The sequence below is a fragment of the Clostridium sp. 1001275B_160808_H3 genome (genome assembly GCF_015550425.1).
Lineage (GTDB): Bacteria > Bacillota > Clostridia > Clostridiales > Clostridiaceae > Clostridium.
The window spans coordinates 1-115,343 of record NZ_JADNAT010000010.1 but is presented as its reverse complement, the minus strand read 5'-3'; the positions used below and the strand labels follow the sequence as shown (position 1 = coordinate 115,343).

General features: G+C 26.7%; 110 protein-coding genes, 1 tRNA gene and 1 other RNA gene (1 of these 112 running past the window's edge). 84 read left to right on the top strand and 28 right to left on the bottom strand.

Annotation, left to right across the window (positions count from 1 at the left end; all coding sequences use genetic code 11):
• Positions 1 to 240, bottom strand: partial view of a sporulation membrane protein YtaF gene (gene ytaF / locus I2A75_RS09405; protein WP_195264217.1) — the 5' portion only. It extends 384 nt beyond the left edge of the window; only the first 240 of its 624 coding nucleotides appear in the window; the start codon lies at positions 238 to 240; its stop codon lies beyond the left edge, outside the window.
• A 162-nt stretch (positions 241 to 402) separates the two neighbouring features.
• Here ytaF and I2A75_RS09400 point away from each other — a divergent pair, with 162 nt between their 5' ends.
• From I2A75_RS09400 to ssrS, 3 genes are all read left to right on the top strand, one after another.
• Complete coding sequence (locus I2A75_RS09400; RefSeq protein WP_195264216.1) at positions 403 to 672, top strand: DUF1292 domain-containing protein; 270 nt, start codon at positions 403 to 405, stop codon at positions 670 to 672.
• A gap of 12 nt (positions 673 to 684) precedes the next feature.
• Positions 685 to 1,083: a hypothetical protein gene (locus I2A75_RS09395; RefSeq protein ID WP_195264215.1), complete on the top strand. Its 399-nt coding sequence runs from the start codon at positions 685 to 687 to the stop codon at positions 1,081 to 1,083.
• A 68-nt stretch (positions 1,084 to 1,151) separates the two neighbouring features.
• A non-coding RNA gene (gene ssrS / locus I2A75_RS09390) (6S RNA) lies at positions 1,152 to 1,342 on the top strand.
• Between the two features lie 175 nt (positions 1,343 to 1,517).
• Here the strand turns inward: ssrS and I2A75_RS09385 are convergent.
• Positions 1,518 to 1,718: a hypothetical protein gene (locus I2A75_RS09385; RefSeq protein ID WP_195264214.1), complete on the bottom strand. Its 201-nt coding sequence runs from the start codon at positions 1,716 to 1,718 to the stop codon at positions 1,518 to 1,520.
• 307 nt (positions 1,719 to 2,025) lie between these two features.
• Here I2A75_RS09385 and I2A75_RS09380 point away from each other — a divergent pair, with 307 nt between their 5' ends.
• The 6 genes from I2A75_RS09380 (at position 2,026) to I2A75_RS09355 (ending at position 7,656) form a co-directional block, all read left to right on the top strand.
• A complete protein-coding gene (locus I2A75_RS09380) occupies positions 2,026 to 2,217 on the top strand; it encodes a DUF896 domain-containing protein (RefSeq protein WP_195264213.1) in 192 nt (63 codons plus the stop codon).
• Between the two features lie 12 nt (positions 2,218 to 2,229).
• Positions 2,230 to 3,138, top strand: coding sequence for an HPr(Ser) kinase/phosphatase (gene hprK, locus I2A75_RS09375; RefSeq protein WP_195264247.1), 909 nt, complete (start codon positions 2,230 to 2,232; stop codon positions 3,136 to 3,138).
• Positions 3,139 to 3,199: 61 nt separating this feature from the next.
• Positions 3,200 to 4,597, top strand: coding sequence for an aminopeptidase (locus I2A75_RS09370; RefSeq protein WP_195264212.1), 1,398 nt, complete (start codon positions 3,200 to 3,202; stop codon positions 4,595 to 4,597).
• A 132-nt stretch (positions 4,598 to 4,729) separates the two neighbouring features.
• Entirely contained in the window at positions 4,730 to 4,948 is a 219-nt protein-coding gene (locus tag I2A75_RS09365) for a phage holin (protein ID WP_195264211.1), read from the top strand.
• A 129-nt stretch (positions 4,949 to 5,077) separates the two neighbouring features.
• Positions 5,078 to 6,295, top strand: coding sequence for a MerR family transcriptional regulator (locus I2A75_RS09360; protein WP_195264210.1), 1,218 nt, complete (start codon positions 5,078 to 5,080; stop codon positions 6,293 to 6,295).
• 101 nt (positions 6,296 to 6,396) lie between these two features.
• On the top strand, positions 6,397 to 7,656 hold the full coding sequence (locus I2A75_RS09355; protein WP_195264209.1) for an MFS transporter: 1,260 nt from the start codon (positions 6,397 to 6,399) through the stop codon (positions 7,654 to 7,656).
• A gap of 111 nt (positions 7,657 to 7,767) precedes the next feature.
• Here the strand turns inward: I2A75_RS09355 and I2A75_RS09350 are convergent, their stop codons facing one another.
• A complete protein-coding gene (locus I2A75_RS09350) occupies positions 7,768 to 8,604 on the bottom strand; it encodes a PHP domain-containing protein (RefSeq protein ID WP_195264208.1) in 837 nt (278 codons plus the stop codon).
• Positions 8,605 to 8,736: 132 nt separating this feature from the next.
• Here I2A75_RS09350 and I2A75_RS09345 point away from each other — a divergent pair, with 132 nt between their 5' ends.
• The 7 genes from I2A75_RS09345 to folK are packed head-to-tail and all read left to right on the top strand — an operon-like array spanning position 8,737 to position 14,129.
• A complete protein-coding gene (locus I2A75_RS09345) occupies positions 8,737 to 9,330 on the top strand; it encodes an aminodeoxychorismate/anthranilate synthase component II (protein ID WP_195264207.1) in 594 nt (197 codons plus the stop codon).
• Positions 9,323 to 10,672 (top strand): aminodeoxychorismate synthase component I, encoded by a 1,350-nt coding sequence (gene pabB / locus I2A75_RS09340; protein ID WP_195264206.1) that lies wholly within the window; start codon positions 9,323 to 9,325, stop codon positions 10,670 to 10,672. The genes I2A75_RS09345 and pabB overlap by 8 nt, the downstream gene beginning before the upstream one ends.
• A complete protein-coding gene (locus I2A75_RS09335) occupies positions 10,672 to 11,415 on the top strand; it encodes an aminotransferase class IV (protein ID WP_195264205.1) in 744 nt (247 codons plus the stop codon). The genes pabB and I2A75_RS09335 overlap by 1 nt, the downstream gene beginning before the upstream one ends.
• A gap of 12 nt (positions 11,416 to 11,427) precedes the next feature.
• Positions 11,428 to 11,982, top strand: coding sequence for a GTP cyclohydrolase I FolE (folE, locus tag I2A75_RS09330; RefSeq protein WP_195264204.1), 555 nt, complete (start codon positions 11,428 to 11,430; stop codon positions 11,980 to 11,982).
• Positions 11,983 to 11,993: 11 nt separating this feature from the next.
• Positions 11,994 to 12,467 carry an HD domain-containing protein gene (locus I2A75_RS09325; protein ID WP_195264203.1) on the top strand — a complete coding sequence of 158 codons (474 nt, stop codon included), beginning with the start codon at positions 11,994 to 11,996 and terminating at the stop codon, positions 12,465 to 12,467.
• A 26-nt stretch (positions 12,468 to 12,493) separates the two neighbouring features.
• Complete coding sequence (gene folP / locus I2A75_RS09320) at positions 12,494 to 13,303, top strand: dihydropteroate synthase (RefSeq protein ID WP_195264202.1); 810 nt, start codon at positions 12,494 to 12,496, stop codon at positions 13,301 to 13,303.
• A 10-nt stretch (positions 13,304 to 13,313) separates the two neighbouring features.
• On the top strand, positions 13,314 to 14,129 hold the full coding sequence (gene folK, locus I2A75_RS09315) for a 2-amino-4-hydroxy-6-hydroxymethyldihydropteridine diphosphokinase (protein WP_195264201.1): 816 nt from the start codon (positions 13,314 to 13,316) through the stop codon (positions 14,127 to 14,129).
• A gap of 111 nt (positions 14,130 to 14,240) precedes the next feature.
• On the opposite strand, the gene I2A75_RS09310 is transcribed toward folK, so the two are convergent.
• A complete protein-coding gene (locus I2A75_RS09310; protein WP_195264200.1) occupies positions 14,241 to 14,729 on the bottom strand; it encodes a DUF4883 family protein in 489 nt (162 codons plus the stop codon).
• 117 nt (positions 14,730 to 14,846) lie between these two features.
• Here I2A75_RS09310 and I2A75_RS09305 point away from each other — a divergent pair, with 117 nt between their 5' ends.
• The 3 genes from I2A75_RS09305 (at position 14,847) to I2A75_RS09295 (ending at position 17,654) form a co-directional block, all read left to right on the top strand.
• Positions 14,847 to 15,278: a hypothetical protein gene (locus I2A75_RS09305; protein ID WP_195264199.1), complete on the top strand. Its 432-nt coding sequence runs from the start codon at positions 14,847 to 14,849 to the stop codon at positions 15,276 to 15,278.
• A 157-nt stretch (positions 15,279 to 15,435) separates the two neighbouring features.
• Complete coding sequence (locus I2A75_RS09300; RefSeq protein WP_195264198.1) at positions 15,436 to 16,464, top strand: pyruvate kinase; 1,029 nt, start codon at positions 15,436 to 15,438, stop codon at positions 16,462 to 16,464.
• A 416-nt stretch (positions 16,465 to 16,880) separates the two neighbouring features.
• Positions 16,881 to 17,654, top strand: a complete 774-nt coding sequence (locus I2A75_RS09295; RefSeq protein WP_195264197.1) for a response regulator — start codon at positions 16,881 to 16,883, stop codon at positions 17,652 to 17,654.
• 165 nt (positions 17,655 to 17,819) lie between these two features.
• On the opposite strand, the gene I2A75_RS09290 is transcribed toward I2A75_RS09295, so the two are convergent.
• From I2A75_RS09290 to I2A75_RS09280, 3 genes are all read right to left on the bottom strand, one after another.
• Entirely contained in the window at positions 17,820 to 18,140 is a 321-nt protein-coding gene (locus I2A75_RS09290) for a DUF1540 domain-containing protein (RefSeq protein WP_195264196.1), read from the bottom strand.
• Between the two features lie 25 nt (positions 18,141 to 18,165).
• Complete coding sequence (locus tag I2A75_RS09285) at positions 18,166 to 18,708, bottom strand: NADH peroxidase (protein WP_195264195.1); 543 nt, start codon at positions 18,706 to 18,708, stop codon at positions 18,166 to 18,168.
• 310 nt (positions 18,709 to 19,018) lie between these two features.
• The gene (locus I2A75_RS09280) at positions 19,019 to 21,151 is read right to left on the bottom strand and encodes a tetratricopeptide repeat-containing sensor histidine kinase (RefSeq protein ID WP_195264194.1); all 2,133 of its coding nucleotides are present in this window, start codon (positions 21,149 to 21,151) and stop codon (positions 19,019 to 19,021) included.
• A gap of 312 nt (positions 21,152 to 21,463) precedes the next feature.
• On the opposite strand from I2A75_RS09280, the gene I2A75_RS09275 reads away from it, so the two are divergent.
• The 3 genes from I2A75_RS09275 to I2A75_RS09265 all read left to right on the top strand — a co-directional run bounded on the left by I2A75_RS09275 (position 21,464) and on the right by I2A75_RS09265 (position 24,817).
• Positions 21,464 to 22,564, top strand: coding sequence for a PQQ-dependent sugar dehydrogenase (locus I2A75_RS09275; RefSeq protein WP_195264193.1), 1,101 nt, complete (start codon positions 21,464 to 21,466; stop codon positions 22,562 to 22,564).
• A 227-nt stretch (positions 22,565 to 22,791) separates the two neighbouring features.
• Complete coding sequence (locus tag I2A75_RS09270; RefSeq protein WP_195264192.1) at positions 22,792 to 23,703, top strand: patatin-like phospholipase family protein; 912 nt, start codon at positions 22,792 to 22,794, stop codon at positions 23,701 to 23,703.
• Positions 23,704 to 24,010: 307 nt separating this feature from the next.
• Positions 24,011 to 24,817, top strand: a complete 807-nt coding sequence (locus I2A75_RS09265; protein WP_195264191.1) for a hypothetical protein — start codon at positions 24,011 to 24,013, stop codon at positions 24,815 to 24,817.
• A 298-nt stretch (positions 24,818 to 25,115) separates the two neighbouring features.
• Here the strand turns inward: I2A75_RS09265 and I2A75_RS09260 are convergent.
• Positions 25,116 to 25,198, bottom strand: a tRNA-Leu gene (locus I2A75_RS09260).
• A gap of 245 nt (positions 25,199 to 25,443) precedes the next feature.
• Between I2A75_RS09260 and I2A75_RS09255 the strand changes: the two genes are divergently transcribed.
• The 12 genes from I2A75_RS09255 to I2A75_RS09200 all read left to right on the top strand — a co-directional run bounded on the left by I2A75_RS09255 (position 25,444) and on the right by I2A75_RS09200 (position 37,572).
• Entirely contained in the window at positions 25,444 to 26,136 is a 693-nt protein-coding gene (locus I2A75_RS09255; protein WP_195264190.1) for an iron-sulfur cluster assembly scaffold protein, read from the top strand.
• Between the two features lie 20 nt (positions 26,137 to 26,156).
• The gene (locus tag I2A75_RS09250) at positions 26,157 to 27,155 is read left to right on the top strand and encodes a GGGtGRT protein (protein ID WP_008679645.1); all 999 of its coding nucleotides are present in this window, start codon (positions 26,157 to 26,159) and stop codon (positions 27,153 to 27,155) included.
• 384 nt (positions 27,156 to 27,539) lie between these two features.
• Positions 27,540 to 28,856, top strand: coding sequence for an NCS2 family permease (locus I2A75_RS09245; RefSeq protein WP_195264189.1), 1,317 nt, complete (start codon positions 27,540 to 27,542; stop codon positions 28,854 to 28,856).
• Positions 28,857 to 29,019: 163 nt separating this feature from the next.
• Positions 29,020 to 30,183, top strand: coding sequence for a hydrolase (locus I2A75_RS09240; protein WP_243242123.1), 1,164 nt, complete (start codon positions 29,020 to 29,022; stop codon positions 30,181 to 30,183).
• 246 nt (positions 30,184 to 30,429) lie between these two features.
• Positions 30,430 to 31,863: an amino acid permease gene (locus I2A75_RS09235; RefSeq protein WP_195264188.1), complete on the top strand. Its 1,434-nt coding sequence runs from the start codon at positions 30,430 to 30,432 to the stop codon at positions 31,861 to 31,863.
• A 128-nt stretch (positions 31,864 to 31,991) separates the two neighbouring features.
• Positions 31,992 to 32,279, top strand: coding sequence for a hypothetical protein (locus tag I2A75_RS09230; RefSeq protein ID WP_195264187.1), 288 nt, complete (start codon positions 31,992 to 31,994; stop codon positions 32,277 to 32,279).
• A 59-nt stretch (positions 32,280 to 32,338) separates the two neighbouring features.
• Positions 32,339 to 33,220, top strand: coding sequence for a LysR family transcriptional regulator (locus I2A75_RS09225; protein WP_195264186.1), 882 nt, complete (start codon positions 32,339 to 32,341; stop codon positions 33,218 to 33,220).
• 122 nt (positions 33,221 to 33,342) lie between these two features.
• Positions 33,343 to 34,386: a putative sulfate exporter family transporter gene (locus tag I2A75_RS09220; protein ID WP_195264245.1), complete on the top strand. Its 1,044-nt coding sequence runs from the start codon at positions 33,343 to 33,345 to the stop codon at positions 34,384 to 34,386.
• A gap of 222 nt (positions 34,387 to 34,608) precedes the next feature.
• Positions 34,609 to 35,826 (top strand): NADP-dependent isocitrate dehydrogenase, encoded by a 1,218-nt coding sequence (locus tag I2A75_RS09215; protein ID WP_195264185.1) that lies wholly within the window; start codon positions 34,609 to 34,611, stop codon positions 35,824 to 35,826.
• A 117-nt stretch (positions 35,827 to 35,943) separates the two neighbouring features.
• Positions 35,944 to 36,759 carry a glycerophosphodiester phosphodiesterase gene (locus I2A75_RS09210; protein ID WP_195264184.1) on the top strand — a complete coding sequence of 272 codons (816 nt, stop codon included), beginning with the start codon at positions 35,944 to 35,946 and terminating at the stop codon, positions 36,757 to 36,759.
• A 77-nt stretch (positions 36,760 to 36,836) separates the two neighbouring features.
• Entirely contained in the window at positions 36,837 to 37,001 is a 165-nt protein-coding gene (locus I2A75_RS09205; protein ID WP_195264183.1) for a small, acid-soluble spore protein, alpha/beta type, read from the top strand.
• Positions 37,002 to 37,107: 106 nt separating this feature from the next.
• The gene (locus tag I2A75_RS09200) at positions 37,108 to 37,572 is read left to right on the top strand and encodes a DUF3284 domain-containing protein (protein ID WP_195264182.1); all 465 of its coding nucleotides are present in this window, start codon (positions 37,108 to 37,110) and stop codon (positions 37,570 to 37,572) included.
• Between the two features lie 172 nt (positions 37,573 to 37,744).
• On the opposite strand, the gene I2A75_RS09195 is transcribed toward I2A75_RS09200, so the two are convergent.
• Both I2A75_RS09195 and I2A75_RS09190 read right to left on the bottom strand, forming a co-directional pair.
• Entirely contained in the window at positions 37,745 to 38,674 is a 930-nt protein-coding gene (locus tag I2A75_RS09195; protein ID WP_195264181.1) for an NAD-dependent epimerase/dehydratase family protein, read from the bottom strand.
• A gap of 157 nt (positions 38,675 to 38,831) precedes the next feature.
• Positions 38,832 to 40,064, bottom strand: coding sequence for an aminopeptidase (locus I2A75_RS09190; protein ID WP_195264180.1), 1,233 nt, complete (start codon positions 40,062 to 40,064; stop codon positions 38,832 to 38,834).
• A 177-nt stretch (positions 40,065 to 40,241) separates the two neighbouring features.
• On the opposite strand from I2A75_RS09190, the gene glsA reads away from it, so the two are divergent.
• The 5 genes from glsA (at position 40,242) to I2A75_RS09165 (ending at position 45,733) form a co-directional block, all read left to right on the top strand.
• Positions 40,242 to 41,159 carry a glutaminase A gene (gene glsA / locus I2A75_RS09185; RefSeq protein ID WP_195264179.1) on the top strand — a complete coding sequence of 306 codons (918 nt, stop codon included), beginning with the start codon at positions 40,242 to 40,244 and terminating at the stop codon, positions 41,157 to 41,159.
• 224 nt (positions 41,160 to 41,383) lie between these two features.
• Positions 41,384 to 43,996, top strand: coding sequence for a DNA polymerase I (gene polA, locus I2A75_RS09180; protein WP_195264178.1), 2,613 nt, complete (start codon positions 41,384 to 41,386; stop codon positions 43,994 to 43,996).
• A 16-nt stretch (positions 43,997 to 44,012) separates the two neighbouring features.
• Entirely contained in the window at positions 44,013 to 44,612 is a 600-nt protein-coding gene (coaE, locus tag I2A75_RS09175) for a dephospho-CoA kinase (RefSeq protein WP_195264177.1), read from the top strand.
• 14 nt (positions 44,613 to 44,626) lie between these two features.
• On the top strand, positions 44,627 to 45,175 hold the full coding sequence (locus tag I2A75_RS09170) for a lytic transglycosylase domain-containing protein (protein WP_195264176.1): 549 nt from the start codon (positions 44,627 to 44,629) through the stop codon (positions 45,173 to 45,175).
• Between the two features lie 231 nt (positions 45,176 to 45,406).
• Positions 45,407 to 45,733 carry a hypothetical protein gene (locus I2A75_RS09165; protein ID WP_195264175.1) on the top strand — a complete coding sequence of 109 codons (327 nt, stop codon included), beginning with the start codon at positions 45,407 to 45,409 and terminating at the stop codon, positions 45,731 to 45,733.
• A 119-nt stretch (positions 45,734 to 45,852) separates the two neighbouring features.
• On the opposite strand, the gene I2A75_RS09160 is transcribed toward I2A75_RS09165, so the two are convergent.
• From I2A75_RS09160 to I2A75_RS09150, 3 genes are all read right to left on the bottom strand, one after another.
• Positions 45,853 to 46,719, bottom strand: coding sequence for a 50S ribosomal protein L11 methyltransferase (locus I2A75_RS09160; RefSeq protein ID WP_195264174.1), 867 nt, complete (start codon positions 46,717 to 46,719; stop codon positions 45,853 to 45,855).
• 154 nt (positions 46,720 to 46,873) lie between these two features.
• Entirely contained in the window at positions 46,874 to 47,629 is a 756-nt protein-coding gene (locus I2A75_RS09155; protein ID WP_195264173.1) for a flavin reductase family protein, read from the bottom strand.
• A gap of 115 nt (positions 47,630 to 47,744) precedes the next feature.
• Entirely contained in the window at positions 47,745 to 49,040 is a 1,296-nt protein-coding gene (locus tag I2A75_RS09150) for a serine hydrolase (protein ID WP_243242122.1), read from the bottom strand.
• 413 nt (positions 49,041 to 49,453) lie between these two features.
• Here I2A75_RS09150 and I2A75_RS09145 point away from each other — a divergent pair, with 413 nt between their 5' ends.
• Positions 49,454 to 50,212 (top strand): polysaccharide deacetylase family protein, encoded by a 759-nt coding sequence (locus I2A75_RS09145; protein WP_195264171.1) that lies wholly within the window; start codon positions 49,454 to 49,456, stop codon positions 50,210 to 50,212.
• Positions 50,213 to 50,254: 42 nt separating this feature from the next.
• Here I2A75_RS09145 and I2A75_RS09140 read toward each other — a convergent pair whose 3' ends face one another.
• On the bottom strand, positions 50,255 to 50,983 hold the full coding sequence (locus tag I2A75_RS09140) for a type 1 glutamine amidotransferase (RefSeq protein WP_195264170.1): 729 nt from the start codon (positions 50,981 to 50,983) through the stop codon (positions 50,255 to 50,257).
• 16 nt (positions 50,984 to 50,999) lie between these two features.
• A complete protein-coding gene (locus I2A75_RS09135; protein WP_195264169.1) occupies positions 51,000 to 52,358 on the bottom strand; it encodes a Mur ligase family protein in 1,359 nt (452 codons plus the stop codon).
• A gap of 203 nt (positions 52,359 to 52,561) precedes the next feature.
• Here I2A75_RS09135 and I2A75_RS09130 point away from each other — a divergent pair, with 203 nt between their 5' ends.
• The 5 genes from I2A75_RS09130 (at position 52,562) to I2A75_RS09110 (ending at position 60,205) form a co-directional block, all read left to right on the top strand.
• Positions 52,562 to 53,479 (top strand): alpha/beta hydrolase, encoded by a 918-nt coding sequence (locus I2A75_RS09130; protein WP_195264168.1) that lies wholly within the window; start codon positions 52,562 to 52,564, stop codon positions 53,477 to 53,479.
• Between the two features lie 103 nt (positions 53,480 to 53,582).
• Positions 53,583 to 55,502: a HAMP domain-containing sensor histidine kinase gene (locus tag I2A75_RS18185; RefSeq protein WP_195264167.1), complete on the top strand. Its 1,920-nt coding sequence runs from the start codon at positions 53,583 to 53,585 to the stop codon at positions 55,500 to 55,502.
• 114 nt (positions 55,503 to 55,616) lie between these two features.
• Complete coding sequence (locus I2A75_RS09120; RefSeq protein WP_243242121.1) at positions 55,617 to 57,521, top strand: HAMP domain-containing sensor histidine kinase; 1,905 nt, start codon at positions 55,617 to 55,619, stop codon at positions 57,519 to 57,521.
• Positions 57,522 to 57,581: 60 nt separating this feature from the next.
• Entirely contained in the window at positions 57,582 to 58,184 is a 603-nt protein-coding gene (locus I2A75_RS09115; protein ID WP_207733793.1) for a TspO/MBR family protein, read from the top strand.
• A gap of 68 nt (positions 58,185 to 58,252) precedes the next feature.
• On the top strand, positions 58,253 to 60,205 hold the full coding sequence (locus tag I2A75_RS09110; protein WP_195264165.1) for a DNA topoisomerase: 1,953 nt from the start codon (positions 58,253 to 58,255) through the stop codon (positions 60,203 to 60,205).
• Positions 60,206 to 60,253: 48 nt separating this feature from the next.
• Here the strand turns inward: I2A75_RS09110 and I2A75_RS09105 are convergent, their stop codons facing one another.
• Together I2A75_RS09105 and I2A75_RS09100 are read right to left on the bottom strand one after the other, a co-directional pair.
• The gene (locus I2A75_RS09105) at positions 60,254 to 60,958 is read right to left on the bottom strand and encodes an LrgB family protein (RefSeq protein ID WP_195264164.1); all 705 of its coding nucleotides are present in this window, start codon (positions 60,956 to 60,958) and stop codon (positions 60,254 to 60,256) included.
• Positions 60,958 to 61,335, bottom strand: coding sequence for a CidA/LrgA family protein (locus I2A75_RS09100; protein WP_195264163.1), 378 nt, complete (start codon positions 61,333 to 61,335; stop codon positions 60,958 to 60,960). The genes I2A75_RS09105 and I2A75_RS09100 overlap by 1 nt, the downstream gene beginning before the upstream one ends.
• 209 nt (positions 61,336 to 61,544) lie before the next feature.
• Between I2A75_RS09100 and I2A75_RS09095 the strand changes: the two genes are divergently transcribed.
• From I2A75_RS09095 to I2A75_RS09060, 8 genes are all read left to right on the top strand, one after another.
• A complete protein-coding gene (locus tag I2A75_RS09095) occupies positions 61,545 to 62,573 on the top strand; it encodes an ABC transporter substrate-binding protein (RefSeq protein WP_195264162.1) in 1,029 nt (342 codons plus the stop codon).
• An 89-nt stretch (positions 62,574 to 62,662) separates the two neighbouring features.
• On the top strand, positions 62,663 to 63,430 hold the full coding sequence (locus tag I2A75_RS09090) for an ABC transporter ATP-binding protein (RefSeq protein WP_195264161.1): 768 nt from the start codon (positions 62,663 to 62,665) through the stop codon (positions 63,428 to 63,430).
• Positions 63,423 to 64,211: an ABC transporter permease gene (locus tag I2A75_RS09085; protein ID WP_195264160.1), complete on the top strand. Its 789-nt coding sequence runs from the start codon at positions 63,423 to 63,425 to the stop codon at positions 64,209 to 64,211. The genes I2A75_RS09090 and I2A75_RS09085 overlap by 8 nt, the downstream gene beginning before the upstream one ends.
• A 215-nt stretch (positions 64,212 to 64,426) precedes the next feature.
• Positions 64,427 to 66,274, top strand: coding sequence for a tetratricopeptide repeat protein (locus I2A75_RS09080; RefSeq protein ID WP_195264159.1), 1,848 nt, complete (start codon positions 64,427 to 64,429; stop codon positions 66,272 to 66,274).
• Positions 66,275 to 66,373: 99 nt separating this feature from the next.
• On the top strand, positions 66,374 to 67,471 hold the full coding sequence (locus I2A75_RS09075; RefSeq protein WP_195264158.1) for a hypothetical protein: 1,098 nt from the start codon (positions 66,374 to 66,376) through the stop codon (positions 67,469 to 67,471).
• A 139-nt stretch (positions 67,472 to 67,610) separates the two neighbouring features.
• Positions 67,611 to 68,501, top strand: coding sequence for an undecaprenyl-diphosphate phosphatase (locus I2A75_RS09070; protein ID WP_195264157.1), 891 nt, complete (start codon positions 67,611 to 67,613; stop codon positions 68,499 to 68,501).
• Between the two features lie 471 nt (positions 68,502 to 68,972).
• Positions 68,973 to 70,073 carry a 6-phosphofructokinase gene (locus I2A75_RS09065; protein ID WP_195264156.1) on the top strand — a complete coding sequence of 367 codons (1,101 nt, stop codon included), beginning with the start codon at positions 68,973 to 68,975 and terminating at the stop codon, positions 70,071 to 70,073.
• 171 nt (positions 70,074 to 70,244) lie between these two features.
• A complete protein-coding gene (locus I2A75_RS09060; protein ID WP_195264155.1) occupies positions 70,245 to 71,024 on the top strand; it encodes a serine hydrolase in 780 nt (259 codons plus the stop codon).
• A gap of 136 nt (positions 71,025 to 71,160) precedes the next feature.
• Here the strand turns inward: I2A75_RS09060 and I2A75_RS09055 are convergent, their stop codons facing one another.
• Both I2A75_RS09055 and I2A75_RS09050 read right to left on the bottom strand, forming a co-directional pair.
• On the bottom strand, positions 71,161 to 71,484 hold the full coding sequence (locus I2A75_RS09055) for a hypothetical protein (RefSeq protein ID WP_195264154.1): 324 nt from the start codon (positions 71,482 to 71,484) through the stop codon (positions 71,161 to 71,163).
• A gap of 99 nt (positions 71,485 to 71,583) precedes the next feature.
• Complete coding sequence (locus I2A75_RS09050; RefSeq protein ID WP_195264153.1) at positions 71,584 to 71,901, bottom strand: hypothetical protein; 318 nt, start codon at positions 71,899 to 71,901, stop codon at positions 71,584 to 71,586.
• Between the two features lie 217 nt (positions 71,902 to 72,118).
• Here I2A75_RS09050 and I2A75_RS09045 point away from each other — a divergent pair, with 217 nt between their 5' ends.
• Positions 72,119 to 72,322 carry a DUF6290 family protein gene (locus I2A75_RS09045; RefSeq protein WP_195264152.1) on the top strand — a complete coding sequence of 68 codons (204 nt, stop codon included), beginning with the start codon at positions 72,119 to 72,121 and terminating at the stop codon, positions 72,320 to 72,322.
• A gap of 331 nt (positions 72,323 to 72,653) precedes the next feature.
• Here I2A75_RS09045 and I2A75_RS09040 read toward each other — a convergent pair whose 3' ends face one another.
• Positions 72,654 to 72,998 carry a YmaF family protein gene (locus tag I2A75_RS09040; RefSeq protein WP_195264151.1) on the bottom strand — a complete coding sequence of 115 codons (345 nt, stop codon included), beginning with the start codon at positions 72,996 to 72,998 and terminating at the stop codon, positions 72,654 to 72,656.
• A 315-nt stretch (positions 72,999 to 73,313) separates the two neighbouring features.
• The gene (locus I2A75_RS09035) at positions 73,314 to 73,754 is read right to left on the bottom strand and encodes a hypothetical protein (protein ID WP_195264150.1); all 441 of its coding nucleotides are present in this window, start codon (positions 73,752 to 73,754) and stop codon (positions 73,314 to 73,316) included.
• A gap of 580 nt (positions 73,755 to 74,334) precedes the next feature.
• Between I2A75_RS09035 and pyrB the strand changes: the two genes are divergently transcribed.
• From pyrB to I2A75_RS09005, 6 genes are read left to right on the top strand one after another with little or no spacing between them, the layout of a single operon-like run.
• Positions 74,335 to 75,261 carry an aspartate carbamoyltransferase gene (gene pyrB, locus I2A75_RS09030; protein WP_195264149.1) on the top strand — a complete coding sequence of 309 codons (927 nt, stop codon included), beginning with the start codon at positions 74,335 to 74,337 and terminating at the stop codon, positions 75,259 to 75,261.
• On the top strand, positions 75,262 to 75,693 hold the full coding sequence (locus I2A75_RS09025; protein WP_195264148.1) for an aspartate carbamoyltransferase regulatory subunit: 432 nt from the start codon (positions 75,262 to 75,264) through the stop codon (positions 75,691 to 75,693).
• Between the two features lie 28 nt (positions 75,694 to 75,721).
• Complete coding sequence (locus I2A75_RS09020) at positions 75,722 to 76,918, top strand: dihydroorotase (protein WP_195264147.1); 1,197 nt, start codon at positions 75,722 to 75,724, stop codon at positions 76,916 to 76,918.
• Between the two features lie 10 nt (positions 76,919 to 76,928).
• On the top strand, positions 76,929 to 77,804 hold the full coding sequence (pyrF, locus tag I2A75_RS09015; RefSeq protein WP_195264146.1) for an orotidine-5'-phosphate decarboxylase: 876 nt from the start codon (positions 76,929 to 76,931) through the stop codon (positions 77,802 to 77,804).
• An 11-nt stretch (positions 77,805 to 77,815) separates the two neighbouring features.
• Positions 77,816 to 78,559 carry a dihydroorotate dehydrogenase electron transfer subunit gene (locus I2A75_RS09010; protein ID WP_195264145.1) on the top strand — a complete coding sequence of 248 codons (744 nt, stop codon included), beginning with the start codon at positions 77,816 to 77,818 and terminating at the stop codon, positions 78,557 to 78,559.
• A 22-nt stretch (positions 78,560 to 78,581) separates the two neighbouring features.
• Complete coding sequence (locus I2A75_RS09005) at positions 78,582 to 79,481, top strand: dihydroorotate dehydrogenase (protein WP_195264144.1); 900 nt, start codon at positions 78,582 to 78,584, stop codon at positions 79,479 to 79,481.
• 75 nt (positions 79,482 to 79,556) lie between these two features.
• Here the strand turns inward: I2A75_RS09005 and I2A75_RS17980 are convergent, their stop codons facing one another.
• Both I2A75_RS17980 and I2A75_RS08995 read right to left on the bottom strand, forming a co-directional pair.
• The gene (locus I2A75_RS17980) at positions 79,557 to 79,730 is read right to left on the bottom strand and encodes a hypothetical protein (RefSeq protein WP_243242120.1); all 174 of its coding nucleotides are present in this window, start codon (positions 79,728 to 79,730) and stop codon (positions 79,557 to 79,559) included.
• A 196-nt stretch (positions 79,731 to 79,926) separates the two neighbouring features.
• Positions 79,927 to 80,304, bottom strand: coding sequence for a YtxH domain-containing protein (locus I2A75_RS08995; protein WP_195264142.1), 378 nt, complete (start codon positions 80,302 to 80,304; stop codon positions 79,927 to 79,929).
• 258 nt (positions 80,305 to 80,562) lie between these two features.
• Between I2A75_RS08995 and I2A75_RS08990 the strand changes: the two genes are divergently transcribed.
• On the top strand, positions 80,563 to 81,399 hold the full coding sequence (locus I2A75_RS08990; RefSeq protein WP_195264141.1) for a hypothetical protein: 837 nt from the start codon (positions 80,563 to 80,565) through the stop codon (positions 81,397 to 81,399).
• A 63-nt stretch (positions 81,400 to 81,462) separates the two neighbouring features.
• Here the strand turns inward: I2A75_RS08990 and I2A75_RS08985 are convergent, their stop codons facing one another.
• Positions 81,463 to 82,890, bottom strand: coding sequence for an alanine/glycine:cation symporter family protein (locus I2A75_RS08985; RefSeq protein ID WP_195264140.1), 1,428 nt, complete (start codon positions 82,888 to 82,890; stop codon positions 81,463 to 81,465).
• Positions 82,891 to 83,183: 293 nt separating this feature from the next.
• Positions 83,184 to 85,856 carry a PBP1A family penicillin-binding protein gene (locus I2A75_RS08980; protein WP_195264139.1) on the bottom strand — a complete coding sequence of 891 codons (2,673 nt, stop codon included), beginning with the start codon at positions 85,854 to 85,856 and terminating at the stop codon, positions 83,184 to 83,186.
• Positions 85,857 to 85,962: 106 nt separating this feature from the next.
• Here I2A75_RS08980 and yunB point away from each other — a divergent pair, with 106 nt between their 5' ends.
• On the top strand, positions 85,963 to 86,619 hold the full coding sequence (gene yunB, locus I2A75_RS08975) for a sporulation protein YunB (RefSeq protein ID WP_195264138.1): 657 nt from the start codon (positions 85,963 to 85,965) through the stop codon (positions 86,617 to 86,619).
• Positions 86,620 to 86,907: 288 nt separating this feature from the next.
• On the opposite strand, the gene hpt is transcribed toward yunB, so the two are convergent.
• Positions 86,908 to 87,435 (bottom strand): hypoxanthine phosphoribosyltransferase, encoded by a 528-nt coding sequence (hpt, locus tag I2A75_RS08970; RefSeq protein WP_195264137.1) that lies wholly within the window; start codon positions 87,433 to 87,435, stop codon positions 86,908 to 86,910.
• A gap of 297 nt (positions 87,436 to 87,732) precedes the next feature.
• Here hpt and hflX point away from each other — a divergent pair, with 297 nt between their 5' ends.
• The 22 genes from hflX (at position 87,733) to I2A75_RS08865 (ending at position 112,596) form a co-directional block, all read left to right on the top strand.
• Positions 87,733 to 89,529 carry a GTPase HflX gene (gene hflX, locus I2A75_RS08965; RefSeq protein ID WP_195264136.1) on the top strand — a complete coding sequence of 599 codons (1,797 nt, stop codon included), beginning with the start codon at positions 87,733 to 87,735 and terminating at the stop codon, positions 89,527 to 89,529.
• Positions 89,530 to 89,566: 37 nt separating this feature from the next.
• The gene (locus I2A75_RS08960; RefSeq protein WP_195264135.1) at positions 89,567 to 90,181 is read left to right on the top strand and encodes a hypothetical protein; all 615 of its coding nucleotides are present in this window, start codon (positions 89,567 to 89,569) and stop codon (positions 90,179 to 90,181) included.
• Between the two features lie 69 nt (positions 90,182 to 90,250).
• A complete protein-coding gene (locus I2A75_RS08955; RefSeq protein ID WP_195264134.1) occupies positions 90,251 to 91,150 on the top strand; it encodes a nucleotidyltransferase domain-containing protein in 900 nt (299 codons plus the stop codon).
• A 17-nt stretch (positions 91,151 to 91,167) separates the two neighbouring features.
• Positions 91,168 to 92,568 carry a PLP-dependent aminotransferase family protein gene (locus I2A75_RS08950; protein WP_195264133.1) on the top strand — a complete coding sequence of 467 codons (1,401 nt, stop codon included), beginning with the start codon at positions 91,168 to 91,170 and terminating at the stop codon, positions 92,566 to 92,568.
• A complete protein-coding gene (locus tag I2A75_RS08945) occupies positions 92,568 to 93,215 on the top strand; it encodes a YigZ family protein (protein WP_195264132.1) in 648 nt (215 codons plus the stop codon). The genes I2A75_RS08950 and I2A75_RS08945 overlap by 1 nt, the downstream gene beginning before the upstream one ends.
• A 225-nt stretch (positions 93,216 to 93,440) precedes the next feature.
• On the top strand, positions 93,441 to 94,178 hold the full coding sequence (locus I2A75_RS08940; protein WP_195264131.1) for a YebC/PmpR family DNA-binding transcriptional regulator: 738 nt from the start codon (positions 93,441 to 93,443) through the stop codon (positions 94,176 to 94,178).
• 207 nt (positions 94,179 to 94,385) lie between these two features.
• Positions 94,386 to 95,300 (top strand): tyrosine-type recombinase/integrase, encoded by a 915-nt coding sequence (locus tag I2A75_RS08935; RefSeq protein ID WP_005213984.1) that lies wholly within the window; start codon positions 94,386 to 94,388, stop codon positions 95,298 to 95,300.
• Positions 95,301 to 95,442: 142 nt separating this feature from the next.
• A complete protein-coding gene (locus tag I2A75_RS18100) occupies positions 95,443 to 95,568 on the top strand; it encodes a hypothetical protein (protein WP_267955918.1) in 126 nt (41 codons plus the stop codon).
• Positions 95,569 to 95,588: 20 nt separating this feature from the next.
• Positions 95,589 to 96,140, top strand: coding sequence for a hypothetical protein (locus I2A75_RS08930; protein WP_195264130.1), 552 nt, complete (start codon positions 95,589 to 95,591; stop codon positions 96,138 to 96,140).
• A gap of 368 nt (positions 96,141 to 96,508) precedes the next feature.
• A complete protein-coding gene (locus tag I2A75_RS08925) occupies positions 96,509 to 97,672 on the top strand; it encodes a DUF262 domain-containing protein (RefSeq protein ID WP_005213990.1) in 1,164 nt (387 codons plus the stop codon).
• Positions 97,673 to 98,211: 539 nt separating this feature from the next.
• A complete protein-coding gene (locus I2A75_RS08920; RefSeq protein WP_195264129.1) occupies positions 98,212 to 99,504 on the top strand; it encodes a potassium transporter TrkG in 1,293 nt (430 codons plus the stop codon).
• A gap of 12 nt (positions 99,505 to 99,516) precedes the next feature.
• Positions 99,517 to 100,191 carry a TrkA family potassium uptake protein gene (locus I2A75_RS08915; protein ID WP_195264128.1) on the top strand — a complete coding sequence of 225 codons (675 nt, stop codon included), beginning with the start codon at positions 99,517 to 99,519 and terminating at the stop codon, positions 100,189 to 100,191.
• A gap of 725 nt (positions 100,192 to 100,916) precedes the next feature.
• On the top strand, positions 100,917 to 101,951 hold the full coding sequence (locus I2A75_RS08910; RefSeq protein ID WP_195264127.1) for a galactose ABC transporter substrate-binding protein: 1,035 nt from the start codon (positions 100,917 to 100,919) through the stop codon (positions 101,949 to 101,951).
• A gap of 386 nt (positions 101,952 to 102,337) precedes the next feature.
• Entirely contained in the window at positions 102,338 to 103,372 is a 1,035-nt protein-coding gene (locus tag I2A75_RS08905; RefSeq protein ID WP_195264126.1) for a galactose ABC transporter substrate-binding protein, read from the top strand.
• A 72-nt stretch (positions 103,373 to 103,444) separates the two neighbouring features.
• Positions 103,445 to 103,582, top strand: a complete 138-nt coding sequence (gene scfA / locus I2A75_RS08900) for a six-cysteine ranthipeptide SCIFF (protein WP_016208429.1) — start codon at positions 103,445 to 103,447, stop codon at positions 103,580 to 103,582.
• Between the two features lie 72 nt (positions 103,583 to 103,654).
• The gene (gene scfB, locus I2A75_RS08895) at positions 103,655 to 105,010 is read left to right on the top strand and encodes a thioether cross-link-forming SCIFF peptide maturase (protein WP_195264125.1); all 1,356 of its coding nucleotides are present in this window, start codon (positions 103,655 to 103,657) and stop codon (positions 105,008 to 105,010) included.
• Between the two features lie 90 nt (positions 105,011 to 105,100).
• Positions 105,101 to 106,318, top strand: coding sequence for a pitrilysin family protein (locus I2A75_RS08890; RefSeq protein ID WP_195264124.1), 1,218 nt, complete (start codon positions 105,101 to 105,103; stop codon positions 106,316 to 106,318).
• A gap of 28 nt (positions 106,319 to 106,346) precedes the next feature.
• Positions 106,347 to 107,762, top strand: a complete 1,416-nt coding sequence (locus I2A75_RS08885) for an aminotransferase class I/II-fold pyridoxal phosphate-dependent enzyme (protein ID WP_195264123.1) — start codon at positions 106,347 to 106,349, stop codon at positions 107,760 to 107,762.
• A 650-nt stretch (positions 107,763 to 108,412) separates the two neighbouring features.
• Positions 108,413 to 110,269, top strand: a complete 1,857-nt coding sequence (gene htpG / locus I2A75_RS08880; RefSeq protein ID WP_195264122.1) for a molecular chaperone HtpG — start codon at positions 108,413 to 108,415, stop codon at positions 110,267 to 110,269.
• 157 nt (positions 110,270 to 110,426) lie between these two features.
• Complete coding sequence (locus tag I2A75_RS08875; RefSeq protein ID WP_195264121.1) at positions 110,427 to 111,269, top strand: pyridoxamine kinase; 843 nt, start codon at positions 110,427 to 110,429, stop codon at positions 111,267 to 111,269.
• On the top strand, positions 111,253 to 111,771 hold the full coding sequence (locus I2A75_RS08870; protein WP_195264120.1) for a TIGR04002 family protein: 519 nt from the start codon (positions 111,253 to 111,255) through the stop codon (positions 111,769 to 111,771). The genes I2A75_RS08875 and I2A75_RS08870 overlap by 17 nt, the downstream gene beginning before the upstream one ends.
• A 27-nt stretch (positions 111,772 to 111,798) precedes the next feature.
• Complete coding sequence (locus I2A75_RS08865; protein WP_195264119.1) at positions 111,799 to 112,596, top strand: endonuclease/exonuclease/phosphatase family protein; 798 nt, start codon at positions 111,799 to 111,801, stop codon at positions 112,594 to 112,596.
• 22 nt (positions 112,597 to 112,618) lie between these two features.
• On the opposite strand, the gene I2A75_RS08860 is transcribed toward I2A75_RS08865, so the two are convergent.
• Both I2A75_RS08860 and I2A75_RS08855 read right to left on the bottom strand, forming a co-directional pair.
• Positions 112,619 to 113,329: an ABC transporter ATP-binding protein gene (locus tag I2A75_RS08860; RefSeq protein ID WP_195264118.1), complete on the bottom strand. Its 711-nt coding sequence runs from the start codon at positions 113,327 to 113,329 to the stop codon at positions 112,619 to 112,621.
• A gap of 12 nt (positions 113,330 to 113,341) precedes the next feature.
• Positions 113,342 to 114,955, bottom strand: coding sequence for a putative ABC exporter domain-containing protein (locus I2A75_RS08855; RefSeq protein WP_195264117.1), 1,614 nt, complete (start codon positions 114,953 to 114,955; stop codon positions 113,342 to 113,344).
• Positions 114,956 to 115,343: the final 388 nt, after the last annotated feature.

Here is a 115,343-nt window from a genome sequence, read left to right as displayed (position 1 = left end):
GAGTCTATATACTCCTAAAAGAAAAAGTATAAGAAAACTCATAATTCTTGCAACATTAGCAGATATATAATTTTGAAGGAATCCACCAACAATAAGAGAAAGTCCAAGCATACTAGCTGATATTATGTCCACTATGAAAGCAGAGGTCAGTGGAATTTTGATTTTACTAGTTCCATATGCAATACTTGCTATGAATGAATCTATTGATACAGATAAAACTAATATTATTGTTTCAATCATAAATTTGTCCTCAGAAATTATTTTTACTTCATAATATGAAAAAAATATTTATATAGTTACAAAAAGTGATTTAATATAAATCTAAATTAATAAAAAAATAGTAGTAAAAAATCTTTTTTAAATATAAAATATTATTTGATAATTAAATTAAAGGAGAACAAAATGGATAATAAAGAATTGAACTTAGAAGATAATGAAAAGAAGATAATGAGTTTCTTAGATGAAGATGGTAATAAAATAGACTTTGAAGCTGTAGCAAGAATTTATTTAGAAGAAAAAGAATATTTGTTATTAGCTCCAATGGATGAAAAGAGCGAAGATGTGTATGTTTTTAGAGTAGATAATGTAGATGGAAAAGAAGAATTAAACTTAGTTGAAGATGATAAGGAATTTTTAGCGGTTAAAAAAGAATATAAAAAATTATTATATTAATTGGAGGAGTTTATGAATTATAGTAAGATTATAGAGATATTAGATGAAAATTATTTAACTGAAATTGAAGAATTAAAAAAAGAAGATGGTTTATTCTTGGTAAAATTCTTTTTAGATTTTGATGAAGATGTTTTAAAAGCAGCAAGAAGTTATTCAAATGAAGAAAGTGATTACGAAGAAGAAAGTAATGAATGGTATAAAGAATACTTTATTCCTTACCTTTATGACTATGGTAATGATGAAGTTGTTGATATAATTGAGGAAATAGTTGAAGAGCTAGAAATTTCAGGCGAAGTTATGGCTTTTCAGATTGATCCAGGAAATTGTGAAAATATTAAATTTATGGCATTGTTTACAGAAGAAGAAAGTGATTTATCTATTGAGGATGTTGCAAAAGAGTTTATTTGCTAATTGATAGATACATATGAAAAAAATTCTATTGCATATGAAGCAATTTATGATATAATAAAATCATAAAATAAATCCTGAGATGTGCGCTAAGCTTATAATATTCAACCTACATTATTGATACGGGATTTGCAATAGCTAAAACAATGTCAGGCTTCAGTAATTCACTTTATGTGGCAGGAGAAGGCAGCGGATTAGTGAGCTTAACCCACCTGCGAGCCGCAGGTATGAATATTTAAGTGAACGGCATGTTGGGAGTATATTTGTTAATAATACCTCATGTAATGAGGTGTTTTTTTTATTCAGAAAATATAGAAACTTTTAAGTTAATAGCTTATAAAGTTTCTATATTTTTTGTTTTATAAGGAATTATATTTAACTAATTTATAAATAAAGTAATCATCAAATTCACACATAATAAATAATTAGTAGACTATTTAAGCAACCTTTTTGAAAGGGTTGCTACCAAAGTGTCTTTTTACATATCTTTTATAGATATTCTTTTGTGATTTACTTATTAGCTTGTCCAAATCTTGTGAAAGATAAATTATTAATCTGTTGCTTGGAGAAAGATACCCTAATAAAAAGTTAAGTATAGCTTTCTTTAGTAGTATTTGTCTTCTACATTTCTTTATCATTTTTAGTAGCACCTCCATCTATTTACAAAATACATCGTGTTATAACAATATTATACCAAAAAGTATAAAGATGTAAAATAAATTCATAAAACAAATAACAACAAATTAGTTTAAAATTTTACTGTATCCTTTATCAAAAATTGTAAAAATATCAAATATAATGGAAGGCATATAAAAATATTACATGGATATAAAAAATAACGAGAAAAGAGTTTGTCGAAATTATATAAGTTGATATTGATTTAAATAGAGGGTAAAATATAAGAAAGAATTAAAATTAAAATTAGAATAAAGAGGAGAACTAAAGATGGATTATCAAAGTATGAAAATGGATGATGTAATAAAAAGAATTAATGAACTTTATAAGAAGAGTAAAGAAGAGGGATTAAACGATTTAGAAAAAGAAGAACAACAAATTTTAAGAAGAAGATATATAGATAGTGTAAAAAATAATTTTAGAGCTCAACTAGAAACAGTGGAACCAAAAAAAAGAAATTAAAGGGTGATAAATTTGTCAGTTACAGTTGAAAAAATAATAAAAGATTTTGACATGGAAGTATTGGTTGAAGGGGAAAAAGATGTAGAAATATTTGTAAATGATATAAATAGACCAGGATTACAATTATCAGGATTTTATAATTACTTTGCTCCTGAAAGAATACAAGTAATAGGAAAAGCAGAATGGAGTTTTTTAGAGGCAATGGGCCTTGAACTTCGTAAGAAAAGAATAGATAAGTATTTCAGTTTTAATTTAAAATGTCTAGTGATTACAAGAGATTTAGAACCTCAAGAGGAGTTATTAAAAGCAGCTAAGAAAAATAAAATTTGGCTTATTAGAACTAAATTAGTAACAACAAAACTTATTAGTAAGCTAACTATTTATCTTACAGGACAATTAGCACCAGAAACTAGACTTCATGGAGTATTGGTGGATGTGTATGGAATAGGAATATTGATAACAGGAGAAAGTGGAATTGGCAAAAGTGAAACTGCTTTAGAACTTATAAAAAGAGGTCATAGATTAGTAACTGATGATGCGGTAGATATAAAAGAAATTGATGGAGAGTTAATTGGTAGGTCACCAAGAATTACTATAGGTATGCTTGAAGTAAGAGGAATTGGTATAATAGATGTCGCATCGTTATATGGGTTAAGTTCTATATTACCTGAAAAGGATATACAATTACTTATGCATTTTGAGCATTGGAAAGATGATGGGGATTACGATAGATTAGGATTAAATGATGATCGTCAAGATATATTGGGAGTTAAAGTTAAAAAACTTAGAGTTCCTGTAAGGCCAGGAAGAAATATCGCTGTTATAATAGAGGCTGCGGCTGTAAATTATAGACATTCACTAATGTCTGAGGTTACTCCGGTAGATATAATTGAAAGTAGAATGGATAAGATAATAGAATAATACTTATATTAATAGTATAGGTTTAAAAATACTTATAATAAATAAAATCAGGAGGGCTAATATGGATAAAAAGGAAGATAAAAAAAATCCTTGGTTAAAATATACGGGAGATAAGAAAGATGAATTATTTGATTTTTGTAAAGGATATATAGATTATATGTCTTTATGCAAAACAGAAAGAGAATGTGTTTTAACAAGTATAGATATGGCTGCTGCTCTAGGATATAGAGATTTAGAAGAAGTTATAGAAAATGGGGAGACTTTAAAAGTTGGTGATAAGATATTTATAAATAATAAAGATAAAGCATTAGCACTATTTCTTATAGGTGAAGAGCCAATTGAAAAAGGTATGAGAATAATAGGATCTCACGTAGATTCTCCAAGATTGGATTTAAAGCAAAATCCCCTATATGAAGATTCTAACCTTGCAATGATGGAAACTCATTATTATGGTGGAGTAAAAAAATATCAATGGGTTACATTGCCTTTAGCATTACACGGAGTTGTTGTTAAGAAAGATGGTACCAAAATTGATGTAGTAATTGGTGAAGATAATAATGATCCTGTTGTAGGAATATCTGATCTCTTAATACATTTATCTGCAGATCAACTTCAAAAGAAAGCTAATGTAGTTATTGAAGGTGAAGATTTAAATTTATTAGTTGGAAATATGCCTTTAGAAGGATGCGAAAAGGATGCTGTTAAAGCAAATATTCTTAATATCCTAAAAGAAAAGTATGATTTTGAAGAAGAAGATTTCTTATCAGCTGAAATAGAAGTAGTTCCAGCAGGAAGAGCTAGAGAATATGGATTAGATAGAAGTATGATAATGGCATATGGTCAAGATGATAGGGTTTGTGCTTATACTTCATTAATGGCTCTTTTAGATTTGGATAAAAGCAAATATACTTCAGTAGTATTATTAGTTGATAAAGAAGAAGTAGGAAGCAATGGAGCAACTGGGATGCATTCAAAATTCTTTGAAAATGTTGTAGCTGAAGTTATGGATAGACTTGGAGAATATTCAAGCTTAAAATTAAAAAGAGCATTAGCAAACTCAAAGATGTTATCAGCAGATGTAACAGCTGCTTATGATCCTAATTATCCTTCTGTAATGGAAAAGAAAAATTCTGCATATTTCGGTAAGGGCCTTGTATTTAGTAAATATACAGGCGCAAGAGGAAAATCAGGATGTAATGATGCAAATCCAGAATTTATGGCATGGCTTAGAAATGTTATGGATAAAAATGATGTTTTATTCCAAACAGCTGAACTTGGTAAAGTAGATCAAGGAGGCGGTGGAACGATCGCATATATTTTAGCAGAATATAATATGGAAGTTATCGATTGTGGTGTAGCGCTTCAAAATATGCATGCTCCTTGGGAAGTAGCAAGTAAGTTAGATATCTATGAAACTATGAGAGGATATAAGGCTTTCTTAGAGGAAGAATTAGAATAAATAGTTTAATCAAGAATAGAGTTAAGACTGTATCAATACTAGTATTTTACATATATTGATACAGTTTTATATTTTATTCACATAATTAGATTTTAGTGAATAAAATATATCATAGGCAAGAGGTGATTTACTATGAATTTTGATTGGTCAAGATTTAAGAACTATGGTTTATGGGTTTCTATTCTTGCATTAATTCCAATGATTTTAAGTGCTTTTGGTGTACACATAGTTCCAGAAGAATATCGAACTATAACTCATGCAATATTATCTATATTAGTTGCATTAGGTATAGTTAGTAATCCTACAACTCAATCCAAATGGTTTAATGACGATAAAAGAATAGATAAATAAATTTAAATATAATTATTTATAGAGATATTATTTTTAATAATATCTCTATTTAATTATTAGAAGTATTTGAAAGCCATAATAAATTAATATAAAATTAAGTTATTATATTATTGAAAAGTGAGAGTATATATGAAAATTGGGGAATTTAGTAAGATAAACAAAATAAGTATAGAAACTGTAAGACACTATATGGATTTGGGCCTAATTATACCATATAAGAATGGGTCTCAATATGAATTTAATCAAAAGTGTCAAAAAGAACTTGAAAATATTTTAAATCTAAAATCTTTAGGATTTACATTAAATGAAATAAAATCTATTTTTGTTTATGAGACCTTAGGAAAGCTTAGTATCACTGAAAAAAATAATATTTTACATGATTTATTTACATTAAAGAAAAAGGAAATAAGTAAAAAAATAAATGAACTAGTAGAGATAGAAACTAAATTGACAAAGAAAATAAAAGATATAAATTCAGTAGAGGTAAAAAGAAATTTTAGTTTAGGAATAGATATTAAAAATTTAAATTTATTATCATGTGTTAGTTGCAGAGAAGATTTATACTTAGAAGAAGGCAATATAAAAAACAACCAAATATTAGATGGAAAGTTAAAGTGCACTTGTGGTATTAGCTATAGTGTAAAATCTGGAATATTAATTGTTGATGAGTATGCTGAAAAAAAGAGTAGTGAAGTAAATAACAACATTATTGAAGAGTATATAAAAGAAACCGATGAAAATTATATTTTGAATGTAAGAAAAGGATTAGATTGGGTTCATAATGAGCTTTGTAAGCTTGATTTTAGTGATAAAGTAATCTTAGAAATAGGAAGTGGATTAGGGTTTCTATTAAGAAATTTATATGATGATTTAGATGAGAGTAGCGTATATATTGCTATAGATAATAATATTGAAAAGCATAATTATTTGAAATCATTAATTGAAAGAAGTAATACTAAAAAAAATATAATGTTTATTTGTACAGATTTTAAGTATGTGCCAATAAAGGAAAAGTCCATTGATTTATTTTTAGATTATGGAGGGAGCAGTAATTACTGGTTTGAAAAAAATGATTTTTCTATTAAAGATATATTAAAGTATTTAAAAGAAGATTCATATGTTGGGTTATCGTACATTTTATTTAAAAAATTTGTGTTAAGTAACTCCATAAAAGAAGAAAATAGAAAAAATTTTAATATTAATTATATTAAAGAAGAGCTAAAAAAACATAACTTTAAAATGATATCAGAACAGAAATCAGATTATTTAAACAAACCTAGTATATATGAAGATTATTTTTCAGAAAGTGAAGAAGTTTATTCATATTTGTATTTTGGAAAACGGTAGGGTTAACCCTATCTTTTCTTTTGAGTTTAATAAAAATAAGAATATTAGATACTTGATATGGTGTAAAGGAGAGAGTATAGAATTTTCTAGAGGTGATAAGAATGAAATTTATAAAAAATAAAGGCGATAGAAATGCTCTCTTATTTTATCTAGGAAGCTTAGTATCAATATTTGGGACAACGATATATACTTTTGCAATAAGTTTATATACGTTAAAGATGACTGGATCAAGTGTTAGTTTTTCTACAACATTGATTTTAAGTATAATACCTATAATTATACTAAATCCAATTGTGGGAGTTATGGCTGACAAATTTAATAAGAAAAAATTAGTAGTTACAGCTAATCTATTAAATGGAATATTTCTAGTTATAATATATTTAATAAGCAATTGGAAGGGGTTAAGCATTGGAATTATTTATTTAAGTACTTTTGTTATTAATAGTATAAATATTATATTTGATGTTAGTATAGATTCTTCAATACCTAATATTGTTTCGAAAGAAAAAATAGTTAATATCAATGCAGGAAATCGAATAATAGATTCAATATCCTCTGTACTTGGTCCAGTATTTGGGGGAATAGCTTTTGCTATATTTGATATAGAGTTTTTTATATTAATAAATTCTATTTCATTTTTACTTTCAGCTATTTTAGATACTTTGATTGATTTTAAATATAATACTAATAGTGAATTAGAAGAGAAGCAGGATAAAAGAATTACCATAGGAAATTTGAATTATTTTAAGGAAATAGCAGAAGGTTTTAAATATTTAATAAGCAAAAGATACATTGTTGAGATTCTAGCCCTATTTATAATAGTTAACTTCTTTATTTCTTTCTCGGTTACTATTCCAATACCAATTATTTTAAATAATATATTAGAAATTCCAGCTAAAAGTTTTGGATTAATTCAGGGAGCAATCCCGATAGGTATGATAATAGGCGCATTTATGGTAAAAAAGATCATAGCAAAATATAAGTTGAATAGTATCTTTTCAGTAACAGGAATAATTATGTCTGTGAATATAATATTACTTTCTATCCCACTTTTTATTAATAACATAAATAATATAAATGTATATGTTATTTACTATTTGCTTATAATGATCTTTATGGGAATATGTGTATCTTTAGTTGATATTCCTTTTTCATATACTATGCAAACTAATATAGAAGAAGAATTTAGAGCGAGGTCTTTAAGTTTAACAATAAGTATAGTAAAAGTAGTTGTTCCTATATCATATTTAATATCAGGAGTTTTACTTCAAAATATAGAAGCTTATATAGTAATTTTATTTGGAGGAATTACAGTATTAATAGTAAGTATAATATTCTATAAATATATATCAAAGAAATAAAGAGATGTATAAGACACCTCTTTATTTAGAATGAAAAGTATAAAATTATGATAGTATTTTACATTAGATTATTTTCATTTATATTATTAAGGAGCTGCTACAGACAGCTCTTTAATTATGAGAGAGAACCCAACTTAACATAGAGATTATAGAATCATCTTGAGGAATATTAACATCACCTACACTTCCATGACCTTCATCATTAGGAATTCCATGACAATCTGATCCGCTTGAAATAAATAAATTTCTGTCTTTAGCTAGCCTTAAAAATTTATTTGTATCTTTTTCGGTATTTTTATAATAAATAGCTTCAAGTCCATCAAATCCCAAATCTAATAAATCTTCAACAGGTGTTTTTTTAACCAATACAGGATGTGCTAAAAAAACTAAGGCACCATACTTTTTTAATAGTTTAATACCATCTTTAGTAGAAAGTTTAGTAGATGGAATATAAGCTGGACAATTATTACCTATAAAGTTATCAAATATATAATCATGGTCATAAGGATAACCAGCATCAATTATAGCTTTTGCTATATGAGGTCTTGCAATAGTATCTTTTCCATTAGATAAAACTTTATTTATATCAATTTCAATATTATGATATTTTTTTAGATTATCAACTATCTTATATGCTCTAGAAATTCTTCTTTCTTTAAATTCATTTAATATATTATTAAGTTCCAGATGATCATAATTATCTTTATTAAAGAAGCCTAAAACATGGATTGATTCACCATTATATTCTGTAGAGAGTTCTATTCCAGGAATAAATTTAACATTGAGAGTTTCAGCCTCATTTAAAGCTTCTTTTATACCAGTTAATGTATCGTGATCTGTTAAAGAAATATAGTCTAAGTTCTTTTCTTTTGCCATTTTTACAATATCGCTAGGAGTGAATCTACCATCAGAACAAATAGAATGAATATGCAAATCGCATTTAAACATATATCTTCTCCTTTCAAATTAATAATATATAACTTAGAATTTTAAAGTTATATACTATTATGATATAATTTATTCATTAAAATAATTTTAACATAATAATATTGCTTTTAACACAAAACATGGAGGAGATTTATGCTTTTAATGATAGATAATTATGATTCGTTTGTGTTTAATTTAGTTAGATATATAGAAGAGTTAGGAGAAGATGTTTTAATATATAGAAATGATAAGATAACAATTGAAGAAATAGAAAAGCTAGATATAGATGGAATAATAATTTCTCCAGGCCCTAAGACACCTACTGAAGCAGGGATATCACTAGATATCTTACATAATTTTAAAGGCATTAAGCCTATACTTGGAATATGTCTTGGGCATCAGTGTATAGGTCATTATTTTTCTAGTAGTGTAATAAAAGGAAAAGAGCCTGTGCACGGTAAAATAAGTTATATTAATCATTCAAATAAAGGTGTATTTAAAGATATAAAAAATCCATTAAGAGTCACAAGATATCATTCTCTTATAATAGATGAGAAAAATCTTAGTAGTGATTTAGAAGTTACTAGTTATACTGAAGATAATGTAGTTATGGGGGTTAGACATAAGGAATATCCTATTTTTGGAGTTCAATTCCATCCTGAAGCTGAAATGACAGAAGATGGACATAAAATAATAAAGAATTTTATAGAGATATCAAAGAACTTTAGGGAGGATATGAATGGTTAAAGTAAGAGAAGTTAAAATTAAATTTAATCCTCTTGAGGTTTATAATATTTTTAAGGATGGAGTAAATACGATATTATTAGATTCATCTAAAGAAGATAAAATTTTATCTAAATTTTCATTTATAGGTATAAATCCTTTTATGATTTTTGAGTCCAAAGGACAAGAATTATTTATTAACAAAGTAAAAGTACAAGGTGAACCATTTTGGGTTCTAGAAAGTCTTATAAATAAATATAAATACGATAATAACGAATATGAAAATATACCTCTTATTTCAGGCGCAATTGGATATATATCATATGATACAGGAAGAATATTGGAGAGGATTCCAGATACAAGTAATGAAGATTTTAATATAAGTGATATGAAGTTTATTTTTTATAAGAATATAATAATTTTTGATTTAGAAAATAATAAGCAATACATAACATCAATAAGTGATACTAATTATAATGAAGAGTTAGATTATTTAGAGAAAAAGATAGGTTTAGCAACTGTAATAAAAGAGAAAAATTTTGAATCTATAAATAATAATTTTAAATCTAACTTTGAAAAAGAAGACTATAAAAAAGCAATTACTAAATTAAAAAACTATATTGTAAATGGTGATGTTTATATTGCTAATATGACTCAAAGGTTTTATACGGAAAATGAGGAAGATCCATTTGAAATATATAAAAAATTAAGAACTATAAATAAGGCTCCTTTCTCTGCATATATGAATTTTGAAGATTTTCAAGTAATAAGTTCATCACCTGAAAGATTTATAGAAATAAATAAAGGCAAAGTAGTTACAAGGCCAATAAAAGGGACAAGACCTAGAGGGAAGAATGAAGAAGAGGATATAAAGAATAGTCTAGAACTTATTAATAGCGAAAAAGATAGAGCAGAGTTATTAATGGTAGTAGATCTTGAAAGAAATGATTTAAGCAAGGTATGTAAACCTCACTCTGTAAAAGTAACTGAACTTTTTAAGCTTGAAAAATATGCGACTGTATTCCATTTAGTTTCAACTGTAGAGGGAAGATTAAAGGATAATGTATCTGCAGTGAAGTGTATTAAAGAATGTTTTCCAGGGGGATCTATAACAGGAACACCCAAAATTAGAGCTATGGAAATAATAGAAGAATTAGAGGGGTTAAAAAGAAATCTTTACACAGGTTCTATAGGTTATTTTGATTTTAGAGGAAATGCAGATTTTAATATTGCTATAAGAACAATTATTAAGAAAGATAATAAGGCGTACTTTGGAGTTGGTGGCGGTATAACTTATGATTCTATAGAAGAAGATGAATATAATGAAACACTAGATAAAGCAAAAGCTTTAATGAGGGTATTATAATGAGAAATGTAATAGTTGGAAAAGATAAGATAACTATAGATAGTGGATATTTTTTTGCAAGAGGTGTATTTGAAACTATACTAGTGAAAGAAAAGCCAATATTTTTAGAGAAACATATAAATAGACTTAATAATGGTATTAATACTCTGCAAATTGGAGAATTAGTAGAAGTAGAAGATATTAATAATTTAATAAAAGATTTTAATATAGAGAATTGTGCTTTAAAAATAGTTGTGACAGAAAAAAATATAGTATTAGAAACAAGAGAACTAGTATATAAAAGTGGAGATTATTTAAGAGGATTTTCATTAAAGATAGCAGGGACAATAAAAAATTCAACTTCTAAATTAACATATATAAAATCTATGAACTATTTAGAAAATATTTTAGAAAGAGAAGAAGCTATAAAAGAAGGATATAATGAAGTTATATTTTTAAATGAAAAAGGATATGTATGTGAGGGCAGCTTATCTAATATATTTATTGTGAAGAATGGTACAATCTTTACTCCAAAAGTTAGTAGTGGATTACTTCCAGGGATAGTTAGAGATTATGTTATTAGAAATCACAATGTAATAGAGAAAGAAATAAATTTAGATGAAATAATGAATGCAGATGAAATATTTATAACAAATAGTTTATTAGGTATAATGGGAGTAAGTAAATTTGAAAATAGAATTTTGACAGAAAATAAAATCACAATTAAGATTAGAGAAAAGTATGAAGCACAAATTGAAAACTAGGAGGGGCGTTTAATGATAGATAGAGAAAAAATATTAGAAGGAGTAAAGCTAATATTAGAAGGTATTGGAGAAGATCCAAATAGAGAAGGGCTTTTAGAAACTCCAGATAGAATGGCTAGAATGTATGAAGAAATATTTTCAGGTATAGGACAAGAAGCAAAAGAGGAACTATCAAAAACATTTACTGTTGAGGGCAATGATTTAGTTCTTGAAAAAGATATTACATTTTATTCAATGTGTGAACATCACCTTGTACCTTTTTATGGTAAGGCTCATATTGCTTATATACCAAATGGAAAGGTTGCAGGACTTTCAAAACTTGCAAGATGCGTAGAAGTTTATGCAAAGAAACCACAGTTGCAAGAAAGATTAACAACAGAAGTTGCTGATGCAATAATGAAATATTTAGATGCAGAAGGCGTTATGGTAGTAATTGAAGGTGAACATATGTGTATGACTATGAGAGGTGTAAAAAAGCCAGGAACAAAAACTATTACAACAACGTACAGAGGATGTTTTAAAGACGATTATGAGCTAAGAAAAGAAGTAATGAGCTTATTAAAATAGGAGGTGGGATTTTGCAAAATGTTAACAAGATTCTAAATAGCCCTAAGTATAAAAGCTTATTAAATGAATTAAATGAATTAGAAATAAATAGAGAATTTTGCAATCATACCATTGAGCATTTCTTAGATGTTGCAAGAATTGCGTATATAACTGTACTAGAAAAGGGTTTGAAATATAATAAAGAAGTAATATATGCTATAGCTTTATTACATGATATAGGAAGAGTTTTGCAATATAATGAAGGAATAGATCATCATAAAGGAAGTGCTATAATAGCATCAGAATTATTAGAAGATACAAATTTTAGTAAGGAAGATAAAAATTTAATTATTAAATGTATAAAAGAGCATAGGCAAGAAAGTGATGATGAGCTTTCAAAAATTATATATAAAAGTGATAAGCTTTCAAGAAATTGTTTTAATTGTAAGGCTTATAATGATTGTTATTGGGATGAAGATAAAAAAAATAAAATTATAAGATTATAAAAATACAAGCTAAAGGGGAGAGAAATATGAAGATAGCAAATAAAGTAATAAATTTAGATGAAAGAACTTATGTAATGGGTATACTAAATGTAACACCAGATTCTTTTTCTGATGGTGGAAAATACAATGAAACTCAGGAAGCTGTAAAAAGAGCAAAGCAAATGGTAGAAGAAGGTGCCGATATAATAGATATAGGTGGAGAATCAACAAGACCAGGAGCAGAGTATGTATCTGAAGAAGAAGAAATAAAGAGAGTAGTGCCAATAATTAAAGCTATAAAAAATGAGTTAGATGTTTTAATATCAATAGATACTTATAAAAGTAAAACTGCAGAAGAAGCTATAAAAGCAGGAGCAGATATAATAAATGACGTATGGGGATTTAAAAAAGATAAAAATATGGCTAAAGTAGTAGCAGAATATAATGTACCATGCATACTAATGCATAACAGAGAAGATAAACCTTATACTAATTTAATGAACAATGTATTAGAAGATTTAATAGAAAGTATAAATATAGCTTTAGATGCTGGTGTAAAAAGAGAAAATATTATATTAGACCCAGGCATAGGGTTTGCTAAAACTTATGAGGAAAATTTGATTGTGATGAATAACTTGGAACGAATTGTAAATATAGGGTTCCCTGTTTTACTTGCAACTTCAAGAAAGTCAATGATTGGATTAGCATTAAATTTACCAGTAGATGAGAGAGTAGAAGGAACTATAGCAACTACTGTAATGGGAATAATGAAAGGATGCAAAATCGTTAGAGTGCATGACGTGCTTGAAAATAAAAGAGCTTGCATAATGACAGATAAAATATTAAAAATGAAATAGAGGGAAAACTATGGATAAGTTATATTTAAAAGATGTTGAGATATTTGCAAACCATGGTGTATTTAATGAGGAAAAATCTCTTGGACAAAAATTTATATTATCTTTAGAATTAGATATAGATTTGAGCTTAGCATCTAAAACAGGAGATTTAACAAAGTCAGTTCATTATGGAGAGCTTTGTCATAATATCGAAAATGAATTTCAAAAAGAGAGCTATGATTTAATAGAAACTGCAGCAGAAAAAATAGCAGAATACGTATTATACAATTATGATTTAGTAAAAAATATAAAAGTATATTTAAAAAAACCATGGGCACCAATAGGAAGACATTTAGATACAGCTGCAATTGAAATAAATAGAGGATGGCATAAAGCATATATTGCATTAGGTAGCAATATTGGAGAAAAAGAAGAAAATATAAATATTGCTATAGAAAAAATAAAAAGTAATAAGGAAATAAAATTAGTAAAAAAATCTACTATAATAGAAACAGAGCCATGGGGATATGAAGAGCAAGATAGTTTTAAAAATGCGGTTATAGAAGTAGATACTATATTGAATCCAAATGAGCTTATGACTTTGCTACTAGATATAGAAAAAGATATGAAGAGAGAAAGAATAATTAGATGGGGTCCAAGAGTAATAGATTTAGATATTATCTTTTATGATGATTTAATAACAAGCAATGATTTCGTAACAATACCTCATCCTAGAATGGAAGAAAGAGAATTTGTATTAGCTCCATTAAATGAAATTGCTCCTAATATGATACATCCATTAAATAAAAAAAGAGTGTTTAGAATGTTAGAAGAAATAAAAAAATAAAATAACAAAAAATAATAATAAAAATAGTTTTATAGAATAACATAAGTTAGATTAAAATAGGACAGTAGATAAGTTAGTGTAAAAATAAGAATTTATCTACTGTCTTTTAAATTATCCTTCAAATCCACTTGAAACTTTCTTTATATATTCACAAAACTTATATAAATTATAATAATCAGAGACACCTTCCATGGAAATATTATCCTTATCATATACCCCATCCCAAGGATGAATTGATATTAATTTGTCAGTATATGCATTTATTATATATTTTGCATCTGAGAACTCTATAATTAACTTATACTCAGGAGTAAGATCTTTTTCTATTTCAGCTCCATAGTTTTCATTACTTAATGACTCGATAAATTCAGGTAAAATGCTATGTTCACCTTCATTAACACTATAATACTTATATACATTTAAATCGAAAATTTTAATTGTATAGGATTCGTTATTATTTAGCTTTTCTTGAATTTGATTTGTATAGTAATTATTACTTGGTTTAGACTTTGGTCTTATGTATTGTGAGCTATTAAAATTACAACCAGTAAATAAAAATATAATTAATACAGAAATAGAAGCAAAAAAATATTTCTTCACGATTTACCTCCTCAAATAATAAGTTATATATAAACTTATTCTTATAAAAAAGACTTTAGAACATTTTTACACAAAAGAGAATATAATGAACTAATAACAATTTTCCTTGGAGGCAGGGTGAAATACGGAATAGATATAAATAATACTAGAATTTTAAACGCCATTTCACAAGGATTAAAGGAAAGAGGTAATTTCATTGTAAATTTATCTCAAATTCAAAATAGAAATATAGGGAAAAACTTATTAGAAAAGGTTCTTATAGCCAATATAACAAATATAGATTTTTATGTTGGAATAGAATTTAAAAAAGATATTTCGATGTGTGAAATATTTTATGATAGAAATTCAAAAATTTGCTGTGAAATGGTAGAAAATCTTTTGAAGAATAACCTTAAAAATACGATTTGTGAAAAAGGTGAACATCTTTACTTGCTTAAAAATACAAATGCACCCGGATTATATATAAAGATACCTCTAGAAAATGAAGAGATAATAGAAAAATTATATATAGAAGGAATAGTTAATATATTAGCTAATATTAATTTGTAATGTGTGATAGTAAAAATAATAGTATAAATATGATATGAAAGTTCTTTAAAAACATAATTTCATATCATATTTTTATGAAATTATACAAAGAGATTTTAGTAATAAAAATATTATTTGGGTAGTAGAAATAAGTATCAGTAATAATGGGGAGAGTATTATGCACATAATAGCAACTATAGGACCAAAATCTACAGATAAATGGATTATTAAAGAACTTATAGAAAATGGAGTAGATATATTAAGGTTAAATTGTTCTCATTTTAATAAAGACGAATTTGAATATGTAATAAAATTTTCTAGGGAGATAAAAAGAGATGTACATATACTAGTTGATTTATGTGGGAAAAAGATAAGAGTATCTAAAGATTTAAAATATATATACAAGATTTATAATGGACAAGAAGTGTATTTTTGTGGAGAAGATTTATATAGGAGTATAGATACTTCAAAACTTAATGAAATGAAGCTTATTCCTTTAACAATAGGAACGGAGGAAATAATAAAAAGTGACATTAAATCTATCTCTATGAAGGATAACACTATGAATTTCGAAATTATAGAAGTAGATAAAGGCGTAATAAAAACTAAAGTTATTAGAGGAGGAATTATAAGGGGAGGGAAGGGATGTAATTTATCTAATGTATATGATGATAAAACTTTTTTAAGTGAAGGAGATAAAGAGAATATATTATGGGCGTTAGATAATGATATAGATATAATTTGCCAATCTTTTGTTGAAAGAAAAGAAGATATTAATATAATAAATAAATTAATAAAAGAAAAATATCCAGATAATAAATGTAGACTATGGGCTAAAGTGGAAACACCTACTGGAATAAGTAATATTAAAGAAATTTTAGATGTAGTGGATTCCATTGTTATAGGAAGAGGAGATTTAGTACCTGAGTCAGGTATATTAAATGCTGTAAATCTTCAAGAGCAAGCTATTAATATTATAAAGGAAAGTAATAAAAAAGTTTTTATAGCAACACACTTATTAAATAGCATGAAGAATGGCAATCCTGCAACTTTGCCAGAAATAGAAAGCATTTATAAATTTATCAAATATGGTATTGATGGGTTTTTATTAGCTGGAGAAACTTCTATAGGGAAAGCTCCGATTCAAACTGTTAAGTTCTTAAAAAATGCAATAGAATATTATAGCATAGGTGATATAAATGAGTAAGAAGATAGAAAAAATTATTTATTCAATATTATGGATGCTTTTAGGAGTTGCAATGATTTTATTATTTTTATATGTATATGAATGTGTTTGGTGAGATATATTCTAAAAGATAATATCAATATTTACTATACTTTTAGTTTTAATTATGTAAATTATTAATTAAAACATAGATTTAAATTAAAAATCTTTGAAGTAATTTTCAAAGATTTTTAATTTTTTTTGCCTTCAGTTTTCAAGTTGATATATAGTTTGCTCTGGCATAGAGTAAAGTTAAGAAATAAGTAAAATTATATATTTGATCTTTTTATTACAAAAGATTCATCTAAAAGATTCATAAGTTTAAAATTCTTACGATAAATATAAAGAAACGTATTTAATATATATTTGATTTAAAATGATATAAAGGTGGGAAGAAAATGTACAATATATTACATGTAGAGCAAAGTAGTTTTTTTTCTAAATTAGTAGAGAAAATTGTTAAAGAAAAAGGACATAAGTATATTAATGTAAATGGTTTTAATGAGGCAAGAGAAGTATTAAATTCGCAAAATGTTAGTCTTATAATATCATCATTATATGCTAATGGTGGAGATATTGAAGAGTTTGTAGGAGTAGTAAATAAAAGGTTTGATATTCCTATTTTTATAGTTACTAGTGAAGATATGGATGATAAAAGAAAAGATTTGGTTAATCTTGGTATAAGTGAATATATACTAAAAAAAGATTTAGAAGAAGAAATTAGAAATTATTTAGATAATATTTTTAGAGCTGACGAGTATATGAGGGATCTTCAAGAAGCTAATATTGCAATAGTTGAGGATAACGAATTTTTTATAGAGTTTGAAAGAGAAATATTAAGGAGTAGAAAAATATATAACGTAGATTATTATAAAGACGGGAAATCATTAATAGATAGTAAGAAGAAGTATGATATTTATTTAATAGATATTATTCTGCAAAATGAATTTGGCAAGGATTTAATTAGAAAAATAAGAAGAAGTAATATAGATGCATCAATTATAGCAGTAACTGCATTAGATAATAATAAAGCATTGTCTAAAATTTTAGATTGTGGTGCTGATGATTTTATAACTAAGCCAATAGATGAAGAATTATTCATAGCCAAGCTAAAATCTAATGTAAGGATATATAGTCTTCAAAAAAAGCTAAATAAATTTATTGAAAATTAATTTTCTTAAGGGAAAAGAAATATTTTCTTATAGTTTTTGTAACAGTACTGACATAAAAACATAGTAATATATGTATATAGTTGTTAGCGCAGCTTAGCAATTAATAATTTATCCCCTTAATAAAAAAAATGATATCCGTGATTGGATATCATTTTTTTTAGTATATTATTCTCTGCAAAAGCTTTCACAATTAGTTTGGCTATATAATTTAGCATCATTTCCTGAAACATTTATAGAGTTTAATGAACACAACTGATTTTCGTTATATTTACAGCTATTAACTTTACATACTAAACAACTACAAGGATCTCCTTCATCATAAACATTATTAGTTAAATTTCCATAAGTATATCTATCTAAGAATGATCCACAACATGTATCAGATTCAACATCTGAATTCTTCCCAACAACGTTTATACGATTAGCAAAACAAATGTTTTCTTTGTTATGAGAACAATTATTTGCACTACAATAAATTTTTTGCATTGAAATCTCTCCTTCTTAATGATTATTAATTAAAATATCTATCTAATAAGCCTTTGAATGCACATCCATGTCTAGCTTCATCTTTACACATTTCATGAACTGTATCATGAATAGCATCAAGGTTTTGTTGCTTAGCTAAATCAGCAAGTTTCTTTTTACCATCACAAGCACCATATTCAGCTTCAACTCTAGCTTGTAAATTTGCTTTTGTATCTGGAACAACAACTTCACCTAAAAGCTCTGCAAATTTAGAAGCATGTTCAGCTTCTTCATAAGCAATTCTTTTATATGCCTCGGCAACTTCTGGATATCCTTCACGATCTGCTTGACGTGACATAGCTAAGTACATTCCAACTTCAGTACATTCACCTGTAAAGTTAGCTCTAAGTGCTTCTAAAATTTCTGGATCAAGGTCACTTCCAGTACCAATCTTATGTTGATCTGCCCATTTCATTTCATCAGTGATTTCTTGAAATTTTTCAGGACCTACTTTACAGACAGGACAAAATTCTGGTGGTGCATCTCCTTCATGGATATAGCCACAAACAGTACAAACAAACTTTTTCATTTAGAATCCTCCTTAAAATAAATTTAGATAATAATCTAAAATATAGTAATAGTATTTACTAAATGCCTTAAAAAATACATAATTAATAAAAAGTAATATTTTAATCATAAAATTCAGGAGATGAGAATATTTACTTAAAGTAAATTAACATAATTTAAAATAAGAGTAGATTAAACTTTGGGGGGAAGGAAGAGTAAGTAAAGCTCATTTTAGCAATAATATAAAATAGTAAGACTATAATATTATAATTAATAAATGAAAAAGTCATACTAAGTATAAAATAATAAACTTAGTATAACTTTTTACTAATTTAAAATAGCTCATAAATATCAGATAATTCTCTTATAATTTTTTCGTCATCTATGAAGTATTTAAAATCACTATTTTTTAATGATTGTTTTTTAGGTTGGGTTGGTAAATTAACTATTAATTCAGTGCCGTTAGTATATTCATCATTAACAATAATAAATCCTCCATGCATTTCAACTAGCCCTTTTGTTATTGATAATCCAATGCCGCTTCCTTCAGTATTTCTGGAGAGGGTATCATCTACTTTAAAAAACTTATCAAAGATAAGATTTTTTAGATTACTTGGTATTCCTATGCCGTCATCTCTTACAATTATTTTAGTAAAATTGTTATTGGAGTTAATTTTCACTAAAATATTGCCATTAGGATTAGTAAATTTTATTGCATTTGATAGAAGATTTAGCAATATTTTTTCTAATGCATAAGTATCTAAATTCATATATAATTTTTCAACATTGGTATCAAAAGTGACATTAAGTTTTTTGTATCTTGTATAGGGTATTATAGATAAGGTTAAATCTTCAATAAAAGATACTATATCTAGAGTTACAAGATTTAATTTAGCTGATCCAGAATCAATTTTAGTTATATCTATTAAATTGTTTATTAATTTCAACATTCTTAAACAATTTTGTCTTACACTTTTTTCATATTTAAAAAAGTATTCCTTTATTGAATCAGGATCTCTATCTTTTAAAGAACTTATAAGCTGCACAGAAGAATAAATTATATTAATAGGAGTTCTAAGTTCGTGACTAAGATTAGAAAAGAAGTCGTTCTTAATTGAGTGATAACATTTTAGATTTTCATAATCATCAAATAATTGAATGTAAATATCAGAATTTTTATCTATATTGTAGCTTTCGAGAGTTTCTGTTGAAGCTTTAAGATAATTAAGGGCTTCTTTATAGTTTTCAAGAGCTTCAAAATCTTTATAAATTAATTTATATGAATTTATTGTATTCATATTTTTATATTTTTCAGAATAAAGCAATGATTTCTTGTGATGGAATAATGCATTATCATAGTCATTTAATCTATAAAATAAATTTCCATATGCTATTTCTAGCCAATAATCAAATTCCATGAACTTAAACTTTGTAATATTACTTTTATATATATAGTATGCATTGTCTAAGTAGTAAAATAAGTCATTTAATGATGGATCAATGATAGAGTCATCAGTTTGAGATATTTTATATTGGACTAGTAATAAATTATATTTTATAAGATAAGAATCAATATGATAAATATCTAACTTATAAATGCTTTTTTCAATAATATTAAATAGTTTATTTATATCATCTAGATTTTCATTGGATTTCATATATATTTGTAATAACTTAATATAGATGTCCATTTTAATATTAACAGGTAATGAAAGATCATAATTGTTTAAAATATTTTTATATAAATTTGTACTATCCTTAAATTTATATAATTGCATATTGACTGAGGCTATATGATAGTTTGCCAAAATTTCTATTTCATTTTGATTATTAATTTTTGAAATATATAAAGCTTTATTTAAAAGTTTAATTGATATATTATTTAAACTTAGATATTTATAATATATAATTCCAAGCATTAAATATGCTTGAGAGGAATATTTGTATTCATGTTCTGATAAAATTTTAAAGGAACTATCGATATTATTATATAAGTAAAGATCAAATTTATATATTTTTAAGTTTATAATAGAAGTATTTATATAAAGAAAAAGTAAAAGTTCAAATTGGTTAGTATCTTCTAAAAATGATTTACTTAAATTAAAATATTTTTTTTGTAATTCCATATTATTTATTTTTAAATTAGTAAGAGATAAAGAAATATACAAGGCTCCCATAATGAATGAATCCTTTATAAATTCTTTACTTTGAATCAATTCATTAAATATGTTTATAGCGCAAAAATATTCTTCTAATTTTTCATTACAAAGTCCAATTATAAGTTTTATCATAGATTGTTCGCTTTTATTAATTTTATTATTAATTAATCTATTTTCCATATCCTCAGATAAATCTTCAAGATAATTTCTTTTTATAAATAGATTTGGAGTAAAAAGTAAATTATTTATTGTATCTATATAAAAATTATTAGAGTTAGTTATTATTCCTTTATTAACAATTTCCATTTATATTACCTCCGCGAAATGACGAATTCATATAATATTTTACCATATATACAATTTTTTGTATAATATTTATGAAAAAAATGATGAAAAAGTTATGATTTTGGAATAAAACGATACTATTTAGTATGTATATATGCTTAACATAAATATAATAGAGATTATGATAAAGAGTATAAGCTTAATTCCTATTCTTTCTATTATTAAGTATAAAAGATATGCATATTTAAAATGCGTAATAAAAATAAATGTTGCAATATAGTTATATATTCATATTATAAAGAAAGTGTTAATTATAATATGGAGGATGCTGCTATGAAAAGAATAATATATAGTGTTTTATCTAATATGTTATCTCGTAGTGAAAATATGAAGAATACAAAAGCTGAATTATCTTCATCAAATAAATTTCCATATAAAATAGAAGTTATAGCAGAAAACTTATTTGTTCCTTGGGCAATAGACATAAGCAATAATGGAAAAATATATTTTACAGAAAGATTAGGTACAGTTAGGATAATTGAAAATGGTAAACTTAAGGAAGAGCCATTAATTAGATTTACTTCACCTTTCATTAGTAAAGGAGAAGATGGATTGATGGGAATTGCATTAGATCCAAATCATTTAGAAAATAATTATATTTATGTAATGCATTCATATTTAGAAGGAAATAAAATATATAATCGTGTTGTTAGATTAATTGAAAGAAATAACAATGCATTTATTGATAAAATTATTCTAGATAAAATTCCAGGTGGAGAATTTCATAATGGAGGACGTATAAAGATAGGGAAGGATAAGAAATTATATATATCAACAGGAGATGCAGAAAATCCTAATTTAGCACAAGATGTTAGAAGCTTAGCAGGAAAGATATTAAGGATAGAGTTAGATGGAAGTATTCCTAGGGATAATCCAATTAAAAACTCACCAATTTATAGTTTAGGACATAGAAATCCACAAGGATTAGCATGGAATTCAAGTAATATGCTATATGAATCAGAGCATGGACAAACAGCACATGATGAGATAAATATTATAAAACCTGGAGCTAACTATGGATGGCCATTAGTACAGGGAGATGAAACTTCTAATGAAATAAAAGTACAGTCACCATTTATTCAAAGTGGAGATATAACTTGGGCGCCATCAGGAATGACTTTTATAAATAAAGGCCCGTGGATAGGTAAATTACTAGTAGCAAATTTACATGGAGAACAGTTACTTGTAATATCATTAGATTCAAAGGGAACATTAGTAACTAACATAGATTCATTATTTAGAAATAAGTATGGACGATTACGAGAAGCTATTCAAAGTGAGGAGGGATCTATTTATATTACAACAAGTAATAGGGATGGAAGAGGAAATATCAATTTTGGAGACGATAAAATTATAAGATTAGTTCCTAGGTAAGTTAAAATAATAAAGAGATTTCGAATAATATATTATATATTTTAAATTAAGGGGCATTTGTATATAGCCCCTTTAGTATTAGAAAATAAATTCATAACAAGCAATAAATAAAAGTATAAATAATAAATATTTACTTAGGCAATATCAGTATTATATAATTCAATTAATTAAGGGAATATATTACATATTTGCAATGTATAGTGAGAATTTTGCTAAGAGAGGTTAATATGAGTAATTTATTAGAAGATTTTAAAATTGGGCTTGTACTTTCTGGAGGAGGGGCTAAGGGATCTTATGAAGCAGGAGTTTTTAAAACATTATGGGAATTAGATTTAATAGATAATGTGAAAGTTATATCTGGAACTTCTGTAGGATCTGTGAATGCGTTGCTATTTGCAATGAATGATAGAAAAATTATAAAAGATAGCTGGAGTAGTATAACTTATTCTAGATTTATAAAGTTACAAGAAAAAACTAGAAATAAAAAAATATCTGAATTTATTAAGAATATAGCTCATGGAAATTATGAGAGCAGTATGATAGAGCAGATAAAAAATAATGATATAGGACTTTTATCACAAATAGGTATAGAAAATTTTATAAGGGAATATGTAAATATAGATACGATAAATGTGCATAATAGAGATATTTATGCATGCGCATATAATATAGATAAAGAAAGAGCGGAGTACTTTAAATTAAATGACTATAGTAATGAAGAAATACTGAATATAGTTTTAGCATCTTGTGCTATACCAATAATTTTTAGCCCTATTAAAATTAAAGATGATAGATATGCAGATGGAGGTATTAAGTCGCCAGAATACTCTAAAAATAATGTTGATAATATTCCAATAACTCCATTAAAAAACTATGATTGTGATTTAATTATTGTTGTAGGTTTATCTAATAAGGATAACGTAAGTAAGGAAGGATTCGACAAAAATAAAATTATAGAAGTATATCCATCTAAAAAAATAGAATTAGTTAATGGCTCAGGAAGCTTGATGATAAATAAAAGCAAGATGCTTGATAATATTGAATTAGGATATAGAGATTCTATGATTAAATTAGCTCCTTTAATTGTTAAGATTATTAAAGAAAAGTATAGTAGAGAAAAAAATAATACAAAGGAATAGCATTTTTTAATACTATCCCTTTAATTGTTATTACATTGATATTGATAATTATAAAAGTGATAGAAGTTAAAATATAAGAAGGTCTTCATAAAAAATTATTTTTGATTATAGCTTAATAGCAAGGGATTCTGATAAGAGTCCCTTTTTTGCATCATAATATAATCATAAAAATAAGTTATATAGTAGTTAAAATTTATTTAGATAAAAATAAGGTAATTAAATTAAATAAGGTGATTTATTGCATATTTATATAGTATGGAGTAGTTACTAAAAAATATATTAAGTAACTACAAGGGAGGGGGATAAGGTGTATTGTGTAATACAAGAAATAGGGCTTAAGAAAGAAAATACTTATGGAGAATACAAAGAACTTGAGGCATATTATACATCATCAGCTACATATGGAGTTGATGTTGGATATTATGAATATAGATATACAGGGGGGAGATTTAAAAGACCTATAAAAAAAGCTTATAAGATAAGTATCCATAAGAGTTATAGAGAAGCTGGTAAGGTTAAAAAGAAGCAATGGAGTATATGTACTATTGAATATTATGATATTGCCACTGATTCTGATATGTGGATAGGTGATTATTGCGATTTAAATAAGAAAATTGAGGCAATAGGGGTAACAGAAGAAGAGCTTTGTAAAATGGTATATAATAAGCTGAATTCATTAGTTGAAAGAATAGAACGGGAATATAAGAAAACGAAAGAATACGAAATTCATAAGAAACATGAAAAAATAATCAATAAATATATAAAAGATAAAACAAATTTTGAAGAAAAATATGGAAGGTATTCTTATGATAAGTGCTATGATGTTTTTGGTGTACTTAGAAATAATGAAATGCTAGATAATATTAAGAAGCAATATGAAGAATCTAAAGAACAGCAGCGTAGTTACTATGAAAATTTTAAAAGTAACTACAATAGTTATAATTCAAGTAGTAGTTATCAGAAAAATAAACATAGTAACTACAGTGAAGAGGATAGAGACAAGTATAAAAAAATATATAAAACTTTAGCAAAAGTATATCATCCAGATATAGCGAAAGATGATGGAGAAATGATGAAAGTAGTTAATAAGCTTAAAGTGGAATGGGGGATATAGTAGTTACTTAATATATTTATGTAGTAACTACACTAGAGTACCTTGATGTGAATAGTTTTAAAAATATTGTATGATGAAATAAATATAAAGGCAAAAATTAAAGATATACGTAACAATAAAATAGTATATAGTAGATTTTATGGATTAGAATGTATATAAGAACCATGACAAGGATATTAGTTTTAATAGTTAAATATTATCGAGTGGTTTTTACTTTAAATTAAAAGTGATAAAAATATAAAAATGGCTTTATCAAAAGGTATTCAAACCTAGTGATAAAGCCATTTCTTACAATTATTGGTGCCGGCAGAGGGAATCGAACCCTCACGGTTTCCCGCATGATTTTGAGTCATGTGCGTCTGCCAGTTCCGCCATGCCGACTGACTACAAAAGCTATTATATCAGAAGTGGATTAAAATAGCAAGTAGTAAAATTTAATGGAATGAAAGGGAAATTTTTTATAATATTATGTTGTTTGAGATTTGGACATCTGTTATTATATAGGTAGGATAAATTTGCCCATGGTGGGATGGGCTTTGTCCCGATTACTTGTAGTCTACATATTTTAAAAGGTGTTCATAAGCCAATAGGACTATAGCAATCTATAATTAGGGAGGAGATATAATATGATGTATTCAAGAGAAGTGGAAGAAATGTGCGTTGTTGCTAAGGGACCAAATCATGGACCTGCACCAATTCCTGTTGAAGGAAGATGGGTACAAGCTAAAGAGGTAAAAGACATTTCAGGATTAACTCACGGAGTGGGCTGGTGTGCACCTCAACAAGGAGCTTGTAAATTAACTTTAAATGTTAAAGATGGAATAATCGAAGAAGCATTAGTTGAAACAATTGGATGTTCAGGTATGACTCATTCAGCTGCTATGGCTTCAGAAATATTACCAGGAAAGACTATATTAGAGGCATTAAATACAGATTTAGTTTGTGATGCAATTAATACAGCAATGAGAGAATTATTCCTTCAAATAGTTTATGGAAGAAGCCAAACTGCTTTTTCAGAAGGTGGACTACCTATAGGAGCTGGACTTGAAGATTTAGGAAAGGGACTTAGATCACAAGTTGGTACTATGTATGGAACAGTTGCAAAGGGAACAAGATACCTAGAAATGGCAGAAGGTTATGTAACTAAGATTGCTTTAGATACAAACAATGAGATTATTGGATACAGATTCGTTCACTTAGGAAAGATGATGGAAATGGTTGCTAAGGGAATGGATGCTAATGAAGCTATGGAAAAAGCTACAGGACAATACGGTAGATTTGACGAAGCAGTTAAAGTTATCGATCCAAGACACGAATAGTTTGAAGGGGGAAAAGTATTATGCCATTATTTGAAAGTTATGAAAGAAGAATTAATCAAATCATTCCTGTATTAGAAAAGTACGGAATGACTAAAATAGAAGATGCAAAAACAGTTTGTGATGAAAAAGGTATAGATGTTTACGATATCGTAAAATCAACTCAACCAATTGCTTTTGAAAATGCTATGTGGGCTTATACTTTAGGTGCTGCTATAGCTATTAAAAAAGGATGTGTAAAAGCTGCAGATGCTGCTGAAGCCATCGGAGAAGGATTACAAGCTTTCTGTATCCCAGGCTCAGTTGCAGATGATAGAAAAGTTGGTTTAGGACATGGTAACTTAGGAGCTATGCTTTTAAGAGAAGAAACTAAATGTTTTGCTTTCTTAGCAGGACACGAAAGTTTTGCAGCAGCAGAAGGTGCTATAAAAATAGCTGAAAAAGCTAATAAAGTAAGAAAAGAACCATTAAGAGTTATATTAAATGGTTTAGGAAAAGATGCTGCATATATTATATCAAGAATAAATGGATTTACTTATGTTGAAACAAACTTTGATTTCTTCACAGGTAAATTAGAAATAGTTAGAGAAGTTCCATATTCAAATGGACCAAGAGCTAAAGTTAAATGTTATGGAGCAAATGATGTTAGAGAAGGTGTTGCTATAATGCATCATGAAGGAGTTGACGTATCAATCACTGGTAACTCAACTAACCCTACAAGATTCCAACATCCAGTTGCTGGAACATACAAAAAGGAATGTGTTGATCAAGGAAAGAAATACTTCTCAGTAGCATCTGGTGGTGGTACAGGAAGAACTCTTCACCCAGATAACATGGCAGCAGGTCCAGCTTCATATGGTATGACAGATACAATGGGAAGAATGCACTCAGATGCACAATTTGCAGGCTCTTCTTCAGTTCCAGCTCACGTTGAAATGATGGGATTAATTGGAATGGGAAATAATCCAATGGTTGGAGCTACTGTTGCAGTTGCTGTTGCTATAGAAGAAGCAATGAAATAATAAAATAATACACTGGAAATAATAAAATTAAGATTGTGGTAATTATGAAGAGAAACCTTTATTATTACCACAATCTTTTTTTTATTTGCATTCGAAGGCCTGTATTATAATTATTATCTATAAGTAAAAGAAAAATTCATTTTTTATAAAATAAAAGGAAATAATATTTATTAACAGAGAGAAGAAGTTATCTTTGATAATAAAATACAATTATAAATTAACGAATTATAATGCTAAAAAAAATGATAAAAATATACATATGTAAATATTATCACAGAAAATAATTATAAATAAATAAAAAATATTCGTTTAATACTTGGATTTTATTTTGAAATGGTGTATTATAGTTCATGGATTTATAAAATAATACGAAAGAGGGATAAAATGAAAAAAGAATCAAAAGCTAATCAAATTATCGATAGATATTTTGGGATAACAGAAAGTGGATCTAATATAAAAAGAGAAATGTTGGCAGGAATAACTACGTTTATGACAATGGCGTATATATTAATTGTTAATCCTTCTATTCTTTCACAAGCTGGAATGGATAGTGGAGCTGTATTCACAGCAACAGCATTAGCAGCTGTTATATCAACTTTAATCATGGGATTATATGCTAAGCTTCCATTTGCTCAGGCACCAGGTATGGGATTAAATGCTTTCTTTGCATTTACAATTGTAATAGGAATGGGATATTCATTCCAATTTGCTTTAACAGCTGCATTCTTAGAAGGTATAATATTCATTTTACTTACTGTGTTTAATGTTCGTGAAGCTATAGTAGACTCTATACCGGCAAATATTAAAAAAGCAATTTCAGTAGGTATAGGCATATTTATTGCGCTTATAGGTTTAGAAGGAGCAGGTGTTATTGTTAAAGGTGAAGGGACATTAGTTTCACTTGGAGATATAACAAAGGGGCCAGCTTTATTAGCAGTTATTGGTATAGTTATAACTGGGATATTAATGGCTAAAAACGTAAAGGGTGCTTTATTTTTAGGTATGATAATAACAGCAATTATAGGAATTCCAATGGGAATTACAAACATACCTGATGCAATTATAAGTGCACCACCTTCAATTAGTTCTGTATTTATGAAATTTGAATGGAATAACATATTTTCTTTAGACATGTTAATAGTTTTATTTACATTATTATTTATGGATATGTTTGATACAATTGGAACATTAGTTGGAGTTGCTACAAAAGCAAAAATGTTAGATAGTAATGGTAAAGTTCCAAATATTAAAAAAGCACTTCTTTCAGATGCAGTTGGAACAACATTAGGAGCTTGTCTAGGAACTAGTACTGTAAGCACATTTGTTGAAAGTGCATCAGGAGTTGCTGAAGGCGGAAGAACTGGATTAACAGCAGTTTCAACGGCAATTATGTTTATATTAGCATTATTCTTTGCACCATTATTTGGAGTAATTACGCCAGCAGTAACATGTTGTGCATTAGTTTTAGTAGGGTTATTTATGCTAGAGCCAATAAAAGAAATAGATTTAGAAGATTGGACAGAAGCTTTACCAGCATTTTTAACTATCATAATGATGCCATTAGCTTATAGTATTTCAGATGGGATGGTATTTGGTGTTTTATCTTACATAATACTTAAAGTATTTACTGGAAAATATAAGGATATTACTATACCAACTATAGTAGTAGGAATAATATTTGTTCTAAAATTTTTAATATAAATTTACATTATAATTATATAGAATTTAAGAAAAAGCTTAGGAATATTTAAATTTATTCCTAAGCTTTTATTAGTTACAATTTAAATAATAAAAATTGTAAAATAAATAAAAAAATGGTATATTAGATAATGCTTAAATTGAATAGATAGTATGGGAGATAATTATGGAGAATAATGATGCTAAAAAAGAAAGAACTGAGGATTTAAAAGTTAGGATAATTGCAGGGGTAATTATTATGCTTATTATATCAGGATATTATTTATATGCAATTAACTATACAACTAGAGGTATGATAAATAATTTTCTAAATAAAAGAGAAGGGAAGATATTAAATAATGAATTTAGTGAAAAAATTAAATCAGCTAACCTTTCAACAGATTATACAGTAGAACAAGCAATGAATGATATTGAAACTCTAGAATTAAACACAATAAATTTACCAATTGTTATAAATATAGATGATATAGATTCAAGTACTATGGATGTAGATGGCAATAGTTTGGAAAGAGCGAAGTTAATTTTAAAAGAGCTTAAAGGAAAAAAGATAAATGTAATATTAGAGCCCTATCCATGGATTGCAAATGGGAGTAAATATGAAACTGATTACAATCCTTCGGATAAAGAAAGCTTCTTTTTAAATTGGAAGCAAAATGTATTAAAGCCTATAATAGATGAAATAGCTATTCCTTATAGAGTTGATGCAATAAATATTGCTACAGGGTTTACAAATCTAGAAGGAATGGAAAATGAATTTTGCGATATGATTGATTTTACAAGAGAGTATTATAAAGGATTAATTACTTATAGGACAAGCTTTTGGACAACAGCTAATTGGGATGATGAAGTTACAAAAAATCAAGTGGATGAGTTAAATAAAAAATATAATGAGAAATTAAATAATAAGATATTTTCAAAGGTGGACTTTATATCTATTGCTTCATATTTTGAGCTAACTGATAACGATATAAACACTGTTGATAATATTGAAAAAGCACTGATTTCATCTCAAAGATACAATAGAAAACAAGAAATTAAGGAACAGGTTGAAAATTTTTATGATAAGTGGAATAAACCAATTTTCTTTGGAGAACTAGGATTTCCTAAAACTACTAAAGCAACAGTTGAGCCATGGAATCCATATCTTTCAAAAGAAATAAATATGCAAGAACAAGCAAATGGTTTTGAAGCATACAGAAGAATTTATGAGGCAGAACCATGGTTTTTAGGTTTTTCACTTTTTGCAGTAGGTAACAAAGAAGGCGATAAGATGTATTATCCAAGTGAAGAGACAGTAAATGTTATAAATAGATGGTTTGAATTGGAATAAAATATAAAATATTTAATAAGACTTTTACATTTTGTAATATGATAAGAATTTTTAGGGAATTGTAATAATATATTATAAATGGATAATAAAATGTTTAATATTATCAATAAAATATTAAAAAAATGCTAATATAATAAAAAAATCTAGATGAATAAAATATTTTTTATTGTAGGAATATATTGCTGTTGGTAAAATGATTATGGATTAATATTTTTATTAATACCCGAAAGTTTAAGGAGGCGCGTTATGGGAGAAGACGCTAAAAAGATTAGGTGGTACAACTTAGCATTAATGGCATTTGTATCAGTTTGGGGATTTGGAAATGTGGTAAATAACTTTGCAAATCAAGGCTTAACTGTAGTTGTATCATGGATATTAATAATTGGTTTATATTTTGTTCCTTATGCTTTAATGGTTGGTGAATTAGGTTCAACTTTTAAAGATGGAAAAGGAGGAGTAAGCACATGGATTAGACAAACTATGGGACCAACTTTAGCATATTTTGCTGGGTGGACTTATTGGGTAGTACATGTACCTTACTTAGCTCAAAAGCCTCAGGCTGTTTTAATAGCACTTGGATGGGCTGTAAAACAAGATGGAACTTTTATAAGCAATATGAATACGCTTGTAGCACAAAGTTTAACACTTGTAGTATTTTTAGCATTTTTATGGGTAGCATCTAGAGGTATTACATCTCTAAAGAAAATTGGTACTATTGCAGGTACTTCAGTTTTTGTAATGTCTATGCTATACATATTATTAATGGTAGCAGCACCTGCTATAAGAGGAGTAGAAATAGCTACAACAAATATAACATGGGAATCAATTATACCTAATTTTGACTTTACATACTTTACAACATTATCAATGCTAGTTTTTGCAGTTGGAGGCGCTGAAAAAATATCTCCATATGTAAATAATATGAGTAAACCTAGTAAGGAATTTCCAAGAGGGATGATAGTACTAGCTGCTATGGTTGCTGTTTCAGCTTTACTTGGATCAATGGCTATGGCAATGATGTTTGATTCCAACAATATCCCAAAGGATTTATTGATGAATGGTCAATACTATGCATTTAAGATGTTAGGTGAATATTATGGATTAGGAAATTTATTTTTAATAGTTTATGCAATAGCAAATATGCTTGCACAAATATCAGCATTAGTATTTTCAATAGATGCACCACTTAAGGTTTTAATTGGAGATGCTGATGAAAACTATATACCAAGAAAATTAACTAAGACTAATAAATACGGTGCTCCTATAAATGGATATGCTATGACTGCTATATTAGTTGGTATATTAATTATGGTTCCAGCATTAGGTATTGGTGATATGAATGCATTATTCGATTGGTTATTAAAACTTAATTCAGTAGTAATGCCATTAAGATATTTATGGGTATTCTTAGCGTTTATAATGCTTAAAAAGCTTTCAGATAAGTTTAATTCAGATTATAAATTTGTAAGAAATAATAAAGTAGCTTTAGGATTTGGAATTTGGTGCTTTATATTTACAGCATTTGCCTGTGTAATGGGTATATTCCCAAAAGGAGTTGAAACATATTCAGGTGAATGGTGGTTCCAAATTTCTCTTACTGTAATAACAATACTTGTATTATTAGGTTTAGGAGCTATTTTACCTAAAATTGCAAAGAAAGATAAAAATACATCAAAATAATAATAAGAGTTATAATAAACCTTTTAAAGAAATAAGAAATATCTCTTATTGAAAAAGTTTTTTTCTTATGGTATAATACCTTTATTGTAGCGAAAACTAACAATATAAAATAAAGAGGTAGGTTTATTATGAGTAGTGGATTAAAAACAGGATTGTACTTAGTAGGCGGAGTTTTAATAATTGGATTGGTTTCAGCTTTAGCTATCCAACTTTTGGTATGGATATTACCTTTTATAATAGTTTTATATATAGTATTTAAGATAAAAGGATACTTTGATAGTAAAAGGAGGAAGAAATCAACCAATAATAGTTATAGCTACGAGACTAAATCAAACTTAAATAATGATTATTCAAATCGTGTTGATGATTCTGTTGGAGAAGTAATTGATGTAGAATATGAAGATTTAAATAAATAATTTATTATGGAACTCAGCAATTGCTGAGTTCTTCTATTTATGAGAAAGGGGTTTAAACCATGAATTTTAGGAAACTTAAGATATTTTATGAAACTGCTAAACACTTAAATATGACAAAAGTAGCAAAGGAAATGTATATAAGTCAACCTTCAATTAGTCAAAGCATAAATGAATTGGAAGCAGAGCTTGGTGTAAAGCTGTTTGATAGAATAGGTAAAAAATTATTTTTAACTCATGAAGGAGAGGTTTTTTTAAATTATACAAGAAGAATTTTAAATTTATATGATGAAGGGTTTAAAAGTTTAAGAGAATTTACAGATAATAAAAAAGGTAAGATTATTATTGGAGCAAGTACAACGATTGGAACATATATACTTCCTTATATAATTAAGGATTTTTCTAGTAAGTTTAGGGATATTGAAATATCTTTAATTATTGAAAATACAAAAAATATTGAAAATTTAATTTTAGAAAATAAAATAGATCTTGCATTTGTTGAAGGTGAAATCCATTCAGAAGAAATAATAAGAGAAGTTGAATGGAAGGATGAATTAGTATTTATTTGTGGAGATGAAAATGAATTAAAAAATTTACAAATAGTATCAGGAAAAATGTTAGAAGATCAAAAATTAATTATGAGAGAAGTAGGAAGTGGAACAAGAGAACACACAGAATTATTTTTTAAAAAGAATAAAATAAAATTTAATACTTTTTTAGAGTTAGGTAATACGGAAGCTATAAAAAGAACTGTTGAGGCAAATCTTGGAGTAGGATGTGTTTCATATAGAGTGATAGAGGAGCAAGTTAATGCAGGAAAATTATTTTATTTTAGACTTGAAGAAGGGAAAATTGAGAGAGATTTATATTTAATAATGCATAAAGATAAATTTATATCTAATAATATTAATATGTTTATAGAATATATAAGAGATAAAAGATAAAGGATATATAAGTAAATAGTTATTATAATAATAAAGTAATAATATTTTACCTTTAAGTAAATAACATCTATAATAAGGTCGTAACAAAGATATATAAAATTTATAGATTTTGAGGTGAGTACATAGTGAAAAAAGTAAAAAGCATATTACCTGGACTTATAATTTGCTTAATTATAGGTGTTATTTCAGAAGTATTAGGGAAAAAATTTTCTACAGTAGGAGCTGCAAGTTTTGCTATATTTATAGGTATAATAGTAGGAAATACAATATTTAAAGGAAATAAATATGATAATGGTACTAAATTTGCAGAAAAAGATCTTTTAAATTATTCTATAGTTCTTATGGGTGCGAATTTAAATCTAGGTGAGATATTAGGTCTTGGCTTTAATGGACTTATTTTTGTTATTTTACAAATGACATTAACAATTATAATAACATATTGGATAGGAAGAAAACTTAAATTTAATAGAAAATATTGTTTGCTTATGTCATCAGGAAATGCAGTTTGTGGTTCATCTGCAATAGGTGCAACAGCACCAGTTATAGATGCTGATGATTCTGATAAAGTAATATCTATAACAATAGTAAATGTTATAGGAACTATTTTAATGATTTTACTACCATTTATAACTGCGGCATTATATAATAATGAAACACTTCAAACATCAGCTATGATGGGGGGAATATTACAATCAGTAGGGCAAGTAATAGGTTCAGCGAAATTTGTTTCAGATGATGTTGTAAAATTAGCAACGGTATTTAAAATTATAAGAATAATATTATTAGTTGCAATTGTATTAGTTTTTGAAAAAATAGATTTATCTAAAGAATCTTCTGGTAATGAAGAATCAGAAATTAAAGTTAGTAAGGAAGAAAAAAAGGATAGTAGTAATGTAGCTAAAAAGAGAAAAATTAATATTCCATGGTTCATAAATGGTTTCTTTATAATTTGTATATTATATACTATAGGTGTTGTACCACAGTTTATATCTTCTATGTTTAAATGGATTAGTAGTAATTTTGAAATTATAGCATTAGCAGGAATAGGAATGAGAGTTAAAATAAATGATTTAATAAAAGAAGGGCCAAAAGCAATGTTATATGGAGGAGCAGTAGGAGTCAGTCAAATAATATTTGCTATAATATTAATAGCCATTTTCTTCTAGAAATAAATATTAAATAAAATAATAATCTGATACTAAAATTATAAATATTTTAGTATCAGATTTTTTATTTATTATAAATAACCTTAAATTATTTAAGTTATCATTTATTATTAAACATAGTAAATATTCTATGTAAATAGACACAATAATAAACTTAATTGTAAAAAATAAACTTATAATGTATAATTAGCTTATTAAAAATTAAATATTGGGGGGCTAAACATGAGTAAAATAAAGATGATAACACCATTAGTTGAAATGGATGGAGATGAAATGACGAGGATTCTATGGGGCATTATAAAAGATGAATTGTTAAATCCATTTATTGATTTAAAAACAGAGTACTATGATTTAGGATTAGAGTATAGAAATAAGACTAATGATAGTATTACTGTAGATGCAGCAGAAGCAATAAAAAAGTATGGTGTAGGAGTAAAATGTGCTACAATTACGCCTAATGCAGCAAGGGTCAAAGAATATAATTTAAAGGAAATGTGGAAAAGCCCTAATGGAACTATAAGAGCTATTTTAGATGGTACAGTTTTTAGAGCACCCATAATAATTGATTCTATAAAACCTTATGTGAGAACATGGAAAGAACCTATTACTATAGCAAGACATGCTTATGGAGACGTATATAGGGATATAGAAATGAAGATTGAAGAGAAGGGAAAAGTAGAATTAGTTTTTACTAATGAATCTGGAGAAGAGGTAAGAGAGCTTATCCATAACTTTGAGGGTGATGGGGTAGTTTTAGGAATGCATAATTTAAATAAATCTATAGAAAGTTTTGCTAGAAGTTGTTTTAACTTTGCAGTTGATACAAAGCAAGATTTATGGTTTGCATCAAAGGATACTATTTCCAAGAAATACGATCATACCTTTAAAGATATATTTCAAGATATATTTGATAAAGAATATAAAGAGAAGTTTAATGAGCTTAATATAGAGTATTTCTATACATTAATTGATGATGCAATAGCAAGAGTTATAAAATCAAAGGGAGGATACATATGGGCATGCAAAAACTATGATGGTGATGTTATGAGTGATATGGTGGCAACTGCTTTTGGGTCTCTTGCAATGATGACTTCAGTACTAGTTTCACCAGAAGGATATTATGAATATGAAGCAGCTCATGGAACTGTGCAAAGACATTATTACAATCATCTAGCAGGAAAAGAAACATCTACTAATTCTATAGCAACAATATTTGCTTGGTCAGGTGCATTAAGAAAAAGAGGAGAACTAGATAATTTAAATGAATTAGTAGAATTTGCAAATAAATTAGAAGAAGTATCTATAAAGACAATTAATGAAGGATATATGACAAAAGATTTGGCTCTTTTATCAGATTTAGAAGATATTACAGTAACTAATTCTTATGATTTTATAAAGCAAATAAGAATTAGATTAGAAGAGTTTTATAAAAATAAATAAAGAATAGTAGTATAAGCTGTCTAAATTTTTAGACAGCTACTGTTTTTTAGAAAATTAAGTGATATAATTTTATTATGGCAATTAATGGTTTTAAAATTGAATATTAGGAGAAGATTTATGAAGAAAAAAATAATTATAATTTCATCTATTGTTTTAGGAATAGTATTAATATGTTTAATAAGTATGTTTTTATTAACTAAAGCAACTCCCATAGAAGATGGAAGTTTAGAATGGATTAAGAATATTAAAATATCTCATAGAGGTCTACATAATAATAATGAAATACCTGAAAATTCTTTAAAAGCATTTAAAAATTCTATTGATGAAAATGTCGCTATAGAATTAGATGTTCAGTTAACTAAAGACAACAAAGTTGTTGTGTTTCATGATTATAATTTAGAGAGAATGACGGGATCAAATAAAAATTTAAATGAATTAGACTATATAGATATTTTAGATTTAAAACTCTTAAATACCAATGAATATATACCTACTTTAAATGAAGTTTTAGAACTTATAGATGGAAAAGTTCCATTACTTATTGAAATAAAAAATGAGGATAAAGTTGGAATCCTTGAAAGTGAAGTTTATAGTATAATAAAGGATTATAATGGAGATGTAGCTGTTCAAGCCTTTAATCCATTTGTTTTATCCTGGTTTAAAAAGAATGCTCCAGAAATACCTAGGGGACAATTAGCAGGATCTTTTGATGATTCTGATTTGCCTGGATACAAAAAGTTTGCATTGAGAAATTTACTTTTAAATTTCGAAAGTAAACCAGCTTTTATAGCATATGAAGTTGATTATTTGCCAAAAGCTGTAGTTAAATTTCAACGTAAAAGAAATGTTCCTATATTAGGATGGACTGTAAAAGCAACAACTGATTTAGAAAAAATAAAAGAAAATTGTGATAATATAATATACGAAGAATAATAAAAAAATAAGTCATTATTTAGAATAAAAATACCTAAATATCTTGAAAATATATATGAGGTAGGAGGTGTTTTTATATGGCACATAAAAACAATAAAAATTCTAAAAAAAATAAAAAAGCAGGGCAAAAAACTAAAACAGAACTAAAAAAAATGAAGATGGAAACTGCTGATGAAGTTGGATATTCTAAGGAATCTAGAAAGCTTGGTAAAAATAAACCAAGATCTGAAGAGAAGAATTAATAACTATAAAAAATAAAAGGATGTAATCCTTTTATTTTTTATAGCAATTTACTCAAAAAGATGTAATAATATTATTATGATTATAAGTTATATAGGGGGATTATAAATGAGTAATTATAATGTAGGTATAAAAATAGATTACCCAATAGAAAGAGTATTTAAAGTTTTTATTGATTTAAATAAAAAAGAAATGCCAAAGTTTAATGATAAAAATCCAACAGAAGTAAGTTATAAAAAGGTAATAAAACAAGTAGGAAAACAAAAAATTGAAATGGAAACTCGTATAACTGGATATGAAAAAAATAAGCTATATGAGGTAACAAATTCAATAAGCAATGATAAATATATTTCAAAATATGAATTTAAAGAAATAGATTCAAATTCTACAGAGATATTATTAAGTGAAACACAAGAAATGATGGGATTTACATCATCATTAACGTTATTATTTCAAAAATTTAATGCAAAGAAAAAATTAAAAGCTAAGATGCAAGGAATAAAGGCAGTATTAGAACAAGAATTAGAAAGAAGAGATGGAGGAAATAATAGTTCTAAAAGCGAAATAGAATAAAAATTAACCATCTAATAAATAATTGGTTATAAAAATAGCGTTCTTTATATAGAAATTGAATATGTTATAATAAGCAAAGAGCACCTGATAAGAATAAATGTATCTTATTAGGTGCTCTTTGTTTAAAAATATTTAAATTAACTAGTAAATTATAGTTTTAAGACGAATTTTTTTATTTATTTAATGCTTTTACTAGCTTATAATCTTTGTAAAAAGGCTTTTTGTCAACATACCATTTATATGACATTTCTAATCCTTCTTTTAAATATATAACTGGTAAATGAAATCCATTTTCCCTAAGGTCCATTATATTTAAATTAAAGTTAGTGCTTCTAAAAGGGAAGTAACTTCTAACTTCTGAATTAGATAAAGGAACTTTTTTGATTTTGGCATCTTTATTTAAAATAGATGCACAAGATTTAATCACTTCATCCCAAGAATATAAATCAGGGCTAGTTAAATTATATGCTCTATTATCGTTATCATTATATATTGCACATTCAAATGCTTTAACTAAATCTTGGATGTGGATAAATTGAACCTTAACATCATCTTCCGGAACTAATATAACCTCATCATTTTTTATTTTATCAAAGAAAAAACATTCTCTATATAAGTTATTTCCTTCACCATAAATATAAGTAGGTCTAAATATTGTTGCATGTAATCCATTATTTTTTATTAATTCATTTATATAATATTCAGCTTGTAATTTATTATATCCATAACTACCCCAAGTAGAATTTTCTCCTTTATTAGCATCTTCTTTAATATTTTCAGCACTTGGGATATATACTGCTGCAGATGAGCAGAAAATATATCTTTTTAAAGAAGAGGGATTAATATATGAAAATAGAATTTCAACATCATCCTTTGAGTAAGCAGATATATCAAATATTACATCATATTTTTTATTATTTAAAGCATTTTTTAAAGCTTCCTTATTTCTTCTATCACAGATAATATGATTTTTGTATCCTGAATAATTTATTTTTCTTAGACCTCTAGTTAAAATATCAATATCGTAGCCACGACTAATTAAATAGGTTGCAAGAGATTCTGAAACAAATTCACTTCCACCTAATAATAAAATTTTAATCATTTTTTCCTCCTTTAATAACATAACAAAACCCCTCTCATTAACATAGTATATACATAATTTTCATAGTATAAACAAATTTAAGTAATTAATATATAAGAAGTAAAATACTTCAATATGTACTAATATATGATTGAAGATTTTGAAATATTAAGAGTGATTAAAATGCCCAGTTTCCTGAAGTAAATATTTTAACTTTAGTGTTATCAGAAGTATATCCTGTTATGTCTAAATCATCTGTTCCAATCATAAAATCAACATGAATTATTGAATCATTTGCACCTTTAGCAGCAAGTTCATCATTGCTTAAATTTTCTCCATTAATTATACAAGTTGGATAAGCTTTACCAAAAGCTAGATGGCAAGCTGCATTTTCATCAAATAATGTGTTATAAAAAATTAGGTTAGAATTTGAAATAGGTGAATCAAAAGGAACTAATGCTACTTCTCCTAAATAACTAGCTCCTTCATCACTAGCTAATAATTCTTTTAATGATTCATACCCTTCTTCAGCGGTAAAATCAATAACTTTTCCATCTTTAAATGTTAGGGAGAAATTATTGATTAGGTTTCCTCCATAGCTTAAAGGTTTTGATGAAGTAACAGTTCCGTTAATTCCATGTTTTTTAGGAAGAGTAAAAACTTCTTCAGTTGGCATATTAGCATTAAATTCTATTCCAGAATTACATTTTTCTGAGCCACCAAGCCAAATATGATCTTCAGGTAGTTCTATAGTTAAATCAGTACCTTTAGAATTTTTATAATGGAGTTTCTGAAGCTTAGTGGAATTTAAAAATTCTAATTTTTTATCTATATTGTTGTTATGTTCTTCCCAAGCTTTAATTGGATCATCGTTATTTAATCTAACTACATCAAATATTACATCCCATAGTTTTGATACAGCTTCTTCAGAAGTAGAGTCCTTAAAGATTTTTAATGCCCATGCTTCAGTTGGAACAGATACAACAGTCCAACGTATCTTGTTTGACATTGAATAATCATAGTATTCTTTTAAAGCCAATTGACGATGCTTTTGGAATGTTGATATTTTTTCCATAGGAATATCTTTATAAGCATCAGGGTCTGAAGCTGAAATTGAAATTACAGCACATCCTTCTCTAGCATATGAGTTATATGATTCAGCTACCCAATTTGGTACTTCTTTTAATGTATTCATTGATGCATATTCAAGTTTAAGTCTTTGTAATTTTTGATCTCCATAATGAACAACAACTTCTTTGGCACCTTCTTTGTAAGCAACTTCTGCAATAGCTCTTGCAAAATCTATGCATTCTACTGGTGAACTAACAAGCAAAACTTGATCTTTTTGCAAATTAACACCTTTTTTCACAGCAAGTGTTGCATACTTTAATAACATATTTTTCATATCCATGAAATCACCTCAAATTATAATTTATATTATTTATTTTTACATAATATTGTAAAATAGTCTAGTTAAAAATATAGAAGTATAAATCCACTTGTGTATAGTAGGAATTATTAATATAATAGAAATGCTTAGTAATTAAGGAATACAACATAAAACTGAAGATATTATGAGGTGATAAAATTGTTTAATTTATTAGATACATTAGTTGATAAAAATAGAAAATATGGTAAGGATGGCAAACTTGCATCATATATTCCAGCGCTGCTAGAAGCAAATCCTGATGATTTAGGAATATGTATAGTTGATTTAAATGGAAAAGAATATTATTCAGGAGAATGTGATAAGAAATTTACTATTCAAAGCATATCAAAAGTTGTTACATTAATTTTAGCTCTTAAAGATAACGGAAGATATAATGTCTTTAAAAAAGTTAATGTAGAGCCAACTGGAATGGGATTTAATTCAATAGTAAACCTTGAGGTTAGAGATACAGGAAGACCTTATAATCCAATGATAAATGCTGGAGCTATAGTTACAACATCATTAATAGATGGAAAAGATGTCGATGAAAAGTTTCAAAAAATTTTAGATTTTATAAGACTTGTTACAAATAATGAAAGTATATCAGTAAATGAAAGAGTATATTTATCAGAAAAGGAGACAGGAAATAGGAATAGAGCTTTGGCATATTTTATGAAGAGTAGTGGTATTTTAGATGGTGACGTAGAAGAAATACTAGATTTGTACTTTAAGCAATGTTCAATAGAAGTATCTGCAAGGGATTTAGCTAGGTTTGGGTCAGTACTTGCTAATGATGGAGTTACTCCTTGGAATAATGAAAGAGTAATGTCAAGAGAGGTATGTAGAATAGTAAAAACTATTATGGTTACTTGTGGAATGTATGATGCATCTGGTGAGTTTGCAGTTCATGTTGGAATCCCAGCAAAATCAGGGGTTGGCGGAGGAATCCTTGCTACCGTTCCAAGAAAATATGGAATAGGTATCTATGGACCATCATTAGATGAAAAAGGAAATAGCATATCAGGATTACATGTGATTAAAGAGTTATCAGAAGAATTGGATTTAAGTATTTTTTAATATTTTAAATGAATTAATAAGTATTGATTTGGGAAATTTTATAATGTAAGGAATTTTAAAATATGATGTAAAAGGAATATACATATTATAAAGTTATTTTAAAAAGTAGATTTCTATTTGAAATAGATATATTAATTAAAATGTAATGATTTGTTATTATAAAAATAGTATAATTTATAATAAACATAAGTTTAAGGAGTAAACGCCTTAATTTGGAGGAAGATATGGAAAGATTATTGATATTAGATTCTAACTCACTTCTTAACAGAGCATTTTATGCTATTCCAGAGTTAACAACTAGTGATGGAATTCATACAAATGCAGTTTATGGGTTTACAAATATGTTATTTAAAATGAAGGAAGAGTTAAAACCAGATTATATAGTTGCAGCTTTTGATAAAAAGGGCCCAACTTTTAGACATAAAGAATATGAAGACTACAAGGCAGGTAGAAAGAAAATGCCACCTGAACTTGCAGAGCAATTTCCTATAGTAAAAGATCTTTTAGGTTTATTAGCCATAAGTAAATATGAAATCGATGGATTTGAAGCTGATGATATAATAGGTTCTTTAGCAAAATATGCAGAAAAAAATAATATTGAAGTCTTTGTAGTTACAGGAGATAGGGATGCACTACAGTTAGCATCAGATAATATAAATGTTGTTATAACAAAAAAAGGTGTCACAGAAACAGCAGTGTACGATCATAAAACATTTGTTGAGGAATTTGGAGTAACACCAACTCAGTTTATAGATGTAAAAGGTCTTATGGGAGATAAGTCAGATAATATACCAGGAGTTCCTGGAGTAGGAGAAAAAACAGCTTATAAATTAATTCAAACTTATGGTTCTGTAGAAGAAGTATTAAATAATATAGATAATATTAGTGGGAAAAAGTTAAAAGAAAATTTAGAAAATTATAGAGAACAAGCTATATTCAGTAAAAAGCTAGCAACAATAATAACTGAAGTACCTATTGAATTTGATTTAGATGAGATAAAAAGTCAAGAATCATATGATAAGGAAGGCTTAAGAAAGTTGTTCTTTAAGCTTCAAATGAAGTCGATGTTTGATAAACTTCCTGAGTCAGATAAAGATTTAGAAGTAACTGAAGAAACTATAAATTTAATTACTATCGATAATCCAGAAGATTTTCTTAGTTTATCAAAATCATTAGATAAGATATGCTATATAACATATGATGTAATAAATAGTACAAAATATTCAGAAATAGAGCTGAATAAAATGTATCTATCTAATGAAGACAAAGTGTACTTAATAAATTTTAAGGATATCTATAATACTAATAAAAATGAAGCTAATTTAGCTTTAAAAACAATCATGGAAAATGAAGAATTAAATAAAATAATTCATGATGGTAAATCGCTAGTTACAGTATTGAATAAGCTAAATATATCCATAAATAGATTTGAATTTGATACTGCTATAGCAGCTTATTTAATAGATTCAGCTAGATCATCATATGATTTATTAACATTAATAAATGAATACCTATGTGAAGATGTTACAGGTGAAGCCGAAATCTTAGAAGGAAAGATAAACTTTAAACTAAGAGATATATATGAATTGTTAAAGGGGAAAATACAGGAAGAGAAGATGGAAGAACTTTATTATGAAGTTGAGCATCCATTAATATTTGTTCTTTCTTCTATGGAATCTTTAGGATTTAATATAAATAAAAATATGCTAGATGATTTGGCAATAAAGTTTAAAGAAGAGATTACTAGAACAGAAAAGGAAATTTTTGACTTAGCAGAAGAGGAATTTAATATAAACTCACCAAAGCAATTAGGAAAAATACTTTTTGAAAAATTAGATTTACCTGTAATTAAGAAAACAAAAACAGGTTATTCAACTAATGCTGAGGTATTAGAAAAGCTTCAAGACAAACATGATATAATACCAAAGATAACTTACTATAGACAAATAACAAAGCTTAATTCTACTTATGTGGAAGGATTAAAAAATGTTATAGATAGTGATGGACATATACATTCAAGTTTTAATCAAACAGTAACTACTACAGGTAGATTATCAAGTACAGAGCCTAACCTTCAAAATATCCCTATAAAATATGAAATGGGGAGAGAAATAAGGAAAGTATTTATACCTGATGAAGAAGGTGATATTCTATTATCTTGTGACTATTCACAAATAGAATTAAGAGTTCTTGCTCATATGTCAAATGATGAAAATATGATAGATGCATTTAAGCATCATAGTGATATACATACAAAAACTGCATCTGAAGTATTTAAAGTGCCAGTAGAAGAAGTTACATCATTAATGAGAAGTAGAGCTAAAGCCGTAAATTTTGGAATAGTTTATGGAATAAGTGATTTTAGTCTTTCACAGGATTTACACATAACTAAAAAAGAAGCTTCTGAATATATGGAGATTTATTTTGATAGATATCCTAATATTAAGGGATATTTAGATAGTGTAATACAAGAAGCAAAAGAAAATGGATATGTTTTAACTATTTTAAATAGAAGAAGGTTTATACCAGAAATTAAATCATCTAATAGAATAGTAAAAGCTTTAGGTGAAAGATTGGCAATGAATGCTCCTATTCAAGGAAGTGCAGCTGATATAATTAAGCTAGCGATGGTTAATGTTTATAATAAATTAAAGGAAAAAGAACTGAAAAGTAAAATGATTTTACAAGTACATGATGAGCTTATATTAAATGTTAAAGAAAATGAACTTGAAGATGTAAAACAAATAGTTAAAGATGAAATGGAAAAAGTTTTAGATATGAAGGTACCTCTTGAGGTAGATATTAATATAGGTAAAACATGGTATGAGGCTAAATAAGGGGGCATAACTGAAAATGATTAAAATAGGGTTAACAGGAGGAATTGGTTCTGGTAAAAGCACTGTATCAAAAATGCTTACTGAAAAAGGATTTAAAATAATAGATGCAGATACAATATCTAGAGATGTCCTTATTAAATACCCTGAAATTCTAGATAAAATAAAAATAGAATTTGGATCAGGTTTTTTCGATTGGAGAGGGGAATTTAGAAGAAGGGAATTTGGAAATCATATATTTAGATTTCCAAAACAGAGAAAAAAATACGAAGAAATAATTATTCCATATATAAAAGATGAAATTTTTTCAGAGATAGATAAATATGAAAAAAGCGGAGAATCAATGGTGATACTAGATGCTCCAACTTTAATAGAAAATAATCTTCATGATTATATGGACTATATTATTGTAGTATGGGTAGATAATAATACTCAGATAATGAGATTAAAAAATAGAGATAGATTATCTAGAGATGAAGCTGTAAATAGGTTAAATGCACAAATATCTCTAGATAAGAAAAAAGATTATGCACACATTATTATTGATAATAATGGTGACTTATTAAAAACTAAAAATCAAGTTGATAAGGTAGTGGATTTTTTAAAGGTAATTAAATAAGTAAGGAGAAGGTAATGAAGTTTAAACGTATATTAACTATTCTAATTACAGTATTTATTGCTTATATTGGAATAACATTAGTGATGAAGAACTATGTGTTTCCTTACAAATATGCTGATTATGTAAATAAGTATAGTGAGGAATATGAAGTAGATCCGTATCTTGTATTAGCAGTTATTAAGACAGAAAGTAATTTTAATAAGGAAGCTGTTTCAAAAAGAGATGCCAAGGGATTAATGCAAATTATGGATGCAACAGGAGAATGGGCGGCTAAAGAAATTGGGATAAATTATTTTATGCCATCTATGCTTTTTGATCCAGAATTAAATATAAAAATGGGTTGTTGGTATTTAAAAAACTTAGAAAATGAATTTGATGAAAATTTGGATTTGATATTAGCAGCTTATAACGGAGGAAGTGGAAACGTAAATAAGTGGCTAAATGATGAAGAATATTCATTAGATGGTGAAAATTTAGATTATATACCATTCCCGGAAACAAAAAAATATGTAGATAAAGTTAAAGCAAATTATAATATATATAAATATCTTCATGAAAAATAAAAATTGAGCCTATTTAATAAAGAGTTTCTTAATTAAATGGGCCCAATTTTTATTTTTTTATTCATATTTTATATAGTAAATATGAAATAAAGTGTGCTTTTTACCGAAATTAAGTATAATTAATATAATAAATAAATTAAATGCTATAAAAAAGAATGATTTGTTTATATATTTGATAAAGATGCAGAGGTTAAGATTGTACTACTTGAGAAAATAGAACAATTAGCGTTTTTGAAAAGATTCAATAATGAAGATTATCGATTTCCTCTATTTAAAAAACCTGTTGGAATTGTAGGTCATGGAGGAGGGACAAAAGAGCTAATGGAATACTATAGAGAGCCTGTATTGGATGTTTTTTGGAATGCTTTATCTTATCCTGTAGAAATGAATGTCATTAGTTTAAATGATAAGGAGAAAAATGGAATAATAATTCCATTTAAGAATGTTAGAAAGGCTGAAGAATCAATTTTTCCAATTCAAGAATACAATTTTCTTGATATAGAGAGACGGTTAAATCCTTTAATAAATAATGTTGTTGAAAAAATTATTAGTGATTAAAAGATATTAAAATAGTGAAAAAGTTTAGAAGGGGTGCTTCTTAAAATTTAATTTGTGCGAAACACCTTTTTATTAAAAATCAATAAGGATTTTTCTGAACTCTTTCACTATTTAATTTTCTAATTAAATATAGCTGTTATCCATTCATTAGTTTGATGTTTTGTTTCAAGTTTAAATCCATGACTTTCTACTATAGCTTTTACTTTATCAAAACTCCATTCCACAAGTCCAGATACAAGAAGCTTACCGTTATTTAATAAATGTTCTTTTATAAAATCCATAAATAACTCAGTTTCTTCTCCACCTATATTTATATAAATCCAATCATACTTATCATGTATATTGACTTCTTCATTTAATGCATTGCCAACTAAAACTTCAATGTTATATAATCCATTTAATGAAGCATTTAATTCAACTTCTTCTCTCACATCTCGTATATCTAAAGCAGTAACTTTTGACGCACCGATGATAGCGGATGCAACTGATAAAATTCCTGATCCTGTACCTATATCTAGAACTGATTTATTATGTAAATCAATTTTAGTTAGAATAATATCTAAAAGATCTCTTGTTGTTTCATGTAAACCTGTACCAAATGCACCTTGGGATATAAAGGATATTTTATGTATGTTTTTATCACTTATAACTTCATCAGGGGAAGCTAAAACCCAATTATCATTTATATGTACCGTAGGAAAGTTATAATTTTCGTAATCATAATTTACTTCTTCAATATTTATGCAATCTGCTTCTAAAATAGAAGAAACAGTATCTTTAAATGAAGATAAGTTATCTTTATCTAGCTCATAAGCAACTTTAAGATCGATAGTAGAAACTGATTTTTCTAGATAACCATATCCATACTCATCAGTTGTAATTTCTAAAGGACTTTCATAAAATACATTGAAGATATCGTTAATTTGTAATTTTTCAATTTTCTCATCTAGCTCTTCATATTTAATAATATATGTTAATATAAACATGGCTTAATCCCCCAAATCTAATTCATTATAACATTATTGAGTATAGATAGATTTTTACTTAAAGTCAAGGAATCTATTGGAATTATAAGCGTTTATTAAAACAAATTTGTATATAAATTAATTCAAAAAATGAATTCGATAATATATTGAGATATTATTTATTTTTCTTTTTGAATTTAATTGAATTACTTGCTTTTTTTGATTTATTTTTATGATTTTTTTTACTATTTGATTTTAAACTGTTTTTAGGAATATTATTTTTACTTGAAAAATTACTTTTAGATTTTTCTTCTATTTTAGTATTATTATTTATTTTAGTATCTTTCTTCTTTTTATTATCATTAATTTTTTTTGAAACAGAGAAGCCAAAAGAACCAATAGAATTTTGAGGAAGTTTAAAGTATTCTCCATGACAATACGAAATTAAATCACCTTTTTCAAAATGAATTTTTCCTTTTTCATCTATCAAAGTACTATTTATATGAGAACCTACTACTTCTGCAATAAACATGTCATGCGTGCCTAATTTTATAATATCTTTTACTTTACATTCTATAGTAACAGGGCATTCGTCTATATAGGCAACATTAACATTTGTTCCTTCTTTCATGGTAAATCCCATATCGTTAATTTTATCGAATTTTCTACCAGGCTTAACTCCACAGTAATCTACTGCTTTAACCATTTCAGAAGAAGGCATATTAACAATGAATTCCATAGTTTCACATATGTATTCATAAGAAAGTCTTTCAGGTCTAATAGAAATAGAAAGCATTGGAGGCTTTGTGCAGATTGTTCCAGTCCAACCAACTGTAAAAACATTATCTTTTCCAGATTTATTCCTAGATGTAATTAAAACTACAGGGACAGGGTTTAAAACCACGCTTCCTTTAAAATCAACTTTATTCAAAATAGAATCTCCCCTTTAAAATATTTTCTTTAGGATTATAGCATATATTTATTCTAATTTATATAAATAAGATTTAAAATTAGAAAAAGGTAGATTTAATTAAATCTACCTTTTTTTAATAATATCTTCTTCTTCTTCTTTTTTTCATATTAATTATTCTTACTATAAATAATACTAAAACTAATATAATAACAATAATCAGTAATGATAATAAATATAGAGGTAAATTAGATTTAATAAGTTCAAAAGATGAAAGTTTAACTGTTCCTAAGACATCTTCAGTATGTCCTGGAGTAGAAAATGTTAGCTTAATTTCTTCATTACCACTTAATTTCCAAGCATCTGTTACATCTCCCTCATAAGAAAGTGTAGCATTTTTATCATTAAAATCATTCTTGTAGTATTCAACATTTTGATTAATAACTATAGGTGCTGTTATTTGCTTTTCAGGGCCAAAGAATCTGAATGCTTTATAAGTTAAATCTACAGTACCAATTTCATCACCAGCATTTTTATATATTTCTTTTTGTGCTGAGTAACTATAGTTAGCTAATTTTTCTGTATCCTCAAATACATTAAGACCTGTTGCACCGTATTCAGATTTTAGAACTACAGTAACTAAATCTCTGCCATCTCTTTCATAAAAACCTACAAAGCAATGTCCAGCTTGTTCTTCAGTTCCAGTTTTACCACCTATATTACCATTTTTGCCAAGTAACTTGTTTCTAGACTCAATTATTACAGGAGTACCTGAAAGACTAACACTAATTTCACCGCTTTTAGGAGCCATAGTTTCTCTAACCCAATCGTTTTTAAAAGCTGCAATTCCTATTTGAGCTAAGTCATATGCTGTAGTTTGATTTATTTCAGTATTGCTAGGATTTAAAGGGTCAATTTCTAAACCTGATGGATTAACGAAATGAGTATTTTTAAGCCCTAATTCTACTGCTTTATCGTTCATCATATTTACAAAGTTATCTACAGTTCCACCAACTGATTCTGCCATTAAGTAAGCAGTATCATTTGCTGAAAATATCATTACAGCTTTCATAGTATCTTCTGCTGAAATTTTATCTCCAGCATTTATTGATTTGTAGTTATTAAGTGATGTTTCAGTTACTTTAACTACAGTATCACTAAAAGTTAATGTTTCAGCCTTTGACTTGTTCTCAGCAAAAAGTAAAGCAGTCATAAGTTTAGTAGTACTTGCAGGTGATAATTTTAAGTCAGCATTTTTTGAGTAAATAACTTCACCTGTGTTAATGTCCATTGTTATAGCAGCTTCTCCAATAATTTCTGGAGTTTGAATATTTGTCTCTTGTGCACTAACTTTATTAGCAAAAGGAGCTAATAACGAAATAGAAAGAGCAACTGCCAGCGACTTTAGTAAATTTTTCTTTTTCAATTTCATCTCCCCATTTCTAAAGATTTTAATATATATATAAGTTGTAATAAATTATATAGTTAACCAATATAAATAACCGAATTATATAAATTACAATAATTTGGAAAAGTATGTATTTTAGTAACTTATATAAAAAATTAAACATATATGACTTTTCATAAAAATATTCACTTAAAACATATGTAATTATTCTTAAATAGGTTTATTGACTATTTAATATTGTACTACAAATAAGTATGTATATTAACAACTAAACATATATTGCTTTAATTTTATATTTTGAAACTATTTGATTTAAACACAAATTAAAGTATAACATCTACTTTCCATAATAACAACATATAGAATAATTGTTAAGTGGTTTAATTTACATGTAATATAAATTTAATAATTGTACAAAATAGAAATATAAGAAAGAGGTGGTTAATATCAAAAAGTTTAGTAAGTTTATTAGTTTTATTGCACTTTTTATATTTCTTAACAATATAAATTATATCCCAGTTTCTGCATTGTATACAGAAAATCACCTGAAAACTGTATATTTAACTTTTGATGATGGACCATCTGTAAATGTAACTAAGGAGTTAATTAATATCTTAAACAATAATGGCATAAAAGCAACTTTTTTTGTTGTCGGAGATTATGCTAATATATATCCTTACATGATAAAATCACTAAATGAAAATGGAATGTGCATAATGCCTCATTGTAATATTCATGACTATGTATCTGTATATAAAAGTGAAGAAAATTATTTTAAAGATTTAGATAAATGTAGGGATACTATTGAAAGTATATTAGGAAAGAGAAACTTAAATTTTATAAGATTACCAGGTGGTTCTAATAATACAGTTTGTGATTCTAATGTATTAAGTAAAATAAAAAATAGAATAGTAAGAAATGGTGATTATTATATAGATTGGACAATTGCTGCAGGAGATAGTGAAGCAAAAGATTTATCATCAGAATTTATTAATTCAAGGATAAAAGATGAAGGTGGATTATATGATGTTGAAGTAGTTCTTATGCATGATTTAGGTGATAAGTATGCAACTGTAGGTTCACTTCAAGAAATAATTAATTTTTATAAAGAAAAAGGTTATAAGTTTAAAACATTAAATGAAATTGAAAACTGGGAAATTCAATATTTAAAAGATATAAATGTATTGAATAAATAATAAAAAACAAGGCAAGCTATTGTGTAGTAGCTTGCCTCAAATTTATTTCTTATTATCTAATTTTTTTATCATAACTTCTTTTGCTTTTAGTTCAAGAGAATCATCTATCTTCTCAAGGGTTATATTGTCATATTTTTTACTTAAAGCTATATTTAAAAATCTATCTGCTAACTCAGGATTTTTAGATAATAATGATCCATGAAAATAGCTACAAAATGTATTTTTATATATACAGCCCTCATTCCCATCTTCACCGTTATTTCCGTAACCATGAACACACTTTCCTAGTGGTTTTAATCCATTAGTATAAGTTCTACCAGAATGATTTTCAAAACCTACATACGTTTCATTAAAATCTTCATTATATATAACTGTGTTGCCTATAAATCTAGTATCTCCACCTTCAGTATATATATCAAGAATTCCTAATCCCTCGATTTTTTCACCATTTGGAGCCATATAATATTTTCCTAGCAATTGATAACCACCACAAATTGCAATAACTACTTTTTCATCTTCAATATATTTTTGTAAGCTAGGTTTTTTTATAGTTTTTAAATCATTAGAAACTATTGATTGCTCAAAATCTTGACCGCCACCAAAAAATAGAATATCTGTATTTTCTGAATCAAATTCATCATTTAATGATGTATTAATTATATTAACCTTTATTCCTCTTTGTTCAGCTCTATGTTTAAGTATTAGAATATTACCAACATCTCCATAAACATTAAGTAAATCAGGATAAAGATGACAAATATTTAATTCCATTTATAGACCTCCTTATTTACCAAAGTTTTTTAATGTAACCTTTTGAATGAAGATATTTTCTAAAGTTAATCATAGCAGTATAAGTAGCAAGAATATAAATTTTATCATTTTTACTATTTTTAATCTTTTCTGTTAACTCTTCGAAGGTTTCTTCAATTATAAAGTTATCTTTATTTAATCCTGCAACATTAAGCCTAACAGCCATATCATAGCATCTAATACCAGAGACAAATATTTCATTAATATTAAGATCATGAAGTTTTTCAAAGTCAACATCCCATATCCAAGAAACATCAGTACCATCAGCATAGTTATCATTTAAAAGAAATGCGGCAGCAAAAGGATCTTTATTTAAACAAAGTGTATCTAAAGCTTGATTATATCCAGCAGGATTTTTAACTAAAATAATTTTTACATCCTTACCTTCAATGTTTAATGCTTCTTGTCTTCCAAAACTAGAATCTTGGTTTTGCAATGATTTTTTTATTGAATTATCATTTATTCCAAGTTCTTTAGTTACAGCATAAGCACAAAGACCATTATAAATGTTATAAGCACCTGACTGGCTTATAGTAACTTCTAAATCATTAAGTTTCACAGTTGAACTATCTGGTGTTAATTCTAAGACTTCATTTACTGCATATTCTAAAGGAGCTCTTTTAAATCCACAGCCTGTACAGTAGAAGTCACCTAAATGATTATATGTAATATGATTATATTCATAAGGAGACTTACAGAATTTGCAGAACTTAGCATCGGCATTTATTTCTATATCTTTATTATCTCCTATGCTTGCGTTAAAACCATAAAATACAGTTTTATTTGGAAGATCTAATTTACCTAGGAGAGATTCATCTCCATTTAAGACTAAAGTAGTATTAGGAGAAAGATGTATTCCTTCTAATATCTTTGATAGAGTAGTGTAAACTTCACCATATCTATCTAGCTGATCTCTAAAAAGGTTTGTTACAGTTATTATTTCTGGATTAATATATTTAGTTATATATTTTAAGTTAGCTTCATCAACTTCTATAACTGCATAAGAATCCTCGATTTTATTAAAGAACTTGTAGTTATCAATGAAGGTTGTAACTATTCCAGGAAAAAGGTTTGCACCAGTATTATTAGTAATAACTTTCTTTCCGCTTTCTTTTATAATGTTATAAATCATGCTAGTTGTAGTAGTTTTACCATTAGTACCTGTGATTAAAACTACTTTGTAGCCTTTTGACACTTTTGAAAGTATATTTCTATCTATTTTTAAGGCCACTTTTCCAGGGAATGTTGTTCCCCCTTTTAGTATTGTTTTTGTTAGAAAAATTGTAATTTTTGAAGCTATAATGCTTATTATTGATTTAATACTAATCTTTTTCACCACCTTATAATACTTATCAAATATTATATACAATAATATTAATAGATAATCAAATAATAATAAATTTTGATTTTGACTATGAATAGTATATCATAACTTTATATACTTACAAATAAAGTTATGATAAGATTTTATTAATTATTGAAGTTTGATAGGTGATAAAAAAGAGAAAATATGATAAATGAAAGAATGGAGGAAGTGTTATGGACAATTTTGTTTTTAAGAATAAAGAAGGAATGGATATTAGTTGCTATAAATGGAGTGATAATTCAAGCAAGCCTAAAGCTGTTATTCAAATAGTTCATGGAATGTCAGAATGGGCTGGGAGATATGACTATTTTGCAAATAGACTTGTTAAAGAGGGATATGTAGTTTATGCTCATGATCATAGTGGGCATGGAAAAAGTGCAAAGAGCTTAAGTGAACTAGGTTTTATAAGTAAAGAAAATAGATTTTACTCAATGATTGATGATATAAAAATATTAAATGATATTATTAAAAATGAAAATAAAGAGATACCATTAATATTATTTGGCCATAGCATGGGATCTTTCTTAAGTCAAAGATATATACAAATGTATGGATATACTATTGATGCTCTTATTTTATCTGGAAGTAATGGGAAACCAAAGATATTTACTAAATTAGGATTAGCTGTTTCTAAAATGGAAATGTTGATTAAAGGAAATGATAAAAGAAGTCGCTTGATGGATAGGCTATCCTTTGGAGGGTTTAATAAAAGTGTAAAAAATCCAAGAACTAATTTTGATTGGCTTTGTTCGGATGAAAATGAAGTAGATAAGTATATAAATGATAAGTATTGTGGATTTATATATCCAACTCCTTTTTACTATGATTTAATAAACGGATTATGGGATATACATAAAAATGAAAATATAGAAAAAGTAAAGGATTTAGACATTCCCATTTATATTTTTGCAGGAGATAGAGATCCTGTTGGTTATTTTGGAAAAGGAATAATTAATCTTTATGAAGTATATAAAAATATAGGAGTAAAAGACATTAGTTATAAGTTATATAAAGATGGAAGGCACGAGATGCTAAATGAAGTAAATAAGGATGAAGTTATTAGTGATATAATAAAATGGATAGAGAAATAGAATATTAAAAATAAAATATCTACAAAAATTTCTAAAATTATTCACATATAAAAGGAAATGATGTAAAATTATGTAGTAATAATTACTAGTGAGGAGAAATAATGTGGATTATAATAATTTTAGAATGAAAATTTATTATATTGATATGAAAAAATTATTATCATATATATTAATAAGCTTAATTTTCTTTAGTATGCACCAGATTGCTTTAATGTATGATTTTATGGCTATAAATGATATTGTACAAATCTTTAAGATAATAATAGTTATGATTTTACTAATGTTTACAATACACTTAAAGAATTTAACTAAAAAAGATATATATGGGATACTGCAAATATTTCTTTTTACAATATGTATAGTTTTCATGGTGTTTTTAACTCCGGAAAATCAATTTCAAGGAATAAAAATATTTCTTACCAAGCTTGGATATAGTAAATGTGATGAATTTCAAATTATTAATACAGTAATGCTATATTATATAATAGCAAAATATAAAAATGTAACTGTAGTTGGTAAAAAAATTTACTTAGAATATATAGCATTATTTGGAATTATTTCATTTTTTAGTTTGACAAACAATGTTATAGATAAAAATTTTATATATTTATTATATATAATTTCAACCATAGTACTTTTAATAGGAACATATAGATATATTAATATAAATAATGAAAGCTTTAATAAAAAGATAGATTTACTAAAGTTAAATATAAATATTATGATGATATACTTTTTTATTAGGATTTTTGTTAAATATACAGACACCTATTTTCTTGTTGATATAGTTATGATGATAAAAATGTTAGTTTATACAGCGACTATCTTGTTTATTATAGTTAATATATCAAAGGAAAATTATAATTTTATGTTTAAAGAAACAGTTAATACAAATAAAAAATTAGAAGAGATAAATAAAGAAATAATACAAAGTAACTATAAACTAGAAGAAGCTTATAGAAAGTTAAAGGAGAGACAATTAGTATATAAGAGCTTTTTAGGTTGTTTACCTGATCCTATAGTAATAGTAAATAATAATCTTAGGATATCTTATTGTAATTCAAATTTTTTAAATCTAATAGAAAAAGAAAATTTAAGAGCAGTTGTAAATAGAAGAATAGATAACTATATAAATTTTGATGTTGATATAAGAAAAAAAGTGGTTGATATAAATAAAGGTTCCTATTCTACGACAATAGATAAAGATGATAAGAAAATAGAAGTTAGATTCTTTTCTTTAAATGGTGAAGAATCAGAATGTATATTATTATTGAAAGATTTAACTGAAGAAATAAAACTTGTATCTATGAAAGAAGAATTAGAGAGCATAAAAATGAAAGAAGAAATAAAAAGAAACTTTTTATCAAGTATTTCTCATGATTTAAAAATACCTATAAGCGTAATATATTCAGCAATACAATTAGAAAAAATATTAATTGAAAATAATGATATAGAAAAAATAAATTTTTATAATGAAGTAAGTAAGCAAAATTGTTTTATGCTTACTAAATTTACTAATAATCTTATAGATACAAGTAAAATAGATTCGGAAAATTTAGATGCTAATTTAGTTTTAGATAACATTGTAGAGTTTGTTGAGGATTATATAAATTCCCTTTTTGCACATATAAAGAGTAATGGAATAAATATTCTTTTTGATACTGATGAAGAAGAGATATATGTTTATTTCGACAAAGAGATGATGGAAAGAGTGATATTAAATTTAATATCAAACTCATTAAAATTTACTGATGAGGATGGAACTATATTTATAAATATAAAGAATTCAAAAGATGCAGTACTTATAGAGGTAGGAGATACTGGGATAGGTATGAGCAAAGAATTTATAAAAAAAGCCTTTAATAAATATGAGGTTGAGGACAGAATAAAAAATAATAACTCAACAGGTTTCGGAGTAGGTCTTTTTGTTGTATATAATTTAATTAAAGCTCAAAATGGAGATATAGAAATAATTAGTGATGTAGGTAAAGGAACTACTTTTATAATTAAGCTATATAAATGAAGGGTGATTGGAAGATAGATGTTAAGTGAAAAAAAATATAGACATAAAGGATTGATGTCTAATATATTTATACCTGTACTTGTAATGCTGATCATTATCAATAGGGTTTTCAAAATGTCAAATGAATATATATTTATAATTAGACTACTTTGTTTTGCTATATCCATACTAATATTTATATTAAGTGCCGTAAAAGTAAATAAGAAGGATTTAGGGCTGTTAAAATACATTGGAGTTGGTTATTTTTATATAGCTATATTAAGGTTTATAGATCTAGAGTATTTATGGCAAAAAGAAAAATTTGGACTTGCTATGTCTTTCATAGGATTTATTACATGTTTGGAGCTAATAAATATAATATCAAGCATAATTTTATATAAGAAAAGATATTCTCCCAAAATACAAAACTTGATTTTTATTATAGTTATACCTATCGTTTATATGATTTCATTAAGAGGATTCAATGGATTAATTTATTTAACTAATATATATAATCACTTTATTATAAATCAAATTATATTACTTATTTTATTTGGTGTTATATTACATCAATATAAGGAACTAGATAATTATAGGGAAAATAAATGGATTATATATACTAGTATCTTATTAATAATAAGTGATAGCTTTATTGTACTTATGCCATTATTAGATGCAAATTTAACTTCTTTTATATGGATTACAAAATTATTAGCGTATTTTTTAGTTTATGAGAAGTTTGAAGAAACTTTGTTATTTAATGCGTATTCAAGTGCTTATGAAAGTTTAAATAGAGTAAGAAAAATTGAGACTAATTTACATAAAAATTTAAAAAGAAGAGAAAAAGAATTAAAAGAATTAAACTTGCTTTTAGAAAAGAGTGAAAAAAGATATTACGATGTTGTCAAAGCTTTTTCAGATGGTTTGTTGCTTTTTGAAAATGATATAATGATTTACTCCAATAATTATAATGATGTGTATTATAATGTACCAATTGAAATAACACGTAATAAAAATAATTTAAAACTAAATTATTTATTAAATGAAATTATAGGTGTAGAATATCCTGATGATTATGAGATAAATGATTTTTCAGCAGAGGTAAGTATACAAGATGAATATGGAGAAATTAAAGATTTAGAAGTTAGCTTGGTTAAAATTTATGATAATAAAAAAATATTATTATTTAATGATGCAACTAAATTAGTAAAGCAAAGAGATGAGATTTTAAAACTTGAGAAGAAAATTAATGATGAAAATATTAAGGATGAATTTTATTCTAATATATCACATGAATTAAGAACTCCTATAAATGTTATTTACTCTGCACTTCAATTGAACGATATGTATTTAAAAAATTGTGAAGTGGAAAAAATCAATAGAAATAATAATATAATAAAACAAAATTGTTTAAGATTAATTAGAACTATTAATAATTTTATAGATAGTAATAAGCTTTCAGAAGGATTTTTAGAAATTGATAAAAGGATCTACAATATCGTAGATATAATAGAAAATGTAGTTTTGTCATGTAATTTTTATATGAATCTTAGAGAAACAAAGTTAACTTTTGATCCTCAATATGAAGAGATATATTTTTATTGTGATAAAAATTATATAGAGAGAATAATGTTGAATATTCTATCCAATTCCTTAAAATATGGTAAATATAAAGGTAATATATATGTCATGGTAAAAATAGAAAATAAAGAGAATATAGTTATAGAAGTTATAAATGATGCGGAAGCTATTCCTGAAGATAAGAGAAAGGTTATATTTGACAAGTTCACAAAAGTAAATACATCATTAAATAGACCTTCAGAAGGAAGTGGCTTAGGATTATTTTTAACTAAGGGACTAGTAGAATTACATAATGGAGAAATAACAATTAATGCAGGTATGAAATATGGTAATATATTTAAAATAACATTACCATATGATAATAATATTAAAGGAGAAATTGTATTACTAAATAATAATGTAGAGATAAATGAATTACAAGAAAAAATAGATATAGAGTTCTCAGATATATATTTTTAATTTCATAAATTAAAATACTAATGCATATATAATAATGAATATTATATAGAGGTGCATTAAATGAAGAATAAGGAAAAGAAACTTAATAAAATAAAACCTAGTAAAAAAGATATTAAAAAGCCTAAGAAAATAAAACATAAAAAAACTCATAAAAAACATAAAAGTTTAAATATATTTAAAGTAAATGGTGAATTTAAATTAATACCTTTAATAATTAATATACTAATACCAGTAGTATCTGGATTTATTGTAGGATATCTTAATAAAAATTCTATGACTACATATGAAACTTTAAAAAAGCCATTTTTTAATCCACCTGCTATTGTGTTTCCAATAGTATGGAGTATATTATATATATTAATGGGTATTGCTGCCTATAGAATATATATGAGAAACAAGCAAGGAATTGATGATAAAGGAGCATATTTTTTCTACCTAGTTCAACTTATATTTAATTTGATGTGGAGTTTTATATTTTTTACATTTAGATTATATGCAATTTCATTTTTCTGGATTATAATATTATTTGTTTTAGTAATAATAACATTTATAAAATTTATTAAAGTAGACAAGATAGCCGCAATTTTATTAACTCCATATATGTTATGGCTTGTATTTGCAGGAGTTTTAAATTATTTTATTTGGCTACTTAATGAAATGTAATTTAATATGTAGTATAATAGAAATAAGCCTTCTTCTGAAGGTTTATTTTATTTAGAAAGGAAGTTTCTATGGGGAAAACTTTATTTATAGCAGAAAAACCATCAGTAGCTATGGATTTTGTAAAGCTACTTAATGTTAAGGGGAAAAGAAGCAATGGATATATAGAGGGAGAAAGAAGTATTTTTACATGGTGTGTAGGACATATGGTTACCATGAGTTATCCAGAAGCTTATGACGAAAAATTAAAATTTTGGAACTTGAGAGATTTACCTTTTTTACCTGCTGAGTATAAATATGAAGTTATTTCTTCAGCTTCAGCTCAGTTTAATATCGTCAGCAGTTTGATGAACAGAGAAGATGTTGATAGCATATATGTATGTACTGACTCTGGAAGAGAGGGAGAATATATATATAGATTAGTAGATGATATGGCTGGAAAACCAAATAAGATAAAAAAAAGAGTTTGGATTGACTCTCAAACGGAAGAAGAAATAAAAAGAGGTATAAAAGAAGCAAAACCACTATCGGAATATGATTCATTAGCACATTCAGCATATTTAAGAGCAAAGGAAGATTATATATTTGGTATAAACTTTTCAAGACTGCTAACTCTTATGTATGGGAAGACACTAGCTAATGTATTAAAAAAAGATAAGAATGTAGTAGTAGCTGTTGGAAGAGTTATGACTTGCGTTCTTGGAATGGTAGTAGAAAGAGAAAGGGAAATAAGAAGTTTTAGAAAGACATCTTTTTATAAAATATCTGGAGACTTTATTAAAGATAACGATGATGCCGTTATAAAAGGTGATTGGAAAGCAATAGAGGGATCTACATATTTTGAATCTCCAAAACTTTATAATGAGGTAGGATTCAAAAAGAAAGAAGATGCTGAAATCTTAATTAAGGATTTAAGAGATATAGGTTTTGGAACAGTTAAGGAAGTCAAAAAAACAAAGGAAAAAAAGAATGCACCGCTTTTATATAACTTAGCAGAGCTACAAAATGAATGTACAAAAAGGTTCAAAATAAGCCCAGATGAAACATTAAAAATAGTTCAAGGGTTGTATGAGAAGAAGATGGTTACATATCCAAGAACAGATGCAAGAGTACTATCTACTGCAGTTGCAAAAGGAATAAAAGGTAACATAATAAAACTTAAAAATATGCCGATCGGAGAGGAATTAACTAATATTACAACTGAAATACTAGAAAAAGATTATCCAAAGTCTATAATGAAAAGTAAATATGTAGACGATAGTAAAATCACAGACCACTATGCTATTATACCAACAGGGGAAGGAAGAGACACTTTAAGTAAACTGCCTAGCTTAGACAAACAAGTTTATTATATTATACTTAGAAGATTTTTATCTATTTTCTATCCTCCAGCTCAATATAGCAAAATGTCTATTACAATTTTAGTTGGTAATGAAAACTTTATTTTAAATAAAAAGATATGTGTTGATAAAGGATATTTAATTGTCCTTGGAAATGAAAAAGATGAAGAACAGGAGACCTTCCCTGAAAATTTAAGAAAGGGAACCAAATTAAATATAAATGAGTTAGAAATAAAGGAAGGAGAAACATCTCCTCCAAAGAGATATACAACAGGTTCTATGATAATTGCTATGGAAAATGCAGGGAAGCTAATAGAAGATGAAGAGTTACGTGAGCATATAAAGGGCGCTGGTATAGGGACTTCAGCAACTAGGGCAGAAATATTAAAGAAATTAATAAATATAGAATACATACAATCAAATAAGAAAACACAAGTTATAACGCCAACAGAACTCGGAGAAATGATTTATGAAGCAATTAGTGTATCTATTCCTTCGCTTTTAAATCCATCTTTGACAGCTTCTTGGGAAAAAGGCTTAAAGATGGTAAATGATAAAGAAATTAAACCAGATGAATTTATGGTTAAATTAGAAGCTTATACTAGGAAAAATACTGCTAGAGTATTAAATAATTCTAATATAGGACTTTTAAATACAAAACTATTAAAAATAAAGAATCAATAAAATAAAACTAGTAAAGTTTAACATATAATTAAACTTTACTAGTTTTATTTATTTTACAAATATTAAAAATAAGCTATATAAAGCTGGAGCTAAGAATACTGTCATTATACCAGCAATTCCAATAGATAGAGAACTCATTGCTCCTTCTGTTTCACCAAGCTCTAATGCTTTGGTTGTTCCAACAGCATGTGCAGAAGTCCCTAATGAAATTCCAACGGCAACTCTTTCTTTAATTTTAAATATTTTGCATAGAGTAGGGCCAATTACAGCGCCGATTATTCCAGATAGGATTATAGATAATACCGTTACAGGAGCTAATCCACCAAGCTGATTTGTAATTTCTATTCCTATAGGGGTAGTAACAGATTTTGCTAGTAATGAAATAGTAAGTATATTTTCAAGTCCGAAAATATTACCAAGAAAGAAAACTGAAGCTATTCCAACGGTACTTCCAAATAATATTCCAGTTAATATTGGCAATAAGTGTTCTTTAAGCAATTGTAATTGCTTATATAATGGTACTGCTAAAACTACTGTAGCAGGCCCAAGAAACATATTTATAAATTGCCCACCCTTATTATAATCATCGAAATCTATATTAAATAATACTAAAAATCCAATTACTAAAGCTATAGATATTAGCAGTGTATTAAATAGTGGAAATTTTGTTTTTTTATAGATAAAAAGTCCAATTTCAAAGGCTATTAGTGAAATTACTAGTCCAAATAAGATGTTGTCAGTTAAAATATTCATTATTTTGATTCATATCCTTTCTTAGTTTTTCTCTTTTGAAGATTCATAACAAATTGAACTATACTTCCAGTGACTACTATAACGATAGATGTAGTAATTATACATAATAATATAATAAGTATTAAACTATCTTTAATAGAATCAAAGGATGTTATAAGTCCTACACCAGCAGGAATGAAGAAAAAGGCAAGGTGATCTAAAAAGAAGTTAGATACAGTTTCTACTTTTTCAATTTTAATTATCTTACTACAAAGTAATAGTAATAAGATTATCATCCCTAATATGTTACCAGGTATAGGTAAAGAAAGACTTTTAGAAATAAGCTCTCCAATTAAGTAAATGCCAAGAATTATTATGGCTTCTCTAAAAATTTTCATATTGTGACCTCCTTAAACTATCCAATTAATAATTTAGCACTATTAAATAGAGATGTAAATGCAATAACGAAAATTGAATATCTCGATTTTAAATATAATCGATTACAGAACTATCCAATATAAATTAAAATATCTTATTTTTTAACAAAATTTGCTCTGAACTCATATTATAAATTATGATAACAATTAAAAAACTTAAGGAGTTTTAAATGAAAAGTAAATTAATTAAAATTGTATCTGTAATAGCTTTAATAGGTATTACAAGCCTTAGTTTTATTTCCTGTTCAAAAGATAATAAAAATTCTAATGGTGAATTAACGAAGGTCAGATTAAATGAAGTTGTTCGTTCCGTATTTTATGCACCAATGTATGTTGCTATAAATGAAGGATTTTTTGAAGAAGAAGGGTTAGAAATAGATTTATCAACAGGGCAGGGTGCAGATAAAACAATGCAACAAGTTTTAAGTAAAAATGCAGATATAGGATTTTGTGGACCAGAACAAACTGTATACATTAATAATCAAGGTAGAGAGGATTATCCAGTACTCTTTGCACAATTAACACAAACAGATGGAGCATTTTTAGTGGGTAGAGAAGCAGATGAAGATTTTAAATGGACTGATTTAAAAGGAGCAGAAGTTATAGGAGGAAGACCAGGTGGTGTTCCAGAAATGGCATTTGAATATGTATTAAAGCAAAATGGTTTAAATCCAAAAACTGATGTGAATATGGTAACTAATATAGATTTCACTGCTACATCAGGAGCTTTTAAAGCTGGTACAGGGGAATATGTAACATTATTTGAGCCAACAGCATCTATGTTAGAAAAAGAAGGCAGCGGTAAGATTATAGCATCAATTGGAGAAGCAGTTGGAGACTTGCCTTATACTTGTTTCTTTACAACTAAATCTTATATGGATAAAAACCCAGAAATACTACAAAAGTTTACAAATGCAATATATAAAGGCCAACAATGGGTTGAAACACATAGTGATGAAGAAATAGCTGATTCAATAATTTCATTTTTCCCAGGGACTGATAAAGACATAATAGTTTCAGTTGTTAAGAATTACAAAGAGATTAATGCTATAGCAACTAAACCATCAATTGAAGAAGAAGATTTAACTAGATTAATGGATGTAATTGAAAGCTATGATAGTAGTCTATTAACAGATAGACCAGAATTTAAAAAGATAGTTAACAATACTTTTGCCGAAGAAGTAATGAATTCTAAGTAAATTTTTAAGAGCTAGCTCTAGGAATATTAGAGCTAGCTAATAAACTTCTACCTATAAATATCTACATATATTAGAAAGGAGGTATAATTTTGAGCTTAATAGATGTGTCAAATATAAGTTTAACGTATCACTCTTTAAAGGGTGAAACAAAGGCTATAGAAAATATAAATTTTTCAATAGAAAAGGGGGAGTTTGTTAGCATAATAGGACCATCAGGATGTGGTAAGTCAACACTCTTAAATATTATTAGTGGGCTTTTAAAGCCTTCTGAAGGAAAAATAATTTATATAGATAAAGATATAAACAATAGACTAGATAAAATGGGATACATGTTTCAGAAGGATTATTTATTTGAATGGCTTTCTGTTAGGAGTAATATATTATTAGGACTAAAGATAAAGGGATTAGATAGTGAAGAAAACATTCGAAGAGCTGATAAACTTTTAGACAATTATCAACTATCAAAGTTTAAAAATCATAAACCAACAGAACTTTCAGGTGGAATGAGACAAAGAGTAGCACTTATTAGAACTCTTGCATTAAATCCAGATGTGCTTCTTTTAGATGAACCTTTTTCAGCTTTAGATTATCAAACAAGGCTTAAAGTGTGTGATGATGTTAAAAGTATAATAAAAAGAGAAGGGAAAACAGCTATAATGGTAACTCATGATTTAGGAGAAGCCATTGCAACTTCGGATAGAATAATAGTTCTTACTAAAAGACCTGCAAATATAAAATTAGATGTAGATATAACTTTTAAAAATGCTGAAGCAACTCCATTTCAAAGAAGGAAGGAACCAGAATTTAATGAATATTTTAATTTATTATGGAAGGAGTTGGACAGTGTAAATGAGTAATGAACATGAGGCTTATATTAAAAAGGTAAAGAAAGATAAAATTAAGGTTGCGGTATTTAGAGTAGCCATATTATTAATATTTATTGTTTTTTGGGAAGTAGCAGCTAGGTTGAAATGGATTGATCCATTTCTAACATCAAGTCCATCTAGAATACTTAATTCATTTCTATCTTTTGTAAAGGAAGGAACATTGCTTAGGCATATATCAGTAACTTGTTATGAAACAATACTAGGTTTTACATTAGGAACAGTGCTTGGAGCAATTATAGCTATTATTTTATGGGCATCACCTTTTACATCAAAAGTGTTAGATCCATACTTAGTAGTGCTAAATGCATTACCAAAAGTTGCACTTGCACCGATAGTAATATTTTGGGTGGGAAATGGTATGACAGCAATAATTGTTATAGCACTTTTAATTTCTATAGTAACAACAATAATAACAGTATTAACTGGTTTTAATGAAGTTGATAAAGGAAAACTAAAGCTGATGCAAACACTACAAGCTACAAAATTTCAAACACTAAAGTATCTTGTATTCCCATCAAATATCCAAGTGTTAATTTCTGCATTAAAAATAAATGTTGGTTTATCTTGGGTAGGGGTTATTATGGGTGAATTCTTAGTTGCAAGAGAAGGATTAGGATTTTTAATAGTATATGGGGGACAAATTTCACAATTAGATATGGTTATGATGAGTATTGTAATTCTTTCAATAATAGCATTTCTTATGTATATGATTGTAGCAAAGATTGAACAAAAATTAAAAAATATAAATTAGTTTTGAAATTAAAAAGCTGATAATACTTTTATTATCAGCTTTTTAAAATTAAGTTAAATATATTTAAAATTTCTTGACTAATTTTAATATGCTTAAAATACTGATTAATTATTAGGCGAAAATTGTAAAGATTTCAATTGTAAAAATTAAAAAAATTTGATAAAATGTATATTATATAATAATTGTGTAGATAAAATGAAAAGGTGGATGAAGTTATGAAAAAAACAGACAATCTTTTTTCTACTATAATAAAGTATTTGAAACCGTTTGTTGAAAAACTAAAAGTGGTAATTAAACCATTTAGAAATGGAATTGATGGGACAAGCAAAAAAATAAGTAATACATACAAAAAAATGAATGAAAAAAACCAATATATAGAACCAGTTATTATGATTTGCATTCCCTGTTTATTTGTACTTATTATGATATTAGGAATTAAGAGCTTTACAACTGTTGAGGAAATTAACATAACTAAAAATAGTGCAGAATATCTATATTACGAAAATAAATATGATGAAGCAATAGAAGAATATAATAAAATGCAAAAAGAAGAAAATTGGCCAATATGGACAGTAAAATCTGCTGATATATATTCATTAAAAGGTGATATAAAAAAATCAAGTTCTCTTTTAAAGGAAGCAATAATAAAAAGAGATAGGATAATAAAAGAGGAAGGGTTTGATAAGTATAAAGATAAGGATATAGAATTAATTAATTCTATGTTGTTTACTTTTATAATGAATAAAGAATATGATGAAGCTATTTCACTTGGAGAACAATATATAAATGATTATGGTAAAAACAAGGAAATCTTAAAAACATTATTTTCAGCTTATATTTCAAATAACCATATATATAAAGCAGAAGTATTAACGGAAGAATATCCGATGGATGAAAACTCACCTTATGATATATGTGTATTAGCTAATATGAATATGCTAATTAATAGGTGGGACAAAGGTCTTGAACTTTTAAAAGATGCATGGTATTTAGATAAAAATGAAATGAAGATATACGATGTTATAGGAGATATGGCTTCATATAATAATGAAGAATTAATAAAATCGATAAAAGATATGATAGATAAAAATGAAGATGAAGATGCATACAAAATGCTTCTAGCAAAAGCTTATTCTGTTTCAGAAGAAACTGCAGGTGATGCAGAAGAATTAATGAAAGATTTAGAAGACAATAGTGCTTATGGAATAGCAAGTGATTTTATAAATCATGATATATGTAAAGTAACAAATAAGAATTCAGAAGCAGAGGAATACTTAGAAGATGCTGAAAGAAAAGCAGAAAAAGAAAAAAAAGATTCATATATTACATATTATATTTCATCATTAAAGGCAATAGATAATGAAAAATATGACGAGGCTTTCAACTTAGCTAAAAAAAGTGTAATAGCTAATGAAGAATATTCTAATAATTATGGAAGCTTGATTCCGAATATTTTATTAGCAAAAGGAAATATTAAGCCGACAGAAGCATATTTTAGAACTGCTATGCAAAAAGAGCCATACAACTATGAAACAATAATTAAAATAGCTAATTATTATTCTAATTACGAATATAATAATGAAAAAGCTAGAAATTACTATGAATTAGCCTTGAATATTAAAAAGGATGATAGTAAACTATATTTTAAACTTGCTAAGCTAGATATAGCTGAAGAAAAGTGGGAAGAAGCTGCTAACAACTTGAATAAAGCTATAAAGATTGATGAGAATAATCCGGAATACTGTAGAACTCTAGGCGCAGTATATTTGAAGAATTCAAAGAATGAAGAAGGAATTGAGTTTACTCGTAAGGCTTATTCTATTAATGAAAAAGATATATTAGCATTAAGTAATGCAGGCTGGTATTACTTGATGGTTGAAAATGATATTGCAAGAGGATATGAAAATATAAAGGCTGCATATGAAGAAATTCCAACTAGTATGGAGGAAAATACTAAAAATGCTATTATAGAAAATTATAATAAATCGAAAGAGGTTTATAATAAATTTTTAGAAGATAGTTCTCAAGAATTTAAAATATCAGGATTGAAACTGTTTTATTAAAAGTGCCAATAGGCACTTTTTTTATGTAGAAAAACAATACAATTTCTGGTATTATTATAATCATATTATATATATAATTATATTTATGGGGGGATCAGATTGAGAAAATTTAAAAAAATAATCATGTCAATAATTTTTATATTAGTAATAATTATAATATTTATTTTTAAGACAAAATATTCAAATGACGTTACTGTGAAAAAATGGGACAACATATATAACGAAAATAATATAACTTTCTTCTATGAAGAAAAGGATGATGAAAAAATAAAGATACTTAAAGATATGTATAATACAGAAGAAAAATTAGATGGTGAAAAAGATAAAATTAAGAAGGCAATAAGAATATCAGAGATTTTAAATGAAATAATTACATTTGATGATGTGCCTAATACTAAAGGAATAAATGGATATGACATATTAAAAGAAAAGAATGGAGCTAAAAAAGCTTCAGCTAGAGATCTTGGGATAATTTATAGGGATTTTCTTGAAAGTGTAGGCTACACCGCAAGACTTGGTGAATTTAGAAGGACTGATGCTAAATTAAGCAAGCAAAATTCATATTATGTAGTTGAGTTTTGGAGCAAAGAAGATAATAAATGGATAATGATTGATTTTATTGATAGAGGATATTTTGATAAAGAAGGATTTTATTGCAGTGCAGTTGAACTTTTAGATGAAGATGTTAGAAATTTAAATTATACAGGAAACAGTGATAGAAGAAATTATATACCAATGCTAAAAAAATCTTTATATACTTACACAATAAGTATTGATAATACTACTGATATGAAAAAAAGTAATAGCTATGTAACTTATGTTAAAAATACAAGTGATATAACCTTTAAATTTAAAGGAAGTTATATTACACCTACAATATTTACTCAAAATAAAGATTTAATGAGTAAAAATCCTATTGATACAACTGTTAAAAGTGATGAAAAAGCATATATAATTTTAATGAAAAAACAAGAGCAAACATCACTTGAAGATAAAAATGAAAACAATAGTTTTGTAATTGGTGCTTTTAAGGATGGAAAAATATTGGATGAATATTATATAAAGGAAAAGGATAGTGGGTTTAGAAAAGTTAAAAAATATTCAGATATATTATTAACAAAGGGAGATAACTTAATAGAACTTTCATTAGATGGTGAAAATGTAGTTAGTAGTATAGAAATAGATTATAAAAAATGAAATATAAGTTTTCTTTATTTTTAAAGTTCTTTAATATAATCTTAAGAATTAATGGATTATAAGCAATAGACAGTAAAGAATTATAAAGGTATAATAAGATTTGTTGTAATTAGAACAGGTCTTAAAAGGAGGAAAAAGAATGGGTTTAGATTTTATCTATATACTTAAGGCTATTGTTATAGCTATAGTAGAAGGTCTTACAGAATTTGTACCAGTTTCATCAACAGGTCATATGATTTTAGTAGGAAGTCTAATAGGCTTTAGATCAGGTAGCATTGGTGCAGAAGAATTTGCAAGCATGTTTGAGGTAGTTATACAACTTGGAGCAATTTTAGCAGTAGTAGTATTATATTGGAATAAACTTTGGGGAGCGGTAGTTGAGTTCTTTACTTATATCTTTACATTAGGTAAAAAAGGACAATCAGGTTTTAAATTTGGTATAAATATAATAATAGCATCAATCCCAGCTTTAATTGTAGGTTTAACATTATATGATAATATAAAGAGTTTATTTAAACCTTCAGCAGTAGTTGTTGGATTTATCGTAGGTGGTATATTATTATTAGTAATAGAAAATAGATTTAGAAATAAAACTTCTAAAAGAGGAAAAATTCCAACAGTTGATGTTTTTGATTTAACTCCAATACAATCTTTAAAGGTTGGATTATTTCAAGTTTTATCAATGTGGCCAGGAATGTCAAGAAGTGCTTCAACAATAATGGGTGGATGGATTGCTGGACTTGCAACTCCAGTAGCAGCAGAGTTCTCATTCTTTTTAGCAGTTCCAGCTATGATAGGTTCATCGGCTATGGATTTATATAATTTTGATTATTCAATAATGAATTCTACATATATAGTTGCATTAATTATTGGATTTATTGTAGCCTTTATTGTATCAATAATAGTTATGGATATGTTTGTAAGTTATTTAAAGAAAAAGCCTATGAGAATATTTGCTATATATAGAGTTATTGCAGGTATAATTTTATTAGGATTATCACTTGCTGGAATTGTTACTTTAACTATGTAAAATAATTAAAAAAATAAGAGTACAAACAAGTACTCTTATTTTTTTATTCAATTTCTAATTTTCTCTTTAAATTTTCAATTTCTTCTTTAAAATCATGAACTTTGTTTGCTAAGTTTGATTTTATAGTATTTATTTTGATATTTAATTTATTTGTTGAATATAGAATAGAATTGATTTTACCTTTTATATAGTATTTAATACTAATTTTAATAGAATTTAGTTAAATTTATATAAATCAAAAGAATAATTATGAGAAAATTACAAAGATATAAAAAATATTGAAAATATAAATAATTTTCCTTTTCAGTATATTATCTTTATGCTATCATTAAATAAGAAAAGTAACAATAATAGTTTGAAAACAATTGCATTAATTAAAGAAAAACTGTTATATTTTTAAAGAGAATTAACAGAAAATTTTAAATGTATAATCAATTTAAAAGTAACTGAATCGGGTAGGGGGAATTTTAAATGTCACAACAAATAAAAAAAATAGCATTACTAACAGGTGGTGGAGATTGTCCGGGATTAAATGCAGTTATAAGAGCCGTAACAAGAACAGCTATAATAAACTATGGAATGGAAGTAATAGGCTATAAGTTTGGATACAGAGGATTATACAACAATGATTTTGTACCTCTAACTTTAGATAGCGTATCAGGTATTCTTCATAGAGGTGGAACTATATTATATAGCTCAAATAAGGACAACTTATTTGATTACTTAGTAGAAGAAAATGGCGTTATGGTTAAAAAAGATGTATCAGATGTAGCAGTGGAAAATTTAAAGAAAGAAGGAGTAGATGTATTAGTTGTAATAGGAGGAGATGGAACTTTAACATCTGCAAGAGATTTTGCGAGAAAAGGAGTTAAAGTAATAGGAGTTCCAAAAACAATTGATAATGATTTAGCATCAACAGATGTAACATTTGGATTTAATACAGCTATAGATGTTGCTACTGAAGCATTAGATAGACTTCATACAACAGCTGAATCACATCATAGAGTAATGATTTGTGAGGTTATGGGGAGAGGAGCAGGTTGGATAGCATTAGAATCTGGTATTGCAGGTTCTGCAGATGTTATACTTTTACCTGAAATGCCTTATGATATAAATAAGATTGCTGAAAAAGTAAAAGAAAGAGAAGCAGCAGGAAGAAGATTTAGTATAGTTGTAGTAGCAGAAGGAGCAAAGCCAAAAGATGGAGAAGTAGTAGTGGCTAAGATAGTTGCTGATAGTCCAGATCCAATAAGACTTGGCGGAATAGGAAATAAATTGGCTGAAGACTTAGAAAAGCTGTTACCAGATAAAGAAATAAGATGTACAGTACTTGGACATATACAAAGAGGTGGAATAACTTCAACATATGATAGAATCTTATCAACAAGATATGGAGTTGGAGCTGTGGAACTTATTAATGAAGGTAAATTTGGAGAAATGGTTTGTCTTAAAGATGGAAAAATGTCTAGTGATAGTCTAGAAAATGTTATAGGACAAAAATCAAAATTAGTGGATCCAAATGGAGAATTAGTTCAAGTTGCAAAACAAATAGGAATTTCATTTGCTGATTAATTACAATAGAGGTGGTAGAGATTTTACTCTACCACTATTTTAGCTGTTTAAATATACATAAAAAAACTAAATAAAACTTATATAAAATTTTATTTGATACTTCAAAATTTTCTGACAATATGATATAATCTTATTAGGCAGAGAATACAGTAAGGAAAGCTGGAGGGTATTATGAAAGAGATAAAGAAATATTTAGAATCAAGAATTGGGACGTATGGATTTTTCTTTGAGGATTTAAAGAGTGGATACATTTATGGTTATAATGAAAACGTTCAAATGGTAGCAGCAGGTTGTATGAAGCTGCCTATAGCTGTATCATTAATTAAAGCTGTAGAAGATAAAAAAATTGATTTTTTAGATAAAATAAAGATAGATGGAAAAGATAAAGTTTATGGTACAGGTATAATTCATGAGTTTAATGAAAGAGAATATACAGTTTTTGAATTATTAGTTGCTATGTTAATACAAAGTGATAATACAGCAGCCAATAAAATAATTGATATTGTTGGAATGGAAGAAATAAATAAAGATATAAAAGAAATGGGTTTAAAAAATACAATACTAAATAGAAAAACAACAGATGAAAGAAAAGTTAAAAATGAAATTGAAAATATAACATGTGCGTTAGATCTTGCTAGAATATGGAGGCATTTATATAATTCAACTTATTTAAACGAAGAAAATAGTCAAATGTTAATTGATATTTTAACAAGACAACAAATTAAAAATAAGCTAGCTTTATATATTCCAGATGATTTAAAATATGAAATTTCAAGTAAGACTGGAGATAAGAACGGAGTAGAAAACGATACTGAATTAATCAGATTATCAAAAGGAAACTTTACATTCACGGTTTTATCTATGGGAATACCTAATAGTGTTTATGGAACAGTTACATTGGCTAAATGCGGAAAAATGATGTGGGATAATGTTATGAATAATTGGCATTAATTAAAGAAATATGATAACTCCTAGGTTTCTAGGAGTTATTTTTATAGAAAAATATAGAGTAGAAACTATTAAACAAATCTACCCTATAAATAAAGAATGCTTTATAAAAAAAAATAGCAATATTTAATTTTCAAAATTATTCTTTAGATAAAAGAATACTGCCTTTTCCAATAATTACTATTTTGTAGCTAGGTTCTAGCTGTAAAATCTTATATTTAGAAGAACTAGAAGGCAATTTTATTGATTGCATTAGGGTATCATTTTCATTAAATACTACAAAATAAACATCATCTGTTTTTGATGTATTTTCAATATAATTTATTTCATTTAATGGGGTAGTAAAAGTATTTACCCTATATACCCCTTCTTTAAGTTGAGATTCGGCAAATTGAATAATCGCGTTAGTAGGTATGCATGATAATGATAAACAAAGTAATAGTATGCTAATAAATTTTTTCATTTTAACATCTACCTTTCTATTAAAATTAATTAAATAAATATATATTATACGAGTGTTATTTAGTGAAATAGTAAATATTTATATAAATGAACTTAAAAGCTAAGATAAAAAAGCTGAGCCATCACCAATTAATATTAGCTTGTAATTTTTTTCAAAATCATTTAAAGTATATTTTTGAGATTCGGGCTTCATTTTTATTGTTTGCAAAACTGTTTCATTTTTATCTAAAAGTATCAGGTATATAGAACCATCTTTTGAGATATTCTGAACATTTTTAACATTTCCTATTGTGTTAGTAATATCATTTACGTTGTAAACACCTTCCTTTAATATATTAGAAGAGATTTGAGGATTTGCTTTTACAATATTAAAGTTTAAAAATAAAGAAATAAAAATAATAGCTATAAATTTTTTCATTTAAATAACCACCTTTCGCAATTATTTTGGCTTTATAAAAATTAAATATACAAAATAAATACAAAATATATAAAGATGATAAAAAATTGTAATAATCTTGTTACCAATATAATAAATATGTAATATAAGATAGTTTATAATAATTACAGAATCAAAAAAATTAAAAATTATCTTTTGCTTTAAGATGCTTTTAAGTAGATATCTATGGAGGATAATAATGGGGAGTATATTAAAATTAGTCAAATTTATTTTTAAGGAGAAAGAGAATTCTATTTTAGATGATAAGGTTGAGCTTAAGATAAACAGTAAAGAAAAACAATTAATAAAAAAATATTGTGATTTAAAAAATATATCAGTAAATGAATTTTTTAGAACTGTGGCTATGAAAGAGATAGATAATTTTATTTATATAAAAAGATAAAATTGAAATATAAGTAAGAAGGAATAACCAATATTATAGTTATTCCTTGGAGAATTTTATAGTCCAGTATATTGTATTTTAAAACAACTTAACTTCATATTTTATAGTATGGTATATGTATAAAAAAAGTTACGTTTATATGTAAAAAAAATAAATATAGTGTATTACTATAAATTTGATAATTAAATCTTCGAAAAGAAGAATAGATTAGTAATAATAAAATTTATATAAAAATCCCCCTATAGAAACAAACATTTAATTTGATTAAAAGATAATTTTCTGTTTGTTTATTACAAGAGGGATTAACTTTAAAAGTGTTCAAGAATATAAATTATAGTGTAGGTGCATCAATTAATGTTGTGAAAATAAATTCATGAACATGACCATCAACAAATGTTGTAGTAGCTCTTGCTAAATGGACATGTTTACCATTACCTACTGGTATTGCTGGACCTGTTACAATGCAGATTTCATGAAAGTGTCCGAAGAAGTCTGTGCTAGTTTTTATTTTATGAACATGAGATCCATTATATGGAATAGTTTCGCTTGAGACTCCTGCAAAACGATGATTATGTCTATCATCACCTTCTTCTGCAAATCTAGTACTTCCTAAGAATTCATGATTGTGAGTTTGTCTGCGACAACGCCTTAAAGCGCTATAATCATTTGTATACATATAAAATTCTCCTATCTCAAAATAATATAATTTATAATATGTAATTCAAAAAGAAATGTGCTTGAAAATGAGTATATAAAATATATTTTTATGTTACTACTATATTGGAAATTAAGAGAATCTGATTATAGGAAGTTAAAGTGAAGAAATATAATATGAATAGTAAAAGGGCTTTTCATATAGAAGCGTTACAGGAATTATTATTCCAGTAACGCCAATGAAAAATTAATTATTTTTTATATAAATTATTAAAATAAGAGACTATGATTAGATAAATTTTTAATCTATAGATATAAGCTTTTATTAGATAAAGGACTATTGAACATTTACGTTAACATTAGCATCAATTTCTCTTTCATCTTCGGTTTCAGTCTCAGTCTCGGTCTCAGTTTCAGTCTCAATATCAGTGCTAGTATTAGTTCCGTTAACAGTAACATTTAAAGTTATTGTATTACCGTTACTTGTAGTATCGGTATTAGAAGTTTCTTGAGCTTGAAGTTGAGCTTGAAGCTGAGCCTGAATTTGAGCTTGAAATTGTCTTTGATCTTGTTCTTGCCTTTGAAGTTGAGCTTGAAGTTGGGCTTGAAACTGTCTCTGATCTTGTTCTTGCCTTTGAAGCTGAGCTTGAAGTTGAGCCTGAATTTGAGCTTGAAGCTGAAGTTGTTTTTGAAGTTGATATAATACTTTAAGATAGTTATTATAAGAACCATCAAGTATTTCATTATAATCGTAATCGCTATAATAATATTTAGACATATAAATTCCCCCCCTCATTATTAGTTTTAAACATAAATAAATTGTGTTTATTACATAGTGTATAATATGTAATAAAGTGCAATAATGTTACGCATTTTAATTTAAGTCGTTAAACTTTTAGAGATAAGAAATTATTAATGAAAGATAATATATTAAATAGTATTTTTGAAGATACTTTATTGACAATGGAATATATAAATGTTATTCTATTGGAAAAGATGACCTTTAAATTAATCCAGAGAGATTAACAAGGAAGAGATTGTAATAGTAAAAGACTTTTATTAAGGGCTTATTATACCTTCCTTGAAATAAGGAAGGTTTTTTTATGTAAATTATAATATATATGTTTTAATTAATAATCTATATAATTACTATCTTATAAAATTAAAATTTAATAAGCTTATTTAAGTAAAAGAGTAAAATTGAAAATATATTGTATATAATTTTTATATAAGTTGCTGAAATTATTATTTTACTTGAATACTATAAGCTTTAAAATAATTTAGTTAAGTATAGAATATTTATTACAACTTATATACCTTTAAATTTAACACAGAGATGTTAACAAGGAGTGATGTAAATGGATATCAAAAATAAGCATTTGATTGATCCAATGGATTTTTCAAGGCAGGAATTACAAGAAATTTTTAAATTAGCACACCAAATAATGGCAAATCCGAGAGAATATTCTCATATCTGTGATGGAAAAATTTTAGCAACTTTATTTTATGAACCAAGTACAAGAACAAGATTTAGCTTTGAAGCTGCAATGATGAGACTTGGTGGTAAAATTCTAGGATTTTCTGAACCGAATTCAAGTTCCACTGTAAAGGGAGAAACTTTAGCAGATACTATAACTATGGTATCTATATATTCTGACATAATTGCCATGAGGCATCCAATGGAGGGGTCTGCAAAACTTGCAAGTATGTACTCAGAAGTTCCTGTAATAAATGCGGGAGATGGGGGACATCAGCATCCAACTCAAACATTAACTGATCTTTTAACTATAGAGTCTTTAAAGGATGGCTTAACAAATCATACGATGGGAATTTGTGGGGACCTAAAAAATGGAAGGACAGTTCACTCACTTATAAAAGCTATGTCACGATATGAAGGAACTAAATTTATCTTAATTTCACCAAAGGAATTATCTATACCAATTTATATAAGAGAAGAAATATTGATAAAAAACAATATAGAATTTAAAGAGGTTGAAAAATTAGAAGATGTAATAGAGGAACTAGATATTTTATATATGACAAGAATCCAAAAAGAAAGATTTTTCAATGAAGAGGAATATATTAGGCTTAAAGATAGCTATATCCTGGATATAGAAAAAATGAAGTTAGCCCAAAAAGATATGATAGTTATGCATCCACTACCAAGAGTAAATGAAATATCTATAGAAGTAGATAAAGATGAGAGAGCTTGTTATTTTAAGCAAGCAGAATATGGAATGTATGTAAGAATGGCATTAATTGCAAAACTCTTGGGGGTGGCTTAGATGTTAGAAATAACAAGTATAAAAAATGGATTAGTAATAGATCATATAAAAGTTGGAATGGGAATAAAAATATTTAATTATTTAAATCTTGATAAAGTGAATAGTCAAGTCGCTTTAATAATGAATGTTGAAAGTGATAAAATTGGTAAAAAAGACATAATTAAAATAGAAAATTCTTCAGAAGTAAACTATACAATTTTAGGATTACTTTCACCAAATCTTACTATAAACGAGGTAAGAGAAGGCGAAATAGCTAGAAAAATAAAACCAGAGTTACCTAAAAAGGTTATAGATGTTCTGATTTGCGGTAATCCAAGATGTATAACAGAAGTAGAGCAATATGTTCCTCATACATTTAATCTAATAGATGAAAATAAAGGAACATACAAGTGCGATTATTGTGATCATATAACAAAGCTATCTGATTTATAGATTTAAATATGAGATATGAGGTGAAATTATGAATTTACTAATAAAAAATGCTAGAATAGTAGATTATTCACAGGATTTTATTGGAGATCTTTATATAGAAAATGGAAAAATAAAAGAAGTAGGATTAGATATTAAAAGAGATGATGTAAATTTTATAGATGCTAAAGGACTTACGTTAATGCCTTCATTTATAGATACCCATGCTCATTTTAGGGAGCCAGGACTTACTTACAAAGAAGATATAGAAACAGGTTCTAAGGCAGCATTAAGGGGAGGATATACTGGAGTATGCTTGATGGCAAATACTAAGCCGATATGTTCTAGTAAAGAAGTTTTAGAAGAAGTTAGAAATAGAGAAAAAGAGCTGGATTTAATAGATTTGCATCAATGTGTATCTGTTACAAAAGGGTTTAATGGAAAAGATATAAGCCATTTAGATGAATTTAAAAGTGATACTAAACTTAAAGCAATATCAGATGATGGTGTTGGAGTTATGGATTCCGAAATAATGTATAAAGCTATGTTAAAGGCAAAAGAACATGACTGGATAGTAATGTCTCATGCAGAAGATAATAGCTTTTCAGATATAGATATGAGAATTGCTGAAAATATAATGACTTTAAGAGATATTTGTTTAGCAAAAGAAACTGGGGCAAGGCTTCATATGTGTCATGTTAGTACAAAAGAAGCTATAGAATATATTAGGGAAGCAAAGAAGCGCTTTAGCAATATAACTTGTGAGGTTACTCCTCATCATATATATTTAACGAAAGATATAAATAATTATAGAGTAAATCCTCCTATAAGAGAAAAAGAAGATGTATTTGAAATTATAAATGCTATAAAAGATGGAATTGTAGATTGTATAGGAACAGATCATGCTCCTCATACAAAAGAAGACAAAGAGAAAGGATCACCTGGAATGGTTGGACTAGAGACAGCATTTTCTATATGTTATACAAGCTTAGTTAAGTCAGGAACTATAACTTTAAATAAGTTAAGTGAAATTATGTCAAAGAACTGTGCTGATATTCTAGGTATGAATAAGGGGAGAATTAGTCCTGGAGTTGATGGAGATGTAGTCTTATTAGATTTAGATAAGAAGATAAAAGTAAACTCAAATGAATTTCATTCAAAGGGCAAAAATACTCCTTTTGAAGGTATGGAGTTTTATGGTGAAGTCCAGATGACAATAAAAGCAGGAAGAGTTCTTTATAAGAAGTAGGAGGATAAAGATGAAAAGCTTAATAATGGATAAATTATTTAATAGAGTAGAGGAAAGAGGCGTAGTTTGCGTTGGATTAGATACTGCGCTTGAATATATCCCGAGCTATCTTTTTGAAGGAAGATCGGAAGTAGAAGCATTAGTTGAGTTTAATAAACAAATAATAGATGCAACTATAGATGTAGCAGCCTGCTTTAAGGTTCAAATTGCTTATTATGAAGCGTTAGGATTAAGAGGAATGATTGCTTATAAAGAAACTTTAGATTATTTAAGAGAAAAAGATGCAATTATAATTGCTGATATAAAAAGAGGAGATATAGCTGCAACAGCTAAGCAATATGCTAAGGCCCATTTTGAAGGCGATTTTGAAGCTGATTTTATAACTCTTAGTCCATATATGGGGATGGATAGTATTGAACCCTATATGCCATATATGGAAAAAGGAAATAAGGGAGTTTTCTCGTTAGTTAGAACTTCTAATCCAGGAGCAGAAGATATAGAAATGTTGAAAACTACAGATTATAGGGATGTTTATAAGGTAGTTGGTGATAAAATTGCTGAGCTTGGTAAAGAAGTAGTAGGAGAGTGTGGCTATTCAAGCATTGGTGGAGTTATAGGATGTACTCATGTTGAAGAGGGGATTGAAATAAGAAAAAGATTTAAGAATATGTTTTTCTTAATACCTGGTTATGGAGCACAAGGCGGAAAAGCAGAAGATGTGGCTTTATATTTAAATAATGGAAATGGAGGAGTTGTAAACTCTTCAAGAGCTATACTTTTAGCATATAAAAAGCAAGAGGGCATGGAAAAAGATTTTGCATTACTTGCAAGAGAAGAAGCTATAAGAATGAGAGATGAAATAAAGGCAGCAGTAGAAAGTATATAGGAGGAAAACTAATGAAGGTAACTTATAGTAAATCAAAAGTTATATCAAATGAAAAAATAGTTGATGGAATATACAAAATGGTTGTAGAAGATAATAATGAAGTGAAGCCAGGACAATTCTATATGTTAAAATTAAATGGACAAACTTTACTTCCTAGACCTATAAGTGTATGCGAAAAAAACGAAGGAACTATAACTTTCTTATATGCGGTTGTTGGAAATGGTACAAGAGAATATACTAATTTAGAAAAAGGCGAGTATATAAACCTTACTGGACCCTTAGGAAATGGATTTAATGTATATGAAAAACTTGGTAAAGTTGCTTTAGTTTCTGGGGGAATAGGTACTGCACCAATGTTAGAAGTAGCAAAAAAAATTAAAGAAAATAAGAATTCATCTAAGCTAGATTTATATGCAGGCTTTAGAGAGGATATTTATTTAATAGATGAAATAAAAAGTTATGTAGATAAAGCATACGTAAGTACAAATTCTGGTAAACATGGACATAAGGGATTTGTAACAGATATTCTTAATGTAGAAGATTATGATACTGTATTTTGCTGTGGACCAGAAATAATGATGAAAAAAGTTATAGATATGTGTAAAGAAAAAAATGTAAAAGCATATGTATCTATGGAAAAACATATGGCTTGTGGAGTTGGAGCTTGTCTTGTCTGTACATGTAAAACTAAAGATGGCAATAAAAGAACATGTAAGGATGGTCCAGTATTTGATGGATATTATGTTGAACTTTAAAATCAAAGGAGGAATTTTATAAATGTTGAAGGTTAATATAAATGGAGTAGAATTTAAGAATCCAGTAATAGCAGCATCAGGAACCTTTGGTTTTGGAGCAGAATATAATAATTTCTATGATGTTGGAATCTTAGGGGGAATATCATCAAAGGGATTAACTTTAAGTCCTAAAGACGGTAACGAAGGAATAAGAGTATATGAAACTCCATCAGGAATGATGAATTCAGTTGGACTTCAAAATCCGGGAATAGATAGGTTTATAAAAGAAGAACTTCCAAAGATGAAAGAGCTTGGCACTAATATTATTGCAAATGTCGGTGGAGGTTGCATGGAAGATTATGAGGAGGCTATTGAGAAATTAAGAAATACTGATATAGATATGATAGAACTTAATATATCATGTCCTAATGTAAAATCAGGAGGAATGGCATTTGGAATAAAGTCAAATGTAGCCTATGAAGTTGTTTCTAAAATAAAGAATATTTCAGATAAACCTCTTATGGTTAAGCTTTCTCCTAATGCAGAAGATATAGTTAAAATGGCAGTAAGCTGTGAAGAGGCTGGGGCAGATTCAATATCATTAATAAACACATTGAAAGGATTTGCAATAGATCCATTTAAAAGAAAGCCAATATTTAACAACATATATGCAGGGCTTTCAGGACCAGCTGTAAAACCAATAGCATTAAGAATGGTACATGAGGTATCTAAGGTTGTTGACATCCCTGTTATAGGATTAGGTGGTATTTCTAATGGAATAGATGCAATTGAATTTATGATGGCAGGAGCATCTGCAATTCAAATAGGAACTATAAACTTTATAAACCCTATGGCTGGAAAAGAAATAATAAGTGAAATGGAAAAGTTCTGCATAGATCAAGGGATAAAAGATATAAATGATATAATAGGTTGTATAAAATAAAGAATAGAATATAAAAGATAGGACAGTTCAAAAATTGATTAAAATCAAATATTGACTGTCCTTTACATATGTAAATTATTTTTTTGAAAATACTCCAACTATTATATTTATAATGTCTTTTATGGTATCTAATTGATTAACAATTCCATCCTTCATAATAATAGCTTCGGCTGTAGTTTCAACAGCAACATCGCTTATATCTTTAACATTTTCAGAAATTCCGTTTAAATTCTTTATAGTATTATCCAAATTGGCTTTATTATCCTTAAGTGTATTGTTTATAGTATCAATAAGTATAATGAGCTTTCTCAAGGCTAAAATTAAATAAATTAAAGCTATGACAGAAACGATAACTATAATAGTTAATAAAAGAGTATTAAAATTAATAGTAATAGTCATATTATATTTCCTCACTTAATATTAATAAAATAAGTATGCTGTTTACCTAAATATTTAAATCTTCGTTAAATTCATTATTATTTTCAGTTGTTACTTCTTCAGTGGACTTTTTTTCAAAATCGCTAGTTATAGTTTTTTTAGATTCAAGATATTTTGAAATTTTACTTTTAGCGTCATCAAAGTTGCTTTTAGTATCTTCGGTTATATCTATAGTTTTATTCTTAATTGTATTACTTAAATCCTTAGCAGTTTTCTTTAATGACTTTCTAGTATCTTTACCTGATTTAGGTGCAAATAATAATCCACTAGCTAGTCCAGCAGCAATACCAATAGTAGCACCTAAAGCAACATTTTTAGTAACTTTAGCTTTTTCTTTTTTAGCTTTTTCTTTTTTCTTTTGCTCTATTAACTTTGTCAAATTCATATTAAAATCCCCCATTTATAGTAAATTAGTTTTATATATGGATTATAGAATAATTGGTATATAAATACAAGTAATCTTCAAAATAAGTTGATAATATGAAAAGTTATGAAATTTTACTAAATAAAAAAATACTTTATATTATAACTTATATAATGTAAAATATAAATAAACATAGCAGTTAGGATTTTATTAAAATTATTGTATTAAGAAAACATAGATATAGAATTAAAATTAATACAAGAAGTTAAGGAGGATACAATGAGGCTAAAAAAAGGAACTATAACTTTCAGTATGGTTATTGTAGTATTATTAGTTCTTATAGTATTTATAGTAAACAATATACTAAATAAAGGAACAAAAGAAGTTAGTGTAGCAAAAAAATTTATAGAGAATTTGTCTGATAATAATATAATAGAAAAATATAAAGATGATAGTAAAATAGTTGAAGAAGCAACATTAAATAAGTTAGCTAATAAGAGTTCTCAAATACAATATTCTGTTATAGTAGGGAATTATGGAGTAGATATAGATAAAAATTATAATGTGTTGGGATTTTCTAATAAAAATTTGGGAAGTATGCCTATAAATGAAGTTATAGATGAAAAAAAGGCTATTAATTTAGCAACAAAGTATGTTAATGAAATTACTGATGATGAGTTTAAATTTAAAGAAGTTAGGACAAGACAAGAGGAAAATAGTCCATGCTATAATATAATTTTTTATAAGTGTAAAGATGGATATCCTTACTATAAACAGGAAATAAGTGCAATAATTGATAAAAGTGAAGGAAAGTTAGAAGGGTATTCAAACTATCCATTAGATCATATAAATCATATTAAAGAAATAAATATTGATGAAGTTAAGGCTGGAGAAATAGCAAAAGGACATTTTACAAATCTTAATTTTAAAGTCAGTGCTTTGGATAATCCTATGATTGCTTTTGTATCCGTAAAAGATGATGAAATGGTATTATCATATATTTATAATGTAAAAGTAATTAATAATGATAAAAAAGAAGAAATATATAATATATGTATAAGAGCTGACTCAGGAGAAGTAATAAATTTCAATTTAGAAGCTGTGGCAATGAATTAAGAAAAATAAATAAATGTAATAAAAAGAGATTTGAATATTAAATTTATTCAAATCTCTTTTTAATTAAACTGCCATATCATTTTCATCATATGATTGCCATTCTATTGCTTCGTCAGAAAGTTCAGGAATTGATGAAGCGTCAAATATAGGATCTTTTATTCCAGCTCTTTTTTGTTTTTTATAATCATCTAATGCTTTAAAGGCAATTTTGCTTAGTAATACAATTGCTACTAAATTTATTATAGCCATAAGACCCATAAAAACATCAGCTAAATTCCAAACTATATCCATGCTAACAAGAGATCCAAAGAATACCATTGCGCCTACTGCAATTCTATAAATTTGTAAATAAATCTTTTTATTAGTTATAAATTGAATATTGGCTTCGCCGTAATAATAATTTCCAACAATAGAGCTAAATGCAAATAATAAAATGCAAATTGAAATAAATATTCCACCCCAAGAACCAACTTGAGAGTTAAGTGCTGCTTGGGTAAGTTCTATTCCTTTTACAGTACCATCAAGTGGAGTATCTGATAATAAAATTATAAATGCAGTACAACTGCATATTATTATTGTATCAGTAAAGACTCCAAGAGTTTGTATAAAGCCTTGTTTAACTGGATGTGATACGGTTGCTGTAGCAGCTGCATTTGGAGCTGAACCCATACCAGCCTCATTAGAGAATAAACCTCTTTTTATACCCTGCATTAATGCAGCACCAATTCCACCACCAACAATTTGATTTACACCAAATGCATTTTCAAATATAAGCTTTAGTACTGAAGGAATTTCATTTATATTTTTAATAACAATAAAAAGTGCAACAACTATATATGCTATTGCCATGATTGGAACTAAAGTACTTGAAACTTTAGCAATTCTATTAACTCCTCCAAAAATAATAAAAATAGTAAGGATTGTTATTAATGCCCCGATGAATGTTCGATTAAATCCAAATGAATTATTTAGAGAAAGAGTAATAGTATTTGCTTGAACTGAATTAAAGACTAATCCAAATGCAATTGTAATAAGTAGGGCAAAAGTAATACCCATCCATTTTTTCTTTAGTCCTTTTTCCATATAATAAGCTGGACCACCTCTAAAAGCGTGTCCATCTTTAACCTTATATATTTGAGCTAAAGTTGATTCTATAAAACTTGATGCTGCTCCAACAAGTGCTATAAGCCACATCCAGAATATTGAACCAGGCCCACCTATTGCAATTGCAGTTGCTATACCTGCAAGGTTTCCAGTACCTACTCTAGAAGCTGTACTTATACAAAAAGCTTGGAAAGATGAAACTGAATGGTCCTTTTTCTCAGCAGTAGCACCATCACCAAGAAGTCTAAACATTTCTTTAAGGTTTCCAAATTGAACAAATTTAGTTTTAATAGTAAAGTAAAGTCCAATTAAAATTAACATAGCGATTAGTATATAAGTCCATAAAAAATCATTAAATGTTAAAATAATATTATTTAAAAATTCCATAAAATAAATATCCCCCTTTTCATTCGTAATTAATACAAGTTTTATCTAAAATTATAATATATTAAATATGAAAAAAATGCAAGAGAAAAGTATTAGCAATTCATAAAATCGAGATAAGCAAGCTATTTTTCATTTATTAATTCAATATAATGAATTTGATTCTGACAACTTATGCATAATCAAAAGTAGATAAATTTAAGAGTATAAAAATAAGGTAAGTAATATCTAATATTACTTACCTTACTTTTATTTTTATATACTACCAAATATTAAGCTCTTTGTAATATGTTTAATTAGTCAACATCAGGATTAGGTGGTTGAGTATTTTCATTTTCACCACCATTATTATTATTATTATTATTATTATTATTATTATTATTATTATTATTAACTTCTTCAGAGTCGTTTAATTCTATAGTTATTGTATCACCTTTTTTAGCTTTATCTGATGATATACTTTTAATTATCCTAGTTTTTGCATTATTGTTAGAAATCTTTACATTTACTCCCTTAGATTTTAGCAATTCTATAGCATTATCAGCATTGCTTCCTATAGTAATTCCTAAATCAGATAATTTAAATTCTTCATCTTTTGGAACATGTTTTGTATCATCCTTTTCTGTTGGAAGTACATATTTATAATCAGCTGCACTTGGAGAAGGATTAGGTTTCTTTATAAATACTCTATCTTCAATTAAATTTGATGGAGTATTCTCTGTTGCTAATTTGTTATTGTTTCTATTAACTTTAGCTGTTACATGAACATCACAAACTCCTGTAGGCTCAGTTCCAGAGATAAATAATTCGGTGTATACTCTTGAGCCTCTTTGGTCTCTAGAACATAAATCTGTAGCTAATTTTCCTGAGTCTTTACAAATAGATACACTAGTAACTCCACCTGGATTTCCATCAAATTCTTTATACTCTAAATCTGCATGAATTGGAGCCATAATAGCACCCCATAATGAAGCTGCTGAAGAACTATAACTAGCTCCTCCCATTGGATTTCTATTATCATAACCAATCCATACTGCTCCTGAATAATATGGAGTTAATCCAGCAAATAAAAAGTCTGTAACAAGGCTAGTTGTACCTGTTTTACCTATTACAGGCATATTAGAAAGCTTAGCTAAAGCACCATCAAAGCTTAAAGGACCTTTAAGTAAATCTCTCATTATATATGCAGTTTGAGGAGAAAATACTTGAGTTTGATTAAGTTTAGCTTCTAAAATAACTTTACCAGTAGCATCAACAACTTTAGTATATAATAATGGTTCAGTATATAAGCCATTATTACCAAAAGTTCCAAAAGCAGAAGCTAGTATATACGGATTACCACCATCGGGATTACCAATTTCGCCTGTAAATTCACCTAAAGATAAAGTAGATATAACCTTTGATTGGTCACTATAAACTAATCCTAATTTTTCACCGTAAGCTAATCCAGTTTCGATACCAAGTTTGTCTTCAATAAGAACCGTTGGTACATTTTTAGATAATGCAATTGATTGTCTTGCTGTAATTAATCCATCTGAAACCCTATTCCAGTTTGATGGATTGTATCCACCATATTTACTTTGAATAGATGATGGAAGACCAGCATCGTCAAGAACAGTACCAGCAGTAATAGTTTTAGTATCAATTGCAGGTCCGTAAACAGTTAAAGGTTTTGTAGTTGATCCAATAGATCTTAAAGCATAATAGGCTCTATTTGTAGATCTAGCAGGCTGTTCACCTCTACCACCAACCATGGCCTTAATTTGACCAGTTCTATAATCCATAATTACAGCGGCTGCCTGAAGTGATGGAGTTCCATTTTCATCAGTAACTTCTGGATTAGCATAAATATCAAGTTGCTGAATACTATTTCTATCATTCAAGACAGCTTGAGTAGAATCTTGCATTTTTCTATCCATAGTAGTATAAATTTTTAGACCACCGGTAGCAAATAATCTATCTACTTCTTCGTCTGTATATTTATATACTTCTTTTAAATCCTCTCTTACTTGATCTAAAGCAGGATATACAAACCATTCATAATTAATTTTGTAATTAATAACTGTTTGAGAAAAAGCAAATTGATTTGCATCTGTAAAAGCATAAGCTTCATCATATTCTTCTTGAGTTATATAACCTAAATCTCTCATTTTCATAAGAACAGTTTTTGTTCTATCTAAATATATTGTAGGGTCTGCTATATTCTCTGGGTCATAAGGACTATAAGCACTTGGTGCTTGAGTTAAACCAGCAAGAAATGCAGCTTCAGGTAAAGTTAAGTCTTTAGCACTTTTTTCAAAATAGTACTTTGAAGCAGCTTCAACCCCATAAATTCTACCACCTAGAGGAATGGTATTTAAGTATGCTTCTAATATTTGATCTTTTGTAAGTTTACTTTCTAGGTTTAGTGCAAGATAGATTTCTCTAATTTTCCTTTCAATTTTAACATCGTTTGTTAATAAGGTATTTTTTATTAATTGTTGAGTAAGAGTAGATCCACCTTGTACGTTTCCGCTTCCTGTAAAGAAGTATTTTGCAGATCTTAGGGCTGAACCTAAAGTTCTTTTTATATCTACACCAGGATGCTTATAAAAACGTTCATCTTCAATTGAAATATAGGCATCTTTTAAGTATTTAGACATTTCATCTAAGGTTATCTTATATCTTTCTTCTTCAGTTGGTATATTATCAATATATTGACCTTCACTATCAAAAAGCATTGAAGGTTCATTTAAAGTTAAGACTGCATTTACGTCAAGAGGTGGGGTACTTTTAATTATTGCAAATATATAACCAAGTCCGACAACAAAGCAAAGAAGCCCTGCTATTAATATTCCAAGAAAAGTACCTTTCAAAATTTTCTTATATTTAGGTTGATTTTTTTTCTTTTTAGAATTTTTGCCATTGTTTTTATTATTTTTAACATTAGCTTGGCTTTTTTCTGTTCTAGAAGTATCTTTATTAGCCATTTGTTCCTCCCTTGCAATTTAAAATTATTTAAAGTATAAAATAAATAATATAGAATATTATAGCATATTTATATAAAGAGTAAAATAATAACTCAAGAAGGTGTCTATGAAGTATTATACAAAAAAACCTAAAATGCGATTTCAAATTAAACATCCTAAACTTATATTGGTTATTATCGCCATTTGTGTCTTATTTAATTCTATATTGTATTTTTTTGATAAAAATATTTTACCAGCTGTTTTAACTATAGGAGAAGAACAGTTAAAAAGAGAAGCGACAGAGATTATAAACGAAACAGCATTAGATATTTACTCAAATCAATTCGATTATTCTGATATGATAATTACAGAAAAAGATAATGATGGAAACATAACTATGCTAAGAGCCGATACGGTAAAGTTAAATTATCTATCTTCCAGATTGATTTTAGCAGCTAATGATAAATTTGGAAAATTACAAGAGATGGGATTAGAGGTTCCTTTAGGATATATGACTAAAAATTTAGTTTTTTATAATTTAGGACCTAAGATGAATATAAAGATGACTCAGATAGGAAACATAACTAGTAGTTATGAGTCGGTATTTGAAAGTGCAGGAATAAATCAAACTAGGCATAAAATATATTTGAACGTTGATATGAAGATGAAAATAGTAGTACCATTAAATAGCAAGGATGTTGAAGTAGCATGCCAAATACCAATTGCTGAAACAATAATAGTCGGAAAAATTCCTAATACTGCAATTGAACTAAATAAACCTTGAGAGTAAATAGGAATTTGTTACTGATAAGATACGTTAGCTAATCTATAAGCTAAAATAGTCATAAGAAAATAATAAAAGCACTGCTAAAAAAATCTATATAATAGAAGAATAAAAAAATTACTTATAAAAATAAATATATGAGTTAATTAATTTTAATTTAAAAATTATAAAAGCCCCAATTTTAGGGGCCTTTATTTTTAGTGTCAAAATAAGCAATGTTATTAAACAGATTATTACTCTTTATATGTATATTAATAATTGATATATTAAAAATTTAAATTTATATTTTTATTTTGATTCCCAGTTAAACACATAAGGTACATTTCTATAGAAGCTTTCATAATCAAGTCCATAACCGACTACGAATAAATCTTCTATTTCAAAACAACAATAATCTGGTTTCAAATTAACCTTTCTTCTTGAAGGTTTATCTAATAGAGTGCAAGTTTTTACTGAATTAGCTCCACGTTTTTTTACATAATCTATTACAAATTCCATAGTGTAGCCAGTATCTATTATATCATCTACAATTAATACATCCCATCCTTCTATATTATCAGGAATATCATTTACAACTTTAACTTCACCAGTACTTTCTTCTCCATGACCATAACTAGATGTAGTCATAAAACCAACTTTAGCTCTGCAGTCAATAGCTCTAAATAGATCAGCCCCAAAGACAAAGCTACCTCTAAGAAGTGGAAGCACATAAAGCTTTTTATCCTTGTATTCTTCAGTTAATACTTTACCAAGCTCTGCTATTCTAGTCTTAATTTGTTCTTCTGTAAAAAGTATGTTTCTTTTCTTGTCATCCATTAGTTTAATCCTCCTAAAATGTTCTTAATATAAACCTCAATATTTTATAAAAAATTTCATTATAAAATTCTTATAATAGTTATATCTAGTTAATTTTTATGATATTAATTATATTATTATTTTTATATTACATATTATTTTAAATTCTTGCAACTTATTTTTGAAGGCTTTTTGAGGATATTTTAATTCTATAAACATAGATAGTATATTGATTTGGCTATATTTACAAGATTTAATTAATAGTATAGAATTATATGAAAGTTGTTATGTTAATATTATATAAGTGAGGTGGTATTAATGATATTTGGAAATATAGATGGTATTAAAAAAACTTATTTAGAAGAGCTTGAAAGGCTTTATAAAGTAAAGGTTTTAAAAGATGAAGTATGTAGTGTAGAAATAATAGAGGTAATCTCAAGGTTAACTTCTATTTTGGAGAGGGAAATAAGTGTTGCAGTAGATAGAAGAGGTAAGGTTGTCTCTGTTGCTATTGGAGATTCAACTTCAGTTGAAGTATCAATGATAGATATAAGAGAAAAAAGATTATCAGGAGTTAGAGTTATACATACACATCCTAATGGTTTTTCTAATTTATCTGCTCTTGATTTATCAGCATTATTAAAATTAAAGCTTGATGCAATAATGGCAATAGGAGTATATGAAGGTAAGGTAACAGATTGCTCTTTAGGAATGATCACAATTACAGATGATTTATTAGACTATGAAGAAAAATTAAACCTTTCAATAGAAGAAGTGCTTTCAATTCATATATTAGATAGAATTCAACATGTAGAAAGCATGATTAAGGAAAAAGATATAATTGAAGATGAAGGTGAAAAGGCAATTTTAGTTGGCTCCGATACTAAAGAAAGTTTAGAGGAGCTTAAGGAGCTTACAAAGGCATGTGATATACCAGTACTAGATTCAGTATATCAAAGTAGAAGTAAAATTGATCCAGCTTTTTATATAGGAAAAGGAAAAGTTTTGGAAATAGCAAGTTTAAGACAAAGTAAGCATGCAAACCTTATAATTTTTGATGATGAACTATCAGGTTCACAAGTTAGAAATTTGGAAGCTGCTATAGGAGCTAAAGTAATAGATAGAACAACTTTAATCTTAGAAATATTTGCAAGAAGAGCAAGAAGTAAAGAATCAAAAATTCAAGTTGAATTAGCTCAGTTAAAATATAGAATGGGTAGACTTCAAGGGTTAGGAACAGTGCTTTCAAGAACTGGTGGAGGAATAGGAACTAGAGGACCAGGAGAAAAGAAACTTGAAACTGATAGAAGACATATAAAGGAAACTATATATGATTTAAATGATGAACTTAAAAAAATAAAGAAAACAAGAGAAGTTCAAAGAGAAAAAAGAATAAAAGAAAGCATTCCTAAAGTATCCTTAGTAGGATATACAAATGCAGGTAAATCAACTCTAAGAAATAAGCTTTGTGATGTTGCAGCTCAAAAAGAGATTCAAGGAAAAGAAAAAGTTTTTGAAGCAGATATGTTATTTGCAACCTTGGATATAACTACAAGATCAATAATATTAAAAAATAAAGGAGTAGTTACAATAACAGATACAGTAGGATTTGTAAGGAAATTACCTCATGATTTAGTTGAAGCATTTAAATCAACTCTAGAAGAAGTAATATATTCGGATCTTTTATGTCATGTTGTAGATACTTCTTCAGATTCTGCACTTGATCAAATAAAAGCTGTAGAAGAAGTTTTAGAAGAACTTGGAGCAAAAGATAAAGAAACTATATTAGTGTTAAATAAAATAGATAAAGCTACAGATGAACAAATAGAAGAATTAAAGAAAGCATGCTCAGAATACAAAATAATTGAAATATCAGCAAAAGAAGGAATTAACTTAGATAATCTTCTTGATTTAATAGAAGAAAAATTACCATATAAAATGAAAAAATGTGAATATTTAATTCCTTATGATAGAAGTGATATGAATTCATATCTTCATAGAAATGGAAGAGTTTTAGAAGAAGATTATAGAGATAACGGAACCTTTATGATTGTTGAAGTAGATGATGAAGCTTATAACAAATCAAGTGATTTTATAATAAACATACTTACTTAAGAATATACTGTAACAAACAAGTTATGGAGATGATTGAGTGCAAAATGTTATATATGAAGTAGCGATAGATTCATCAAATGACGAAGAAAATGTAACCCTTGAAGATGATCAAGCAGCAATAATAGATAACAATACGAATTCGAACAATAATACATCAGGATTAAATGATACATCAGATGCATTAAATCATTCATCTTCTAACCCTGTGGATGATGCAGTAGCTAAAGTAACAACTTTATCTGCTGCATTAAATAGTATGCAAACTAATATAGGTTCAATAATTATAGGTGGTGAAGAGGAAAAATACTTTTATGATAGAAAGGTTAAACCGCTATTAGATGAATTATATTTTCTTTCTTTGTCAGCACAAGGTATATCTATAGCAGCACAAAATTTACAATCTAATGCATATGCAAAAAAGAGACAAATTAAACTTCCTGTTGACTTAACTTATGAGATAGTAAAAGAAGCCTATTGTATTTTAGATACTTTAAAGAAAAGAAATGCCATATATAGGCGTGCTGTTGAAAATGATATTGAAAGATGCGGAGATTTACCGAGTGATTATAAATCATGTTTTGACTGTTTGGATGAAGATGATAAAAAATTCAATGATGATAATGAAAAAGATGATGACTGCGGTGAAGATTAGACTTTATTGCAGTTTTTTTATATAATAAATTGTAGTAATACAATAGTAAAAATATAAGGGGGAGTATTAATGGCAAAATCAATTATAGATTACCAAAAAGCCTATAAGGAAATTACAGAAATTCTTATGGAAAATACTGATGTAATAGCAATTTTTGTATTTGGAAGTATGGTTACTGGTGACTTATGGGAAGAATCAAATATAGATTTATTTGTAATATATAAAGATGAATTTGAAAATGTACGAGATTTATATTCAGAAGTTATGGATATACCCATACATATAAAACTTCTAGGTAAGGAAGCTTTTAAGAAGAATTTTCTTGAGGCAGGTAAAAGGGATGTAATAAAGAATTGTCTTATATCTTCTAAGCTGATATATTCAATTGATCAGGAAATAACAGAGCTTTATCAAAGACTTATATATATAATGGATTTAGACAAAGGAAGATGGAATCTAGTTTATTTAGGAAATACACTGAAAGAAATAGGAATATGTAAAAAGTATCTAAGTACAGGAAGTAGATATACTGCTTCTGAACTTTTAATTAGAGCGTTAAGTAGTTTTTCTAATCTTTATTTAAGTATTAATGGTTACACTGTAAGTAAAGATTCATTAACTATGGCATGTAACTTGAATGATGAGCTTAATGTAATGGTTAGAGAACTTTTCTATTCTGATATTAATGATGAAAATATTAAAAATGTTTTAAATTATATTGAAGATTACTTAGAATATAATATTGAAATATGTGCAAAAGATTTATTAGAGCATATAAAAGAAGAAGAGAAACCACTAAGTGCCTTTGAAATTAAAGAGAGTTTGTATTTCAAAAATTTCAATATTAAATTTGAAGAGATATTAAAATTGTTATATAAGAATAATATTTTGATAAGAAATGAAAGAGCGTTTAGAGATTCTAAGGGAAGTTTACTTGCTGTTGAAAATGTATATAGTTATAAAAAATAAGTTGCTCTGGGGGAAATATGAAAGAATTTTTTAAGATATCTTTTAAAGATGAAATTCCTAAATATGTACAAATAGCAAATCATATAAAAAAGTTAATAGATAATAAGGATATAAGCGATGGAGAAAAATTACCTACTATAAGGGAATTAGCAGATATTTTAGAAGTAAATAATGTTACTATAGTAAATGCATATAAAAAATTAAAATCAGATGGATATGCTTTTCAAAAAGTTGGTTCTGGAACATATGCTAAAAGAAAGGAACTAACATCATTATTTAATAGAGAGTATTCTAGGATATTTAAAAATATGTTACCCGAGGAACTGGAAAAGATTATAGATTTTACGGGAGAAACCAATACAGAGGTTTATTTTCCAATAAATGAATTTAAATCTGTAATAAATAAGGTTCTAGATAGGGATGGAGCAAATGCTTTAATAATAAAAGAACCTCTTGGATATGAAAAACTAAGAGAAACCATAAATAAATCTTTTTGGAACAATAAATTAGATTTAGATAATATATTAATAGTTTCAGGAGCACAGCAGGGGATTGATATAGCATCAAAGGCTATCGTAAATATAAATGATAATGTTATAGTAGAAAAGCCAACTTATGGGGGAGCATTATCGGTATTCAAATGGAGAAGAGCTAATATATTTGAAATAGAAATTAAAGAAGATGGCGTAGATTTAGATGAATTTGAAGAAATTTTAAAGAAGAATAAAATCAGTTGTTTTTACACTATGAGTTATTTTCAAAATCCTACTGGTATAAGTTATAGCCATGAAAAAAAACTAAAGTTATTAGAGCTTTCAAAAAAATATGATTTCTATATTATAGAAGATGACTATTTATCTGAACTTATATATGATAATAATATAATTCATGAACCATTGAAAAAACTTGATAAGTATGAAAGAGTTATTTATATAAAAAGTTTTTCAAAGATATTTTTACCAGGAATAAGACTTGGGTATATGGTAACACCAGCTTCATTTAATGAAATTATACAAAGCTCTAAGATAAATACTGATATTACTACTTCAAGCCTTATGCAAAGGGCTTTGGAACTTTATATAAGTGAAGGATTCTGGAAAGAGCATATTGCTTACCAATGTAGGGAATATAAGAAAAAATATAAATTAATAAAAAGTTTAATTGAAGATGAGCTTTTAGATAAAGTAACATATATAGATCCTAAAGGAGGACTCTATTTTTATATAAAATTAAAAGATAAAAGTATAACATCTAAGGAGCTATTCTATAAGTTAAAAAAAAGAAATGTATTTATTACTCCAGGAGTAATATTTTATAGAGATTCCAAAAATGGAGATTACTTTTTTAGAATTGGTTTCTCACAAGTAAGTAAAGATAAGATAATAAAAGGTATAGGTTTAATTAAGGAGGAACTTTAATGAGTTACATTACTATAAGAGATTTTGGAGAAGATAGTTTTGTAGAGAAAAAATCTGAATTTATTGGTTATGCGAAAAGATGTGAAAGTGAAGAAGAAGCAAAGGCATTTGTATCAGAAATTAAAAATAAACATAAACAAGCCACTCATAATTGTTTTGCATATGTTATTGGAGAAAATATGGGGATTCAAAGGTATAGCGATGATGGTGAGCCACAAGGAACAGCAGGAATACCAATACTTGAAGTAATGAAAAAAAGCAATGTAACAGACTGTGCAATAGTAGTAACAAGATATTATGGTGGAATATTATTAGGTGCAGGAGGGCTTACTAGAGCATATACAAAGGGCGCATCTATAGCTTTAAAAGCTGGTGGAGTAGTTGAAAAAGTAAATGGAGTAAGATTATTATTTCATATGGATTACGATATGTTAGGGAAAATTCAATATAAATGCAATGAAAATAATTGGTATATAGAAGATACTGAGTATACAGATAAAGTAGTTGTTCATATATTAGCAGAAGTAGAAAAAGCTAATGATATAGAAAAAGAAATAATTGAAATATCAAATGGCAAAATAATAGTGAACAAAGAAGATGAAGGAATATACTTTAAAGAAGAAAATAGGCTATACAAATTGATTTAAAACTAAATAATTGATGCTTTCAAACTTGATAATATACTTATAGGTGTATTTACTATTAGTTTAATTGTGAAGAGTATTATTAAAGAATACTAAGTTAATATAGACATAATATTAGTGAAGTTATTACTAATTAAGAATATATAAGAAAATTTGTCATAATAATATAATTGTGTTATAATTCCACTATATTTATAAAATTTTCGATTAATGTTGGGAGGAATAAAAATGTCAGGACATTCAAAATGGCATAATATACAAAACAAAAAAGGAAAAGCAGATGCTAAAAGAGGGAAAATCTTTACAAAGTTAGGTAAAGAAATTGTTATTGCAGTTAAAAATGGTGGTCCTGTACCCGACACTAATCCAAAATTAAGAGATGTAATAGCAAAAGCAAAGGCTGCAAATATGCCTAATGATACTATAACAAGATCAATAAAGAAAGCTTCAGGAGAACTTGCTGGAGTTAATTATGAAAAAATAGTTTATGAAGGATATGGTCCATCAGGAGTTGCTGTAATAGTTGAAACTTTAACAGATAACAAAAATAGATCAGCAGGAAATGTAAGAAGTGCTTTCACTAAAGGTGGTGGAAACATGGGAGCAACAGGATGTGTAGGTTTCATGTTCCAAGAAAAGGGTGAAATTGTTATTGAAAGAGAAGATAAAGATGAAGATGAAGTTATGATGCTTGCTTTAGATGCTGGTGCAGAAGATTTTGCAGCAGAAGATGAAGTTTTTATAATAACAACTTCACCAGAAGATTTTGGTACTGTTAGAGAAGCTTTAGAATCAAATGGATTAGAATTCTTAGAAGCGGCAGTTAAGATGGTTCCAGATACATATACTGAAATCAATGAGGATGATGCTAAGAAATTCCAAAAAATGTTAGACTTACTTGAAGATGATGATGATGTTCAAGAAGTTTACCACAATGCTGAATTCCCAGAAGGATGGGATGAATAATCCTGTTAAATGCAGTAATATTCAGTGTTAGCAGTGTTTTTACAATATGTTTTACAGAAGGTAAAAGTAATATGAAGTAGGTAAAAATCCTATTCATTATGATAAATGTTAACAAAAAGCATAGTTTTCACTATGATGTTCATTTATAAGCTACTTTTCAAAGCAGATTAACAGATAATTTGTTTTTGAAAGGTGGCTTTTTTATTTATGTTAGTAGATGATATTGTAAAAGAATTTATTTTTGAATTACAGGTGCAGAATTATACACCTAGAACAATAAAGGGGTATAAGAACAATATTTTAAAGTTTATGGAATACTGTAAACAAGAATTTGAAATTTTTGAATTAGAGGAAATAAACCATATCCATATTAAAAAGTATTTTCAGTATTTATTAAGTAAAGGAAGAAGTTCTGTTTATGTAAATAATATATTAAAGAATATAAGGGCATTTTTTAAGTATTGCTATAAGGAAGAATATATAAACAGAAATATAGCTTTAAAAGTAGAATGGCAAAGGGAAAAAAGAACAGTAATTAAAACTTTTAATGATGATGAAGTACAGGGGATGCTAGGGGTGTACACCTATAAGAATTATCTTGAAACAAGGAATAAATGTATAATGGCAGTTTTATTTGATACAGGAATTAGAAACCTTGAACTTTGTACATTAGGTATGTTAGATATAAAGGATACTGTTATTTATATTAAAGGTAAAGGAAGAAAGGAAAGGGTAGTTCCAATAAGTCCAATGCTTAAAAAGATAATGATAAGATATGAAAGAGCAAGAGAAGAATACATTAAAGATAGTATTATAAAGGATGATGCCTATTTCTTATCATATAGGGGTAAAAGAATGACAGGTGAAGCAGTTGAAAGAATAGTAAAGATTTGTGGCAAGGAAGCTAAAATAAGAAGTGAAATAAGATGTTCACCACATACTTGCAGACATTATTTTGCACAAGCACAATTAAGAAATGGATTAGATGTTTATTCATTAAGCAGATTATTAGGACATGAAAATATAAGTATAACAAAAAGATATTTACAGGGATTAGAAGATAGAAATATTGTTGAAATAAGTGTTAAAACAAGTCCATTAATGAATTTAAGAATTAAATAAAATAGTATTTAGGCAATGAATTAAGTTTCATTGTCTTTTTTATGTCACAAATTTATAGCATCAAGTAACTTATCTTTATGTAAAAGGTAGTCACAGTTATTTAAGGTCTTTGAACCTAAATCTATGTAGGGGGATGAAAGATATGAAGTTAGTTCATGTAATTGATATAGAAAATGAAATAATATTAGATGTTTATTTTGTTGATGAACAAACAGGTATAAGAATTGATTATAGTGTTGAGGAATTTTTAAAAAGTATTAAACAATAAGTATAGTGGAGGGTTTATAAATGGAAAAGGTGTTGTATTTAGAACAAGGTGAAAAATATAGTGATAGACAAGAAGGGTATTTTATGGTTCCTAATTGGTTATTTGATGAAGGTGAACATATTGAATTAGATGTTTATGAAAGAATGGCACTGATATATATTATTAGGTGTGTTAATAAAAAAGATAATAGTCAAGGTATGGGTGATATTTTCTTTTTATCAGCAGAGCAGTTAGCAAAGAGGGGGAATTTTTCATTAGGAAAAGCAAAGAAAGTATTAAAAAGATTACAGGAACATGGATATATCAAAAAAATAAGAACAGGAAATAACTTAATAAAACAAGCAAATTCTTATAAAGTTATGAACTTACAACCAACATATATACAAGGTTTGAAAATTTCATTAAGTGAAGCAGAAAAGAATTTATCAGAGGAAGAATTTAATGAATTATTAATTAAAGGAAAAGGGAGTATTTATTACTATGAAGATGAAGAAAAATATTCACATAGAAAATCATTGCCACTATTAGTAAATACTAATAATGGTGAAATTGGTTGTTTTGTTGATATTTAAATAAATTGAACAATGATATATAAGTATATTAAGAATGGTATAAATTATAATTACTAAGATTTAGTGTAATTTAAATAGTCACTACATGTACTCTATAAAGAACTATAATACAAAGAACATAAATAAAGAAATAATTAAGGAAGAAGTATTTGCATTAATTTCATTAATGGCAACAAAGTATATATTTTTTTATTAGTTTATAAGACATAATGAAACATAATATAAAACAAAATAATATGTGAATTGTGATATTATAAGATTTTAATAAGAGTATTGAAATATAGATGTTGCAATATAAAGATTTGTAGTGTAGTGATATATTAATGTGTTATAATATAACTGAGTTACATAATAATGGAGGGGGAAATATGGCACTTATAATACCAGAGGATGCTGTTAAGCAAGTTAAAAGTAAAAAGATGAGTAATGCAGATTGGAGTGTAAAATCTAATACATCCACTTACAATTTATCATCAATAAAAGAATTAATAGAAAAGGGAGAAAAAGGGGAAGCTGGAGGTATAAAATTAAAACCTTTCTATCAAAGGGATTATAAATTCAATGAAGAAGATGAAAGTTTATTAATGGAATCAATATTATTAGGAATTCCAATTCCAACAATATATACTGCTTCTAATTCTAGAAGTAATATACATTATTTTAATGTAATTGATGGACAACACAGACTGAGAGCTGTTTATAGATTCTTATGTGGTAAGTATAGACTTAAGGGATTAGAACATTTACAAGAATATAATAATATGAAGTTTGAAGATTTACCAACAGAAATAAAAAATGAGCTTAATTTTCAGAAGACATTAGTTATTGAGAATATACATGTACAAAATAATCCAGAGCTAGAATGGGAAATATTTAAAAGATATAATAGAGGTGGAAACCCATTAACTGGACAAGAAATGAGAGGAATAGTATTTGCATCAGAATTTGATTCATGGGTTCAAAAGTATTTAGAGGAAATTAGAAATGAATCTTTAGTAAAGAATGTAATGAATATTTCTAATAGTAGATTCCAAAATAAAACAATACATGAGGAGTTCTATGTGTTTTTAGGTTTATATGAATATGGAGTTAATGATGACTTTTATTCCTCATCTAATTATGCAGATAAATTTATGGAAGAAGTATCTATGTTAGATTATTCAACTTCTCAATCAGCAATTAACTTAGCTAAAACAACATTTGAAGATTTTTTAAATATGCTAGATTGTGTTTACTGTAAGAGGGGGATTCAATATCCATTATCCAAGGAAATATATAAAAATGTTGATAAAAAGAACTATAAGTGTCAAGTAAGTATTTTAATGATTTTAACAATAGTATATAAGTATATTCAGAGTAGTGGAATTGATTATAGAATAGATAAATATTCAAATATAATATTCAATGCTATAAAAACAGGATTTACTAAAGGGGATTTTGAAAAGACTAATGCATCAACAACCAGACCAACAATTATTAGAAGCACTTCAAATTTAATAGTTGAAATAATAAAAAAAGAAATAAGTCTTTAAATATTGCCTATATTATAATATAATAATTATGTTTTTACTTATGTTTTTAGTTAAGGTAACTGTTAATATGCTTTGAAATTAAAAGTAGGCATAAACCTAGTAAAATATAGATTATAACTTTAAAGAACTGTGATGTTCAAGAAGTGTACCACAATGCAGAATTCCCTGAAGGATGGGATGAATAAATTTAATAAAAACTCCGTATCAATTTTAAATTGATACGGAGTTTTTTTATTAAAATACTTATTTATTTAATTAAGGAAGAATTTGCAACATTTTTAGAAGATAAGTAAATTAGAGAGCGTTATTTTAGTGTAATGGAATTTTTATAACAATATCAGTAAGAATAACAAAATTGACAGTATATAACAGTGTATATATAATTAATCATAAAAATCTTGGCAAATTTTATAAGTAAATAGCTACTATTATTTGTTTAATAAATAAGAATTAAAGATTAATCAGGAAGTTATTTCTATTCTAGAATATTAGAATAAGGAAATAATAATAAAAAGACATCACAAAGGAGTGAGCTTTATATGAAATTAATGAAGAAAGTAAAGCCAGGAAGAATTATAGTTTTAGGATTTTTATTAGTTATTGTTATAGGCGCAATTTTATTAATGCTACCAATATCCATAAATGATGGCGGTGAAGTTTCTTTTGTAGATGCTTTGTTTACCTCTACAAGTGCAGTTTGTGTAACGGGATTGATAGCTATAGATACTGCTGATACATTTACTGTTTTTGGACGAACTGTAGTAGCTTTATTGATTCAAATAGGTGGATTAGGAGTTACATCTGTAGGTGTAGGATTTATTTTACTTATGGGAAAAAGGGTAGGTATTAAGGAAAGAACACTTATTAAGGAATCAATGAATTTAGATTCAATGAAGGGACTAGTAAGATTAGTTAAATCAATCCTATTAATGACGTTAACCTTTGAAACTATAGGGGTTATATTAAGTTATTTAGTTTTCTCAAGGGATTATAATCCATTAGATGCACTAGGGATAAGTATGTTCCATTCCATTGCAGCTTTTAACAACTCAGGGTTTGATATACTGGGAGGACTTCAAAATTTGATACCTTATCAAAATAATGTCTTATTAAATTTAACTACATGTGGACTAATTATTTTTGGAGGCTTAGGATTTTTGGTAACTAAAGAAATTTTAATGAAAAGATCTTTTAAAAAGTTTAGCTTACATACAAAAGTAGTAATTACTATGACAGCTATATTACTAGTAGTTGGAACGATATTATTAAAACTTACTGAGGATATCTCGTGGCTTGGAGCATTCTTTTTTAGTACTTCTGCAAGAACAGCAGGATTTAGTACTTACTCATTAAGTAGCTTTACAAATGCTGGATTATTTGTGTTAGTTATTTTAATGTTTATTGGTGCATCTCCAGGATCTACTGGTGGGGGGATAAAAACTACGACTATATTTACTTTATATAAAAGCATGTATAGTACATCTACTAATAAACATTGTATTGCATTTAAAAGAAAGATCCCTACTAGTGTAGTTTTTAAAGCTTTTAATATAACTATATTGGCATTATTTGTTGTTTGTATGGGAACATTTATATTAAGTATATTAGAGCCTAATTATACGTTTATGCAATTATTGTTTGAAGTAACTAGTGCTTTTGGTACAGTAGGATTATCAACAGGAATAACACCAAATCTTACTGATTTAAGTAAGATAATAATATCGATAATAATGTTTATTGGAAGACTTGGACCAATGACTATAGCTACAATTTGGTCTTTTAAAGAAGTATCAAATGCTTATTATTCAGAAGAAACAGTTATAATAGGATAGGAGAGAGGAAAAATGTTTAATCATAGACCAGAAATTGAGTTTGGAATAATTGGAATAGGTAGATTTGGTTTCGCCTTAGCAAAAACTTTAATAGAGGCAGGAAAGGAAGTTATAGTTCTAGATAATAACGAAAGTAAAATAAAGCAAATTAGATCTCTTACAGAAAATGCTTTTGTTGTTAATAATTTAGATAAGGAAACATTAGAAGAAACAGGTATTCAAAATTGTGAGACTGTATTTGTATGTATAGGTGAAAAGATAGACGTAAGTATTTTAACAACATTAAATGTAATAAACATGGGAGTAAAGAGAGTTATTTCAAAAGCAATAACATATGAGCAAGGATGTGTGCTAAAGAAAATTGGTGCCGAAATTGTATATCCTGAAAATGATATGGCAATTAGAATTGCAAATAGGTTATTAAATGAAGAGGCACTAGAATTTATTGAGCTAAATAATGATATTCATATAGAAGAATTAAGAGTTACATCCAAAATAGGTGGAAAATCAATATTAAAATCTAAAATAAGAAATGATTTTAATTTAAATATTATAGCTCTAGAAAGAGATGAAGAAACTATAATAGAAGTAGATCCTAATTATATTTTAAAAGAAAATGACTTAATTGTTGTTATAGGTAAAAAGAGCAATATAAGAAGATTAGAAGAGTATTTAAGCAATAAATAAAAATAGAAAATTACAAATAGAAGGTCTTATATAGGCCTTTTATTTTTTTATATCTTTAGTGAAAATATAAAATTTTACTTGATATAAATTAAAGATAATAAAAAAGGAAGATCACATTTGATATGATAACACATTTTATAATAAGAAGAATAATAATTTAAATTAAAAAAGAGTGATTTGCCATAATCACCCTCCACAATAAGTTTGTGTTATATCTATTTTCACTCCACTTGGAAGTTACTTAAGACTATTTTTATATTAGCAATTTATTACGAATAATTCAAGTTGTAATATTTACTATAAATTAAGTTATATGGGATATGAGTGCTTGATTTATAAAAACCATTTAATAAATACTTTTTAGATGAAAGATTTTTAATTTAATTAATGATTTATTAATAAACTAAAGTTTTAGTATATTAATTTATGAAAATAGTAAAATTGAAGGTATTTATTATGTGGTCTTTTTATACAAGTGGATGAAATAATAATTATATTTATATGCGATAAATTATTTAGATATTTTTATTAAAATGTTAAATCTTTATGCTACCTTATAGAGTATTAAAAATATGTTTATGATTAATACTAACTTTAGTAGTTTAAGTTGAAAATAAAAGGAATATATAAATTTTAATTTTTAGAATTACAGGAGGTTATAGTAGAAGAAATAGATTTATATAAAGCTAATTTTATTAATAAATAAAGGTGATATGGAGGATACTATGAAAAAAATAAGTTTATTTAGTATTATAACAATTATGATAATGAATATATTAAGTTTCAATGCAAGTGCTAATACAATTAATATAAATCCTGTTAGAGCAGGGGTACTATTATATAAAGCAGATGATTATTACATTTCTGAAGTGAAGAATTATTTATTAAAAATAGAAAATGAAAATAAAGAAAAAATAGATTTTATATTTTTTGATGCTAATGGAAATCAAGAATTACAAAATAAGCAAATAGACGAGCTCATAGATATGAAAGTAGATTTAATACTATTAAATATTGTAGATATAAATCAATCAGATCCTATAATAAATAAAATTAGAGAGAATAATATTCCTGTAATATTTTTTAATAGAGAACCTTCATCACTAAATGGAATTAAGTCTTATAGTAAATCTTTATATATAGGAACAGAAGCTTGTGATTCAGGTAAAATTCAAGGAGAAATGATAATTAATGAACTGAAAAGTAGCAATATAAAAGATAGAAATGGAAATGGAACACTAGACTATGTATTATTACAAGGAGAAAAAGATAATATTGAAGCACAATTAAGAAGCGAATGTGTTATTAAGACAATAAATGAAAACGGAATTAAGACTAATGAAATAGCAACTGAATATTGTAATTGGCAACAAGAATGTGCTAAAAATAAAATTGAATCACTATTTTCAAGGTATGGAGATAATATTGAAGTGATAATTTCAAATAATGATGAAATGGCAATAGGAGCTATTTTAGCACTTCAAGAAAAAGGATATAATACAGGGGATCCAAATAAGTTTATATCAGTAGTAGGTGTAGATGGAACAGAAAAAGCAAGAAGAATGATAGAAAATGGATTTATGACAGGCACAGTTATACAAGATGCTGAAGGAATGGCTAAAGCACTTTATAGAATAGGATTAAACTTAGCTGAAGGAAAAGCACCATTGCAAGATACAGAATATAAATTCGATGTAACAGGTGTAGGAGTTAGAATTCCATATAATGGGTATATAGTGAGAAATTCACCTAATTCATAAAATTGAGTGTTATTTTAAGGTAAAAATTTAAAGTGGCTGTCAATTAAAAAATTATTAGAATTGTAGTTTTAGAGAAAAATGAAAAAAACATAGAAGAAGTAGGTCAAATTACTTTAAAAGAAAATTATTTAAATATTGTTGTAGGAAAAACAATTTGAAAAAGATAGGAGAGCGGATAAGTGTAAATAAAAGGTCTATAAAAGACCTTTTATTTTCTCCTTTTGACTATTGAAAATATAGAGAAAATTAAGTTGAAATTTATTTTAAATATTTTTATGATTAACAATAATTATGAGTTTATAGGCTATAAAAATAATATTAAAATCATAAAAGAATAAAAAACATATTTGACTGTATTGCTAAGCAAAGGAGATGTGAAGAATAATATGAAAAAAATAAGTTTATTTAGTATTGTAGTAATTATAATTATAAATATATTTAGCTTAGATATAAGTGCTAATACAATTGATACAAAACCTATAAGAGTAGGAGTACTTTTATATAAAGAAAACATTTATTATATTTCTGAGGTAAAAAAAGAATTAGAAAAGCTTGAAAGTGAAAATAAAAGTAAAATTAATTTTATATTTTATGATGCCCAAGGAAATCAACAATTACAAAATAAGCAAATTAATGAACTTATAAATATGAAAGTAGATGTAATACTTCTAAATATTGTAGATGTGCATGAAGCAGATTCTGTAATAAATAAGATTAAGGGAAAGAATATTCCTGTAATATTCTTTAATAGAGAACCATTATCCTTAAATGGAATTAAATCCTATAATAAATCTTTGTATGTAGGCACACAATCTTGTGATGCAGGTAAGATTAAAAGTGAAATGATAATTAATGAGATAAAGAGAGGGAATATAAAGAACAAAAATAACAATGATAGTTTAGACTATATATTATTAGAAGGAGAAAGCGATAATGTAGAAGCACAATTAAGAAGTGAATGTGTCATAAGATCCTTAAATGAAAATGGAATTAAAACTAATGAAATAGCTTCAGAAGTATGCAACTGGGAAAAAGAATGTGCCAGAGAAAAGATTGAGTCATTATTTGATAAATATGGAGATAATATTGAAGTAATAATATCAAATAATGATGATATGGCAGTAGGAGCTGTTTTAGCACTTCAAGAAAAAGGATATAATCTAGGAGATCCAAATAAATTTATATCTGTAGTAGGTATAGGTGGAACAGAAGAAGTTAGGGAAATGATAAAAAAGGGATTTATGACAGGTACAGTTCTACAAGATGCTAAAGAAAAGGCAAAAGTTCTTTATAGAATAGCATTAAATTTAGCCGAAGGTAAAGAAGCATTACAAGATACAGATTATAAATTTGATGTAACGAGAGTAGGAGTTAGAATACCATATGATGGTTACATAATAAGAAATTCACCAAATTTGTGAAATTAATCTTTTATAAGTTAGTTTTTTATGTTATAATCGTTGGGTATTTTGGAAGAATGGGGGAGTATAATCATGAAACATATCAAGACAATCAATAAGACTAATATCAAAAACAGCTTAGTAAAACCAGGTTGTAAAGAATGTGCTAACTCATGTCAATCAGCTTGCAAAACTTCATGTACAGTTGCAAACTTAGAGTGTGAAAACTAATTAACAAGAAGCGGCAACAATTAAGTTGCTGCTTACTTTTTAGTTTTAGCAAAGCTTTTGGAGGGATGGAAAATGTCTTTAATACACAAATTTAAACAAGGTGATAATTATTTTGTATTAGATGTAAATACAGGAGCTGTTCATATAGTAGACGAGCTAGTATATGATTTAGTACATGATGATGGAATGAAGGATAAGGAAGAAACATTAAAGCTTTTATGCGATAAATATGATAGAGATACGATTATAGAAGCCTATGATGAAATAATGGAGCTTGTAAAAGATGGACTATTATATTCAGAAGATAAGTATGAGGATATAGCTCATGGCTCAATGGATGATAGGGATTATATAAAGGCAGTATGTCTAAATATAATTCATGGATGCAATTTAAGATGTAAATATTGCTTTGCAGATGAAGGCGAATATAATGGACATAAAGGGGTTATGTCTTTAGAAACAGCTAAAAAAGCAATAGATTATGTAGTAAAAAGAAGTGGTCCAAGAAGAAATATAGAAATAGATTTATTTGGTGGAGAACCAACTATGATTATGGATACTGTAAAAGAAATAATACAGTATGCTAGAGAAAACGAAAAAGAGTGGAAGAAAAATATAAGATTTACAATGACAACAAATGCTACTCTTTTAAACGATGATATGATGGATTTCATGGATAAAGAAATGGGAAATATCATACTTTCATTAGATGGTAGAAAATGTGTTAATGATAATGTAAGAATAAAAGTTGATGGAAGTGGTTCTTATGATGACATACTTCCAAATATCAAGAAAATGATTAAAAAGAGAACACCTGGTAAGATGTATTATGTTAGAGGAACATTTACAAGAGCCAATACTGATTTCTTTGAAGATGTAATGGCAATGGTAAATGAGGGATTTGATGAAGTTTCTATAGAACCAGTTGTACTAGAAAAGGGACATCCTCTTGCATTAAGAGAAGAAGATTTACCAGAAATAATGAAAAACTATGATAAGCTATATGAAGATATGGTAAGAAGAAAAAGAGAAAAAAATGGAGAATACAACTTCTATCATTTTAATGTTGATTTAAATGGTGGACCATGTGTTTATAAGAGAATTTCAGGTTGTGGAGCAGGATTTGAATATGTTGCAATAACTCCACAGGGTGATGTTTATCCATGCCATCAATTTGTAGGAAAAGAAGAATTTAAACTTGGAAGTATATATGATGATACATACAACAAAGACCTTGGCAAAGAATTTAAAAAAGCTCATATATACAATAAACCTAAGTGCAGAGATTGCTGGGCAAGATTCTATTGTAGTGGAGGATGTCAAGCAAATAACTTTAGCTTCAATGGAGATATGAAAATACCTTATGAAGTTGGTTGCAAAATGCAAAAGAAGAGAATTGAATGTGCAATTGCTTTGAAGGCAGAATAATTTAAATATAAAAAGTTGGTATTTGATTATGTTCAAGTACCAACTTTTTATATTACAATGTTAATAAGAAAATAATTTTTGGAGGATAGGATGGAATTTATATTAAAAAATAATATAAAGCTTATATATACAAAAACTACATCTAATTTAACATCAATGTCTATATCAATAGATGCAGGTGCTTGTAAAGAAAAAGACTTATTAGGGCTTGCTCATGCAACTGAGCATATGGTTTACAAGGGTACTAAAAAAAGAACTGAAGAGCAAATAAATAGAGATTTAAGTAAAATTTTCGGATTTCAAAATGCTATGACAAACTTTCCATATGTTATATATTATGGAACCATGCTAAATGAGGATTTTGAAAAGGGAGTAGAACTCTTCTCTGATATAATTATAAATCCTATATTTTCTAATGATGGCTTTGAAGAAGAAATGAATGTAATAATGGAAGAATTAAGAGAATGGGATGAAGAATTAGAACAATATTGCGAGGATAAATTATTTTTTAATAGCTTTGAAGAAAGACGAATAAAATATCCAATCATAGGTACAAATGAAGATTTAGAAAAAATAAAATTAGAAGATATAAAACAATTTTATAAAGAAAATTATTTACCATATAAGACTTCTATAGCAGTAGTTTCTTCTTTAGAATTTGAAGAAGTCAAAAATATAGTTGAAAGATATTTTGAAAATTGGAGTACTGAGTATAATGAAAATGATAAAGAAAAAATAATTTACGATAAGACTAACTTTGGATTTTATAAAGAAATTAAAGAGGGAATTAATACTTGTAAAGTCCAAATTATTTTTCCTATAGATAGTTTAAGCTATAATGAGATAAAAGCATTAAGAATATTTAACGAATACTTTGGAGAAGGAGTTAATTCATTATTATTCGATATATTAAGAACGAAAAATGGACTTGTATATGATATTTTAACCAAAATTTCTTATGAAAAGTATATAAAGCTATATAAAATAACTTACAGTACTTCAAAAGAGAATTTAAATAAATCAATGGAGTTAATTAATAGTTGCATAGACAAAATTGAAATATTTAAAGAAGATATAAGTGATGATGATATACTAGATTTTATAAAATCAATGAAACTAAAAAGATGGTTTAGAGAAGAGCAAAATATAATTTTAGCCAAAGAATTATCAACATATAGCACAATGTTTGGCGACTATAAAATATATTCAGAAGAATTTAATAATCTTGAAGTTATAGACAAAGAATATATTTCAGATGTGGCTAAAAAAGTATTGAATAATAAATCTATACAAATAGTGAGTAACTAAGTTAAATATAACTAAAAGGGAGATATTTATGAATAAAGCACCTCTATTAGAAGAATTATTAAAATATCATGAAGAAGAAAATTTGATTTTATCAATGCCAGGAAATAAAAGTGGTAAAGCATTTTTAAGAGATTCACTAGGACGAAAATTTAAGGAATCTTTAGGAGCATTAGATATAACTGAAGTCGATCCTTTAGATAATTTACATTGCCCAGAAGGAGTAATAAAAGAAGCGGAGGAGCTTTTAGCGAAAACTTACAATGTGAAAAAAGCATATTTTCTTGTAAATGGAAGTTCATCTGGAAATTTAGCTTCAATATTTTCAGCTTTTAACGAAGGTGATGAAGTATTAGTAGAAAGAAATTGCCATAAATCAATTTATAATGGTCTTATTTTAAGAAAACTTAAAGTAATTTATATAGATGCTGTAATAGATGAAGAAATAGGAATATTTTTGCCACCTAGCGAAAAAGAAATAAATGAAGCTTTAAATAAAGCAAGTAACCCAAAAGGAATAATAATTACAAGTCCTAATTATTTTGGAGTATCTTATGATATAGAAAATAAAATTAATGAGTTAAAAGAAAAAGGTATAAAAGTAATAATTGATAGTGCTCATGGAGCTCATTTTGGAATAAGCAAAGAATTGCCTAAATCTCTAGCTAAATTAGGAGATTATGTAGTTCTAAGTGCTCATAAAACATTGCCGAGTTTAACGCAAGGTGCATATTTATTAGTAAATGATAATGAAGAAAAAAATATTGATTTTTATATAAAAGCTTTTATGACTACATCCCCATCATATCTAATAATGGCTTCATTAGATTATGCTAGATATTATCTAGATAACTATGGAGAATATGATTACGGTAATTTAATAGAAAGAGCAGAAAAGTGGAAAGAAAAAATAAATTCATTAAATAAAGTTAAAATTATAGATGATAGAGATTTAGCAGATAACTATATAATAGATAGAAGTAGATATTTAATTATTTTAAATAAAGGATATAGTGGACATAAGCTATTAAATTATCTAAGAGATAATAAGATTCAAGCTGAAATGAGTTTTTCACAAGGAGTAGTTTTAATTTTATCTCCTTCAAATATAGAAGAGGACTTTGGAAAATTATACTTATCTATTGCGAATTTAGATATAAGTTTATTAAAGACTGATGAAAAAAATACAATCTTTCCACACATATCACCTGTTAAGGTATTAGAACCATATGAGATTTTTAGCTTAAATAGTGTGGATATAAATATAGAAGATTCTTTAGAAAGAATAGCTAAAGAGGCTATAATTCCATATCCTCCAGGTATTCCTTTAATTTGTGCAGGTGAGAAAATTACTAAAGAAGCTATTGATATAATTAAAGAGTATATTGATAATAGATTAAAAGTAATTGGGGTGCATTATAATACTATTAAGGTAATTGAAAAATAATACTTAATATATTAAAAACAGTAGGAATTAATATTTTCCTACTGCTTTTTAGATTATAATAAAATACACGTTAATAAAGAAATTATTCCTGCTAAACAAATTGAAATACTGCTACCTTCAATATTTCTAAAGTTAATAGTATTTTCAAGTGCATTTTTTATGTTAGAAGTTTTAAATATTGGTTTTAAAATAGATATGATACCAAATACTAAAAGGGATACCCCTAAGATTAAAATATAATTAATTAAAGGAAAACTAAAAGTCTTTTCGAGGTAAAAAGATAGTATGGATACAATAAATATCCAAGATAAAGTATTTAGAATGATCTTTTTCAAAATAAACCCTTCTTTACAAATTAATAGATAATTCATTATATTAATATTATATAGTTCTTAGGAATTAATTTACAATATATTTTTATATATAAATTGAAATACTATATATTTACGTGACTCTTAATAGGAATATTAAATATATTAAATGAAAATCAAAGAAAGTTAAAGATAAAGCAAGTGTTGTTATAAAAAATTGATTTTTATTTAAATTAATTATTAATATAGATATTTTAGTAACTAAAACAAGCTTTAGTAAATATTGACATAATAATGTCTTTTAAATAAAATATTTATGGTAAAGAGGAGGGATTGTTAATGGAGAAAAATAAAGGAAATATTTCAATACATACAGAAAATATTTTTCCAATTATAAAAAAATGGTTATATTCTGATAAAGATATTTTTATTAGAGAACTTATTAGTAATGGATGCGATGCCATAAGTAAATATAAAAGATTAGTTTCCTTAGGGGAGGCTAAGGGAACTGATAATGAAAAATATAGGGTTACAGTTTCATTAAATAAAGAAAATAAAACTTTAAAGTTTATTGATAATGGAATTGGAATGACTGAAGATGAAGTTAAAAAGTATATAAATCAAGTTGCATTTTCAGGTGCCGAGGATTTTATAGAAAAATATAAGAATAAAATGGAAGATGGAAAAGATATAATAGGGCACTTTGGACTAGGTTTCTACTCTGCTTTCATGGTTGCAAAAAGAGTTCAAATAGATACTTTATCTTATTTAGAAGGATCAGAAGCAGTAACTTGGATTTGCGACGGTGGTACAGAATATGAAATATCTCCATCTGAAAATAGAAAAGAAAGAGGAACAACAATAACTCTTTTTGTTGATGACGATAGTAATGAATTTTTAGAATTATATAAGGTTAGAGAAATAATAGAAAAGTATTGTTCTTTCTTACCTATAGAAATATATTTAGAGGAAGATGGAAAAGAAGTTAAAGAAGAGGATAGTAAGCCTTTAAACGACACAACTCCATTATGGATGAAATCTCCAAAGGATTGCACTGATGAAGAATATAAAGAATTTTATAAAAAGGTATTTTCAGACTTTAATGATCCACTATTTTGGATTCATTTAAACGTAGACTATCCATTTAATTTAAAAGGAATATTATATTTTCCTAAGTTAAAGCATGAACTTGAGGCTACTGAAGGACAAGTAAAACTATATAATAATCAAGTTTTTGTTGCCGATAATATTAAAGAAGTTATACCAGATTTCTTACTATTATTAAAGGGTACAATAGATTGTCCAGATTTACCTTTAAATGTTTCAAGAAGTTTCCTTCAAAAGGATAAAGATGTTATAAAGATATCTAAGCATATAGTTAAGAAGGTAGCAGATAAATTAGTTGGACTATATAAAAATGAAAGAGAAAGCTTTGATAACTTCTGGAAGGATATTCAAATATTTATTAAGTATGGTTGTCTAAGGGATGAAAGCTTCTATGATAAAATAAAGGATATTATTATTTTTAGAAGATTAAATGGTGGTTATATAACTTTAAAGGAATATTTAGAAAATAATAAAGATAAACATGAAAATAAAGTCTTTTATGTAACAGATGAAAAACAACAATCACAATATATCAAAATGTTTAAGGAAGCAGATTTAGATGCTGTAGTTTTAGATTGCTCAATAGATAATCATTTTATTAGCTTTTTAGAGTCAAAAGAAAATGGAGTTACATTTACTAGAATAGACTCTGATATTTCTGAAATACTTAAAAATAATGAAAGTGAAGATTCAAAAGAATTAAATACCAAGATAGAAGAATTATTTAAAGAAGCAACTTCTAATAAAGTAAATAATATTAAGGTTGAAAGCTTAAAAAATTCAGCAACTCCTGCTATGATATTAGTTTCAGAGCAATCAAGAAGAATGGCAGAGATGAGCAAAATGTTTGGTGGAATGGAAATGCCAAATATGTTTATGGAAGAAAAAACTTTAGTTATAAACAATAATAACTCAATAATTAAAAAGTTGGTAGATACAGATTCTGAAAGTAAAAAGGATGACATTAATTTAATATGTCAATATATTTTAGATTTAGCTTTAATAGCTAATAAAGAATTAAATGCTGAAGAAATGAATGACTTCATTAATAGAAGTAATGAGTTATTAAATAAAGTAATAGAGTTATAGTAGTACGCAAAAATAAAGATTAATAATAAAAAAATAGAACTATTTAATATTAATAGTTCTATTTTTTATTAATTGAATATTGTATCGGTACAATGGACAAAATGCAAATCTTGGATTATTATAAAATAAATAACTTAATTAAAAAGCAGGTGCACTTATGAATGAGGTTAAAAAAGTAGCTACAATAAATGATTTATCTGGAATAGGAAGATGTTCATTAACCGCAGCACTTCCCATATTATCAGCTTTAGGAGTACAATGTTGTCCATTTCCTACAGCTATACTTTCTTCTCAAACAGAATTTGATAAATTTTCATTTTTAGATATAACTAACGAAATGAATACTTACAAAAAAATTTGGAAAGAACTTAATATAAAATTTGATTGTATATATAGTGGTTTTTTAGGTTCTGAAAAGCAAATTGACATAGTTTTAGATTTTGTATTAGATAATAAAGATTCTTTAGTTGTTATAGATCCGGTTATGGGGGATAATGGGATACTTTATGATACTTTTACAGAAAATATGTGCAATAAAATGAAAGAACTTATTTCTATTGCAAGTATAGTAACCCCAAATTTAACAGAAGCTTGTATATTAACAGGGGAAGAATATAAAAAGCACGATATAAGTGATGAAAAAGTTATGAGAATTGCTAAAAAACTGGCACAATTAGGACCTACAAAGATCATTATTACTGGAATAATAAGAAAAAGTGAAATTTATAACTTTGCTTACGATAAAGAAAAAGATGAATTTTTTATAGTAAAATCAGTTTTTAATAATGAATCATATAGCGGGACAGGAGATATTTTTACTTCAATTATTATAGGATTATTATTAAATAATCATGATTTAAATTTTGCAATTAAAAATGCAACTAATTTTATTTATGAAGCAATTAAATATACATCTAAATTTAAAACTAATCCAAAAGAAGGAATAATGTTTGAAGTATTTTTGAAGGAGCTGATTTTGATAAATGAAAACAAGTATTAAAACGAGAAATCTAGTTTTAGCAGCATTATTTGCAGCATTTATATGTGTTACAATTGTATTTGTTCATATTCCTACAGGATTTAATGGCGGATATATACATTTAGGAGACACATTTATATATCTTGCAGCAGTACTTTTACCTACTCCATATGCAATGCTTGCAGCAGGTATAGGAGCTGGACTTTCAGATGCATTAACTGGTGGAATGATATGGGTATTGCCTACAATAATAATTAAACCAATTATGGTATTATTTTTTACTTCTAAAGAAGATAATATAATATGTAAGAAAAATATATTAGCCGTATTTATAGCAGGTATAGTAGGCTGGTTTGGATATTATTTAGCTGGAGCTGTTATATCTGGTAACTTTATAGCTCCACTTGCAACTTTCTTTATAGATATAATACAACCTATAGGAAGTGGTATAATATTTTTAATAGCTGGCTATTCTTTAGATAGGGTGAAAATTAGGCAAAGATTATCTATAGAAGTGAAATAACTTTAGAATATAGAGTGAGGTAGAAGTATGAAGGTTATGACCTTTAACTTAAGAACAGATTTCTTATTAGATATAAATAATAGATGGAATAAAAGAAAAGAAATTGTTTATGATATCATAAATAATAATGATTGCGATATAATAGGAGTTCAGGAGCTAAATAATAAAATGTTTAAGGATATTTCAAAAGAAGTTTCAGGATATAATATCATTGGTAGTCCTAGAAGTCTTAAATATTTTATAGAGAGAAATGATATTTTAGTTTCTAAGAAACATAAAGTATTAGAACATAATACATTTTGGCTTTCAGAAGATCCTGAAAAAATAGGAAGTGCTATTTGGTATTCTGTTTATCCAAGAATATGTACAACTGCCTTAATAAAATTAAATGATGGAAATATAGTTAGAGTATATAATACTCATTTAGATTTTTTGCTATCGAAGGCTAGAGAATATGGACTTAAAAAAATAGGTGAGTATATGGATAAGCAGCATGAAAAAGACAATTATCCAGCTATATTGATGGGAGATTTTAATGCAAGTCCTACAAGCAAAGCTATAAAAAATTTATCAGAAGGTAAATATAGTAGTAAAAAATTTATTGCAGTACAAGATCATAAAAAAGAAATTTATAATATGTCAACTATGAGTAAGTTTAAAGGAAATAAAAAAGGTCTTCATATAGATTATATATTTGTAACAGAAGAGTTTAAAGTTTTAGATACTGAAATATTGGATTATAATAAGAGTGGAAAATATCCTTCAGATCATTATCCTATGATTGCAAAACTTGATATAAATAAAAATGCTAATACTTTAAAATAGAGTATTAGCATTTTTATTTTAATTAAGCATTATCAATTATTTTAAAGAATAAATCTTCTATAGTGCCTAGTTCGTTATATTTTTCCTTTAGATATTCTTTGTTACCAGAGTCTACTATTTTGCTTTCCTTCATTAAAATCATTGTGTCACTGATTTCTTCCATTGAGGCTAGGATATGAGTACTAACTAGTATAGTTTTTCCAAGAGACTTTATTTTTGATAATATTTCTCTAAATTCCTTTATTCCATTTGGGTCTAAGCCTACAAAAGGTTCATCAATTAAAATTATATTTGGATCATGAAGTAGGGCCATTATAATAGAGACCTTTTGCTTCATACCTTTAGATAAGTCCTTAGCAAGGGAATCTTTTTTATTGGTTAAGTTGAAAGCATTCATTAACTCCTCAGCTTTACTTGTCCAATCTTTAACTTTATAAGCTAAGGCTATGAATTTAAAGTGTTCCCAAACTGTTAATAAATTATATAAATCAGGGGTCTCAGGTATGTAGGATAAATTTTCTCTTATAGTTCTATCCTTTGTAGATTTTCCATCTATTAAAATATCACCTGAATCTTTTCTTAATAAAGAAAGTATGCATTTTAATGTGGTAGTTTTACCAGCACCGTTAGGTCCACATAATATAGATATTTCACCAGTATTTAATTTGAATGATATATTATCAATTGCCTTATTTTTTTTAAATGATTTAGATAAATTTTTTACTTCTAACATAATTTCCTCCAATTAATATTCTATAAAATCAAATATTTTATTACATAATAACATTAGTAAACTTATATAAATTCCAACAATTACAGTGAGTACTGCAAAAGATATATAAGAGTTTTTAGTTATAGCATAAGTAACTACAGTTGCAACAAATGGAATCATAATAATTATCATTAATACAAAAGTTGCAAGCATTCCTGGGCCAGATTCATTATCTTTTGGCATAAGGAGTATTATAATTAAGTTAAGTAACTTTACTACTAGTGATAATGCTAGAGTCATTAAGTAGCATCCAATCCCGAGTATTAAGAATTTGTAATCTAAAATAATTGAAGGAATAAGCATTATACTAATTCTAATGAGTAATATTAATAGCTCATCCAAAACAGTTGAAAGAATTTTGTTTATTGGTTTTCCTGGGATAAGATAAATATATACATTTTTTAGTTCTCTAGATAATTCAGAAAAATTAGATAAAATAAGAACTATATAAACTGTACCAATTGAAATCACTAGTAATGAAATTAATTGATGTCCTTTTAAAGTAACATATCCACCTATGAGTCCAATGATAATATTAACTAAGAATAATAAATATTTTTTTATAGGAGTTTGTTTTCTCTTTCTAATAACTGAAGCTTTCCAGTATAAAGAAAGAACTCCCCATCTTTCCTTAGCACTACTATTTAAATTAACTTTTTTCATTTCCTTTTCCATTTGTGAATGAACATCTCTCTTATTATTTTTCAATTGTTTTAATTTTTCATTTTGTGTAGATACCTTTTCAGCTATTTCTTCATAATATTCAATATTAAGAGTTATAAATAAGAAACAATTAATAATAACTAATGACAATAAATATAATATATCAAATATTGGAGGGGTAATTGTTTCTGTTAAAAGTAAAGATATAAATCTTACTATAGATGAAATTATAGGTAATTTGACAATAAAGCTATTAAAAATAGACAAGGATAATTCAGTAAAGTTAAAATTTAAACTCCAAAACTTATATAAATAAAATAAAAATATTAGAGATGCTATACCTTGTAATAAGTAAGAAATAAGCTTTAAGATTTTTACTATGCCTGTCTTAATTTTTATTGCAAAAAATAAATAAGATAAAGAAATAAAAAATAAGAATATAAAGAAAAAGCCTAAAGCTATTGGAAATAGCCCTATTAATGATATATCAGTAGATGCTAGGATCATTAGTATAATAAAAATAAAGGTTAAAAAGAAGCTTGCAACACCTTTTATTGCACTACGAACCATTGAATAAAATAATATTAATCGATTATTTATAGGCGAAGGAAATAAATAGCTAATATCTGAAATTGAGAAATTACTTGGAGCATAATCATTTAAATAGTTTGCTAATACAAATAGTATAAAAACTAATGATATTATAGCTATAATTCCTAAAGTAGCTTGTTGCATTTCTGGTGATACAGAAGCTTTAGCTTCATTTTTAAATATTGCAACTATAAATGATGAAAAGCAAAGTCCAAAGAATATGATTATGGAAAATAATTTCTTTAAGAATAGAATGGGATTATGAAAAATTTGAAAAAAGAAATTTTTGATTTTTAAAAGGTCTAAATATACTAAAACTTTTAAATCGTTCATTTGAAACACCTCCACAAGTTATTTGTTAAATTATAGCAAAAAAATATAATTTAGACAATAAATGCGTATATTATTTATATAAATTAAAAAAACAGGATATAATAACAAAAATAAGATATATGAAGGAAGTAAATTATCGAATTTTTATTAGACAATGAGTGGAATATTCTAATTTTATATTTAGAATATTATAAATTATATTTACATTAAATATTTATTAAAAAGTTCAAAAATAATACACTAATATGCGAATAAAAAAAATATTGACTAAAATAATATTCGCATTATATACTCTTGATATGATGTTTAACGATAGTGTAAAGTTTCGTATGAAAAAAATAGATAAATCAACATAAAGGTAATTATTTGAATAAATTGATTTATGTTG

Excerpts from the sequence above, each read along its gene's own strand:
- I2A75_RS09400 (WP_195264216.1), top strand. The coding sequence starts at position 403 with ATGGATAATAAAGAATTGAACTTAGAAGATAATGAAAAGAAGATAATG.
- I2A75_RS09395 (WP_195264215.1), top strand. The coding sequence starts at position 685 with ATGAATTATAGTAAGATTATAGAGATATTAGATGAAAATTATTTAACT.
- I2A75_RS09385 (WP_195264214.1), bottom strand. The coding sequence starts at position 1,718 with ATGATAAAGAAATGTAGAAGACAAATACTACTAAAGAAAGCTATACTT.
- I2A75_RS09380 (WP_195264213.1), top strand. The coding sequence starts at position 2,026 with ATGGATTATCAAAGTATGAAAATGGATGATGTAATAAAAAGAATTAAT.
- I2A75_RS09370 (WP_195264212.1), top strand. The coding sequence starts at position 3,200 with ATGGATAAAAAGGAAGATAAAAAAAATCCTTGGTTAAAATATACGGGA.
- I2A75_RS09365 (WP_195264211.1), top strand. The coding sequence starts at position 4,730 with ATGAATTTTGATTGGTCAAGATTTAAGAACTATGGTTTATGGGTTTCT.
- I2A75_RS09360 (WP_195264210.1), top strand. The coding sequence starts at position 5,078 with ATGAAAATTGGGGAATTTAGTAAGATAAACAAAATAAGTATAGAAACT.
- I2A75_RS09355 (WP_195264209.1), top strand. The coding sequence starts at position 6,397 with ATGAAATTTATAAAAAATAAAGGCGATAGAAATGCTCTCTTATTTTAT.
- I2A75_RS09350 (WP_195264208.1), bottom strand. The coding sequence starts at position 8,604 with ATGTTTAAATGCGATTTGCATATTCATTCTATTTGTTCTGATGGTAGA.
- I2A75_RS09345 (WP_195264207.1), top strand. The coding sequence starts at position 8,737 with ATGCTTTTAATGATAGATAATTATGATTCGTTTGTGTTTAATTTAGTT.
- pabB (WP_195264206.1), top strand. The coding sequence starts at position 9,323 with ATGGTTAAAGTAAGAGAAGTTAAAATTAAATTTAATCCTCTTGAGGTT.
- I2A75_RS09335 (WP_195264205.1), top strand. The coding sequence starts at position 10,672 with ATGAGAAATGTAATAGTTGGAAAAGATAAGATAACTATAGATAGTGGA.
- folE (WP_195264204.1), top strand. The coding sequence starts at position 11,428 with ATGATAGATAGAGAAAAAATATTAGAAGGAGTAAAGCTAATATTAGAA.
- folP (WP_195264202.1), top strand. The coding sequence starts at position 12,494 with ATGAAGATAGCAAATAAAGTAATAAATTTAGATGAAAGAACTTATGTA.
- folK (WP_195264201.1), top strand. The coding sequence starts at position 13,314 with ATGGATAAGTTATATTTAAAAGATGTTGAGATATTTGCAAACCATGGT.
- I2A75_RS09300 (WP_195264198.1), top strand. The coding sequence starts at position 15,436 with ATGCACATAATAGCAACTATAGGACCAAAATCTACAGATAAATGGATT.
- I2A75_RS09295 (WP_195264197.1), top strand. The coding sequence starts at position 16,881 with ATGTACAATATATTACATGTAGAGCAAAGTAGTTTTTTTTCTAAATTA.
- I2A75_RS09290 (WP_195264196.1), bottom strand. The coding sequence starts at position 18,140 with ATGCAAAAAATTTATTGTAGTGCAAATAATTGTTCTCATAACAAAGAA.
- I2A75_RS09285 (WP_195264195.1), bottom strand. The coding sequence starts at position 18,708 with ATGAAAAAGTTTGTTTGTACTGTTTGTGGCTATATCCATGAAGGAGAT.
- I2A75_RS09280 (WP_195264194.1), bottom strand. The coding sequence starts at position 21,151 with ATGGAAATTGTTAATAAAGGAATAATAACTAACTCTAATAATTTTTAT.
- I2A75_RS09275 (WP_195264193.1), top strand. The coding sequence starts at position 21,464 with ATGAAAAGAATAATATATAGTGTTTTATCTAATATGTTATCTCGTAGT.
- I2A75_RS09270 (WP_195264192.1), top strand. The coding sequence starts at position 22,792 with ATGAGTAATTTATTAGAAGATTTTAAAATTGGGCTTGTACTTTCTGGA.
- I2A75_RS09255 (WP_195264190.1), top strand. The coding sequence starts at position 25,444 with ATGATGTATTCAAGAGAAGTGGAAGAAATGTGCGTTGTTGCTAAGGGA.
- I2A75_RS09250 (WP_008679645.1), top strand. The coding sequence starts at position 26,157 with ATGCCATTATTTGAAAGTTATGAAAGAAGAATTAATCAAATCATTCCT.
- I2A75_RS09245 (WP_195264189.1), top strand. The coding sequence starts at position 27,540 with ATGAAAAAAGAATCAAAAGCTAATCAAATTATCGATAGATATTTTGGG.
- I2A75_RS09240 (WP_243242123.1), top strand. The coding sequence starts at position 29,020 with ATGGAGAATAATGATGCTAAAAAAGAAAGAACTGAGGATTTAAAAGTT.
- I2A75_RS09235 (WP_195264188.1), top strand. The coding sequence starts at position 30,430 with ATGGGAGAAGACGCTAAAAAGATTAGGTGGTACAACTTAGCATTAATG.
- I2A75_RS09230 (WP_195264187.1), top strand. The coding sequence starts at position 31,992 with ATGAGTAGTGGATTAAAAACAGGATTGTACTTAGTAGGCGGAGTTTTA.
- I2A75_RS09225 (WP_195264186.1), top strand. The coding sequence starts at position 32,339 with ATGAATTTTAGGAAACTTAAGATATTTTATGAAACTGCTAAACACTTA.
- I2A75_RS09215 (WP_195264185.1), top strand. The coding sequence starts at position 34,609 with ATGAGTAAAATAAAGATGATAACACCATTAGTTGAAATGGATGGAGAT.
- I2A75_RS09210 (WP_195264184.1), top strand. The coding sequence starts at position 35,944 with ATGAAGAAAAAAATAATTATAATTTCATCTATTGTTTTAGGAATAGTA.
- I2A75_RS09205 (WP_195264183.1), top strand. The coding sequence starts at position 36,837 with ATGGCACATAAAAACAATAAAAATTCTAAAAAAAATAAAAAAGCAGGG.
- I2A75_RS09200 (WP_195264182.1), top strand. The coding sequence starts at position 37,108 with ATGAGTAATTATAATGTAGGTATAAAAATAGATTACCCAATAGAAAGA.
- I2A75_RS09195 (WP_195264181.1), bottom strand. The coding sequence starts at position 38,674 with ATGATTAAAATTTTATTATTAGGTGGAAGTGAATTTGTTTCAGAATCT.
- I2A75_RS09190 (WP_195264180.1), bottom strand. The coding sequence starts at position 40,064 with ATGGATATGAAAAATATGTTATTAAAGTATGCAACACTTGCTGTGAAA.
- polA (WP_195264178.1), top strand. The coding sequence starts at position 41,384 with ATGGAAAGATTATTGATATTAGATTCTAACTCACTTCTTAACAGAGCA.
- coaE (WP_195264177.1), top strand. The coding sequence starts at position 44,013 with ATGATTAAAATAGGGTTAACAGGAGGAATTGGTTCTGGTAAAAGCACT.
- I2A75_RS09170 (WP_195264176.1), top strand. The coding sequence starts at position 44,627 with ATGAAGTTTAAACGTATATTAACTATTCTAATTACAGTATTTATTGCT.
- I2A75_RS09160 (WP_195264174.1), bottom strand. The coding sequence starts at position 46,719 with ATGTTTATATTAACATATATTATTAAATATGAAGAGCTAGATGAGAAA.
- I2A75_RS09150 (WP_243242122.1), bottom strand. The coding sequence starts at position 49,040 with ATGAAATTGAAAAAGAAAAATTTACTAAAGTCGCTGGCAGTTGCTCTT.
- I2A75_RS09140 (WP_195264170.1), bottom strand. The coding sequence starts at position 50,983 with ATGGAATTAAATATTTGTCATCTTTATCCTGATTTACTTAATGTTTAT.
- I2A75_RS09130 (WP_195264168.1), top strand. The coding sequence starts at position 52,562 with ATGGACAATTTTGTTTTTAAGAATAAAGAAGGAATGGATATTAGTTGC.
- I2A75_RS09120 (WP_243242121.1), top strand. The coding sequence starts at position 55,617 with ATGTCAAATGAATATATATTTATAATTAGACTACTTTGTTTTGCTATA.
- I2A75_RS09115 (WP_207733793.1), top strand. The coding sequence starts at position 57,582 with ATGAAGAATAAGGAAAAGAAACTTAATAAAATAAAACCTAGTAAAAAA.
- I2A75_RS09110 (WP_195264165.1), top strand. The coding sequence starts at position 58,253 with ATGGGGAAAACTTTATTTATAGCAGAAAAACCATCAGTAGCTATGGAT.
- I2A75_RS09105 (WP_195264164.1), bottom strand. The coding sequence starts at position 60,958 with ATGAATATTTTAACTGACAACATCTTATTTGGACTAGTAATTTCACTA.
- I2A75_RS09100 (WP_195264163.1), bottom strand. The coding sequence starts at position 61,335 with ATGAAAATTTTTAGAGAAGCCATAATAATTCTTGGCATTTACTTAATT.
- I2A75_RS09095 (WP_195264162.1), top strand. The coding sequence starts at position 61,545 with ATGAAAAGTAAATTAATTAAAATTGTATCTGTAATAGCTTTAATAGGT.
- I2A75_RS09085 (WP_195264160.1), top strand. The coding sequence starts at position 63,423 with ATGAGTAATGAACATGAGGCTTATATTAAAAAGGTAAAGAAAGATAAA.
- I2A75_RS09080 (WP_195264159.1), top strand. The coding sequence starts at position 64,427 with ATGAAAAAAACAGACAATCTTTTTTCTACTATAATAAAGTATTTGAAA.
- I2A75_RS09070 (WP_195264157.1), top strand. The coding sequence starts at position 67,611 with ATGGGTTTAGATTTTATCTATATACTTAAGGCTATTGTTATAGCTATA.
- I2A75_RS09065 (WP_195264156.1), top strand. The coding sequence starts at position 68,973 with ATGTCACAACAAATAAAAAAAATAGCATTACTAACAGGTGGTGGAGAT.
- I2A75_RS09060 (WP_195264155.1), top strand. The coding sequence starts at position 70,245 with ATGAAAGAGATAAAGAAATATTTAGAATCAAGAATTGGGACGTATGGA.
- I2A75_RS09055 (WP_195264154.1), bottom strand. The coding sequence starts at position 71,484 with ATGAAAAAATTTATTAGCATACTATTACTTTGTTTATCATTATCATGC.
- I2A75_RS09050 (WP_195264153.1), bottom strand. The coding sequence starts at position 71,901 with ATGAAAAAATTTATAGCTATTATTTTTATTTCTTTATTTTTAAACTTT.
- I2A75_RS09045 (WP_195264152.1), top strand. The coding sequence starts at position 72,119 with ATGGGGAGTATATTAAAATTAGTCAAATTTATTTTTAAGGAGAAAGAG.
- I2A75_RS09040 (WP_195264151.1), bottom strand. The coding sequence starts at position 72,998 with ATGTATACAAATGATTATAGCGCTTTAAGGCGTTGTCGCAGACAAACT.
- I2A75_RS09035 (WP_195264150.1), bottom strand. The coding sequence starts at position 73,754 with ATGTCTAAATATTATTATAGCGATTACGATTATAATGAAATACTTGAT.
- pyrB (WP_195264149.1), top strand. The coding sequence starts at position 74,335 with ATGGATATCAAAAATAAGCATTTGATTGATCCAATGGATTTTTCAAGG.
- I2A75_RS09025 (WP_195264148.1), top strand. The coding sequence starts at position 75,262 with ATGTTAGAAATAACAAGTATAAAAAATGGATTAGTAATAGATCATATA.
- I2A75_RS09020 (WP_195264147.1), top strand. The coding sequence starts at position 75,722 with ATGAATTTACTAATAAAAAATGCTAGAATAGTAGATTATTCACAGGAT.
- pyrF (WP_195264146.1), top strand. The coding sequence starts at position 76,929 with ATGAAAAGCTTAATAATGGATAAATTATTTAATAGAGTAGAGGAAAGA.
- I2A75_RS09010 (WP_195264145.1), top strand. The coding sequence starts at position 77,816 with ATGAAGGTAACTTATAGTAAATCAAAAGTTATATCAAATGAAAAAATA.
- I2A75_RS09005 (WP_195264144.1), top strand. The coding sequence starts at position 78,582 with ATGTTGAAGGTTAATATAAATGGAGTAGAATTTAAGAATCCAGTAATA.
- I2A75_RS08995 (WP_195264142.1), bottom strand. The coding sequence starts at position 80,304 with ATGAATTTGACAAAGTTAATAGAGCAAAAGAAAAAAGAAAAAGCTAAA.
- I2A75_RS08990 (WP_195264141.1), top strand. The coding sequence starts at position 80,563 with ATGAGGCTAAAAAAAGGAACTATAACTTTCAGTATGGTTATTGTAGTA.
- I2A75_RS08985 (WP_195264140.1), bottom strand. The coding sequence starts at position 82,890 with ATGGAATTTTTAAATAATATTATTTTAACATTTAATGATTTTTTATGG.
- I2A75_RS08980 (WP_195264139.1), bottom strand. The coding sequence starts at position 85,856 with ATGGCTAATAAAGATACTTCTAGAACAGAAAAAAGCCAAGCTAATGTT.
- yunB (WP_195264138.1), top strand. The coding sequence starts at position 85,963 with ATGAAGTATTATACAAAAAAACCTAAAATGCGATTTCAAATTAAACAT.
- hpt (WP_195264137.1), bottom strand. The coding sequence starts at position 87,435 with ATGGATGACAAGAAAAGAAACATACTTTTTACAGAAGAACAAATTAAG.
- hflX (WP_195264136.1), top strand. The coding sequence starts at position 87,733 with ATGATATTTGGAAATATAGATGGTATTAAAAAAACTTATTTAGAAGAG.
- I2A75_RS08955 (WP_195264134.1), top strand. The coding sequence starts at position 90,251 with ATGGCAAAATCAATTATAGATTACCAAAAAGCCTATAAGGAAATTACA.
- I2A75_RS08950 (WP_195264133.1), top strand. The coding sequence starts at position 91,168 with ATGAAAGAATTTTTTAAGATATCTTTTAAAGATGAAATTCCTAAATAT.
- I2A75_RS08945 (WP_195264132.1), top strand. The coding sequence starts at position 92,568 with ATGAGTTACATTACTATAAGAGATTTTGGAGAAGATAGTTTTGTAGAG.
- I2A75_RS08940 (WP_195264131.1), top strand. The coding sequence starts at position 93,441 with ATGTCAGGACATTCAAAATGGCATAATATACAAAACAAAAAAGGAAAA.
- I2A75_RS08935 (WP_005213984.1), top strand. The coding sequence starts at position 94,386 with ATGTTAGTAGATGATATTGTAAAAGAATTTATTTTTGAATTACAGGTG.
- I2A75_RS18100 (WP_267955918.1), top strand. The coding sequence starts at position 95,443 with ATGAAGTTAGTTCATGTAATTGATATAGAAAATGAAATAATATTAGAT.
- I2A75_RS08930 (WP_195264130.1), top strand. The coding sequence starts at position 95,589 with ATGGAAAAGGTGTTGTATTTAGAACAAGGTGAAAAATATAGTGATAGA.
- I2A75_RS08925 (WP_005213990.1), top strand. The coding sequence starts at position 96,509 with ATGGCACTTATAATACCAGAGGATGCTGTTAAGCAAGTTAAAAGTAAA.
- I2A75_RS08920 (WP_195264129.1), top strand. The coding sequence starts at position 98,212 with ATGAAATTAATGAAGAAAGTAAAGCCAGGAAGAATTATAGTTTTAGGA.
- I2A75_RS08915 (WP_195264128.1), top strand. The coding sequence starts at position 99,517 with ATGTTTAATCATAGACCAGAAATTGAGTTTGGAATAATTGGAATAGGT.
- I2A75_RS08910 (WP_195264127.1), top strand. The coding sequence starts at position 100,917 with ATGAAAAAAATAAGTTTATTTAGTATTATAACAATTATGATAATGAAT.
- I2A75_RS08905 (WP_195264126.1), top strand. The coding sequence starts at position 102,338 with ATGAAAAAAATAAGTTTATTTAGTATTGTAGTAATTATAATTATAAAT.
- scfA (WP_016208429.1), top strand. The coding sequence starts at position 103,445 with ATGAAACATATCAAGACAATCAATAAGACTAATATCAAAAACAGCTTA.
- scfB (WP_195264125.1), top strand. The coding sequence starts at position 103,655 with ATGTCTTTAATACACAAATTTAAACAAGGTGATAATTATTTTGTATTA.
- I2A75_RS08890 (WP_195264124.1), top strand. The coding sequence starts at position 105,101 with ATGGAATTTATATTAAAAAATAATATAAAGCTTATATATACAAAAACT.
- I2A75_RS08885 (WP_195264123.1), top strand. The coding sequence starts at position 106,347 with ATGAATAAAGCACCTCTATTAGAAGAATTATTAAAATATCATGAAGAA.
- htpG (WP_195264122.1), top strand. The coding sequence starts at position 108,413 with ATGGAGAAAAATAAAGGAAATATTTCAATACATACAGAAAATATTTTT.
- I2A75_RS08875 (WP_195264121.1), top strand. The coding sequence starts at position 110,427 with ATGAATGAGGTTAAAAAAGTAGCTACAATAAATGATTTATCTGGAATA.
- I2A75_RS08870 (WP_195264120.1), top strand. The coding sequence starts at position 111,253 with ATGAAAACAAGTATTAAAACGAGAAATCTAGTTTTAGCAGCATTATTT.
- I2A75_RS08865 (WP_195264119.1), top strand. The coding sequence starts at position 111,799 with ATGAAGGTTATGACCTTTAACTTAAGAACAGATTTCTTATTAGATATA.
- I2A75_RS08860 (WP_195264118.1), bottom strand. The coding sequence starts at position 113,329 with ATGTTAGAAGTAAAAAATTTATCTAAATCATTTAAAAAAAATAAGGCA.
- I2A75_RS08855 (WP_195264117.1), bottom strand. The coding sequence starts at position 114,955 with ATGAACGATTTAAAAGTTTTAGTATATTTAGACCTTTTAAAAATCAAA.